Annotated in this window: 104 protein-coding genes and 5 pseudogenes (2 of these 109 cut by a window edge); 44 read left to right on the top strand and 65 right to left on the bottom strand. The window is 69.6% G+C overall.

Going from position 1 to position 113,362, the window contains the following annotated elements; genetic code table 11:
• On the top strand, positions 1-489 hold the final stretch of the coding sequence (locus OG758_RS03900; RefSeq protein WP_326708622.1) for a GntP family permease. 957 nt of this gene lie to the left of the window's left edge; only the last 489 of its 1,446 coding nucleotides appear in the window; its start codon lies off the left edge, out of view; it ends in the stop codon at positions 487-489.
• Between the two features lie 13 nt (positions 490-502).
• Here OG758_RS03900 and OG758_RS03895 read toward each other — a convergent pair whose 3' ends face one another.
• From OG758_RS03895 to OG758_RS03885, 3 genes are all read right to left on the bottom strand, one after another.
• Positions 503-913, bottom strand: coding sequence for a VOC family protein (locus OG758_RS03895; RefSeq protein ID WP_326708621.1), 411 nt, complete (start codon positions 911-913; stop codon positions 503-505).
• Between the two features lie 96 nt (positions 914-1,009).
• Positions 1,010-1,816: an MBL fold metallo-hydrolase gene (locus OG758_RS03890; RefSeq protein ID WP_326708620.1), complete on the bottom strand. Its 807-nt coding sequence runs from the start codon at positions 1,814-1,816 to the stop codon at positions 1,010-1,012.
• 69 nt (positions 1,817-1,885) lie between these two features.
• A complete protein-coding gene (locus OG758_RS03885) occupies positions 1,886-2,539 on the bottom strand; it encodes a TetR/AcrR family transcriptional regulator (protein WP_326708619.1) in 654 nt (217 codons plus the stop codon).
• Positions 2,540-2,614: 75 nt separating this feature from the next.
• Between OG758_RS03885 and OG758_RS03880 the strand changes: the two genes are divergently transcribed.
• Positions 2,615-4,054, top strand: coding sequence for a purine-cytosine permease family protein (locus tag OG758_RS03880; RefSeq protein WP_326708618.1), 1,440 nt, complete (start codon positions 2,615-2,617; stop codon positions 4,052-4,054).
• Positions 4,055-4,155: 101 nt separating this feature from the next.
• On the opposite strand, the gene OG758_RS03875 is transcribed toward OG758_RS03880, so the two are convergent.
• From OG758_RS03875 to OG758_RS03865, 3 genes are read right to left on the bottom strand one after another with little or no spacing between them, the layout of a single operon-like run.
• Positions 4,156-6,918: a bifunctional YncE family protein/alkaline phosphatase family protein gene (locus tag OG758_RS03875; protein ID WP_326708617.1), complete on the bottom strand. Its 2,763-nt coding sequence runs from the start codon at positions 6,916-6,918 to the stop codon at positions 4,156-4,158.
• A gap of 4 nt (positions 6,919-6,922) precedes the next feature.
• On the bottom strand, positions 6,923-8,287 hold the full coding sequence (locus tag OG758_RS03870; protein WP_326708616.1) for an ABC transporter permease: 1,365 nt from the start codon (positions 8,285-8,287) through the stop codon (positions 6,923-6,925).
• Positions 8,284-9,225 (bottom strand): ABC transporter ATP-binding protein, encoded by a 942-nt coding sequence (locus OG758_RS03865; protein ID WP_326708615.1) that lies wholly within the window; start codon positions 9,223-9,225, stop codon positions 8,284-8,286. Before OG758_RS03865 ends, OG758_RS03870 begins: the two co-directional genes overlap by 4 nt.
• Positions 9,226-9,754: 529 nt before the next feature.
• Between OG758_RS03865 and OG758_RS03860 the strand changes: the two genes are divergently transcribed.
• From OG758_RS03860 to OG758_RS03840, 5 genes are all read left to right on the top strand, one after another.
• Complete coding sequence (locus tag OG758_RS03860) at positions 9,755-10,165, top strand: hypothetical protein (RefSeq protein ID WP_326708614.1); 411 nt, start codon at positions 9,755-9,757, stop codon at positions 10,163-10,165.
• A 99-nt stretch (positions 10,166-10,264) separates the two neighbouring features.
• Positions 10,265-10,504 (top strand): DUF5302 domain-containing protein, encoded by a 240-nt coding sequence (locus OG758_RS03855; RefSeq protein WP_266570264.1) that lies wholly within the window; start codon positions 10,265-10,267, stop codon positions 10,502-10,504.
• Positions 10,505-10,587: 83 nt separating this feature from the next.
• Entirely contained in the window at positions 10,588-12,198 is a 1,611-nt protein-coding gene (locus tag OG758_RS03850; RefSeq protein WP_326708613.1) for an APC family permease, read from the top strand.
• Positions 12,199-12,323: 125 nt separating this feature from the next.
• Positions 12,324-14,141, top strand: coding sequence for an MFS transporter (locus tag OG758_RS03845; RefSeq protein ID WP_326708612.1), 1,818 nt, complete (start codon positions 12,324-12,326; stop codon positions 14,139-14,141).
• Positions 14,141-14,629 (top strand): MarR family winged helix-turn-helix transcriptional regulator, encoded by a 489-nt coding sequence (locus OG758_RS03840; protein WP_326708611.1) that lies wholly within the window; start codon positions 14,141-14,143, stop codon positions 14,627-14,629. The genes OG758_RS03845 and OG758_RS03840 overlap by 1 nt, the downstream gene beginning before the upstream one ends.
• A 3-nt stretch (positions 14,630-14,632) precedes the next feature.
• Here OG758_RS03840 and OG758_RS03835 read toward each other — a convergent pair whose 3' ends face one another.
• Complete coding sequence (locus OG758_RS03835; RefSeq protein WP_326708610.1) at positions 14,633-15,703, bottom strand: PP2C family protein-serine/threonine phosphatase; 1,071 nt, start codon at positions 15,701-15,703, stop codon at positions 14,633-14,635.
• 301 nt (positions 15,704-16,004) lie between these two features.
• Between OG758_RS03835 and OG758_RS03830 the strand changes: the two genes are divergently transcribed.
• Positions 16,005-17,378 (top strand): cryptochrome/photolyase family protein, encoded by a 1,374-nt coding sequence (locus OG758_RS03830; protein ID WP_326708609.1) that lies wholly within the window; start codon positions 16,005-16,007, stop codon positions 17,376-17,378.
• A gap of 23 nt (positions 17,379-17,401) precedes the next feature.
• On the opposite strand, the gene OG758_RS03825 is transcribed toward OG758_RS03830, so the two are convergent.
• The 4 genes from OG758_RS03825 to OG758_RS03810 are packed head-to-tail and all read right to left on the bottom strand — an operon-like array spanning position 17,402 to position 21,592.
• The gene (locus OG758_RS03825; protein ID WP_326708608.1) at positions 17,402-18,211 is read right to left on the bottom strand and encodes a DUF1295 domain-containing protein; all 810 of its coding nucleotides are present in this window, start codon (positions 18,209-18,211) and stop codon (positions 17,402-17,404) included.
• Entirely contained in the window at positions 18,208-19,527 is a 1,320-nt protein-coding gene (locus OG758_RS03820) for a cyclopropane-fatty-acyl-phospholipid synthase family protein (protein WP_326708607.1), read from the bottom strand. The genes OG758_RS03825 and OG758_RS03820 overlap by 4 nt, the downstream gene beginning before the upstream one ends.
• The gene (locus OG758_RS03815) at positions 19,524-20,318 is read right to left on the bottom strand and encodes a DUF1365 domain-containing protein (RefSeq protein WP_326715790.1); all 795 of its coding nucleotides are present in this window, start codon (positions 20,316-20,318) and stop codon (positions 19,524-19,526) included. Before OG758_RS03815 ends, OG758_RS03820 begins: the two co-directional genes overlap by 4 nt.
• Positions 20,318-21,592, bottom strand: a complete 1,275-nt coding sequence (locus OG758_RS03810) for an NAD(P)/FAD-dependent oxidoreductase (protein ID WP_326708606.1) — start codon at positions 21,590-21,592, stop codon at positions 20,318-20,320. Before OG758_RS03810 ends, OG758_RS03815 begins: the two co-directional genes overlap by 1 nt.
• A gap of 233 nt (positions 21,593-21,825) precedes the next feature.
• On the opposite strand from OG758_RS03810, the gene OG758_RS03805 reads away from it, so the two are divergent.
• The 4 genes from OG758_RS03805 to OG758_RS03790 all read left to right on the top strand — a co-directional run bounded on the left by OG758_RS03805 (position 21,826) and on the right by OG758_RS03790 (position 25,719).
• Positions 21,826-22,410: a sigma-70 family RNA polymerase sigma factor gene (locus OG758_RS03805; RefSeq protein WP_326708605.1), complete on the top strand. Its 585-nt coding sequence runs from the start codon at positions 21,826-21,828 to the stop codon at positions 22,408-22,410.
• Complete coding sequence (locus OG758_RS03800) at positions 22,407-23,159, top strand: anti-sigma factor (protein ID WP_326708604.1); 753 nt, start codon at positions 22,407-22,409, stop codon at positions 23,157-23,159. Before OG758_RS03805 ends, OG758_RS03800 begins: the two co-directional genes overlap by 4 nt.
• Before the next feature lie 178 nt (positions 23,160-23,337).
• Complete coding sequence (locus tag OG758_RS03795) at positions 23,338-24,984, top strand: molybdopterin-dependent oxidoreductase (RefSeq protein ID WP_326708603.1); 1,647 nt, start codon at positions 23,338-23,340, stop codon at positions 24,982-24,984.
• A gap of 66 nt (positions 24,985-25,050) precedes the next feature.
• Positions 25,051-25,719 (top strand): fasciclin domain-containing protein, encoded by a 669-nt coding sequence (locus OG758_RS03790; protein WP_326708602.1) that lies wholly within the window; start codon positions 25,051-25,053, stop codon positions 25,717-25,719.
• A 185-nt stretch (positions 25,720-25,904) separates the two neighbouring features.
• Here OG758_RS03790 and OG758_RS03785 read toward each other — a convergent pair whose 3' ends face one another.
• Both OG758_RS03785 and OG758_RS03780 read right to left on the bottom strand, forming a co-directional pair.
• Positions 25,905-26,543, bottom strand: coding sequence for a response regulator (locus OG758_RS03785; protein WP_326708601.1), 639 nt, complete (start codon positions 26,541-26,543; stop codon positions 25,905-25,907).
• Positions 26,540-30,781, bottom strand: a complete 4,242-nt coding sequence (locus OG758_RS03780; protein WP_326708600.1) for a HAMP domain-containing protein — start codon at positions 30,779-30,781, stop codon at positions 26,540-26,542. Before OG758_RS03780 ends, OG758_RS03785 begins: the two co-directional genes overlap by 4 nt.
• Positions 30,782-30,933: 152 nt before the next feature.
• On the opposite strand from OG758_RS03780, the gene OG758_RS03775 reads away from it, so the two are divergent.
• The 3 genes from OG758_RS03775 (at position 30,934) to OG758_RS03765 (ending at position 34,946) form a co-directional block, all read left to right on the top strand.
• Positions 30,934-32,784 (top strand): SpoIIE family protein phosphatase, encoded by a 1,851-nt coding sequence (locus tag OG758_RS03775; protein ID WP_326708599.1) that lies wholly within the window; start codon positions 30,934-30,936, stop codon positions 32,782-32,784.
• Between the two features lie 117 nt (positions 32,785-32,901).
• On the top strand, positions 32,902-34,053 hold the full coding sequence (locus OG758_RS03770; RefSeq protein WP_326708598.1) for a hypothetical protein: 1,152 nt from the start codon (positions 32,902-32,904) through the stop codon (positions 34,051-34,053).
• Between the two features lie 200 nt (positions 34,054-34,253).
• The gene (locus tag OG758_RS03765; protein WP_326708597.1) at positions 34,254-34,946 is read left to right on the top strand and encodes a DUF899 family protein; all 693 of its coding nucleotides are present in this window, start codon (positions 34,254-34,256) and stop codon (positions 34,944-34,946) included.
• A 31-nt stretch (positions 34,947-34,977) separates the two neighbouring features.
• On the opposite strand, the gene OG758_RS03760 is transcribed toward OG758_RS03765, so the two are convergent.
• Together OG758_RS03760 and OG758_RS03755 are read right to left on the bottom strand one after the other, a co-directional pair.
• Positions 34,978-35,154 carry a hypothetical protein gene (locus tag OG758_RS03760; protein ID WP_326708596.1) on the bottom strand — a complete coding sequence of 59 codons (177 nt, stop codon included), beginning with the start codon at positions 35,152-35,154 and terminating at the stop codon, positions 34,978-34,980.
• 132 nt (positions 35,155-35,286) lie between these two features.
• Entirely contained in the window at positions 35,287-35,619 is a 333-nt protein-coding gene (locus tag OG758_RS03755; protein WP_266569625.1) for a hypothetical protein, read from the bottom strand.
• Between the two features lie 34 nt (positions 35,620-35,653).
• On the opposite strand from OG758_RS03755, the gene OG758_RS03750 reads away from it, so the two are divergent.
• Entirely contained in the window at positions 35,654-36,757 is a 1,104-nt protein-coding gene (locus OG758_RS03750) for an IS630 family transposase (RefSeq protein WP_266569624.1), read from the top strand.
• Positions 36,758-36,895: 138 nt separating this feature from the next.
• Here the strand turns inward: OG758_RS03750 and tnpA (OG758_RS03745) are convergent.
• Positions 36,896-37,285, bottom strand: a pseudogene (tnpA, locus tag OG758_RS03745) (IS200/IS605 family transposase); the annotation flags it as partial.
• A 50-nt stretch (positions 37,286-37,335) separates the two neighbouring features.
• Here tnpA (OG758_RS03745) and OG758_RS03740 point away from each other — a divergent pair.
• The 4 genes and pseudogenes from OG758_RS03740 to OG758_RS03725 all read left to right on the top strand — a co-directional run bounded on the left by OG758_RS03740 (position 37,336) and on the right by OG758_RS03725 (position 40,449).
• A complete protein-coding gene (locus OG758_RS03740) occupies positions 37,336-38,493 on the top strand; it encodes an RNA-guided endonuclease InsQ/TnpB family protein (protein WP_406384475.1) in 1,158 nt (385 codons plus the stop codon).
• 121 nt (positions 38,494-38,614) lie between these two features.
• Entirely contained in the window at positions 38,615-39,133 is a 519-nt protein-coding gene (locus OG758_RS03735) for a DUF3592 domain-containing protein (protein ID WP_326708595.1), read from the top strand.
• Between the two features lie 19 nt (positions 39,134-39,152).
• Positions 39,153-39,260 (top strand): annotated as a pseudogene (locus OG758_RS03730) (DUF1214 domain-containing protein); the annotation flags it as partial.
• Between the two features lie 67 nt (positions 39,261-39,327).
• The gene (locus tag OG758_RS03725) at positions 39,328-40,449 is read left to right on the top strand and encodes an alkyl sulfatase dimerization domain-containing protein (protein WP_326715788.1); all 1,122 of its coding nucleotides are present in this window, start codon (positions 39,328-39,330) and stop codon (positions 40,447-40,449) included.
• Between the two features lie 93 nt (positions 40,450-40,542).
• On the opposite strand, the gene OG758_RS03720 is transcribed toward OG758_RS03725, so the two are convergent.
• The 4 genes from OG758_RS03720 to OG758_RS03705 all read right to left on the bottom strand — a co-directional run bounded on the left by OG758_RS03720 (position 40,543) and on the right by OG758_RS03705 (position 46,550).
• Positions 40,543-41,580, bottom strand: coding sequence for an SDR family oxidoreductase (locus OG758_RS03720; protein WP_326708594.1), 1,038 nt, complete (start codon positions 41,578-41,580; stop codon positions 40,543-40,545).
• Positions 41,581-41,605: 25 nt separating this feature from the next.
• The gene (locus OG758_RS03715) at positions 41,606-42,064 is read right to left on the bottom strand and encodes a MerR family transcriptional regulator (protein WP_326708593.1); all 459 of its coding nucleotides are present in this window, start codon (positions 42,062-42,064) and stop codon (positions 41,606-41,608) included.
• 133 nt (positions 42,065-42,197) lie between these two features.
• A complete protein-coding gene (locus OG758_RS03710) occupies positions 42,198-42,779 on the bottom strand; it encodes a TMEM165/GDT1 family protein (RefSeq protein WP_326708592.1) in 582 nt (193 codons plus the stop codon).
• Positions 42,780-43,397: 618 nt separating this feature from the next.
• Positions 43,398-46,550, bottom strand: a complete 3,153-nt coding sequence (locus tag OG758_RS03705; RefSeq protein WP_326708591.1) for a discoidin domain-containing protein — start codon at positions 46,548-46,550, stop codon at positions 43,398-43,400.
• Positions 46,551-46,888: 338 nt separating this feature from the next.
• Between OG758_RS03705 and OG758_RS03700 the strand changes: the two genes are divergently transcribed.
• Entirely contained in the window at positions 46,889-47,446 is a 558-nt protein-coding gene (locus tag OG758_RS03700) for a TetR/AcrR family transcriptional regulator (protein ID WP_326708590.1), read from the top strand.
• The gene (locus OG758_RS03695) at positions 47,443-47,802 is read left to right on the top strand and encodes a DoxX family protein (protein WP_326708589.1); all 360 of its coding nucleotides are present in this window, start codon (positions 47,443-47,445) and stop codon (positions 47,800-47,802) included. Before OG758_RS03700 ends, OG758_RS03695 begins: the two co-directional genes overlap by 4 nt.
• 96 nt (positions 47,803-47,898) lie before the next feature.
• Here OG758_RS03695 and OG758_RS03690 read toward each other — a convergent pair whose 3' ends face one another.
• The 4 genes from OG758_RS03690 to OG758_RS03675 form a co-directional block, all read right to left on the bottom strand.
• Positions 47,899-48,762: an LLM class flavin-dependent oxidoreductase gene (locus tag OG758_RS03690; RefSeq protein ID WP_326708588.1), complete on the bottom strand. Its 864-nt coding sequence runs from the start codon at positions 48,760-48,762 to the stop codon at positions 47,899-47,901.
• A gap of 226 nt (positions 48,763-48,988) precedes the next feature.
• A complete protein-coding gene (locus OG758_RS03685; protein WP_326708587.1) occupies positions 48,989-49,783 on the bottom strand; it encodes an amino acid ABC transporter ATP-binding protein in 795 nt (264 codons plus the stop codon).
• Between the two features lie 57 nt (positions 49,784-49,840).
• Positions 49,841-50,605 (bottom strand): amino acid ABC transporter permease, encoded by a 765-nt coding sequence (locus OG758_RS03680; protein WP_406384937.1) that lies wholly within the window; start codon positions 50,603-50,605, stop codon positions 49,841-49,843.
• Positions 50,606-50,688: 83 nt separating this feature from the next.
• Positions 50,689-51,537 carry an ABC transporter substrate-binding protein gene (locus OG758_RS03675; RefSeq protein ID WP_382747597.1) on the bottom strand — a complete coding sequence of 283 codons (849 nt, stop codon included), beginning with the start codon at positions 51,535-51,537 and terminating at the stop codon, positions 50,689-50,691.
• A 369-nt stretch (positions 51,538-51,906) separates the two neighbouring features.
• Between OG758_RS03675 and OG758_RS03670 the strand changes: the two are divergent.
• The 4 genes and pseudogenes from OG758_RS03670 to OG758_RS03655 form a co-directional block, all read left to right on the top strand.
• Positions 51,907-52,662: pseudogene (locus OG758_RS03670) on the top strand (phosphodiester glycosidase family protein); the annotation flags it as partial.
• Between the two features lie 20 nt (positions 52,663-52,682).
• Positions 52,683-53,669 (top strand): alpha/beta hydrolase, encoded by a 987-nt coding sequence (locus tag OG758_RS03665; RefSeq protein ID WP_326708584.1) that lies wholly within the window; start codon positions 52,683-52,685, stop codon positions 53,667-53,669.
• A gap of 65 nt (positions 53,670-53,734) precedes the next feature.
• Complete coding sequence (locus OG758_RS03660; protein ID WP_326708583.1) at positions 53,735-55,276, top strand: MFS transporter; 1,542 nt, start codon at positions 53,735-53,737, stop codon at positions 55,274-55,276.
• On the top strand, positions 55,273-55,848 hold the full coding sequence (locus OG758_RS03655) for a TetR/AcrR family transcriptional regulator (protein ID WP_326708582.1): 576 nt from the start codon (positions 55,273-55,275) through the stop codon (positions 55,846-55,848). The genes OG758_RS03660 and OG758_RS03655 overlap by 4 nt, the downstream gene beginning before the upstream one ends.
• A gap of 21 nt (positions 55,849-55,869) precedes the next feature.
• Here OG758_RS03655 and OG758_RS03650 read toward each other — a convergent pair whose 3' ends face one another.
• The 3 genes from OG758_RS03650 to OG758_RS03640 all read right to left on the bottom strand — a co-directional run bounded on the left by OG758_RS03650 (position 55,870) and on the right by OG758_RS03640 (position 58,786).
• Positions 55,870-57,123: an amidohydrolase gene (locus tag OG758_RS03650; RefSeq protein ID WP_326708581.1), complete on the bottom strand. Its 1,254-nt coding sequence runs from the start codon at positions 57,121-57,123 to the stop codon at positions 55,870-55,872.
• Positions 57,124-57,271: 148 nt separating this feature from the next.
• Complete coding sequence (locus OG758_RS03645) at positions 57,272-57,919, bottom strand: FMN-binding negative transcriptional regulator (RefSeq protein WP_326708580.1); 648 nt, start codon at positions 57,917-57,919, stop codon at positions 57,272-57,274.
• Between the two features lie 30 nt (positions 57,920-57,949).
• Positions 57,950-58,786: an EamA family transporter gene (locus tag OG758_RS03640; RefSeq protein WP_326708579.1), complete on the bottom strand. Its 837-nt coding sequence runs from the start codon at positions 58,784-58,786 to the stop codon at positions 57,950-57,952.
• A 119-nt stretch (positions 58,787-58,905) separates the two neighbouring features.
• Between OG758_RS03640 and OG758_RS03635 the strand changes: the two genes are divergently transcribed.
• Complete coding sequence (locus OG758_RS03635) at positions 58,906-59,490, top strand: helix-turn-helix domain-containing protein (RefSeq protein WP_326708578.1); 585 nt, start codon at positions 58,906-58,908, stop codon at positions 59,488-59,490.
• A gap of 16 nt (positions 59,491-59,506) precedes the next feature.
• Here the strand turns inward: OG758_RS03635 and OG758_RS03630 are convergent, their stop codons facing one another.
• On the bottom strand, positions 59,507-59,929 hold the full coding sequence (locus tag OG758_RS03630) for a hypothetical protein (protein ID WP_326708577.1): 423 nt from the start codon (positions 59,927-59,929) through the stop codon (positions 59,507-59,509).
• Positions 59,930-60,056: 127 nt separating this feature from the next.
• Positions 60,057-61,376, bottom strand: a complete 1,320-nt coding sequence (locus OG758_RS03625; protein ID WP_326708576.1) for an RNA-guided endonuclease InsQ/TnpB family protein — start codon at positions 61,374-61,376, stop codon at positions 60,057-60,059.
• A 26-nt stretch (positions 61,377-61,402) separates the two neighbouring features.
• On the opposite strand from OG758_RS03625, the pseudogene tnpA (OG758_RS03620) reads away from it, so the two are divergent.
• Positions 61,403-61,834, top strand: a pseudogene (tnpA, locus tag OG758_RS03620) (IS200/IS605 family transposase).
• 92 nt (positions 61,835-61,926) lie between these two features.
• Here the strand turns inward: tnpA (OG758_RS03620) and OG758_RS03615 are convergent.
• The 5 genes from OG758_RS03615 to OG758_RS03595 all read right to left on the bottom strand — a co-directional run bounded on the left by OG758_RS03615 (position 61,927) and on the right by OG758_RS03595 (position 66,949).
• Positions 61,927-62,754 (bottom strand): carbohydrate ABC transporter permease, encoded by an 828-nt coding sequence (locus OG758_RS03615; protein WP_326708575.1) that lies wholly within the window; start codon positions 62,752-62,754, stop codon positions 61,927-61,929.
• On the bottom strand, positions 62,751-64,085 hold the full coding sequence (locus OG758_RS03610) for an ABC transporter substrate-binding protein (RefSeq protein WP_326708574.1): 1,335 nt from the start codon (positions 64,083-64,085) through the stop codon (positions 62,751-62,753). The genes OG758_RS03615 and OG758_RS03610 overlap by 4 nt, the downstream gene beginning before the upstream one ends.
• A 73-nt stretch (positions 64,086-64,158) precedes the next feature.
• A complete protein-coding gene (locus OG758_RS03605) occupies positions 64,159-64,884 on the bottom strand; it encodes a cupin domain-containing protein (RefSeq protein WP_382060785.1) in 726 nt (241 codons plus the stop codon).
• On the bottom strand, positions 64,881-65,804 hold the full coding sequence (locus OG758_RS03600; protein ID WP_326708572.1) for a PmoA family protein: 924 nt from the start codon (positions 65,802-65,804) through the stop codon (positions 64,881-64,883). Before OG758_RS03600 ends, OG758_RS03605 begins: the two co-directional genes overlap by 4 nt.
• Positions 65,801-66,949, bottom strand: a complete 1,149-nt coding sequence (locus OG758_RS03595) for a Gfo/Idh/MocA family protein (RefSeq protein WP_326708571.1) — start codon at positions 66,947-66,949, stop codon at positions 65,801-65,803. The genes OG758_RS03600 and OG758_RS03595 overlap by 4 nt, the downstream gene beginning before the upstream one ends.
• A 180-nt stretch (positions 66,950-67,129) precedes the next feature.
• On the opposite strand from OG758_RS03595, the gene OG758_RS03590 reads away from it, so the two are divergent.
• Positions 67,130-68,176, top strand: a complete 1,047-nt coding sequence (locus tag OG758_RS03590; RefSeq protein ID WP_326708570.1) for a LacI family DNA-binding transcriptional regulator — start codon at positions 67,130-67,132, stop codon at positions 68,174-68,176.
• A gap of 89 nt (positions 68,177-68,265) precedes the next feature.
• Here the strand turns inward: OG758_RS03590 and OG758_RS03585 are convergent, their stop codons facing one another.
• The 7 genes from OG758_RS03585 to OG758_RS03555 form a co-directional block, all read right to left on the bottom strand.
• Positions 68,266-70,140, bottom strand: coding sequence for a DUF2264 domain-containing protein (locus OG758_RS03585; protein ID WP_326708569.1), 1,875 nt, complete (start codon positions 70,138-70,140; stop codon positions 68,266-68,268).
• Entirely contained in the window at positions 70,137-71,117 is a 981-nt protein-coding gene (locus OG758_RS03580) for a hydroxyacid dehydrogenase (protein WP_326715787.1), read from the bottom strand. Before OG758_RS03580 ends, OG758_RS03585 begins: the two co-directional genes overlap by 4 nt.
• A 23-nt stretch (positions 71,118-71,140) precedes the next feature.
• The gene (locus tag OG758_RS03575) at positions 71,141-72,022 is read right to left on the bottom strand and encodes a carbohydrate ABC transporter permease (RefSeq protein ID WP_326708568.1); all 882 of its coding nucleotides are present in this window, start codon (positions 72,020-72,022) and stop codon (positions 71,141-71,143) included.
• Entirely contained in the window at positions 72,019-73,002 is a 984-nt protein-coding gene (locus tag OG758_RS03570; RefSeq protein WP_326708567.1) for a carbohydrate ABC transporter permease, read from the bottom strand. Before OG758_RS03570 ends, OG758_RS03575 begins: the two co-directional genes overlap by 4 nt.
• 31 nt (positions 73,003-73,033) lie before the next feature.
• On the bottom strand, positions 73,034-74,377 hold the full coding sequence (locus tag OG758_RS03565; protein WP_326708566.1) for an ABC transporter substrate-binding protein: 1,344 nt from the start codon (positions 74,375-74,377) through the stop codon (positions 73,034-73,036).
• Between the two features lie 103 nt (positions 74,378-74,480).
• Complete coding sequence (locus tag OG758_RS03560; protein WP_326708565.1) at positions 74,481-75,656, bottom strand: substrate-binding domain-containing protein; 1,176 nt, start codon at positions 75,654-75,656, stop codon at positions 74,481-74,483.
• A gap of 275 nt (positions 75,657-75,931) precedes the next feature.
• Positions 75,932-77,416, bottom strand: coding sequence for a PucR family transcriptional regulator (locus OG758_RS03555; RefSeq protein ID WP_326708564.1), 1,485 nt, complete (start codon positions 77,414-77,416; stop codon positions 75,932-75,934).
• A gap of 19 nt (positions 77,417-77,435) precedes the next feature.
• On the opposite strand from OG758_RS03555, the gene OG758_RS03550 reads away from it, so the two are divergent.
• The 4 genes from OG758_RS03550 to OG758_RS03535 are packed head-to-tail and all read left to right on the top strand — an operon-like array spanning position 77,436 to position 80,183.
• On the top strand, positions 77,436-77,576 hold the full coding sequence (locus OG758_RS03550; protein WP_326708563.1) for a hypothetical protein: 141 nt from the start codon (positions 77,436-77,438) through the stop codon (positions 77,574-77,576).
• On the top strand, positions 77,573-79,108 hold the full coding sequence (locus OG758_RS03545; protein ID WP_326708562.1) for a purine-cytosine permease family protein: 1,536 nt from the start codon (positions 77,573-77,575) through the stop codon (positions 79,106-79,108). Before OG758_RS03550 ends, OG758_RS03545 begins: the two co-directional genes overlap by 4 nt.
• 5 nt (positions 79,109-79,113) lie before the next feature.
• The gene (locus OG758_RS03540; protein WP_326708561.1) at positions 79,114-79,758 is read left to right on the top strand and encodes a cyclase family protein; all 645 of its coding nucleotides are present in this window, start codon (positions 79,114-79,116) and stop codon (positions 79,756-79,758) included.
• A 35-nt stretch (positions 79,759-79,793) separates the two neighbouring features.
• Complete coding sequence (locus OG758_RS03535; protein ID WP_326708560.1) at positions 79,794-80,183, top strand: YybH family protein; 390 nt, start codon at positions 79,794-79,796, stop codon at positions 80,181-80,183.
• A gap of 81 nt (positions 80,184-80,264) precedes the next feature.
• On the opposite strand, the gene OG758_RS03530 is transcribed toward OG758_RS03535, so the two are convergent.
• Together OG758_RS03530 and OG758_RS03525 are read right to left on the bottom strand one after the other, a co-directional pair.
• Entirely contained in the window at positions 80,265-80,555 is a 291-nt protein-coding gene (locus OG758_RS03530) for a substrate-binding domain-containing protein (protein ID WP_326708559.1), read from the bottom strand.
• A gap of 82 nt (positions 80,556-80,637) precedes the next feature.
• Positions 80,638-80,946, bottom strand: a pseudogene (locus OG758_RS03525) (LacI family DNA-binding transcriptional regulator); the annotation flags it as partial.
• Between the two features lie 603 nt (positions 80,947-81,549).
• Between OG758_RS03525 and OG758_RS03520 the strand changes: the two are divergent.
• From OG758_RS03520 to OG758_RS03495, 6 genes are all read left to right on the top strand, one after another.
• Positions 81,550-83,028 carry an FGGY-family carbohydrate kinase gene (locus tag OG758_RS03520; protein ID WP_326715786.1) on the top strand — a complete coding sequence of 493 codons (1,479 nt, stop codon included), beginning with the start codon at positions 81,550-81,552 and terminating at the stop codon, positions 83,026-83,028.
• Between the two features lie 127 nt (positions 83,029-83,155).
• Positions 83,156-83,521: a hypothetical protein gene (locus OG758_RS03515; RefSeq protein ID WP_326708558.1), complete on the top strand. Its 366-nt coding sequence runs from the start codon at positions 83,156-83,158 to the stop codon at positions 83,519-83,521.
• Between the two features lie 157 nt (positions 83,522-83,678).
• Positions 83,679-85,151: an IS607 family element RNA-guided endonuclease TnpB gene (gene tnpB, locus OG758_RS03510; RefSeq protein WP_326708557.1), complete on the top strand. Its 1,473-nt coding sequence runs from the start codon at positions 83,679-83,681 to the stop codon at positions 85,149-85,151.
• Between the two features lie 89 nt (positions 85,152-85,240).
• Positions 85,241-86,122, top strand: a complete 882-nt coding sequence (locus OG758_RS03505; RefSeq protein ID WP_326708556.1) for a hypothetical protein — start codon at positions 85,241-85,243, stop codon at positions 86,120-86,122.
• On the top strand, positions 86,112-86,270 hold the full coding sequence (locus OG758_RS03500) for a hypothetical protein (protein ID WP_326708555.1): 159 nt from the start codon (positions 86,112-86,114) through the stop codon (positions 86,268-86,270). Before OG758_RS03505 ends, OG758_RS03500 begins: the two co-directional genes overlap by 11 nt.
• A gap of 195 nt (positions 86,271-86,465) precedes the next feature.
• Positions 86,466-87,356 (top strand): MBL fold metallo-hydrolase, encoded by an 891-nt coding sequence (locus tag OG758_RS03495; RefSeq protein ID WP_326708554.1) that lies wholly within the window; start codon positions 86,466-86,468, stop codon positions 87,354-87,356.
• Between the two features lie 137 nt (positions 87,357-87,493).
• Here OG758_RS03495 and OG758_RS03490 read toward each other — a convergent pair whose 3' ends face one another.
• The 6 genes from OG758_RS03490 to OG758_RS03465 form a co-directional block, all read right to left on the bottom strand.
• A complete protein-coding gene (locus tag OG758_RS03490; protein WP_326708553.1) occupies positions 87,494-87,943 on the bottom strand; it encodes a spore-associated protein in 450 nt (149 codons plus the stop codon).
• 245 nt (positions 87,944-88,188) lie between these two features.
• Entirely contained in the window at positions 88,189-88,479 is a 291-nt protein-coding gene (locus tag OG758_RS03485) for a zf-HC2 domain-containing protein (RefSeq protein WP_326708552.1), read from the bottom strand.
• Positions 88,480-88,733: 254 nt separating this feature from the next.
• Positions 88,734-89,423 carry a response regulator transcription factor gene (locus OG758_RS03480; protein WP_326708551.1) on the bottom strand — a complete coding sequence of 230 codons (690 nt, stop codon included), beginning with the start codon at positions 89,421-89,423 and terminating at the stop codon, positions 88,734-88,736.
• The gene (locus tag OG758_RS03475) at positions 89,420-90,661 is read right to left on the bottom strand and encodes a sensor histidine kinase (protein ID WP_442810253.1); all 1,242 of its coding nucleotides are present in this window, start codon (positions 90,659-90,661) and stop codon (positions 89,420-89,422) included. The genes OG758_RS03480 and OG758_RS03475 overlap by 4 nt, the downstream gene beginning before the upstream one ends.
• Positions 90,662-90,742: 81 nt before the next feature.
• The gene (locus tag OG758_RS03470; RefSeq protein ID WP_326708549.1) at positions 90,743-91,312 is read right to left on the bottom strand and encodes a hypothetical protein; all 570 of its coding nucleotides are present in this window, start codon (positions 91,310-91,312) and stop codon (positions 90,743-90,745) included.
• A complete protein-coding gene (locus OG758_RS03465) occupies positions 91,309-92,115 on the bottom strand; it encodes a ferritin-like domain-containing protein (protein ID WP_326708548.1) in 807 nt (268 codons plus the stop codon). The genes OG758_RS03470 and OG758_RS03465 overlap by 4 nt, the downstream gene beginning before the upstream one ends.
• Before the next feature lie 481 nt (positions 92,116-92,596).
• Between OG758_RS03465 and OG758_RS03460 the strand changes: the two genes are divergently transcribed.
• Positions 92,597-93,793, top strand: a complete 1,197-nt coding sequence (locus OG758_RS03460) for an aromatic ring-hydroxylating dioxygenase subunit alpha (RefSeq protein WP_326708547.1) — start codon at positions 92,597-92,599, stop codon at positions 93,791-93,793.
• Between the two features lie 24 nt (positions 93,794-93,817).
• Here the strand turns inward: OG758_RS03460 and OG758_RS03455 are convergent, their stop codons facing one another.
• Positions 93,818-95,128: an MFS transporter gene (locus OG758_RS03455; RefSeq protein ID WP_326708546.1), complete on the bottom strand. Its 1,311-nt coding sequence runs from the start codon at positions 95,126-95,128 to the stop codon at positions 93,818-93,820.
• 215 nt (positions 95,129-95,343) lie between these two features.
• On the opposite strand from OG758_RS03455, the gene OG758_RS03450 reads away from it, so the two are divergent.
• Positions 95,344-96,048 (top strand): FadR/GntR family transcriptional regulator, encoded by a 705-nt coding sequence (locus tag OG758_RS03450; RefSeq protein ID WP_326708545.1) that lies wholly within the window; start codon positions 95,344-95,346, stop codon positions 96,046-96,048.
• Between the two features lie 29 nt (positions 96,049-96,077).
• Here the strand turns inward: OG758_RS03450 and yicI are convergent, their stop codons facing one another.
• From yicI to OG758_RS03385, 13 genes are all read right to left on the bottom strand, one after another.
• Positions 96,078-98,408 carry an alpha-xylosidase gene (gene yicI / locus OG758_RS03445; protein ID WP_326708544.1) on the bottom strand — a complete coding sequence of 777 codons (2,331 nt, stop codon included), beginning with the start codon at positions 98,406-98,408 and terminating at the stop codon, positions 96,078-96,080.
• A complete protein-coding gene (locus OG758_RS03440) occupies positions 98,405-99,853 on the bottom strand; it encodes a GH1 family beta-glucosidase (protein ID WP_326708543.1) in 1,449 nt (482 codons plus the stop codon). Before OG758_RS03440 ends, yicI begins: the two co-directional genes overlap by 4 nt.
• A 32-nt stretch (positions 99,854-99,885) precedes the next feature.
• Positions 99,886-100,713, bottom strand: a complete 828-nt coding sequence (locus OG758_RS03435) for a carbohydrate ABC transporter permease (RefSeq protein WP_372565776.1) — start codon at positions 100,711-100,713, stop codon at positions 99,886-99,888.
• A gap of 6 nt (positions 100,714-100,719) precedes the next feature.
• Positions 100,720-101,685, bottom strand: a complete 966-nt coding sequence (locus OG758_RS03430) for a carbohydrate ABC transporter permease (RefSeq protein ID WP_326708542.1) — start codon at positions 101,683-101,685, stop codon at positions 100,720-100,722.
• 10 nt (positions 101,686-101,695) lie between these two features.
• The gene (locus OG758_RS03425) at positions 101,696-102,934 is read right to left on the bottom strand and encodes an ABC transporter substrate-binding protein (protein ID WP_326708541.1); all 1,239 of its coding nucleotides are present in this window, start codon (positions 102,932-102,934) and stop codon (positions 101,696-101,698) included.
• A 160-nt stretch (positions 102,935-103,094) separates the two neighbouring features.
• Complete coding sequence (locus OG758_RS03420) at positions 103,095-104,141, bottom strand: LacI family DNA-binding transcriptional regulator (protein ID WP_326708540.1); 1,047 nt, start codon at positions 104,139-104,141, stop codon at positions 103,095-103,097.
• Positions 104,142-104,510: 369 nt separating this feature from the next.
• A complete protein-coding gene (locus tag OG758_RS03415; protein WP_326708539.1) occupies positions 104,511-105,107 on the bottom strand; it encodes a Dabb family protein in 597 nt (198 codons plus the stop codon).
• The gene (locus OG758_RS03410) at positions 105,104-105,436 is read right to left on the bottom strand and encodes a hypothetical protein (RefSeq protein ID WP_326708538.1); all 333 of its coding nucleotides are present in this window, start codon (positions 105,434-105,436) and stop codon (positions 105,104-105,106) included. The genes OG758_RS03415 and OG758_RS03410 overlap by 4 nt, the downstream gene beginning before the upstream one ends.
• Positions 105,433-106,350 carry an LLM class F420-dependent oxidoreductase gene (locus tag OG758_RS03405; RefSeq protein ID WP_326708537.1) on the bottom strand — a complete coding sequence of 306 codons (918 nt, stop codon included), beginning with the start codon at positions 106,348-106,350 and terminating at the stop codon, positions 105,433-105,435. Before OG758_RS03405 ends, OG758_RS03410 begins: the two co-directional genes overlap by 4 nt.
• Before the next feature lie 151 nt (positions 106,351-106,501).
• Positions 106,502-106,723 carry a hypothetical protein gene (locus tag OG758_RS03400; protein WP_326708536.1) on the bottom strand — a complete coding sequence of 74 codons (222 nt, stop codon included), beginning with the start codon at positions 106,721-106,723 and terminating at the stop codon, positions 106,502-106,504.
• 85 nt (positions 106,724-106,808) lie between these two features.
• Complete coding sequence (locus tag OG758_RS03395; protein ID WP_326708535.1) at positions 106,809-107,660, bottom strand: ABC transporter permease; 852 nt, start codon at positions 107,658-107,660, stop codon at positions 106,809-106,811.
• The gene (locus OG758_RS03390; RefSeq protein WP_326708534.1) at positions 107,620-108,465 is read right to left on the bottom strand and encodes an ABC transporter ATP-binding protein; all 846 of its coding nucleotides are present in this window, start codon (positions 108,463-108,465) and stop codon (positions 107,620-107,622) included. The genes OG758_RS03395 and OG758_RS03390 overlap by 41 nt, the downstream gene beginning before the upstream one ends.
• On the bottom strand, positions 108,462-108,977 hold the full coding sequence (locus OG758_RS03385) for a MarR family winged helix-turn-helix transcriptional regulator (RefSeq protein ID WP_326708533.1): 516 nt from the start codon (positions 108,975-108,977) through the stop codon (positions 108,462-108,464). The genes OG758_RS03390 and OG758_RS03385 overlap by 4 nt, the downstream gene beginning before the upstream one ends.
• A gap of 281 nt (positions 108,978-109,258) precedes the next feature.
• On the opposite strand from OG758_RS03385, the gene OG758_RS03380 reads away from it, so the two are divergent.
• Together OG758_RS03380 and OG758_RS03375 are read left to right on the top strand one after the other, a co-directional pair.
• On the top strand, positions 109,259-109,627 hold the full coding sequence (locus OG758_RS03380; RefSeq protein WP_326708532.1) for a DUF6479 family protein: 369 nt from the start codon (positions 109,259-109,261) through the stop codon (positions 109,625-109,627).
• A 359-nt stretch (positions 109,628-109,986) separates the two neighbouring features.
• Positions 109,987-111,186: a cysteine desulfurase-like protein gene (locus OG758_RS03375; RefSeq protein WP_326715784.1), complete on the top strand. Its 1,200-nt coding sequence runs from the start codon at positions 109,987-109,989 to the stop codon at positions 111,184-111,186.
• A gap of 34 nt (positions 111,187-111,220) precedes the next feature.
• On the opposite strand, the gene OG758_RS03370 is transcribed toward OG758_RS03375, so the two are convergent.
• Together OG758_RS03370 and OG758_RS03365 are read right to left on the bottom strand one after the other, a co-directional pair.
• The gene (locus OG758_RS03370) at positions 111,221-111,877 is read right to left on the bottom strand and encodes a TetR/AcrR family transcriptional regulator (RefSeq protein WP_326708531.1); all 657 of its coding nucleotides are present in this window, start codon (positions 111,875-111,877) and stop codon (positions 111,221-111,223) included.
• 55 nt (positions 111,878-111,932) lie between these two features.
• Complete coding sequence (locus OG758_RS03365; RefSeq protein WP_326708530.1) at positions 111,933-112,874, bottom strand: alpha/beta fold hydrolase; 942 nt, start codon at positions 112,872-112,874, stop codon at positions 111,933-111,935.
• A 143-nt stretch (positions 112,875-113,017) separates the two neighbouring features.
• On the opposite strand from OG758_RS03365, the gene OG758_RS03360 reads away from it, so the two are divergent.
• A protein-coding gene (locus OG758_RS03360; RefSeq protein WP_326708529.1) for an enoyl-CoA hydratase-related protein crosses the window boundary here: on the top strand, positions 113,018-113,362 show its start. Its footprint extends 474 nt past the window's final position; only the first 345 of its 819 coding nucleotides appear in the window; it begins with the start codon at positions 113,018-113,020; the stop codon falls past the right edge of the window.

Raw genomic sequence — 113,362 nt, 5'->3', positions numbered from 1 at the left:
CTCGTACGCGGTGGCCGCTCCAGCGAGGCGACCCGCGCCTCCCTGACGGACAGCCTCAAGTCCATCGCCGCGATCCTGCTCATCATCGGTGGCGGTGGCGCGTTCAAGCAGGTGCTTCAGGACTCCGGCATCGGTGACGCCATCGCCTCCGCGGCCGAGGGAGCCCACCTCAACGTGATCGTGCTGGGCTGGCTGATCGCCCTGCTCCTGTCCCTGACCACCGGTTCGGCCACCGTCGGCATCGTCTCGGCCACCGGCATCGTCGCCCCGCTGATCGGCACGGGTGGCGGGCTCGAGGCCTCGCTTCTGGTGGTCGCGATCGGCGCCGGCTCCCTGGGCCTCAACTACGTGAACCATGCCGGGTTCTGGCTGGTCAAGGAGTCCTTCGGCATGGACCTCACCCAGGCCACCAAGACACAGACCGTCGTGCAGACGCTGGTCAGCGTGATGGGTCTCGGGATGGCCCTGCTCCTGTCCGTCCTCGCCTGACCGGACGCGAGCGCTAGGAGTTGGACCAGTTGCGGGTTGACAGCACCAGCAGGTAACCGTCCGGGTCCTGGATCGTCACACCCCACGTGTCCCAGTAGGGGTTGTGCGCCGGAACCCGCTTGCCGCCGTGCTGTTCGAGGCGTTCCACGAGGGAGTCCGGTACCGGTTCGCCGAGGTAGATCACCAGTAGGTCCTCGGCGGTCGGCCGCGGCTCCACGGGCGCGGCGGGATCGTTGACGAGTTCCAGGTGCCAGGCCGCATCCGGCCAGCCGGCCATGAGAAGTGAGTGGTCGTCAGGCGTGCCGTCCGACGCATGCCGGTAGAGGACGTCGAGGCCGAGTCCCGAGATCCAGAAGCGTTCCGCCGCTTCGAGGTCACGCGTCGGACGGGCGATGCGCACATGAGCGGCGGCGTTGGCCGGCATCGTGTCAACTCCTGATCGGTGAGGACTTCTTTCCGACTGACAGGTCGTACGCCGAGCCTAACGAGCAAGCGATCACTCGCCCATCCGGCTCACGTCCTAGGTCTCCCGGTGGAACCCCGGCTCCTGCGAGCCACCTGCGGGCGCCTGCGCCGAGGCGATGTAGTCGTCGATGATCCGGCAGAGCCGCTGCCGGTCGAAGCTGGGGCCATGGCCCGGGCGGACGATCCGGACCGGGAGCTCGCGCAGACGTTTCATGGTGTGGACGTACTTCTCACGGTCGGATCCCGGCAGCTCGTCGAGGAGTACGTCGTCGTACACGACGTCGCCGCTGAACAGAGTCCCGTCCGCTTCGTCGAAGAGAGCGATGCTGCCCGGACTGTGGCCCGGCAGATGCAGCACGGTCAGCGCACGGTCGCCGAGATCGATGCGGTCACCGTCGCGGAGGTGACGGGTGACGTGTGCGGGGCGCAGTTCGTAGCTCGACGGGTCGTAGCCTTCGTGCGGGACCGCGGAGATCAGCAGCGGGGGCACGTCGAAGTCCTGGAGGCCGTCTTGAGCGGCCCATACAGAACCGAGCAGCGATCCGAGTTCCGGTGACTCCACGGCTTCCAGCGGGTGCGCCCAGCAATGGGCGAACGCGTGGGCCGCACCCATGTGATCCAGGTGGGCGTGCGTGAGGACGACGGTCGGTTCGCGAGCGGTGAGCTGTGCGACGAGCGCCGGAAGGTCGCCCACTCCCAGACCGCAGTCGACGAGGAGATCGCGGTCGCGGCCCCGGACCAACCACGTGTTGGAGTCGAGCAGTTCGTGGACGTGGGGTTCGTCGATCAACGTGAGCGTGCTGTCGATCGCGGTGACCCTGAACCAGTCCTGGACTACGGGGAGTGCCGGATGGGTTGCCATCATGTGTCCTTGATCTGGGGTCCGTCGGCGTGACCGCGGGTCCGGGCGTGGCGTCGTCCGATCGCCTGGCTACGTGTCGGTCCTGTCGTGGTCCTGCGTCGCGGCGAGGGTGCCTTCGTCGAGCCCGAGGATGCGTTCCGCGGTCGCGGTGATCAGCTCGCGGACCTCGGCGTAGTCGATCTTCGTGCGCATGGCGGCCTGGGGACTGAGGCCGTCGATGAGGACGAGGATGTGCATCGCGGCGTAACCGGCGTTGTCGAGGCGGAAGCAGCCTTGTGAGACCCCGGCCTCGATGTGTGCCTGCAGCCGGTCCTGGGCGGCGTTCATCTGCCGTGTGACCGCGGTGAGCAGTGCGGGACGGCGCCGGCTCGCCTGCCAGGCGTCCAACCACAACAGGCTGACGAGGTCGCGGTCCTGGTGCAGCCACGCCTGCATCAACTGGCGCACCTGGTCCACCGGATGGTCCGTTCGCGCCGCGTGCTCGAAGACCGCGTCGTTGTCGGCGGTCGCTGCGTGGCTGAAGGCCGCGGCGATGAGTTCGTCGGCGGACTTGAAGTGATAGTCCACCAGGCCCGGTACGACGCCCACGGCTTGGGCGACCCGCTTCGCCGTCAGCTTGTCCAGGCCCTCGCTCACGGCGATCACGCTCGCGGCCCGCAATATCTCCGCGCGCCGCTCGCCCGCGGGCAAGCGGCGTCGTCCGGTCCGTGAGGTTGACCTCATGACCTGGGATGCTATTGATGCCCACCCCAACAAGCAACTGGTGCGCATCCCAATAGTGGGTTTCCGGAGGTCAGGATGGCGTTGAGGGCAACCGGCGGCACCAGTGAGGGGCCAGAGCGGGGCGAGCCGGTCACCGACCGCGCCGGTCATGTGGAGACCCACGGCGTCGACCACATCCCGGACCCCGATCGCCACGGTCGGCCACGTTCCCTGTTCACGGTGTGGGCGGCCTCCAACATGAACTACCTGTACATCGTGCTGGGCGGCGCGATGGTGCTGCTCGGCCTCGACATCTGGCAGTCCTTCGCGGTGATCGTGGCCGGCAACCTGCTCTGGGCGGGCGTGGGTTACCTCGCGATCAGCGGCCCCAGCTCCGGAACGCCGAGCTGGGTGGTGACGCGGGCGATGTTCGGCGTCCGCGGCAACAGATTCCTCAACGTGACGCTCGGGTGGACCGTCGCGGTCGCCTACGAGGCGATCGGCCTCGCCCTGGGAGCCCTCGCCGGGTTCGCACTGGCCGAGCAGTTGGGTATCCACGCGAACACCCCGGTCAAGGTGGCGATCGTGCTGGTCACCGCGGTCGTGACGTTCTCCATCAGCGTGTACGGGCACGCCACCATCGTGCGGTGCAGCATCTGGTTCACCTGGGCGCTGACCGCCTGCGTCCTGGTCCTGGCGTACTACGTGCTGCGCCACACGGACTGGGGCTACCGGACACCTGCCGCCACCGCGGTCCACGGCCACGGGCTGTGGGCGCTCCTCGCCTCGGGATTCACGATCATGGTGGGTGGCCCCCTGTCATGGAGCAGCAGCGCGGACTACGCCCGCTATCTGCCCGCCGGCACCTCACGCAAGGCGGTGTGCTGGTGGACGGCCGTCGGCGGTTTCGTGCCCGCCGTCCTGCTCAGCGGACTCGGCGTCCTGGCCGGGACGGCGGTGGACATGACCGACGCGCAGACGTCACTGAAGACGGTCGTGCCCGGCTGGTTCTATCCGGTCTTCCTGCTGGTCGTCATCTTCGGCTCGATCACGAACAACGTACTCACCGCATACAGCGGCGGCCTGGCCCTCCAATCCGGCGGGATCCCCTGGAGCCGCGCGTTCACCGTCGTCTTCGACGCCTCCATCGCGCTCGGCCTGACCTTCTACTCCCTGTTCGTGTCCGACTTCCTCGACACCATGAACAGCGGTCTGGAACTCTCCGTCGCGTTCCTCGGCCCGGGGTTCGCGATCTACGCCGTGGACATCTTCCTGCGCCGCAACCGCTACGACGGAGTCGCGTTGCAGGACCAGACCCGCAACAGCCGCTTCTGGTACTGGCACGGCGTGAATCCCGCCGGTGCCGCCGCGATGGCCATCGGCGTCGGGGCGGCGCTCCTGTGTGCCAACACGAGCATCTACACCGGCCCGGTCGCAGCCGCCCTCGGCGGCGCCGACCTGTCCGCAGCCGTCGGGATGTCCCTGGGGGCCCTGGTCTACGCGGGATTGATGCTCCGTCAGCGGCGCTCGGGCTGAAACGGGATCCGAATCAGCAGAAGGGGGCCCCTGCCCGGCCTCGATGCCGGGCAGGGGCCCCCTTCCAGGATCTGCGACCTGGGATCCGCGCTCCGACTACGTCACCCGTCGGATTCCGGTGACGGAATGTAGGCGCCCGGCACGTCCTCGGGGGCGAAGATCTTGCTCTCGCCGGGGTACGGCTTCGACCACTCGTGCGTCTGGTACCACGTGAAGTGGTTCATCTGCGCGGGGTTCGCGAAGTCGGGCTTGGCGTCGCGCCCGGTCAGCCGCTGCTGCGACTTCCAGGCGTCCCACTGCGCCGCGAGCTTCTGCTTGTCCGCCGGTACCTTCGCCGAAGGCGCCGCCGCGGCATCGGGGTTCTGCGGGGCCGGGGTGTCCAGACCGCAGGAGGGCGGGGTCTTCAGACCCCCGGTGAGGGAGGTCCGGTTGGGCAGTGCCTTGAACGGCGTGACGTCCGCCTTCCGGCTGAACGCCCCACGCATCGGGCTGGCCGCGCTGTCCTTCTGGTTCATCGGGTGGACCCCGAGGATCTGCTCGATGGTGCGGATCATCGTGATCTGCGAGTAGTAGTGGCTGTCGACCACACCGTGCCTGGCCCAGGGGCTGATGATCTGGATCGGGGCGCGGTGGCCGTCGACGTGGTCGAGACCGGCCTGGGAGTCGTCCTCGACAACGAAGATCGCCGAGTCCTTCCAGTACTTGCTGTGCGAGATCTCGTCGACCATCCTGCCGACCGCGAGGTCGTTGTCCGCGACCTGGGCGGCGGCGTTCGCCGGACCGCCGGTGTGGTCGCTGGACAGCCAGAACATGTTCAGGTTGGCCGGACCGTTCTTCTCGAAGTCACGCTTCCAGATCTCGGACCGGTAGATGTCCGGGACGCTCGTGTCGAACTTCGGGAACCCGTGCACCGAAACCGAGTTGAGCGACGGGATAGGGGAGGACGACACCAGAGGGTAGGCGGTGTCCTGGCCGGTCGCCCCCATGTTCTTGGAGTCGCAGTACAGGTTCTGCCAGCTCGCGTCCGCCGGCTTCGTCAGGAACTGCTGGAACTCGCCGAAGTCCCGTACGGACTTCCCGGCCGCCTGGGCGCCGGTCCAGATGAAACCGGTGCGCTGGTGGCCGAGCGCGTCGTCCTCGGTGTCGTAACTGCGCGCGTACTCACCGGCCGAGGACTCGGTGTACTCCGGATCGTCGGCCTGCATCAGCCAGTTATGGCCCTCGGCGGAGTTCGTACCGATGTCGTACGTGTTGTCGTACAGGCCGAACTGCTTCGCCAGGGCGTGCTGGTTCGGCGTCACGTTCTCGCCGAACTGCGCCAGCGACGGGTCGCCGTTGCCCTCCGGGACGTCGCCGAGGACCTGGTCGTAGGTCCGGTTCTCCTTGACGATCAGGAACACGTGCTTGATCGTCGAGGGGTCGCCGAGCCGCTCCGGGACCGGCACCGGCTTCGGCTTCTTCTTGTCCTTGCCGTGGGCCAGTGTGACCGAGCCGCGGGTCCAGCCGTTCTGCTGGAAGACCTTGGCCGTCTCGGACTTGATGACGCGGTCGTTGGGCAGGGTGAACCGCTGCACGCTCGATGTCGTGTCGTGGGTGGCGTGCCCGGCGCCGGTGGTGGGACGACGGGCGTCGATTCCACGGGTGTTGGAGACGACCACCTGCTTGCCGACGGTGGCGATCTCCGCCGGGAAGTAGTCCGTCGGGAGCAGACCGACGTAACTGACCGGCTCCTGCGGGGTCGTGTACCGGTAGACGGCGACCGCGTTGGCTCGGCCGAGCGTCACCAGCAGATGACCGTCGTCGGTGAGCGTCACCGCGTCGGGCTCGTAACCGACCGACGACTCCGGCCACGGCTGCGTGGCGACGGTCTGCACGACCTTGTTCTTGGTCGTGTCGATGACCGACACGTCGTTGGTGGCGGTGTTGGTGACGAACAGCGCGTTCTTCTTGGCGTACAGCGCGGTCGGGTGGAGACCGACGTTGATGCTCGATACGGCGGCATCCGGGTTCGCCAGGTCGATGACGCTGACCGTGCCGGTGGTGGTGGAGGCGGTCACCGGGTCGGCGGGCACCTGGGTGTTGTAGGAGTTGATCGTGGTGTCGCCGGGCTTCGCCGGACGCCCGCCCTCGTTGCTGACGTAGAGCTTGCTGCCGACCTCGGCCATGTCACGCGGGGCGTTGCCCACGGACCAGCTCTGCCGGACGGCGCCGGTCGCCGCGTCGATGGCGACGACGCGGTTCTGGCCGTTGACCGCCGAGTAAACGGTGGAGCCGTCGGGCGAGAACACCGGCTCGCCCACCAGCGCGTGCTTGGGCCCGTCCGCCGGGATCTTGACGGACGTCGGATTGGCGACGCTGCCGTCCGGGTTCACGGTGAACCTGGTGTAGCCGTCGATCTGGCCCAGCCACAGCTGCGACCCGTCGGGCGAGTACGTGGGGCCTTCCTGGCCCACGTCGTTGCCGCTGATCCGCAGGTCCGCCGAGGCGGAGTTGCCGACGAGCTGCTGCACCTTCCAGCTCTTGAGGTCCACGATGGACAGCGCCATACCGCCGTCGGTGACCGAGGCCGCGAGGTGGGTGCCGTCCGGGCTGAGCGAGGACGACATGATCTTGCCGTTGTTGACGACGAGACGGTCGCCGTACGGGGCGATGTACTGGTCACTGGAGATGACCTGGCCCTGACGCGTCGTCTGGCCGACCTGGTCGGTGCCGAACTGGTGCGTCTGGGCGAAAGCGGTGCCCGCGGCGGCGAGGGCAAGAGCGGTGATGCCGGCCGTGGCCAGGGGCATCCGGCGGCCGATGCGTCTGCCGAGAAGGCCGGAACGGCCCTCCGCGGTACGCCTGCGACGGCGTGTGACCTGCATGGACTTATCCCTTCGAGGTAGAGAGCAGCTCGACGTTGCCGTCGAACTGCCAGAGCGGGTTCGGTCCGTCCCCGGTCGGGGTGCGCACCAGGAAGTAGCCGTTCACTTCCTTCGGTCCATCGCCGTCGGCCATGAACCGCCCGTCAGCGGTGACGTCGAGCTGATAGATGGCCGAGCCGGTGGCCTCGACGTCGGGGAGGTGCCAGGAGACGACGCAGCGCCAGTCGTTGCCCGGCCCATCGGCCGCGACCCTGACGCTGCCCTTGGTGCACGCCGCGCTCGCCTTGAGCTGCGCTTCGGTGACGTCGGGTCGGTTGAGCTGCTCGGTCTGCAGGCGGTAGAGATGAGCGAATGCCGTGGCGACCGAGCGCTGCACCTTGTCCTGCTCGATCCCGGAGCCCGTGGCCGAGGTCGCCGGGGCGACGGCGACGGCCGTCAGAACGAGGAGCCCGGCGAGCGGCAGGGCTCCGACGGTGATGGCGCGGCGCCCCGAGCCGTCGTGTGCCAGGTCGGTGAAGTCCCGCCTCAGGAAGAGGAAGTAGGCCAGCGTCGTCGCCGTCACCGCCCACAACAGGCTGACAACGATGCCGATGAAGAGCGGACCGAGCTGTGCCGGGCCGGTGAACAGACCGTTCCAGGCGATGAAGGCGTAGCTGGGCAGAGCGAGGCGCATCGCGACGGGGAGCGGCAGCATCTGGGCGAGCTGCATCGTGAGCGCGACGAGCATGGGCAGCAGGAGCCCCATCGGGGAGCGCCCGAGCGCGACGGACCCGAGCAGTCCGATCGCGGCGAAGGCCAGCGTCGGGGCGAGGACGCAGACCCAGGCGAGCAGGACCTGAACGGCCGCGTCTCCCGGCGACAACAGGTGGCCGTCGAGCCCGACCAGCGGCTGGTTGCCGACCGTCACGACCCCGCCCGCCGCGCCGGAACAGGCGAGCCCGGCCACGAGCAGCAGGATGACCGTGAGGCTGGCCAGTGCCTTCGCCGCGAAGATCCGCCGGGGCGAGCGGACCGCGACGAGCAGATGGCGCCAAGTGCCGAGCCGGTCCTCGGAGGCGAACACGTCACCGGCGACCACCGAAGTCAGCAGCGGGAGCGCCCAAGTGCCCGAGAATCCGAGTACCACCAGTGATCCGGCCCATCCCGTGGCGTGCATCCAGCGGCCGAAGAGTGTGTCGACGGGGAGCGAACTCTGCTGGCTCACCGCGGCGACGAAGAGTGCCGGCGCGATCCAGCAGGCGAGGACCAGCAGGCGGATCCGCCATTGCGAGACCAGCTTGACCAGCTCGAAGCGGTAGCCGCGCGCGACCGAGACACGCGGGGCGGCAGCGGTAGCGGCAGCGGGGCCGGCGGCGACGGTTGCGGTCATCTGCTGTTCTCCTGCTGCTCGGTGAGGGCGAGGAACGCCGCTTCGAGCGGCGACACCACGGGCGAGAGCTCGCGCAGCGCGATGTCCGCGTGCACGAGCCGCACCACCAGTTCGTCGAGGGCGGGCACCAGCGCGCGCACGACGAGCGCCTCGGTGTCGTGCCGTCCCACAGCGTCGTCGACGACGCGGATCCCGGAGGTGTCGGCCGCGAGACGGCGCGCGGCTTGCGGGTCGGAGGTCAGCAGCCGGTAGTCGAGCTCACTGTTCTCGGCGGCCAGCTTGTTCAGCGGGCCGGAGAAGGCGATCCGTCCGGTGGCGAGGATGGTGACCTCCGAGCACAGCGCCTCGACGTCGTCCATGCGATGGCTCGACAGCACGACGCCGGTTCCCTCCGCCGCGAGCCTGGCAAGGACGCCGTGTACGTGCTTCTTTCCTGCCGGGTCGAGGCCGTTGGACGGTTCGTCGAGTACCAGCAGCCGGGGCTTGGTGAGCAGGGCCGCGGCGAGCCCGAGCCGCTGACGCATGCCGAGGGAGAAGCCGCGGGCGCGGTCGTCGGCGACATCGGTGAGCCCGACCTGTCCGAGCACGTCGTCGATCCCCGACGCCCGTGCGTCGAGGCCGCGCAGGGAGGCCAACGCGGCCAGGTTCTGCCTGGCGGTGAGCGAGGGGTAGAGACCGGGACCGTCCACGAAGCCGGCGACACCCTCGGGAGCGGCGAGCGCCCGCCCGATGGGCGCACCCAGGATGTCCAGTTGGCCGTCGTCGGCGACGGCCAGGCCGAGCAGCAGGCCGAGCAGCGTCGTCTTCCCGGCGCCGTTCGGTCCGACCAAACCGTGGATCTGCCCCTGCACCACATCCAGATCGATGCCGTCGAGCGCGACGACGTCGCCGAAACACTTGGTGATCCCGCGAGCCCGTATTGCCAGGCGTTCGTCCATGAGTGCCTTCCTTGGAAACCTCCGAGGACCTTAGGGACGGCACACGACGCATGCGGGGACGGATGCTTGACGTCCGGGGAACGGGAGACGACCGGAATCCGTCACGCCGATGCCCGGTCGGTAGCGGTCGAAATGTCGAACAGTAAGTTTTTCAGGGGGAGTTGACGCGAGATCATCCAGAGCCTGCGCCAGCCAACCCCCCGGCATGGAGGCGCAGCCGTGACCGATGGACTGCCTGAGCACGCGCGGCTGCAGGCCATGACGGCGGTCGCGCGGGCCCACAGGGAGCACGAGCGGTACCGCTTCTTGCTGAAGCTCGAACACGCCGTCAGCCTGCGGACGGACGCCGACACCCTGAAGGTGCCGGCCGACGGCTGGCTGGAGCCCGGGACCGGCCCGGCGCCGGCGGAGCCGGGCGACGCGACCTCTGCCGCGGCCGGCTGCCCGGACCCCAGCGACCGTACGACGGTGGCGACCACCGGCGTCCTGTTCGCGGCGAGACGGCGTCGAACCGGTCGAACTGGCGGTGGTGAGAAGGCGGTTCGAAGCGACCGCCGACGAGGACGAGCGCCTGTCCGGTCGGCTCGCCGGACACATGGCGGTCGAGTGGCAGTGCCTGGACGCCCTGCTCACCTCGGAACTGGCCGACGCCGCACGGGCCCGTTACGCCGCACTTGCCCGCAGCGCCATGGCCGGCATCGCCTGGGGTGTGGACGCACACCTGCTGACCGCCGCGCTCGACGCGATGCGCAATCCGGACCTGACCCCGTCGGGGATCCGCGCCGACCCGGCCGGAGCGGCAGCTCTGCTGCGGACCGCGTCCTGGTTCGGCGACACGACGGCCACGACGACAGCCGAGCAGGCCGCTTCGCCCAGCCGCTCCGACCTCGACTGGACCGCCTACATCACGGCCCTCGAAGCAGTCGTCGCACCGACATGACCGTCCACGGATGACCAGCCGCGCCACCGGGCGCAGGCGCACGAGTGCTGACGGGCATGACAAGCTGTCCTTCCCATTGCCCGAACCCAGGAGGTCACCATGGCTGCAGAGTCTGCATCGCAGGAAGGTTCGGAGCCGACCGAGGCCGCGAACGAAGGCCTGGCGCCCGACGCCGACGGCCAGTACGACCTGAAGCGCAAGTTCCGCGAGGCGCTGGACCGTAAGCGCGGCATGCAGGCGGACGCCGCCGGCGGCGCCGCGAAGACCGGTTCGAAGATCCGCGGTGCGCACGGTCCGGCCTCGAGCCAGAAGTCGTTCCGACGCAAGAGCGGTGGCTGACCACGGCAGCGCTTCTTCGAAGGTGACGCGCCGCATGGCACGCTGAGCCCCCTGGGTCTGTGATCGTCTGGGAGGTTTGCCACGTGGCGCAGGATCGGCTGGCGGGGACCGTGGGTGACGCGGACGCCCGCGCAGAGGAGAACCGGCTCCGCAAGGACCTCGGTTTCTGGGGCCTGACCGCGATCGGCTTCTCCAACATCCTCGGCTCGGGCTGGTTGTTCGCCGCCCTGTACGCCGCCCAGACCGCCGGCCCCGCCGCACTGCTGTCCTGGATCGCGGCCGGCGCGCTCTGCGCACTGGTGGCCCTGGTCATGGTCGAACTCGGCGCCACCAGGCCGGAGGGCGGCGGCACCGTCCGGTGGCCGCTGTACGCGAGCGGCCGGCTGGTCGGCACGCTCGTCGGCTGGTCCGTCCTGCTCTCCGTGGGCGGCACCGCCGCCGAGATCAGCGCGATCATGCAGTACGCCGCCCACTACGTGCCCGGGCTCTACGAAGGTGGCAAGCTCACCGCGTCGGGCCTGGGCGTCGCCGCCGCGCTCAGCGTGCTGCTCACCGCGCTGAACTGGTTCGCGGTACGGATGTTCGCCCGCCTGAACAACCTGGTGTCGGTGTTCAAGGTCGTCGTCCCCGTGGTCACCATCGTCGCGCTCTTCCTGTCCGGCACCCACTCGGGCCGCCTCACCGAGCACGGCGGCTTCGCCCCCTACGGCTACGCCGCCTGCCTGACCGCGCTCGCCGGCGGCGGCATCGTGTATTCCGTGAACGGTTTCCAGGCCCCCCTGGACTTCTCCGGCGAAGCCCGCAACCCCCGCCGCAACGTACCCGCGGCCGTGCTCACCGGCATCGGCCTCGCGGTGCTGGTCTACCTCGGGCTCCAACTCGCGTTCCTGTTCACCGTGCCCGACTCGCTCCTCACGCACGGCTGGCAGGGCGTGAACTTCGATTCGCCGTTCGGCCAGCTCGCCCTCGTGCTCAACCTGCACTGGCTGGCCACGCTGCTCTACGCCGACGCGGTGGTCTCCCCGGGCGGTTCGGCGTACGTGGGCGTCGCCATCGACGCCCGCCACACGTACGCCCTCGCGAAGAACGGTCTGGTGCCCCGGTTCTTCATGCGCATCGACCCCCGCTCCGGTATCGCGCGCCGTGCCCTGGTCCTCAACCTCGTCGTCATCATCCTTTTCATGCTGCCGTTCGGCGGCTGGCAGGACATCGTGAGCGTGATGGGGGACATGTACCTCCTGATCTACGCCGCCTCGGCAGTCGCCGTCGCGTCCTTCCGGGCACACGACCGCGAGCGCGGAGTGCCCCTCGCGGACGGTCAGCTGCCGGGCGTGCGCTGGATCGCGCCGGTCAGCTTCGCCGTGGCCACCGAGTTCATCTACTGGTCCGGCTGGGAACACCTGCGGCTCGCCCTGCCCCTGGTCCTGGCGGGTGTCCCGCTGTACCTGCTGCAACAGGGCCGGACGGCGGGACGGCCCGTACGCGAGGAACTGCGTCAGGGGGCCTGGATCGTCTTCCACCTGGCGGCGCTGACCCTGCTGTCGTGGCTCGGCACGTTCGGTGGCTCCGGACGTCTGCCGGCCCCGTACGACACCGTCGTGGTCGGCGTCCTGGCCCTCGCGGTCTTCGTATGGGCGGTGCGCTCGGGCGCAGCCCATCTCCGTACGGATCCGTCCGCCGAGCGGGTGTTCTAGGCGGTGTGCGTGGCGTGAACCCGTCGGGCCGCCTGTTTGTGCAGGTCAGGTGCCATGGCCGCATGCGGGTGCCGAGAGTAGATTGGTTGATGTCAAGCAACTGACTCCGGCGGGAGTGATGCCCTGTGGCAAGGACAACCGCTGAGTCGGCCGCCGCACGTCGGGGTGGTCTCCGTGAGCCAGGACCGCGTGACAAGTGGATCGCGCTCTCCAACACCACGCTGGGCGTGCTGATCGCGACGATCAATATATCGATCATGCTCATCGCGTTGCCGGACATCTTCCGGGGGATCGGTGTGGACCCGCTGCAGCCCGGCAACACGAGTCTGCTGCTGTGGCTGATCATGAGCTACATGGTGGTCACCGCCGTGCTGGTGGTCAGCTTCGGCCGCCTCGGTGACATGTACGGCAGGGTCCGGATGTACAACATGGGGTTCGCGGTGTTCACCGTGTTCTCGGTGCTGTTGTCGGTGACCTGGATGCACGGCACGGCGGGCGGCCTGTGGCTGATCGGCATGCGGGTCCTGCAAGGCGTCGGCGGGGCGATGCTGATGGCGAACTCCAACGCCATCCTCACCGACGCCTTCCCCGCCCGTCAGCGCGGCCTCGCACTGGGGCTGAACCAGGTGGCCGGCATCACCGGATCCTTCGTCGGCCTCGTCCTCGGAGGACTGCTCGGGCCCCTCAACTGGCATCTGGTGTTCCTGGTGTCCGTACCGTTCGGCCTGTTCGGCACCGTGTGGGCCTATCTGAAGCTGCACGACACGGGCGTACGCGCGGGTGCCCGACTGGACTGGTGGGGCAACCTCACCTTCGCCGTGGGCCTGATCGCCGTACTTGCCGGCATCACCTACGGCATCCAGCCCTACGGCGGCGACATCATGGGCTGGGCCGACCCATGGGTGATCGCCGCGATCGCCGGCGGCATGGCGATGCTGGCCGTCTTCTGCGTGGTGGAGACCAGGGTCCCCGAGCCGATGTTCCACCTGTCGCTGTTCAGGATCCGTGCGTTCACCGCCGGGAACGTGGCCAGTCTGCTCGCGGCGCTCGGGCGCGGCGGCCTGATGTTCATCCTGATCATCTGGCTCCAGGGCATCTGGCTGCCCCGCCACGGCTACGGCTTCGAGCAGACCCCGCTGTGGGCCGGCATCTACATGCTTCCGCTGACCGTCGGGTTCCTGGTCGCGGGGCCCTTCTCCGGCTGGGCTTCGGACCGCTTCGGGGCCAGGGCCTTCGCCACCGGGGGCATGCTGCTGGCCGCAGCCACCTTCCTGGCCCTTCAAGCGCTGCCGGTCGACTTCAACTACCCTTCGTTCGCTCTCGTCCTGCTGTTGAACGGGCTCGGCATGGGCCTCTTCGCGGCACCCAACCGGGCGGCCATCATGAACAGCCTGCCGCCCGACCAGCGTGGGGTGGGTGCCGGGATCAGCACCACGTTCCAGAACTCGGCCACTGTGCTCTCCATCGGCATCTTCTTCTCCCTGATGATCGCGGGCCTGTCCGCCGCGCTCCCCGCCGCCCTCAACCACGGCCTGACCGCGCAGGGGGTGCCCGCCGCCGACGCCGCCAAGGTCGCCGCCCTCCCGCCCGTCGCCGTGCTGTTCGCCTCGCTCCTCGGTTACAACCCGATCCAGACCCTGCTCGGCCCGCACGTCCTCGCTCAACTGCCCCCGGGCCACGCCCACTACCTCACCGGGCGCGGCTTCTTCCCGGAGCTGATCTCCCAGCCGTTCGCCGACGGTCTGTCCGTGGCCTTCGACTTCGCGATCGCCGCGTGCGTCGTCGCCGCCATTGCTTCAATGCTGCGCGGCGGCCGCTACATCCATGACGACAGGCCTCTGCTCCAGCCGGTCCCGCTTCTGGCGCCCGCCCCACCCGCCTCGCCCGCACAGACGCCCTCGCCCCCGGCATCCCCGCCGACGCCCCGATCCGAGGGACCGTGATGACCTCCTCCTTCGACTCCGACGCCTTCGACTCCGAGCAGTCGGCGGAGCTCGCCGAACGGCTCCGTGCCGCGATCCAGCAGCTCCTCCCCGAACTGCGCGCCCAAGGCATGCAGAGCCAGCTCACCCCCAGTCGGCTCGCCGCGCTGGCGGCGCTCTCCGCGCACGGGCCGCTTCGCATCAGCGACCTTGCCACACGCATGGGCATCGCCCTGTCCACCGTCTCCCGCATGGTGGACCTGCTCGACGGCTTCGGATGGATCGAACGCCAGGCGGACCCGAAGGACCAGCGCGCCACCCTGATCGCGCTCAACGACACGGGCCAGGCGCTTCTTGACTCCACGCGCCGCCAGGCAGCCACCCGTCTGGCCGAGCGGATCCACCAACTCACCGCCGACCACCAGCACTCCTTGCACGACGCCCTGCCGGCGCTGGAAGCCCTCTCTGCGCAGCTCCCCACCGAACCGCCAGGGACCGGCCGACGCTAGGGCCTACCGGCCGGCGGCGCCCGGCCGAGGGACCGGATTGCGCTGGACGGCGATGATGGCGGCGTCGTCGCTGAGGTGTCCTCGGCAGTGGGCGAGGAGGTCCCGGCGGATGTGATCCAGGAGTGCTTCCGGGCTGCTCGTGGTCCACTGCTCGACTCGCTGCGCGAACGGATAGAAGACCCCGCCCTCATCGCGGGCTTCGGTGACCCCGTCCGTGTAGAGGATCAGGGTGTCACCGGCATCGAAGGCGAACTCGTCGACGGGAAACCCTTCGGCCGGCAGCCCGGCCACGCCGAGGGGCGGGGCCGGGTGGGGACTGGTGAGGGTGTGGACCTGGTGCTCGTGCAGCAGTAACGGTGGGGGATGTCCGCAGCAGGTCATACGGGTCGTGTGCCCCTGACCGGGGATTTCCAGCAGCAGGGCGGTGATGAAGTGCTCGTCGATCTCGTCCTCCGCCTCGACGAAATCGGCGAGGTAGCGGGACACGCTCCGGTCCAGGGCCACGGCGAGCGCGGGCAGCGTGGCGTGCTGGTCGGCGACCACGCGGAACGCACCGAGCAGCAGCGCCGACTCGCTGACGGCGGACAGCCCGTGTCCCCGTACGTCACCGATGATCATCCGTACGCCGTCGTCGGTGCCAGTCGCCGTGTAGAGGTCGCCGCCGATCTCGGCCTCGTCCTCCGCCGCCAGATACATCGAGGCGATCCGCAACGGACCGATGTGGTGGGGGAGGGGCCGCAGCAGGGCCTTCTGTGCGACCTCGGCCACGGACCGCACTTTGGCCAGTTCCCGTCTCCGGTGCTCGCGCACGCGGCAGAAGAACACGATCAGGGCGCTGAGCAGGGCGAGGGAGAAGATCTGCACCATCACATTGCGTGTGGTCAGGACGCCGAAGTGGATGCCGATGAATGCCTGGGCTCCGACCGCCAGGGCCCCGATGAAAGCCGTGAGGCGGGGTCCGGCGAAGGAGGCGGTGAGTGCGGGGGCCACGACCAGCAGCGGCCCCAGATGCACGTCGGCCGGAACCAGGAAGTCGACGACCGTGATCACCACGATGAGCGCGAGCGGAAACATCACCAGCGCGTGACTCGGCTGCCACCGCTGCCACAGACCTCCCAAGCGCCGCCGTAGGCCCACGCCATCCACTGTGCACCCTCGGAGCGTGACGTGGGCATCGAGCAAGTCCTCACCTGCGCTGATTGCACACGGTGACGATTGCTGATCGCAGGGGGCCGCCGCGGCGACGCTGTCCGCGTCGAGGAGTTCCGCCGTTCCACGTCGTAGAGTCCGGGGCCATGGTTCGTAACACCGCCCAGGCGGCAGCGAAGTGCACAGCCGCCGGTGATCCCGGCCCGGTCCGTCCTGGAGCGGCCTCGTGAGCGTCTCGATCGTGTTGTTCACGTCCGACCTCCGTGTCCACGACCACCCGCCGCTACGGGCGGCGCTCCGCGCGTCGCATGAGGTGGTGCCGCTGTTCGTACGGGACACGGGGATCGCGTCCGCCGGTTATGCGGCGCCCAACCGGGAAGCGTTCCTCGCGGACTGCCTGGGTGATCTCGACGCGGCGCTGCGCGCGTGCGGCGGGCGCCTCGTGGTGCGGTCGGGGGACGTGGCCGATGCCGTGGCCGGCGTCGCGGCCGAGACCGGCGCGGACGCGGTGCACATGGCGGGCGGCGTCAGCGCGTACGCGCAGCGGCGTGAGGAGCGGCTGAGGAACGTCCTGGAGGGGCAGGGGCGGAGGCTCGTCGTCCATGACTCGGTCGTGACCGCGGTGGCGCCGGGCGCCGTCACCCCGGAGTCGTCGGACCACTTCGCCGTGTTCACTCCGTACTTCCGGCACTGGTCGGAGCAGCGTCTGCGCGATGGCCTCGCGGCGCCGCGCGCGATCCGGGTCCCGGACGGCGTGGCCACGGAGGGGACGCCGTCACGCGCGCGGGTCTCCGGGACCTCGCCGGGTCTCGCGGCGGGCGGGGAGAGGGCGGGCCGCAAACAGCTGACCGCGTGGCTGCGGTGTGGTGTCGCAGGCTACGAGGACGGGCACGACGACCTGCCCGGCGACGCGACGTCACGCCTGTCGCCCCACCTGCACTTCGGCACGCTTTCTCCGGTCGAACTCGTCCATCGGGCGCGTGGAGCCGGTGGTCCGGGCGCCGACGCGTTCGTACGTCAGCTCGCCTGGCGCGACTTCCACCACCAGGTCCTCGCCGCGCGCCCGGCCGCCGCGGCGCACGACTACCGCACCCGCCACGACCGCTGGCGCTCCGAACGAGCGGCGGCCCGGGACATCGAGGCGTGGCGCGAGGGGCGCACGGGCTATCCGGTGATCGACGCGGCCATGCGGCAACTGAGCCACGAGGGCTGGATGCACAACCGCGGTCGCCTCCTGACCGCGAGCTTCCTCACGAAGACGCTGTACGTCGACTGGCGGGTCGGCGCCCGTCACTTCCTGGACCTCCTGGTCGACGGCGACATCGCGAACAACCAGCTCAACTGGCAGTGGATGGCGGGGACCGGCACCGACTCGCGCCCCAACCGCGTCCTCAACCCCGTGACGCAGGCGAAGCGTTACGACCCGGACGGCGCGTACGTGCGCCGCTGGGTTCCGGAACTCACGGGTCTCGCCGGGTCCGCGGTCCACGAGCCGTGGAAGCAGCCCGGGCCCGAGCGCGCGAAGTACGCCTACCCGGACCCGATCGTCGAACTCGCCGAAGGACTCGAGCGGTTCAGGTGGGCGCGCGGGCTGGACTGAGCCCTCTCGATGCGGGGTCCGTGTCAGGGGCCCCGTTTCGGCGGGCGAGGGAAGAATCCGCTCGTGCGGGCGGCGTACGCGGCGTATCCGGGGCGCTCGGCCATGTGCCGTTCCAGGAGCGGTTTTCCGCTGCCCCTGAGCAGCAGGTAGCTCATCGTGAGCGGGGAGACCACGGTGACGGCGGCCGCGCCCGCCCCCGCGTCGCAGGTGACGAGGAAGACGCCCCACCACACGCAGAAGTCACCGAAGTAGTTGGGGTGCCGTGTGAGGCTCCACAGACCGCGGTCCATGACGCGTCCCCGGTGGGCCGGGTCGGACTTGAAGCGGGCGAGCTGGTGGTCGCCGACCGCCTCGAAGAAGAGTCCCACCGCCCAGAGCGCGGCTCCGGCCACCGCGAAGGCGGACATGGGTCGCGTGCCGTACTGCGCTGCCTGGACCGGCAGTGACACCAGCCAGACCAGGGCGCCTTGCAGCAGGTAGACGATGCGCAGGGCGTACAGGTCGCGGTTGCCGCGGGCTCTGGCGAGCAGTGCCTCGTAGCGCGGGTCCTCGCCATGGCCGCGCCCTCGCCGTGCGATGTGCAGTGCGAGCCGCAGGCCCCACACCGCGGTGAGCACGGTGACCAGCAGGCGCCGTCCCGGGTCGCCGTCGCCGGCCGACAACACGTAGGACACGAGAGCGACGGCCGTGAAGCCGATGCCCCATGCCACGTCCACGATCCGGTGCAGACCCGTGCGCAGGGCGACGGCGAAGGTGACCGCCATGACGAGGAGCGCCGCGCTCGCGCCCGGTGCGAGGTTCCGGGCGAAGGCGGACCAGTCGAACCCGTTCACTGCCCGGCCCCGCCCGGCCGGGGAACGGTCGCCGAACCCCCGCGCGGGCCGTCCTTCGTGAACAGGTACTGCTGGACGTCCAGATAGCCCGCGCGGAACCCCGCCTCGGAGTACGCGAGGTAGAAGGTCCACATGCGGCGGAACGTGTCGTCGAAGCCGAGCTCCTCGACCTCGTCGGCGCGCTCGGTGAACCGTTCGCGCCACAGCCGCAGCGTCTCGGCGTAGTGGGCGCCGAAGCCGTCGCGGCGGGCGGTGCGCAGGCCGGTGCGGTCGCGGACCGTCTCCTCGATCGCTTCCACGGAGGGCAGCTGACCGCCGGGGAAGATGTACTTCTGGATCCAGGTGAATGTGCCACTGCTCGCGAGCATCCGGTCGTGCGGCATGGTGATGGCCTGGAGGGCGGCGCGGCCGCCCGGCGCGAGCCGTTCGTCGAGCGTACGGAAGTAGACGGGCCAGAACTCCTCGCCCACCGCCTCGACCATCTCCACACTCACCACGGCGTCGTACGTTCCCCGGGCCTCCCGGTAGTCGCACAGCTCCACGGAGATCCGGTCGGCCGCCCCCGCAGCGCGGATGCGCTCACGCGCCAGGTCACGCTGCTCGGCGGAGAGAGTGAGCGTGGTGACGTGGGCGCCGCGCCTGGCGGCTCTGATCGCCAGCTCGCCCCAGCCGGTTCCGATCTCCAACAGGCTGGTGCCGGAGGTGACTTCGGCGAGGTCGAGCAGCCGGTCGATCTTGGCGTGCTGTGCCGCTTCGAGGTGCCGCCAGGTCGAGGGGAAACCGCGGAAGACGGCGGACGAATAGCTGAGCGATTCGTCGAGGAACAGGGCGAACAGGTCGTTCGACAGGTCGTAGTGGCGGCTGATGTTGTCGCGGGCACCGACCGGGGTGTTGCGCTGGGAGGCCGGCCGCCGCGATGCCCAGAGTCCGCGCAATCGCTGGAGGGGGCGGGGGATCAGATCGGCGGCGTGGCCGGCGAGCACGCTCAGGGCGGCCACGAGGTCGGGTGCGTCCCACTCCCCGGCCATGTAGGACTCCCCGAAGCCGACGAGGCCGTTCACGCCGATGCGGCGGTGGAAGGCCTCCGGGTCGTGGATCCTCAGCAGGGGCCCACCACGGCCGAGTTGAGTGCCATCCGCGAGTCGCACACGCATCGGCAGGCGGTCGAGCGCGCCGCGCACGACGGCCTGGGAGACGGCGGTTCTCGCGCGCGAGGACCGGGGAGGCGACGCGACGTCCGGCCAGCGGGCCGCGTCCACGGCCGTGGTGTCGGACCGCCGCTCGGCGTGGCCGCGGTGGGTCACAGGGAAGTTCATTCCATGCCTTTCTGTACTCCGTGCCGGGGGCGGGGCCGCATCGGCAGCCCCTTCAGATAAAGGCGGATGCCGTGCGCGCGGATCGCGGCCGAGACGGCGAGCGTGGGCCACGGGTGCCGCAGCGCGGCGCGGACCAGCGCTCCCGAGGTGGCTTCCAGCCGCAGGCCCCGGACGGTCGCCGTGAACGGCCTGCCACCGGCCCGCTCCAGATGCACGGCGAGATCGAGCCGTTCCCCGGGCAGGGGCAGACGCATCCGGTACTGCCCGTCGACGGGGAAGAACGGCGAGACGTAGAACTCTTTGTCCACGCGGAATTCCTCGTGGAACCCTTTGCGGAACGCCTCGTCCGGGCTGAGCAGGTAGCAGTGCCGTTCGCCGTACGTGTTGTGGACCTCGGCCACCACGCAGCGCAGTTCGCCGTCCCGGTCGTGGCACCAGAAGAGGCTGAGCGGGTTGAAGACGTGGCCCAGGACGCGGGCCTGCGCGAGCATGACGACCGGCCCGGTCGGGCGCGGGACACCGTGCGCGGCCAGGAACTTCTCCAGGCCGGCCCGGATCGTGGGCCCCGCTCCGCCGAAGTGGTCCCGCGCCTCGAACCGGGCCAGGGGACGCAGTGGGGCGGGGAGACGGAGAGGCCGGTCCACGTCGATCAGCCACAGGTAGGTGCGGTGCCGCAGCACGTGACGCCTGGGCGCGGTGCGCACGTGTGTGACCAGGCACGGGTACAGCGCGGGCGCGTGGCCGGGCGGTAGACCGCGTGCTGGGGCGGACGAGGAGCGGGGGGCGTGGATCACCAGACCACCCCCAGCGCCGCGGCCGCCGCCGCGCCCGAGCGGCAGCCGTCCTCGTGGAAACCCCAGCCGTGATAGGCCCCCGCATAGGCGGTACGTGGCCCGCCTATGTCGGGGAGCCGCTGCTGGGCGGCCACCGACTCCGGGGTGAGGACCGGATGTTCGTACGTCATGCGGGCCAGCACCCGCCCGGGGTCGACGCGGTCCTCGCCACCGAGGGTGACGACGAAGGTCTCGGATGCGGTGAGGCGCTGCAGACGGTTCATGTCGTAGCTGACGCGGACCCGGTCGGCCGCGACGCCGCAGGTCGGCATGAGGTAGTTCCATGCGGCGCGCGCCCTCGCACCCCTGGGCAGGACGCCGGTGTCGGTGTGGAGGACGGTGCTGTTGCGCGAGTAGCGGAAGGCTCCGAGGACCTGGCTCTCCTCAGGCGTGGGGTCGGCGAGGAGGCGCAGGGCCTGGTCGGGGTGGGTGGCGATGACGACGGAGTCGTACGCCGTCGTCATCCCGTCCTCGGTCGTGAGCTCGACGCCGTCGGGGTGCCGGCGCACGGACCGTACGGGCGTGGCGGTGTGGACGGCGCCCAGCTGCTTCACGACCCGGTCGACATAGCTGCGTGAGCCGCCGGTCACCGTGCGCCACACCGGCGAGCCGGTGACCGACAGCAGACCGTGGTGCGCCAGGAACCGGAACAGGTAACGCGCCGGAGCGCGCCGGGCCGTGGCGGCGTCGCACGACCATACGGCGGCGACGAGCGGCGTCATGAAGTGGGCGACGAAGTACGCGGAGAAGCGGCCCCGGGTCAGGAACTCACCGAGGGTGAGAGCGTCGTCGTCGCTCTCGGCCAGCAGTCGGCGAGCGGCCCGGTGGAAGACGGGCACCTCGGCCAGCATGCGCAGGTAACGCCCGCGAGCCACGTTGCGAGCCTGGGCGAACAGGCCCGAAGGGCCCCGGGCCCCGGCGTACTCAAGGCCGCACCCTTCGCACCGTACGGACATGCTCATCTCGGACGCCTGCGTGGTGACGCCGAGTTCGGAGAAGAGCCGCAGCAGGTTCGGGTAGGTGCGGCGGTTGTGGACGATGAACCCCGAGTCGACCCGGTGCACGCGGCCGTCGGCCGAGGGCACGTCGTGGGTGTGCGCGTGACCGCCGGTCCTGTCGTCGCCCTCGTACATCACCACGTCGTGGCGGCGCGCAAGGATGTGTGCGGCGGTGAGACCCGCCACGCCGCTCCCCACGACCGCCGTCCGTATGCCCTGCGCCGCACGCGTCACGATCCGCTCCTCCTGCTCCGCGCCTCCGCCGACTGTCCGCGCGGAGGACTCAGTAGTGATCCGGAGCCGAGGCGGGGACGGATTGGCCGAGATGTTCGCCGAGGCGCCGGTGACACAGGACCTGGACGCGGAGCGCGTACCGCGTGGAAAACTCGTCCGCATCAGCACCAATCCGTTGGCGCCCTGGCTACGCATTACCGGTGTCCCGCCGTTCCCTCCCGGAAGATCGCCACGTGAACCGAATCGCACCCCTCGGGGCGTCACCCGCGCCGGAGCCCGATCTGCAGGCGCTCATGGGCCGGACCGCCAAGGGCAGCCAGGAGGCATTCGCCGCCGTGTACGACCGGGTGGCCGGGCCGGTCTTCGGAGTGGTGCGCAGCGTGCTGCGTGACCACGCGCAGTCCGAGGAGGTGGCCCAGGAGGTCCTCATCGAGGTGTGGCGCAGCGCCGCCCGCTACCGCCCCGACCGCGGTACGGCCATGAACTGGGTACTCACCCTCGCCCACCGGCGTGCCATCGACCGGGTCCGATCGGTCGAGGCCTCCGCCGCCAGGGAGCGGCAGGCCGCCTTCCTCGACCGCACCCCCGAGTTCGACGAGGTGACCGAGCAGGTGGAGCACCGCCTCGAACGCGAACAGGTACGCCGCTGTCTGCGCGGCCTCACGGAGCTCCAGCGCCAGTCGGTGACGCTGGCCTACTACCGCGGACTCACGTACAGGGAAGTGGCCGAGCTGCTCGCGCTGCCTCTCGGTACGGTCAAGACGCGCCTGCGGGACGGTCTGATCCGCCTGCGCGACTGCCTGGGGGTGAACGCATGACGAACGCCGATGTCCACACGCTGACCGGCGCCTACGTGCTCCACGCGCTCTCCGAGGCCGAGCGGGCCGCGTTCGAGAGCCACCTCGGGGTCTGCGAGGCCTGCACCCAGGAAGTCGCTGAACTGGCGGCCACAGCAGGCAGGTTGGGGCTCGCCGTCAGTGAGACCCCGCCGCCCGAGCTCAAGGCCCGGGTGATGGGACGGATCCCCAATGTCCGCCAGGAGTCGCCGCTCCCGAAGCAGCCCTCGCGGGCCGGCGGGAACCCGGCGTGGGGCCTCCGTGCGTCGCGCTGGGCACTCGCCGCGTGCCTGGCGGCCGCCGCCGGTCTTGGCGGCGTCGCGGTGTGGCAGCACGAGGAGGCACGGGACGCGCGGGCCGAGGCGGGCGCGGAGCAACGGCGGTCGGCGGAGCTCGCGGCTGTCCTGGGGGCGCCCGACGCCAAGGCGGGCACCGCGCGTCTTGGTGACGGTGCGAGCGCCACGGTGGTCGTCTCCAAGAGCCGCGACAAGGCAGCGTTCGTGTCGTCCGGACTGGCCACGCCGCCGTCCGGCAAGGTCTACCAACTGTGGTTCGCCGACGGCGACACGATGCGTCCGGCCGGCCTGCTCGACCCCGCCTCGCGGGCGCAGGCCGTTCTCCTGGACGGACCCGTCGACCAGGCGTCCGGCATGGGCATCACCGTCGAACCGGCGGGCGGATCCCCCAAACCCACCTCCGCGCCGGTGGCCCTGATGAACTTTCCCGCCTGAGCGTCCATGGCACCGGCGAGGCAGGGAAATGCCTCGCCGGAACGTGTTGTGTGCAGACCCGCCGGAATGGAGAGCGGGACGGACCGTTCATTCGGACCCGCGCGCCCTTCGGATTGGTCGGAAGGAAATTCTCCCCCGATCGAGTGGGAGACCAATCCGCACCCGGTCACTGCTCCGGATGGCCGGTGTGAGCAAAGAAGCGAAGACATCAAGTCACCCCCGCGTGTGGCGACTTGTCGGGCTCGGCGCGTCGAGCGGCCTCCTGGCGGGCTACGCCGCGCTGGCGACGGCCGAGCTCGTGTCTGCCGCGGTACGTCCTGAGTCGAGTCCCGTCGTCGCGGTGGGCGGGGCGGCGATCGACCGCACGCCCGCCGGGGTGAAGGACTGGGCGATCCGCCACTTCGGCACGAACGACAAGATCGTCCTGCAACTGGGCATCCTCGGTGTCCTCACCCTTCTCGCACTCGCTCTGGGCGTCGTGGCGACGCGGCGCCGGCGGACCGGCTCGGCGGGTGTCCTCCTGTTCGGCGTGGTCGGGGCCTTCGCCGCGACCGGTCGGCCCGACTCCACGAGCGTCGTCGACGCCCTGCCGTCGGTGGCCGGAGCAGTGGTGGGAGCGGGGCTTCTGTACCGGCTCTCCGGGCGCCTGCAGCCACTTAGGAGTGCGGCTCCCGTGGGCCGAGGCGTGACGGCTCCCGTGGAGTCAGAGGTCGCTCGGAGCGAGGACGAGGCGGGCTGGGGCCGGCGGGGATTCGTCGTCGCGGCGACGGCGGCCGCGGCCGCGTCGACGGGGATCGGCCTGGTGGGCCGCTCCCTGAACGGTTCGCAAGGGCAGAACGCCGTCGCCTCGCGCCGCGGGATCACGCTGCCCGCCCCGGCCTCGGCCGCGGCACCCATACCCAAGGGGGCCGTGCTGCGGATCAGGGACGTCAGCCCGTTCATGACGCCCGGTCAGGACTTCTACCGGGTCGACACCGCGCTGGTGGTGCCCAAGGTCGACGCGAACTCATGGCGGCTGCGGATCCACGGCAAGGGCGTCACCCGCGAGGCGAACGTGTCGTTCGCGGAGCTGCTGCGCATGCCGCTGATCGAACGGAACATCACGCTCGCCTGCGTCTCGAACGAGGTCGGCGGCCCGTATGTCGGCAATGCGCGGTGGATCGGCGTGCGCCTGGCCGACCTCCTGAGGCGGTGCGGCGTCAGGCCGCCGTCGAAGGGCGGGCCCGCCGACCAGCTGGTCGCGCGTTCCGTCGACGCAATGACCATCGGCAGCCCGGTCGAGGACGTCATGGACGGCCGCGACGCGATGCTCGCCCTCGGGATGAACGGCGCGCCACTGCCCTTCGCCCACGGTTTCCCGGTGCGCATGGTGGTTCCCGGCCTGTACGGGTTCGTGTCCGCCTGCAAATGGATCCAGGACATCGAACTCACCACCTTCGACGACTACGACGCGTACTGGGTGAAGCGGCACTGGGCGCGCAGGGCGCCCATCAAGACACAGTCTCGGATCGACACCCCCAAGCCTTTCGCACGCCCCAAGGCCGGCATGGTCATGGTCGCCGGCGTGGCCTGGGCCCAGCACCGCGGGATCGACAAGGTCGAGGTCCGCGTCGACGACGGGCCCTGGCGGCGGGCGGATCTGGCCGCCGAGGACACCACGGACACCTGGCGTCAGTGGTCCTTCCCCTGGAAAGCCACATCCGGCGGTCACACCCTGACCGTCCGGGCCACCGACCGCATGGGCCAGACCCAGACGGAGAAGCGGACCCGCACCATCCCCGACGGGGCCAGCGGCTGGCATTCGGTGGTGGTCACCGTGGACTGACCGCCGCCCGCCCTCGACCGCACGACCTGAACTCAGCACCCTCACCACATCGTTCAAGGAGCAGAAATGAACACCGTCACCCGCCGAACCCGTCGTGGAGCCCTCGTTCTCGCCGCGGCGGCGATGCTGCCGCTGGCGCTCACCGCCTGCTCGAGCGACGACGGCAAGGACAAGGCGGCCTCGGACACGAAGTCGTCTGCCGCGTCCGACACGGCGTCCGGCAAGGCCGACGACAGCGGTTCGGGCGACACGAACAACGCGGACGAGCCGTTCGGCCCGGCCTGTGCCTCCGTGCCGAAGGACGGCGCCGGCTCCTTCGACGGCATGGCCAAGGACCCGGTCGCGACCGCCGCGTCCAACAACCCAGCCCTGTCCACCCTCGTCACCGCGGTGAAGAAGGCAGGCCTGGTCGACACCCTGAACAACGCCCAGAACATCACCGTGTTCGCGCCGACCAACGACGCCTTCGCGAAGATCCCGAAGGCCGACCTGGACAAGGTCCTGAACGACAAGGCCACGCTCACCAAGATCCTCACCTACCACGTCGTGGGGCAGAAGCTCGCGCCCAAGGACCTGGAGAACGGCTCGTACACGACGCTGGAGAAGTCGAAGCTGACGACCGCGGGCTCCGGCGAGTCCTACAAGGTCAACGACTCCGCCAGTGTGGTCTGCGGCAACGTCAAGACCGCCAACGCCAACGTCAACATCATCGACACGGTGCTGATGCCGAAGTAGTGACGCGGGCGGCGGCGGGGAGCCGTCCTCCAACGGTCGACCGTTGGAGGACGGCTCCCCGCCGGCGTGCTTCCTCCTCCGCGGCCAGGAGGATCTTCGATCCCCACCCGTCCTTACGGCTCTTCTCACGGATCCAGAGCATCTCGATGCCGAGCAGCCCACCCCACGTCCAGCCGGACATGCACCTACCGTTCTTGGCCTTCCAAGAGACGACCAACAGCCCTTTCCAGTACGGCGATCCGGTCGGCGAGACCCGCCGAATCAGGTCCGTCCGTCCCCTCCCTCTCACGCAGCAGGCGTTGTACTTGGGCAAGTTGAAGTTCCACGTCGGCAAGGCGGTGCTGTTCCTCGGCGGGTTCCGTCGGTACGTCGACCGCCAGGAGGCGTGTCAACTGCTCGGCTTGATCGGCAAGTTGACGGTTCTTGCGGTGCAGCTCCAGGAAGACGTTGACCTTGGTCCGCAACAGCCAGGGGTCGAACGGTTTGACCAGGAAGTCCGCCGCGCCGACGGTGTAGCCGCGGTAGGCGTAGTTCGGGTCGACCGCCGCCCCGGTCAGCAGGATGATCGGGATGTCCTTGGTCTGGTCGAGGCCCTTGATGTTGGCGGCGGTCTCGAAGCCGTTCATGCCCGGCATCAGTACGTCGATGAGCGCGACCGCGAACTCCTGCCGCAGCATCGCCTTGAGCGCCGCCTCGCCCGAGTGCGCGCGGACCACGCGGGCGAGCGAGCCGAGCACGGCTTCGAGAGCGACCAGGTTTTCCTCCATGTCGTCCACGATGAGGATGCTGGAGGCGTCGGCCGCCGCTCCCTGCGGCGCCGTCACAGCGTCCGCCCCGGGGTGTCGTCGCCGGACGCGTCCGGAGGTGCCTCCGAGCGGGTGTGCGGGTCGAGCAGCCTGCAGATCACCGACAGCAGCCTGTCGACGTCCACCGGCTTGGGGATGTAGTCGTTTGCACCGCTCTCGATCGCCTTTTCGCGGTCGCCCGGCATCGCCTTGGCAGTGAGCGCGATGACCGGCAGGTTCGCGAAGCGAGGTGTGCGCCGCATCGCAGCGATCATCTCGTAACCATCCATTTCCGGCATCATGATGTCCATCAGTACCAGAGACACATCCGGTGTCCGGTCGAGGACCTCGAGGCCCTCACGGCCGTTCTCGGCGTACTTGACGGTGATTCCGACACGGCCCAGCACATGGGTCAGCGCGAAGACGTTCCGGATGTCGTCGTCGACGATCAGGATGTGGCGGTTGGCCAGCACCCCGGCGGCGCCGCCGGTCAGCCACTCCTTGAGCCGGGTCGTCTCCGGCCAGCTGGACGGTTCGTCCATGATGTCGAGAGCGGAGAGGTCCTCAGCGGCACGGGTGGTTCCCGCGCGGGGCACGGACGCCGGGTCGGGGAACGCGTCGACCTCCGCGGGGGCTCCTGCGCGGGCCGTGGGCCGGCGAGCCGGTGAGCCCGGCCCGGAGATGGCCTGTACTTCGCCGGCCGTGGGAAGCGGTTCCACCGCGGGGGCTGTGTAGTGCACAGGGACGTAGAGGGTGAAGGTGGAGCCGACGCCCGGCTCGCTCTCGGCCGTGATCCTGCCGCCGAGCAGGGCCGCCATGTCACGGCTGATGGAGAGGCCGAGACCGGTGCCTCCGTACTTGCGGTTGGTGGCGCCGTCGGACTGCTGGAACGCCTCGAAGATTCCGCTGAGCATCTCCGGCTGGATGCCGATTCCGGTGTCCTTGACAGAGAGGGCGATGATTTCGTCCGCGTCGCGCAGTGTCTCCTCCTCGAAGTCCGCGGGCGTCGCGCGCTCGACGAGCAGTTCCACCCCGCCGGACGAAGTGAACTTCACCGCGTTCGAGAGAAGGTTGCGCAGGATCTGCTGGAGGCGCTGCTCGTCGGAGTAGAGCTCGAGGGGGACGTTCTCGCCGACCGTGATGTCGAACGACAGGCCCCGGTCCCCGGAGAGCGGCTGGAACGTCGCCCGCACGTAGTCGAGCAGTTTGTTCAGCGGCAGCGTCTTGGGGTGCACGTCCATCCGGCCCGCCTCGATCTTCGACAGGTCGAGAATGTCGTTGATCAGTTGCAGCAGGTCGGAGCCCGCCTGGTGGATGGTGACGGCGAACTCCACCTCCTCCGCGGAGAGCCGGCCGGAGGGATTGTCGGCGAGAAGCCGGGACAGCACGAGGAGCGAGTTGAGGGGCGTACGCAACTCGTGCGACATGTTCGCCAGGAACTCGGACTTGTACTGGGAGGACGTGGCGAGCAGCGCCGCCTTCTCCTCCAGTTCGGCGTTCGTGGTCTGCAACTCGTCGGAGCGCTGGCGCAGTTCGGCGGTGAGGCGCTGCGACTCGGAAAGGAGCGACTCGGTACGGGAGTTGGCGATGATGGTGTTGATGGAGACGCCGATGGTGTTCACGAACTGGTCGACGAAGGCGAGGTGTACCTCGCTGAAGCGGCTGAACGAGGCGAGCTCGATGACGCCGAGCACCCGGTCCTCGAAGAGGATCGGCAGGATGACGACGCTGGCCGGCGGCGCGGCGCCGAGGCCGGAGCTGATGGTGATGTAGTCCGCGGGGACCGCGTCGACGAGGATCCGCCGTTTCTCCGCGGTGGCCTGGGAGATGAGACCCCAGCCGGGCGCGCCGAGGCTGAGCCGGGGGCGTGGCCTGTGGCCTTCCTCCTGGCCGGTGCCGTAACCGGCCAGGAGTTCCAGGTCGTCGCCCGGTTCCGCAGCCGCCTGGGCCAGGAAGAACGCACCGTACTGGGCGTTCACCAGAGGGGTCAGCTCGCGCAGGATCAGGTCGGCGACCTCGACCAGGTCGCGGTGGCCCTGCATGAGTCCGGCGATACGGGTCAGGTTGGACTCCAGCCAGTCCTTGGCCCGGGTCGTCTCACGGAGGTTCGCCACCATGAGGTTGATGTTGTCCTTGAGGGTGGCCACCTCGCCCTGGGCCTCCACCGAGATGGAGCCGGACATGTCGCCCTGTGTGACGGCGCTGGCGACCTCGGCGATCGCGCGCACCTGGGTGGTGAGGTTCAGGGCCAGCTCGTTCACGCTGGTGGTCAGGCGCTTCCACGTCCCGTAGACGCCTTCCACGCGGGCCTGGCCGCCCAGTTGCCCCTCGGAGCCCACCTCACGGGCCACGCGAGTGACCTCGGAGGCGAACGCGGACAGCGTGTCGACCATCGTGTTGATCGTGGTCTTGAGTTCCAGGATCTCGCCGCGTGCGTCGACGTCGATCTTCTTCGACAGGTCGCCTCGCGCGACAGCGGTGGCGACCTGGGCGATGTTGCGGACCTGGGAGGTCAGGTTGTCGGCCATGAAGTTGACGTTGTCGGTGAGGTTCTCCCAGACCCCGGACGCGCCGTGGACCTGGGCGCGGCCGCCGAGCCGTCCCTCGGTGCCGACCTCGCGGGCCACACGCGTGACCTCGTCCGCGAACGCCCTCAGCTGCTGGACCATCGTGTTGACGGTGTCCTTCAGCTCCAGGATCTCGCCGCGTGCGTCGACGTCGATCTTCTTGGACAGGTCGCCGTTGGCGACGGCGGTGGTGACCTGGGCGATGTTGCGGACCTGGGAGGTCAGGTTGAGCGCCATGAAGTTGACGTTGTCGGTGAGGTCCTTCCAGACCCCGGACGCGCCCCTGACCTGGGCCTGACCGCCCAGGTTGCCCTCGGTGCCGACCTCGCGGGCCACACGCGTGACCTCGTCGGCGAAGGCGGAGAGCTGGTCGACCATCGTGTTGATCGTCGACTTCAGCTCAAGGATCTCTCCCTTGGCCTCCACGGTGATCGTCTTCCCGAGGTCACCCTCGGCGACGGCGGTGGCGACCTGGGCGATGTTGCGGACCTGGGAGGTCAGGTTGTCGGCCATGAAGTTGACGCTCTCCGTGAGGTCCTTCCAGACCCCGGACACGCCCCTGACCTGGGCGCGGCCGCCGAGCTGTCCTTCGGTGCCGACCTCGCGCGCGACGCGGGTGACCTCGTCGGCGAAGGCGGAGAGCTGGTCGACCATCGTGTTGATCGTCGACTTCAGCTGAAGGATCTCGCCGCGCGCGTCCACGGTGATCTTCTGGCTCAGGTCGCCGTTGGCGACGGCGGTGGTGACCTGGGCGATGTTGCGGACCTGGGAGGTCAGGTTCGACGCCATGAAGTTCACGTTGTCGGTGAGGTCCTTCCAGACTCCCGATACGCCCCTGACCTGGGCGCGGCCGCCGAGCTGTCCTTCGGTGCCGACCTCGCGGGCAACCCTGGTGACCTCGTCGGCGAACGCCCGCAGCTGGTCCACCATCGTGTTGACGGTGAGCTTCAGCTCCAGCAGCTCGCCGGTGGCCTCGACGGTCACCTGCTGCGTCAGGTCTCCGCCTGCCACCGCGGTCGTCACGACCGCGATGTCCCGCACCTGCGCGGTCAGGCGCGACGCCATCGTGTTGACCGCCTCGGTCACATGGAGCCAGTCTCCGGACAGGCCCTGCGCCTTCGCACGGCCACCCAGGCGTCCCTCGGTGCCGACCTCGCGGGCGACTCGGGTCACCTCGCCGGTGAACAGCGAGAGCTGGTCCACCATGCGGTTCACGCCGATGCCCAGGCGTCGCAGGTCACCGCGGAGCTGGCGGCTTCCGTCGTGCAGGTCGACGTGCTGGGTCAGATCGCCGTCCGCGACGGCGTCGAGGACCCGGGTGGCCTTGGCGACGGGGCCCACCAGCGCTTCGATCGCCGTATTGGCGGCCTCGACGTTCGTCGTCCAGGCGCCTGAGCCGGGACTCGCCGAGATGCGTTCGTCCAGCCGGCCCCGCCGGATGATCTCGTGCCGGACGCGCTGGAGCTCCGTGGCGAGATGGCTGTTCCGCGCGATGATCTGGTTGAGGACCGCGCCCATCTCGGCCACGACCGGGTCCTGCGGGGCGGCTTCGCCCTCTTCCGGCGAACCGTCCGCACGCGCCGTGAAATCGCCTTCGCACAGGGCCTTCATCGTGGCCAGAAGCGGGCGCAGCTCACTCGTGCGGACCCATGGTCCGGAGTCCGTCGTGGCCGGGCGGGCCGCGTCCGGCCGAGTCGTGTCCATGGTCATGAACCATCCTCCGCCCGGAGTTCGTCACGCACACCAGCGGACTGTTTACGCATGTTTGTCATATTATAAGGGGCGCGAAAATACTTCTCCCGCCGCTGTTGGCGCACACAGGGGGCGTCGTGATCCCGTTGCCCGCACACTCAGCAGATTTCGTGTGCAGCAAGGAGTTGCCGGCGAACCAGCTCGCGTCCGCGCAGGCGCGAAGATTCCTGCGTGAGGTGCTCACGGGCCGGTTGACGTCCACCGCGACGCCGCCCGGCCAGGACCCGATCCCCGCTCCCGGGACGGTCCCGCAGGGGCTCGTCGACAACGCCGTTCTGCTGGTCAGCGAGCTGGTCACCAACGCCGTCGTGTACGCCGGCACCGACATCGACGTCGTCTGCCGCCTGGAGCGGCACCCGAACGCCGGTATTGCCGTCGTCGTGGAGGTCGCGGACCGCCACCCCTCCAGAGGCGTACGCGGCGCGGCCGACGCCCGGCACGGTGAGCCCGGCTACGGCCTCCAGTTGGTGAGCGCTCTCTCTCAGGCCTGGGGCGTGACCTACCGCCGGTCGGAGAAGCGGGTGTGGTTCCGGCTGGAGTCCTCGTCGGCGGAGCCGGGACCCGCGAAAGAGGCCACACCGGCCCGTACCCGCGAGATCGACGCACCCCGCACCGCGCAGGCCGCACCCGGCGCGGTGCGCCCGCCGGAACCCCTGGCGCGCAGCCATGGCTACGCCGCCGAATGGGTCGACCGCAGCGGCCCGTCGTTCCTCGCCGAGACCAGCGAGCTCCTGGCCGGGCAACTGGACCAGGCCATGGTCGCGGCGCTCGCGGCCCAGCTGCTCGTACCCCGCCTGGCCGACTGGTGCGGCATCTGGCTGCGAACCCAGGGGAGAGGGCTGCAACTCGCCAGGGTCTGGCACGTCGACGAGCGGCGCATCGTGCCGCTGCGCGAGGAACTGGAGCGGACCCCGCCGTCCGCCGGCATCCGCGCCGGAGGCACGCCCTGGCCCTGGCCGGAGAGCGGCGGGTCCGACCGCGCGGGCGGGTCGGCGTTCGCCTTCCCGCTCACCGTCCGTGACACCGACGTGGGGGTACTCCTGCTCGGCCGGACGGGGCAGCTGCACATGACCGACGCGGTGGTGCGGATGGTGGACGACGTGGCCCGCCGCGTGGCACAGGCCGTGTACACCGCCCGCCAGTACACGAGACAGACGACCATCAGCGTGGCGCTCCAGCGCAGACAGCTGCCGACGTCCCTGGCCCGCATCGCGGGAATCGACAGCGCGATCGTCTACGAGCCGCACGGCGAGGGCCAGACCGTCGGCGGCGACTTCTACGACATCTTCCCGAAGGGCGAGGGCCGCTGGTGCTTCCTGCTCGGGGACGTGCAGGGGAAGGACCCGGAGGCGATGTCCGTCACCGGCCTCGCCCGGCATCTGGTGCGGCTCCTGGCGCGCGAAGGCCACGGCGTCGAATCGGTTCTCGACCGGCTGAACACCGCCATGGCAGAGGAGAGCGCAGAAGCGCTCACGGCCGACGGCGAGCAGGCGGCCACCCGCTTCCTGAGCCTGTTGTACGGGGAGCTGGCCGTCGAGCCGGGCGTGGCAGGAGCCCGCTGCCGGGTCGCCAGCGCCGGTCACCCTCCGCCCCTCCATCTGTTCACCGACGGCAGAGTGGAACCGGCCTGCGAACCCAGGATATTGCTCGGCATCGACGAGGGCGCCGAATTCCGTGCAAGCACCTTCCATCTCGCGCCCGGCGAAACGCTGCTGTGTGTGACCGACGGCGTCACCGAACGACGCCGTGGCAACTGGCAGTTGGACGACGACGACGGTCTCGCGGATGTACTGCGCCAGGGCATGGGACTCGGCGCGAAGGCGCTCGCGGAGCATGTGCGGCGAGCGGCGCACGACTTCGGGACGGGCCCGGTGGAGGACGACCTGTCGGTACTGGTGCTCCAGGCGCCGGCGGTCGACGCGCGCACGTGCCACGCTCCGAAGCCGCCACCCCTCGCCTGACGTCGGGGTTCGGGCCGCTCCGCCGCGATTAATGCAAGTCGGGGACGGGGTTCCCCTTCCATCGGCAGGTGCAGGGACCATACTGGTCGAGCCCCCGATCACCCACAGAACGATTCCATGGCCAAGAACAGCAGCTCCCCGACCACCGCCCCCGACACCGCGTGGCTGGGGCGCGGGCGCCATCTCGGGCCCGAGCCCGAGCAGGACGTCCGGCGCAACCTGATCGCCCTCAAGGCGGCCGGGGTGCTCGACGACTTCCTGGACCTCGACCCCGTCGAGGCAGCCCGCTCCACCGCCCTGCGCCCGCGGGACGAATCCGCCGACCCCGGTCCGGCGGCCCGCCGTCTCTTCGAGGTCCGCTGGCGCGTCGCCGACGACGTCACCGTGCGCGCACAGCTGACGACGTACGACCCCGAGGTCCGCCGCAAGGAGGGCGAGGGCGTCATCTGGGTCCTCGCCGCCGAGGCGGAGCGGGCGTGGGACGCGCACTGGCCCTCGCCCGCCACCATGTTCTGGCCCGACAGCGACCGGGTCGACTGGGACCACGACACAGTGCCCGGGGTCCGCCTGCGGGCGGCGAACTATCTGCCGAAGGACGACGACGAACTGCGCCACCGGCTGCGGGACTGCACCCGCAACAGCTGGTTCATCCATGTCGTGGTGCACGAGGCGATGACGCCGGACGCTATGGGGCAGAAGCCGGTCTCGGCGTTCCTGCCGCCCAGCCTGCGGCACCGAGTGGTCGAGCACCGGGGTACGCCGGACCAGGCCCAGATCGCGGACTTCGCGATGAAGCGGGAGCTGAGCGTGAGGATGCCGCGCGGCGGTGCCGTCGTCCTGCCCGCGGTGCCGCCCGTCCCGGGCTACGAGGCGGACCGCCTCACAGTGCGCAGCGTCTTCCTGGACGGTTCCGAACCGACCGAACTCCTCGACAGGATCAAGGAGTTCGCCGCACTGCCGAGGCCACTGCCCGTCGAAGCCGAGCGGGCCCTGACGCGACTGCGCCAAGGCTGGCACCTGCTCACCCCGGACGAGGAGCTGGTCCACGCCCAGGGCATGGTCGCCAGGTACGCCGAGGCGCTGGAGGCCATGACGAAGTCGTGCGACCTGTACCGGGAGGCGGCGGAGGCGGCGCAGGCCGCTCTGGCGGAGGTGACCGGCGGCGCGGGTGTGCCTCGGCCGGCCGACCCGGGCTCGGCCAGACTGGACGGCTCGCCGCTGACCGCCCTCACGAAGGCGTTCGGCCGCTTCCGGGGCCCGAACAAGTAGGGGGCCGACGCTCTGGGGGCAACGGCAGGGCGGTAGTCCGGCCAGTTGGCTGACCATGCGGGGCCCCACAGCTGACCATGCGGGCTCTGAAGATGCCGGTTGCCGTCGCCGGTGCGATCTTGCTGGGGGACGACCGATGACTTCCGGCCGCCCCGGGAGTCATCACTCCCAGACAGGCACCAGATCCGTCCGGAGGCACCATGTCCACCACCGAAAACGCCCTGCCGTCCGTCGTCGACGCGGCCACCTGGCAGAAGGAGCTGGCGGCGCTGCGCGTCCGGGAGAAGGCCGCCACCCGGGAGCTCGACGCCATCGCCGCCCAGCGCCGCCAGCTGCCGATGGTCGAGATGCCCGACTACGTACTGGAGGGCGAGGACGGCCCGGTCCGCCTCGCGGAGATCTTCGGCGACCGCCCGCAGCTGATCGTCTACAACCACATGTGGTTCGAGGACGCGGAGTGGCAGTGCAGCGGCTGCACCGGCTTCACGACCCAGTTCACCCGGCTCATGGGCCTGGAGAAGTTCGATGCCCGGTTCGTGATCGTCACCCAGGGCCCGATCGAGGAGGCGCTCGCCTACAAGCGCAAGGTCGGGAACGAGATGACGTGGTACTCGACGGCCAACAGCTCCTTCGGCAGCGACGTCGGCGCCCCGCCGAACGCCGGATTCGGGGTCAACGTGTTCCTGCGCGACGGCGACAAGGTGTACCGGACCTGGCACACCGACGGTCGCGGCGTCGAGCAGTTGAGCTATCTGTTCGGCCTGGCCGACCTGCTCCCGTACGGCCGCCAGGAGGAGTGGCAGAACTCGCCGGAGGGCTGGCCGCAGCAGCCGACGGGCAGTCGGTGGGCGCAGGCGGAGGAGATCGCGGCGGCTTACGGCGGGAACAGCTGACCTCGCCCGTCCATGGTGTCCCTGTGCGCGCTCAGCTGACGCCCGTTACGTCCCGCGCGACGGAGGAGACGGTGGTGGTGCACCACCAGCCGTGCACCTTGACGATTCTGACGTTGTCGCACTCGGCCCGGCCGGTGGGTGCGCGATCGGCATTGCTCCGGACGCACTTGGGGTCCTTGGGTGCGGCGTCGACCTCACCGATCGTCATGCGCAGGGATCCTTCGGGCAGTTCCTCGGCCCGCCCTCACGTCGTGAATGACGTGGGGGGCGGGTGCGCGGCGGTCTTTGCACTTCAGCAGGATCTAGTGCTGCCCCGCGCAAGTTCGTGGAGGGGTGTTGATCAGGGTGTCGGGTCGCCGAGGTAAAAGCCGCAGGCGCAGTCCAGGGCGTCTTCGGGTGAGCCGAAGGGCAGTCCGGTGGGCAGGAAGTTGTCCTCGTACTTGCCTCGGCTGGCGAGGTAGAGGGCGAAGCCCCAGGTGTGCAGGACGCCGGTGAAGCGCAGGCGGCACAGCGGCAGCGGTTCCTCCTCGCCCGGCAGTTCCCCTGCCACGTAGGCGAATCCGGAGCGGAAGCGCACCTGGACGCGGGCGAGCTGGGGCCAGCGTTCCTTGGCGCGGACGTTCAGACGGTGGCGCAGGTGATCCTGCATGGACTCGGGCGGATTCTTCGGCACGGGTCCATCCTGCTGGGTTACCCCCGCATACGCCATGATCATCACTTTGGTCGGGGTGGGCGAGGGTGTGGCCGGGATGGTCGAGGCGGTCGTGGTGGAGTTGGACGAGAGGGTGCGCGAGTGTCTGATCCGTACAGCGGTCTCCCTGAAAGCGCAGGTGCGGGCGGTGCTCCGGGCGCGGATTGTGCTGGCGGCGGGTGAGGGCCTGAGCAATGGGGCTATCGCGCGGGACCTGGCGGTCAGCGTGAACACGGTCCGTAAGTGGCGCGGACGGTTCGCCGCTCTGGGCCGGGACGGGCTGAAGGACGCCGCCCGCTCGGGCCGGCCCAAGGCATACGGGCCCCAGGTGACGGTGGCGATCGTGGCCGCCGCCACCAGTGTGCCCCCGCACCCGGAAGCGACCTGGTCGCACCGCACGATCGCCGCCCAGGTCGCCGGCACTGTCTTCGCCACCATTTCTGCCTCCCAAGTCGGCCGGATCTTGGCCGACTTGGACCTCAAGCCGCACCGGGTCCGCGGCTGGCTCACCCGCCGAGACACCCCTGACTTCTGGGACCGTGTCGCGGACGTGTGCGACCTGTACCGCGACCCACCTGAAGGGGCGGTGGTGCTGTCCATCGACGAGAAGACCGCGATCGCCGCCCGCGCCAGGCGCCACCCCGGTCGTCCCGTCAGGCCAGGCGAGCCCGCTCGCGAGGAGTTCGAGTACCGCCGCCACGGCACCGCCTCGCTGGTCGCCGCCCTGGACGTGCGCACCGGCGAGGTCCTCACCGAGATCATCGCCCGCAACGACGCAGCGACGTTCACCGCCTTCCTCGACCAGCTCGACACGGTCATCGCCCCAGACCAGGACATCCATGTCGTGCTGGACAACGGCTCCTCCCACACCGCCAAACACACCAAGGCGTGGCTCGCCGACCACCCGCGCTGGCACGTGCACTGGACCCCGCCGCACGCCTCCTGGCTCAACCAGATCGAGCTGTTCTTCTCCGTCCTGACCCGCCGCGTGCTGCGACACGGTGACTTCTCCAGCCGCGATGACCTCATCGACAAGCTGGAGAGTTACGTCATCGGCCGCAACGAGACCGCGAAGCCGTTCAGGTGGACCTATGACGGCAGCCCACTCAAGACCGCCTGATCAGGCCCAACACCCCTCCACGAACTTGCGCGGGGCAGCACTAGCGCGGAACCCCGGGCGTTCACGCCCGGGAGGAAGCGGTTCTCTGGACTGCTTTGACCTGCAGGTTTCCAGGGGTCCGCATGGTTGGCCTCGGCCGGGACGCTTCTGGTTCTCGATGTACTCCTTGATGATCGGCAGCGGGGCGCTCCCGCAGGAGGCGGCAAAGTGCGAGGGCGACCAGAAGTGGTCGCCCACAGGTACTTGTGGTTATGTCCGGGAGACTCCTGGCGGAGCCTGCGGGTGGAGGCGCCCTTGAGGGAGCCGACCAGCCGGGACGGGGAGACCTTCGGCGGGTAGCACCAGCAGGTGCAGGTGATCGGTGTCACCGTTGAACTCGGCCAACTTGGTTTCGAAGTCCGCGCGGACGGCGCGCATGACGTCCTCGCAGTGTCGGAGGATCTCGTTGGTGAACGGTCCGCGCCGATATGTGGGTGTGAGGACCAAGTGGGCGTGGAGGGTGTGGACGGCCGTGCGGCCCTTGCGAATATGGGGGTTTGGCTCTCAGCGTGGTGACATATGTCGATACGATCGCCCGTGTGAAGGTTGTCGTGCAGGTGAAGCTGATGCCGCAGGCCGAGCAGGCCGGCGCGCTGTCGGTGACGCTGCACACGGTCAACGAGGCCGCGAACTGGGTGTCGGCGGTGGCGTTCGAGCACGGTGTCCCGCGTGAGTACGAGCTGCGCAAGCACACCTATGGCGAACTGCGGTCGCGGGGACTGGGGGCGCAGGCCGCCCAGCACATCATCAAGAAGACCCGCGATGCCTACACGACGCTCAGGGCCAACATCCGTGCCGGGAATCTCGGCAAGCCTGGATCGAAGCGTCGCCGCAAGGCGGAGTCCAAGCCGATCACGTTTCGGCCCGAGGCTGCGCAGCCGTATGACGACCGGTGTTTGAGCTGGCAGTACGACGCGCGGACGGTGAGCATCTGGACAACTTCCGGGCGTATCAAGAATGTCCGCTTCGCCTGCTCGCCCGACGCTCTCAAGCGGCTTCGGGACCACCGGCGGGGCGAGTCGGATCTGATCGAACGCGACGGCGTGTTCTACCTGCTGGCGACGTGCGACGTTCCCGAGGCCGAGCAGTACGAGCCCGGCCATTTCATCGGGGTGGACCTTGGAATCGCCAACATTGCCACCACATCCACCGGCCACAAATCTGCCGGGCGTGGCCTGAACCGTCACCGTAAGCGGCAACTCGACCTGCGTAGGAAACTTCAGGCCAAGGGCACCAAGTCCGCCAAGCGGTTGTTGAAGAAGCGCAACCGGCGTGAACAGCGTCACGCGAAGAACCAGAACCACATCATCGCCAAGACGATCGTGACCGAGGCTGAACGCACCTCGGCCGGAATCTCCCTGGAAGAACTCAGGGGAATCCGGCAGAGGGTACGGCTCCGCAAGCCCCAACGGGTCGCACTGCACTCCTGGGCCTTTGCCCAGCTCGCAGACTTCATCGTCTACAAGGCCCGCAGGGCCGGCGTCCCCGTGGTCTTCGTCGATCCCGCCTGCACCTCGCAGCAGTGCTGCGAGTGCGGCCACATCGACAAGAAGAACCGGGCAAGCCAGGCCCGCTTCACCTGCCGGAACTGCGGGGTCGTTGCCCACGCAGACCGGAACGCTTCCCACAACATCGCCCGCAAGGGCGTAGCTGTGTGGACTGCGGGGCGTGAGTCACGCGTCCCTGCCACCCCATAAGGGTGTCTGGACGGAGGAGCCCACCCAACAGCCAGTCGGGCGCTACCTCCAAACCCGGTCCTTCAGGGCCAGGTCAAGTTGACATAGCGTCTTCTCACTCCGGACAAGTGAGAGGCATGTTGTGCAGGTTCAGGTACGTGGGCGGCGGAGTGCCGGCTGGTGGATCACGTTCGGGGTCATCGCGTTCGGGACGCTGTTCTTCGTCGCCGGGGCGATCGTGGGAGGGGTGTCGATCTCGTTCGTGACGGATGCGGAGCGCGCCAAGGGAACCGTGGTGTACCTGGAGTGGGAGGGCAGCAACGTCAGCTCGTCCAGCAAGTCACGGCAGAGCAGCGGGCCCACGGCGCACCCGGTGGTCGAGTTCACGCCGGCGGGCGGAGAGCTGACGACATTCCGGAGCTCAATGGGTTCCAATCCACCGGCGTACGACACGGGCGAGCGGGTTGACGTCCTGTACCGCGCCGATGACCCGGGCGACGCGAAGATCGACGGGTTTGTCTCCCTGTGGCTGATTCCGCTGATCTTCTGCGGGATCGGACTGCTGATCGCGGGCATCGGTACGGCCGTTGCGATCGCGACGCGGCGGCGCTCCCGCCTCACCCGCAGCGGATCAGGGATCGCGGTTCCTTCGGCCGGCTGACAGCCCGGCGCGGCAGTTGATGGGCATCCTCGTCGAGAACGACATCAACAGGTACGCGCTCGGGGACAGGACGCCCGGCCTCGCGTACGGAAGCGACGGATCGCTGGACATTCTCGTCCAGCACACAGAGCCCGCCGAAGGCCCCTTGTTCGTCTCGGCATTCGTGGTCAGCATGAACGAATCTCCTCAACGGACTGCAGGGCAACGGTCTCGCCGTGGAGACCGAACAAGGTCTGCTCGTCGTCGACGCTGGACCGGCCCCGCAGCTCGTCCGCCCCGCACTCGACCGGCTGCGCAAGCACACCGACAAGCCGGTCCGGTGGATCGTCCACAGCCACGGACACCTGGGCTACAACTACGGGGTGTCCGGGTTCCTGGAGGCAGCCGAGGAGCGAGGTGAGGCGCGCCCGACGGTGATCGCCCACGAGAACGTCGTACGCCGATACCGCCGTTACCTGGAGACCGCGGGTCTGCAGAATCACTTGAACGCGCGCCAGTTCCGCAGGCCCGTCGGGGACTTCCCGACCGCGCCCCCGCTGACGTTTCCCGACCAGACCTGCACCGAGTCGCTCGCCTTGGGCGGCGCGGGCCGCTCCGTCGGGCTGCTGTGGTCACTGTCGGAGACCGGCGACGTCACCGCGGTGTGGCTGCCCGGGGAACGGATCCTGTACGCGAGCGCGGTCGTGATCAACGGCATCCCCAACATCGGGACCCCGATGCGCACCCTGCGCGACACCGTGCGCCGGGCGGACACCCTCGACAGGCTGGCCGCCCTCGCCCCGGCCATCGTCATCCCGGAGTTCGGTCCGGTCGTCGGCGACGGCGCCGTCGGGGAACTGACCGCCACCGCCGCCGGGTTGCGCTGGCTCCGCGGCGCGGTGGTCGAGCGACTCAACCAGGGCATGACAGTCGACGACGTGGTGCACGACATCGACTATCCGGCCGAACTGTTCGACGTGCCCTGGATGGCGGAGAACTACGGCCATCGCGACTTCGTCGTGCGCGACATCGCACGGTCGGCTTCCGGATGGTGGGACGGCAACCCCACCCACCTGCACCCCTGCCGGCCCACGGTGGCAGCAGGCGTACGGGCCGAGGCAATCACCGACAAGCAGGCGGTACTCGACCACGCGGCCCGTCTCCGCGACGAAGGCCGGGTGCAGGAGGCACTCCTCGTCATCGACCTGCTCGCGCCGGCTCCCGGCGACGACGCCCACGTCGTCCTGGCCCGCAAGCTCAAGTCCGACCTGTGCGCGCTCCGCAAGGAGGAGGTCACCAGCTACGTGTCGTGCAGCTGCTACGGGTCTGCCGACTGAGCGGAGCGGACGCCGAGCCGCCCCCGCCCGAGCTGGTGCCGCCGCGCCCGAGCTGCCCGGCCGGAGCTGAACCGCCCCGACCCGGCCGACTGTCTACCGACCCGGCCGGGTCGATTCGCCTTCGCGGAGCTTGAGCCGAATGAGGCTCTTGGCCGTATCGATGACGGTGGTCGCCGTGTCGCGGGGTGCCCAGTCGAGCACCGTGCGGGCCTTGTCGGTGCGGAGCACGGGGATGCGGCCCAACTGCCGGGCGGCGTCCCGCAGCGCGGGGTTGCCGACGGCGGCCTCGCTCAATTCGTCGGGGGTCAGTTCACGGGTCGGGGTGAGCGCCGCCGCGTCGCCGAGGTGCTCGCGGAGGATGCGGGCCAGCTGGAGGAAGCTGATGGAGGGGCCGTTGGAGGCGAGGAACCGTTCGCCGGCGGCGGCCGGGTGGGCCAGCGCTCGGACGTGCAGGTCCGCCACGTCACGCACGTCGACCACACTGAAGTACACCGGCGGCACGACGGGCATCGAGCCGTCCAGCATTGCCTTGACCAGCCCGGTGGACGCGGACAGGTGAGGGCCGAGAAGGGGGCCGAAGATTCCGCTGGGGTTGATCACCGCGAGTTCGAGTCCGCCGCTCTCAGCCCCGACGAAGTCCCATGCCGCCCGTTCCGCGATCGCCTTGGACCGGACGTAGGGGGTGTTGTCGTCCGCGGGGTCGGTCCAGTCCGTCTCGTCGTAGTCGTCGCCGGGCTTGCGGCTGTAGCCCACAGCGGCGAACGACGACGTCAGCACGGTGCGTTTCACGCCCGCGTCCCGCGCCGCCCGCAGGACACGGAGGGCACCGTCGCGGGCGGGGACGATGAGCTCGTCGGGATCGTCCGGCTGCGCGGGCGGGAACGGCGACGCGACGTGCACCACGTAGGTGCATCCGTCGACGGCGTGGGCCCAGCCCACGTCATCGTTCAGATCCGCTTGTGCGAACTCCAGCCGCCCGGCATGTGGGCCCATCATGGCTCGCACCTCGTCGACCCGGCCCGGCGAGCGGACGGTCGTGCGGACCCGGAAGCCCTCGTCGAGCAGCTGCTTGATCACATGCGACCCCACATGGCCACTGCCGCCTGTCACCAGAACGAGATCGTTGTTCATGGCGTCCGCCTGCCTTTCCTTCTCATCAACGTAGGTCGGCGATGACGGGAGTGATCTCGGTGACGGCGCGCTGCTCAGCCGCGGTGTCCCCACGTTCGCGCGCGGCCCACAGCTCGGCCTTGAGCTGGAGATAGCGCAGCCGGATTCGCATGTGTTCGATCTCCTGGGCAACGCGTTCGGCGTTGTCCTGGAACAACTCGTGCAGGCGCGGCGCGTCACCGGTGTCGAGGTGCGCGAGGTAGGCGCGCATGTCCCGCACGCTCATCCCCGTCGACCGCAGACAGCTCAGCGCCTCGATGGTCTCCACGGCAGCCGGGCTGTAGCGCCGGTGACCGCTGCTCTCGTCGCGGCCCACGGCGCCGATCAGGCCGATCTTCTCGTAGTAGCGCAGAGTCGGCTCGGAGAGCCCGGTGCGCCGCGACACTTGCTGGATCGTGAGCGGTGTGGCGTCGTCGACCGCGCCGGACCTGTACGTCATCGCCATGCCTCGACTTTCCAATACTTGAAGCGCTTGAAGTCAAGGCGCGCCCCTGGATCGTCGCCGGGTGGGTCGATCGGGCGTAGACAGAAGGGCTGAGCGCCCGGCCTCGAGTCCGTCAGACGCTCACGCCGCGGCTTCAGGCGGTGAAGGCCTCGATCAGGGTCCAGATGGCGAGGCCGGCCATGCACGCGGCACCGATGCGCTGCACGGTCTTGAGGGGGACGCGCTTGGCGATGAAACGGCCGACCAGCAGGGCGAGGGCGGAGACCGACATCAGCGCGAGTGCCGAGCCGACGGCGGTGGGCAGCCAGGGGTTGGTGGCGGCCAGGTTGGCGGTGGTGATCTGGGTCAGGTCGCCCCATTCGCTGATGAAGACGGCCATGAAGGCGGTGGTGTAGACGGGCCAGAACCCGGTGACGGTCTTGGCGGCGCCTTCCTCGTCGTCATCGTCCCCGCCGCGGAGCAGGACGACGGCGCCGAAGGCGAACAGGGCGGCGGAGACCAGCTTGACGGCCATGCCGGGAAGCAGACTGAGCAGGCTGCCCGCACCGACGGCGATCGCGACATGCACGATGAAGGCGGTGGAGGTGCCGAACCACACGTACAGCGGCCGCATCCGGGTGCCCATGGCCAGCGAGGCGAACATGGTCTTGTCGGGGAGTTCCGCGAGGAAGATCAGCCCGAAGGCGGTGAGGAACGCCAGGGGGTCGAAGGTCATTGCCTTGCTTTCTGCTGGGGCCGGGCCGTCAGCTCATCGGCACCCACGGGGCGACGGGAGAACCACTCGGCCCGGCACGATGGAACGGCTCACACGTCAATGGGGCCGGATCATGCCTTGGCCGAAGGTCTCGTCCGCCCCCGCACAGTGTGCGGGAGCCCGGGGGCCGGGGTGCTCTGGAGCACCCAGCGTGTCGACCAACGGTTCTCGGGACTACTCCCCTTCGCTGTGATCCAGGCTAACAGGTGGTGTTCCGACCACGTGTTGGCCAGGCGGCGGACCGGGGTGGGGTGAGCAGCCCGCGCGCACTCACCACGGCGTCTGCGGGCGGCAGTTGAGGCGTCATGGTCATCGGCACTCCCGTGGGGGGAAGGGCTGATGGCTGCCGATGAGGGCAACCGCACGCCACCTGAGCGAGGTTCCGCAGGTGACAAAGGGGACGCGTGTGTCACAGCGGGTCGAGGCCCGCGCCGGAGGGCCCGCGCAGCACGGAACGAAGCCAGCGTCACACAGGAGGCGGTCCGCATCCCACAGAACGAAACCCGCACGCCGCACGGCGCGATGAAGGACCCGGGCACCTGCGCGGCCGGGGTCCCTCACGAAGTGAGCCCTACGGGCTCAGCGTCGCACGGAGAGCCGTGTGATCCGGGTGTCGGCGGACATTCGTCCGTCGACCTGCACTGCGACGTATCGCGCAGATGTGTCGAGGGTGAGCTCCCGGTCACGGCCGCGCCCGTCGACCCGGCCCGCACTTCGGTAGTCGACACCGTCGTCGCTGACCTCCACCGCGAGAGCGGGCGCACTGGCGACCGTCCAGTCCACCTCGACCGAGCCCACCTGGAGTCGCGCGCCCAGATCGACGACCATGCGCCCGTCGGGGCCGGGCCGCCACGCCGTCGCCGGATCGCCGTCCACCGCGGCAGCAGGGTCCGACATGCCCGCGGGCAGCGGACTGGTGGGGAACACGGTGCGGCCGAGCGCAAGGTCGTCGAGGGGGAAGGGGGTCGCGCCATGCAGACGGACGGTCGTCTCACGGCCGTGCGACACGACGGCGACCTCGCTGCGATGCTGTCCCTCCACCCGGACGCGGCAGGCGGCGCCGGACAGCCGCACAGTGGCCCCGTCCGTGATCTGCACGCGCAGCCCAGTGGGCAGTCGGCCCACGCCCGACACAGGAGTGACCGTGAACCGGGGCGGGAGCAACAGGGCCTCGGCCGAAAGGAGTTCGGCCTGGTAGGACGTCCCGCTGTCGGTCAGCGTCTGGTCCCCCTGGAACACCACACGACCAGCACCGGACTGCGGCACGTCAACCGTCGTGGTGACTGCGTCGCCCGACAGGTTGAACAGGCTCAGGTGCTCCTCCGTGAACGCCACCTGGATCGCCTTGTTCCCAGTCGTGGGTGAGGCCTTCCGCGCGAGCGCGCGCAGCGTCTTGGCCGACACACCTGGATACCCCTCGACCACCACGGGCGCCGCGGGGCCATCGGCAGCCAGGATCGTGTCGCCGTACACCGCGATCGGATGGTCCGAGCCGCGCACGACAAGGCCGGCCCGCCCGTCGACGTCGAGCCAGCCGCCCCGGCTGCTCACCTCGGGAACCGGCCAGGCCGCCAGGTCCTCCCAGTGCTCGCCGTCGGTCGAACCCTGGACGAGGTAGGCACGCCCGGCCGCCGCTTCCCAGCGCAGCGTGACGCGGTCGACCTCGTGCGCGGCACCCAGGTCCACGGCCAACCAGCTGTCGGCACGAGGACGTTCGGACTTCGCGACCGCCCATCGCGTCGCCAGGTCGCCGTCGAAGGCCAGCTCCGGCCCCTTGCCCGGATCGTACGAGGACGTGGTCGCCGTCCTGCCGCGCGCGAGGTCGGAGCCGTCCGCCCCGTCGCGCACCTCGAACGCGTACAGCGAGTAGCCGTATGTCGGGTCGGGCCGCACCCCGAGCATCCGGATGTGCCGCACAGTGGCGCGGGAGAAGCCCACGTCGTCGACGCGCGCCGCTGCCGTGGTCGCCGTACCGGCATCCTGCGCACGCACGGAGACCTCACCCTCCTCGAAGCGGTACGAGCGCGCGCCGTCGAGGCCGGCCATCCCCGGCATGGTGAGGTTGTGCACCTCAAGGTGCCCTTCACCGGCGGACGTTCCGGAGGTCGCATAGACGACCCCGCCCGTCGGCAGCGTCGTGAAGCCCGCGTAACCGGTGTCCAGACGCAACACGGTGGCACTGCCGTCGAAGCCGTCGCGCTGCGACGTGTACAGCCGGACCGTGCGCTGCCCGACCTTGCCCGTCGTCGCGGGCAGGAACATCGGCGTACCGCCGCTGAGCTTGAACAGCCAGTCGTCGTGGCCCGGTTGCCAGGCGAACTTCACAAAGCCGGCCTTGCTGACCGCGCCTGCCCACGCGGCCCGCGTCTGGTGCGAGACAAGGCCGGGTCCCGTGCCGAAGTCCGCCACTCCCGACGCCTGGGCGAAGAGCGCGTCCTCGGACAGCGGGCGGACCTGGTGGCCGTTCGCAGCCGCCCACACATGCAGCAGATAACTGATGGCCACCTCGGCCCGGGCCTCCGGCTCATATTTCGGCTCACCGGAGAACTTCGCCAGACGGTACTCGGGCGGATACTTCTGGTACGCCTCCAGCCGCTCGGCCAGCGCCTGTTCGGCCCGTGCCGCGGCGCGGTCGCCCGCCACCTGGGCCAGGAACGCGAGGGGGATCACGTCCCTGCCGTACAGATGCTCGCGGTCGTTCACCATCGGCATCAACGGCTCACCGGCGTCACTCATCACCCCCAGCAACGTGCGCCACAGCGGCAGCGCGTTGGGCTGTGCGGTCAGCACCTGCGGCAACGGCTGCCCGGCGGCCAGGAAGTGCGCCGCGTTCCGGCCCGACGTACGCCACAGCTCCTCCTGGTAGTGCGGGCCGAAGGAGCCGTGGTTCTCGACGATGAACGTGTCGTACAGATTCCGGGCCGTATTGCGGGAGACAGCGACGCCGTCGACGAGCGCCGGATTCGCCAGGTCGGCAGGCGGAAGCCCTGCCTCGTTGCGCGACCAGGCGCCGTAGGCGGACTCCCAGTCCGGGCGGCGCGCATCGTCGGGCGCCCACGCGAGGGCGGGTGCGAGGGTCTGCGCGTAGAGCCCCATCTCCTCCAGCTTCGTGTCGCCCACGTAGCCGCCCTGCAGGCCGTTCGGCGTCCAATCGCCCGAGTCCGGGTCGTCGCCGGTGCCCAACTTCGTGGTGTAGGCGGCCTGTTCGCGAACGATGGTGTCGACGTTCGAGCGCGTCGCGCTGTCGAGGTCGTCCCAGAGCAACCGCGCGGCAAGGACGAAGTACGACTGGAACGTGGTGTCGAAGAACAGCTTGCGGCCCCACTGGGTCCCGCCCGTGAGCCGGTTGGACGCCGCGAAGTGCCGGATGGTGGCGAGCGTGCGCGCCTTGAGGATGTCCCGGTCGATGCCGGCGGGCCCGCTGTCGTACGTGCCGTGGGTGAGCAGCACCGCATGGCCGAGGACGACGGCGAATCCGAAGTCCTTGTCCGTGTAGTAGCCCCGTGCCTCGTCCCACTGTGTCTCGGACCAGTGGGTGTGCTGGAGCAGAACGCGGTGGTATGTGGCGGCTGTCTCGTCCGGGGGAGAGGCGGAGCCCGCAGATCCGGCGGAACTGCCGAGTGCCTGGGCGGAGTCCACGCCGACGATGGAGGGCAGGGCGGTCAGGGCGCCCGACAAGCCGAGGAGTTGCAGGATTCTCCGGCGGCCGACCTGCTTGGGGTGGTGCGACATATGCGGGACCTTTCACAAGACAACGTTGTCAGGTGGGGGTGGCGCTCATTCTTCGGCCTGTCGCACGGAGCGTCAATGGGTGGGATCCCGCTGGTGGACCGAGAGGGATGCGGTGTGCGACTGGCCGTGCCGACCTGGAGCCGGAGAGCGCACGACGGCCGCCGCTACCTGGAGCCGGCGTGCGGACGGCGTGCCGGGGCCTCGGCGTCGGACCGGTCGTCATGCTCCGGTGTGGTCAGACCTGTTGCGGTTCGGCGATGAACTCGAGTACGTTGCTGAACATGTTCAGTGAACCTGTTCAGTCACGTGCGGAGCGGCGTGAGTCAAGCCGACAGAAGGTGCTCTCGTCAGCCGAACGGCTCTTCCGGGAGCAGGGGTTCGAGTCGACGACCGTCCGCCAGATCGCCGTCGACGCGGGCGTCAGCGCGGGGACCGTGATGGCGGTCGGAGACAAGGGCACGCTGCTCGTCTCGATCTTCGACGGCTGGATCGAAGCCGTACACAAGGCGCGCAGCAGTGACCACGGCACTGGCGAACCGCCACGCGTATTGACTGACGCCGTCAATGAAGCCATGGCCCTGTTCGAGCCGTTCGTCACCTATTTCGCTCGGAACCGGGAGCTCTCGCGCGAGTACGCCGCGATCATCGTGCGGGGCAGTCATGAGTCGGAGATCTTCCAGAACCTGGCCCTGACCCTGATCGCAGAGGTGCAGGAGGTGCTCGCCCGATCCGGCCTCGGAGCGGACGAGGCCGGATCGGGAGCACGACTCGTCTACTTCTCCTATCTGGGGCTCCTGATGACCGCGGCGAACGGCGCCCTCGACGAGCAGGCCGCGGCTGCCCAACTGCGTGACGTCGTCACGTTCGTCATCAGCAAGTCAGGAGAGGAAGAATGACAGAGACACCCCAAATGTGGTGGCCCACAGCAGTGTTGGCGCTCGTCCTGTTCGGCGACGCGCTGATGTCAGTCCGCCCGCCCGGCTTCATCCAGGGCTGCCTCGACGGGGTCGGCTTCCCCCGCGACTGGTGGTGGACACTGATTGCGATCAAACTGCTGGCAACCGCGGGACTGATCGCCGGACTGAAGTACCACGGGATCGGCTTCGCCGCGAACGCAGGGGTCATCGCCTACTTCCTGGCCGCGTCGTACGCCCACTACCGCGCACGGTTCCTCAAGCAGGAGTTCTGGGTCAACTGCCTTGGCATGCTGGGGCTCTCGGTCGCAGTGCTGGTGTTCTCGTACGCAGTCTGAGGACCCGGGGACGGATTCGGAGCACCGCGGGCAGGCCCGGCATCGGTGTGCCGACTGGAAAGCGACGACGCCGGATCGGCCGTGGACAGCGCTTCGCTAGAGCTCCGGCGGCCCGGCCTCGATTCGGCGGAGAACCGGGGGCAGGCGATCCAGGTCCGGGCCCGTCTGGACCTGTCGTTCGTCCCACCAAGTGGCGCCGGCGTCCTGCAGGGGGCCAATCACGTCCTTGGCTTTGGCCGCGTCCGGGGGCGTGGCGCCGCCGAGTACGAACTCGAAGGGGCGGGCGTCGCCATGCGTACGCTGATTGCGTACGTAGGCGATGAGCTCCTGTACCTCCCCCACCTCCGGCACATGCCCATGCCGGGCGGTCTCGAACAGCGGCACCGCGCCGTCCCACCGCGCTGCCCGCCGCATGGGTGCACGGCGCGGCCAGAACCCTCCGATCCACACCGGGGGACGGGGCTGCTGCACGGTGGCGGGCAGCAGCGCCACGTCCCGGACCTCGTAGTGCCGGCCGTCGTGGCTCACCCGTTCGCCGGACCACATGCGCCCCAACAGGTCCAGTCCCTCGTCCAGCCGCTCGGCGAGGACGCGCGGCTCGACGGCGTCGCCGAAGCTGCGGTACTCGTCCTCGACCGGACCGCCCAGCCCCGCGGCAAAGATCACCCTGCCGCCGCTCAGCTGGTCCAAGGTGGCCACCTGGCGGGCGAGTTGCTGCGGCCGGTAACGGGGGACAGGCGTCAGCAGGGTGCCCAATCGGATCCGCGAGGTAGCCAGCGCGGCAGCGGTCAGCAGCATCCAGGGGTCCCCGAAGGGGCGCCCCTGGTGCTGTCGGTGCAGAACGTGATCCCACACGAAGAGCCCGTCCCAGCCCGCCTGTTCAGCGGCGGCCGCTACGGTGGCGACGTTACGCGGGTCGGCGAAGTCGCCGAAATTCGGGATGTTGATGGAGAAGCGCATCCCAGCAGGATGCGCAGCAGCCTGGGAAGGCGCAATCGGATTCGCGTCCTGGCAGCTCAGTACCGGACGCTGCGGCGCCGTCGCCATGGGTGCACCTGCGCACCGTTCCAAGGCGTCGACGGATCGTGAGCGCTTCGCCGGGCGGCGGTCAGGGGCGGATGCCGACCGCCTTCCCGGCCGTCGTCGGCCGGGAAGGCGGTCCGGGGCCGGGAAGTGTCACATCCCGTCAGGGCTTCGTGACGGTGTCCGCCGGTCGCAGGACCCGGGCCAGGAACTCGCGGGTGCGGGGGTGTTGGGGGTTGCTGAGGACCTCGCCAGGGGTGCCCTGTTCGACGATGACGCCGTCGTCCATGAAGACGACACGGTCAGCCACTTCGCGGGCGAAACCCATCTCGTGGGTCACGACCATCATCGTCATCCCGTCGTCCGCGAGGCCGCGCATGACGGCGAGGACGTCTCCGACCAGTTCGGGGTCGAGTGCACTGGTGGGTTCGTCGAACAGCATCAGCTCGGGGCCCATCGACAGGGCGCGGGCGATGGCCACCCGTTGCTGCTGGCCGCCCGACAGCTGAGCGGGGTAGCTGTCCTCCTTGTCCGCGAGTCCGACGCGGACCAGGTTCTGCCGGGCCACCTGGACCGCCTCGGCCTTGTCACGGCCCAGCACCCGGCGCTGAGCGATCGTCAGGTTGTCCAGCACGCTCAAGTGCGCGAAGAGGTTGAACTGTTGGAAGACCATGCCGATCCGGCGACGTAGCCGGTCGATGTCCACATCCGGGTCGGTGATGTCGGTTCCGGCGATGAGGACGTGGCCCTGGGTGGGCTCTTCGAGGAGGTTGGTGCAGCGCAGCAACGTCGACTTGCCCGACCCGGAAGGGCCGATGACGCACACCACTTCGCCCGTGTCGACGGCGAAGTCGATGCCTCGCAGGACCTGAAGGTCACCGAAGGACTTGTGGAGCGCGCGGATCTCGATCGCCCGTGCCGGCGTGGGCGTGTCGGCCGTGGTGGTGGCATTCGTCATGCCCGTCCCCTTGTGTTCTCTCATACTGCCGGAGGGCTCGCTGGCGGCGCTCATCGTTCACCGCGCCTTCGCATGGCCCGCCTCCAGGCGGCGCACCACGTAGCCCAGCGGGACGGTGATCAGGAGGTAGCAGAGACCGGCCACGAAGATGGGAGTGGTGTTGGCGGTCTCGCTGGCCAAGTCCCGTCCGAACTTGGTGAGTTCACGTGTCTGCAGGGAGACGCCGAGGAACAGCACCAGTGAGGAGTCCTTGAAGAGAAGGACCAGTTCGTTGGTGAGTGGCGGCACGATGATTCGGAAGGCCTGGGGAATGACGATCGACCACATGGCCCTCGCGTGGGACATGCCCAGCGTTCGGGCGGCCTCCATCTGACCGCGGGGCACGGCCTGGATGCCGGCCCTGATGGTCTCCGCCATGTACGCGGCGGCAACGAGACCGAGGGCCACGGCGACCTGCCCGTACGCGCCACCAGGGATGGCGAGGCCGGGGAACGCCAGGGGGACGCCGACCCCGATGAAGATGAAGATCAGCAGGGCGGGCAGTCCGCGGAACACCTCGATGTAGAAAGAGGCGAGCCACCGATATGGGGCCACGGAGGAGAGTCGCATGAGGGCGACGATCAGCCCGAGCACGAGGCCCACGCCGAATCCCGACAGGGTGTACGCCACTGTGTTGGTCAGCGCCACCGTCAGCAGGTCCGGGAACATCCGCTGGGCCACGGAGAGTTCGAGGAACTGCTGCTGCAACTGGTGCCAGTCGGCCAGGACGGCGACGGCGATCACCGCGGCGGCCAGGACGATGTACTGCGCACCTCGGAGCATGCTGCGCCGCCGGCGCGGGGAGAGGCGGGGGCGCGGGGCCGCCTGGGCCGGGGCCTTCGCGGCGACGGGCGTGTGCGAGGAGGTCACTGGGACACGGCCTCCGCGGGCATCGGGCCGATCCACTTCTCGTACAGCTTCTTGTACGTGCCGTCCTGCTTGGCCTTCTTGATGGCCTTGTCGATGGCGGCGAGGAGCTTGGGGTTGCCCCCCTTGCGCACGGCGAAGCCGTACTTCTCGCCCGTCTGGACCGTGCCGGTGACGGTGAACTTCGCTGCGTTGGCAGGGTCCTTGAGCCACTCCTGGACCACCGGGTAGTCCTGAATGACGACGTCCACCTGGCCGGTCCGGAGTCCGTTCAGCTCGGCGTCCGAGCTCTCGAACGACTTGGAGTCGATGCCGGCGGCGTGCGCGGTGTCCTCGCCGGTGGTGGCCGACTGCGATCCCAGCTTGATCTTGCCGCTCTTGATGTCGCCCAGCGACTTCGCCTTGACGCCCTTACGGGACAGCAGGGCCTGGTTGGCGTCGAAGTAAGGGGTCGAGAAGGCGAGGTGCTGCTTGCGCTCGGGAGTGATCGTCATGCCCGCGGCAGCGACGTCGCAGACCCCCGCGTTGAGGTCCGCACCCGTCTTGATCGTCTCGAAGGACTTGTCCACGATCTGCTGCTTCAGGCCGAGGTCGTCGGCGACCAGATCGATCAGGTCGACGTCGAAGCCGACGATCTTCTTGCCCTTCTCCGACTGGAACGGGGCATACGGGAGATGCGTACACGTCGTCAACTGGCCGGATTTGACCAGCTTCACGCCGCCGGCCGTCGTGGTGGCCTGTTCCTTGCTGCAGGCGGTGGCCGACAGGGTGAGCGCGGCGGCGAGCACGAGCGGGGTGGAGCGGCGGACGAGTCTTCCGTGAGTGCTCACTGGACTTCCCTTGGGCATGGAGAAATGCAACTTTCCCTGGGCAGGGGGAAGTTGACCTGGAATGGGACGGGCACCGACGGGTGCCCGCGCAGCCGTGACCACGGGCCACTGGGGGCGGGCCCGAACGGAGCTCCGACTGCGGTGGGCACACCCTGCATCAGCGCGAACACGAAAGTCCAGGGCTGTCACCAGCCACTCCGGAAGCCTTCACATTTTCGATCTTGAGTGGCGTGGTCATGCGCGGGAGGCCGTCATCGACCGGTCGCACGGTCGCCGGCCGGCTCGCACGCAGAGATGGCGTGCACATGTCTTGACGAGTGGTCTCGACCACAAGCACCGTTACAGGCGAGCCGTTCTTCGTCCTGTGGGGGGCACGTGAACAGCAGACTGTTCGGTGCGGGCGCCGTATTGTCCGTCCTCGCCGTCGTGGGCGGCATGGCGGTTCCCGCCTCGTCGGCGCCGACCCCGAGGCCGGCCCGCGCGTTGCCTCTCGGTCCCGCCGACCCGGCCTTCACACCGGAGTTCGGTGGGCGGACTCCGAGCGGTGCAGGAATCGAGGCCGTACTCGACCGCCACGGGCAGGTACTTGAAGTGCGCTCGCCGCGTGGCGGATCGCTGCCGGAGGGCGGCAGCTCCGTGCAGGCGACCGGACGCTACGTTTCCCGGATGACCGAACTGACACGGAATGGACGCCAGTTGCGGATGCAGGCCGCGTTGAAGGACTCGCACGGCCGCACCGTCTCCCCCTCACCGAGCACCAGCATCCTCAACGGCGGCCCCGAGCTCGTCCGGGACGGCCGTACACACGTCACCGTGGCCACCGACGGCATGGTCCAGCCCGGCAACCCCAGCTTCTATTACGGCTGGGTGCACAAGCGCAATCCGCGCACGCTGGCCGGAGCCGACGCCGCGGGACGAACCGTCCTCGTCACAGCCGACGGACGCAGCACCGGCGCGCTCGGACTCGGCATCCCGGAGAGCGCCGCGGTCGCGAAGGCGCTGGGCCTGCGCGACGCGATCAACCTCGACGGCGGCGGTTCCACCACCATGGTCGTCGGCGGCGGCGTGATCAACGCCCCGTCCGACGCGACCGGCGAACGCCCGGTCGGAGACGCCCTGCTGGTCCTCCCCGGCCGAAGATGACCCCACTGACAGGAGCCGCCATGACCGCCGCCACCATCCGCCGCGCCAGATGCCTCCTGCTCGTCCTGGCCGTGCTGCTGCTCACCCTGACGCCGAACGCACCGTCCGTGGCCGCCGAAGCCCGCGGTGCCGAGGTCGTCGCCGTCACCCAGGTCGCCGACCGTCAGGTGGATCTGTCCGTACGCTCCCCAGCTCTCGGCGGCCGGACCGTCAACGTCCGACTGCTCACGCCCGATGGCTGGAACCCGGACGACCGCGGCCGGCACTGGCCGACCCTGTGGCTGCTGCACGGCTGCTGCGGCGACTACACGTCGTGGACGAGCCGGACCGACGTCGCACGCATCGACAGCCTGCGCGACGTCCTCGTGGTGATGCCGGAGGCCGGCTGGAACGGCTGGTACACCGACTGGTGGAACAACGGGAACGGTGGTGACCCTGCCTGGGAGACGTTTCACACCAAGGAGTTGCGCCGACTCCTCGAACGCGACTGGGGAGCGGGCCCGCGTCGCGTGGTCGCCGGACTGTCCATGGGAGGGCAGGGCGCGCTGATGTACGCGGCCCGGCACCCCGGCATGTTCAAGGCGGCAGCGGCGTACTCCGGATCAGTGCACCCGTTGCTGAACGACGAGTCGGTGAGCCGCATCATGGGGTTCTTCGCGGGGCAGGGCGACGATCCGCGCCGGGTCTGGGGCGACCCCGTGGCGCAGCGGGATGTGTGGGCGGCCCATGACCCGTACTACCTGGCCAAGCGCCTCAGGCCGATCCCCGTGTACCTGTCGTGCGGCGACGGCACCGCCGGCCCTCTGGACCCGCCGGGTGCCACGAACGCGCTCGAAGCGGACTTCGACCGGCAGAACCACGCCCTGGCGGGCGCACTCGAAAGGGCGGGTGCCCGGCACGTGACGACCAACTTCTACGGGCCGGGGACCCACAGCTGGCCGTACTGGCAACGAGAGCTGCACGCCTCGCTGCCGATGCTGTTGGGGGCGTTGCGGGTCACGAACTGACGTGACGCGCGGCCGCCCTCCAGGCAGAGGCGGACGGAGCGGGTCCCGAACCGTGTCATCATTCAATGACATCGCCTGATGACAAGAACGGTACCCCTCCCTTGCAGCCCTCCATACCGGCGTCCGCGCGCACCTCTGCCGTATCGGCGCCCGTCCTTCGCCACCCACGGGCTCTCGTGCCCGTCCTCGTCTCGCTCGGCATGCTCGTCGCCGTGGTCAGCAGCCTCGGCGCACCGCTCATCCCGACCATCGCGGCCGAGGACCACGTCGCGGTCTCCACCGCACAGTGGGCGCTGACGGTGACGATGCTGGTGGGAGCCATCGCCACACCGGTCATGGGGCGTCTCGGCGACGGCCCGTACCGCAAGAACGTGATCCTCACCGGGCTCGCCGTGGTCCTGGCGGGCAGTCTCCTGGCGGCCCTGCCCCTCGGGCTCACCTGCCTCCTCGTGGGCCGGGCGCTGCAGGGCGTCGGCATGGGCCTCGTCCCGCTCGCCATCGCCACCGCCCGCGACGCGCTGCCTCCGGAGCGGGCACGGTCGGCGGTCGCGACCCTCTCCCTGACCACCGCCGCGGGCATCGGCCTCGGCTATCCGATCACCGGCCTGTTCGCCCAGTACCTCGGCATGTACGCCGGATTCTGGTTCGCGGCCGCCACGGCAGCCGCCGCGCTCACCGCCACCGTGATCGTCGTGCCCGCGGCGCCGAAGCGCCCCACCGTCCCGATGGACTTCCCCGGCGCGCTGCTGCTCGCCGGTGGCATGGCGGCCCTGCTGGTGACGCTGGCCGAGGGGGAGCGATGGGGCTGGGGATCCGCCCCGCTGCTCGCGCTCGCCGTCGCGGCCGTCGTCCTGCTCGCCGGGTGGGTCCTGCACTCGATGCACTCCACGCATCCGCTGGTGCGGGTACGGCTCATCAAGGATCGCGGCGTACTCGTCGCCAACCTGACCACGATGGTCGGCGGCGTGGGCACCTACCTGCTGATCGCCCTGGTCACCCGCTACGTCCAGACGCCCGAGTCCGCCGGATACGGGTTCGGCTCGTCCATCGTCGTCACCGGTCTGCTGCTCGTGCCGTTCTCCGCGGCCAGCCTCGTCACCGGCCGCCTGGTGCGGATGCTCGGCGCGGCGGCGACCCCCGCCCGCATGCTGCCGCTGGGCTGTCTGCTCTCCCTCGCGGGCCTGGTCTGCTTCCTGTTCGCCCGCTCCAGCCTGTGGGGCATCGGCACGATGATGGCGCTCGCCGGACTCGGTGTGGGCGTCACCTTCGCGGTCACACCCGGCCTGATCGTCGGCGGGGTGCCCGCACAGGAGACGGGCAGCGCGATGAGTTTCAATCAGGTCATGAAGTACATCGGGTACTCGACCGGCAGCGCGCTGAGCGCGGTCATCCTCCAGGCCGCCACTGGTCCGGGCGCGGCACTGCCGAGCAACGACGGATATCGAACCGCGGGCCTCGCCGGCTGCGCCGCCTTCGCGATCACCGGCACTCTCGCCGTCGTACTCACTCGCACGGGCACCCGGCTGCGGCCGTCCGTGGTCGCGGCGGGGCACGTCGCTCCGGTCGCCACGGGTGAGCGGGCGCGCCCCGAGCCGAGCCGCCCGTGAGCGGCGCGGACGCCGGCCCGCGCCGGAACTCCGCCCGCACCCGCGAAGCGCTGCTGCGGGCGGCGACCGAACTCTTCTCGGAGCGTGGCTACGACCGCACCACCATCCGCGAGATCGGTGAGCGGGCCGGGGTGGACCCGGCCCTGATCGCACGCTACTTCGGCAGCAAGCCCCTGCTGTACGTGGAGGTGCTGCGCGCCGAACACGGTGACGCCGCGCCGGACGACCTGCTCACCGAGCCCCGCCTGCGGGAGGTCGCCGAACGTGCGGAGCGGCGCGGTCCTGTCCCGTTGCTGAGGGTCGCCGTCCAGCCGTTGAGTGATGGGGCCGCGCAGGACGCCACCCGCGCGGCGCTGCGGTCCCGGCTCGTGGATCCGCTGCGCGCACGTTTCGCCCGGGAGGGCAGGGACCGGCCGGGGCTGCGGGCCGACGTGCTGGTGGCGGCGGTCGCCGGGGTGTTGCTCGCCCGCCATTCCGGGGCGTTCGAGGACCTGGCCGACGCGGAGGTGGACGAGGTCGTCGACGTGCTGCTGGAGACGCTGGGTGGCGATGGGCCCGCCGGCGATCGGTGAACGCCGGCGGGACCACCGGGTTCACGAATCCGCGAGCCAGGTGAGTGCGGCCACGACGAGTGCTTCCACGCCCGTGCTCAGGGTGGGCTCGACGACTGGGGCGAAGTGGGGCGAGTGGTTGCTCGGCAGCTCGTCCAGCCGGTCCTCCTGGAGCGCGACGAGAACCGTTTCGGTATCCAGGCCGCCCCAGAACCAGAAGACGGTCGGCACGTCGAGCACCTCGCCGAAAACGCCCACGTCCTCGCTCGCGTTCACCTGAGGCATCGGCATGATCCGCTGCTGCCCGAAGTGCTCCGCGAACGCGGCGACCGTGGCCTGTGTCGCCTCCGGATCGCTCACCAGCGCCGGCGCGGAGCCGGTCCAGGCGAACTCCGGCGGCTCCGCGGCGCCACTCGCCTGCGACTCCGCTGCGGCGATGCGCTCGATGGCGTTGCGCACCTTGTCGCGGATCGCCGGGGTGAAGGCGCGGACGTTGATCCCCAACTCGGCCTTGTCGGGGATGATGTTGTCCTTTGTGCCCGCCTGCAGGCGACCCACGGTCACCACGGCGGTCTCCGCCGGAGGCACCTCCCGCGCGACGATTCCCTGCAACCGCGTGACCACGTTGGCCGCCATGAGCACCGGGTCGACGGACGCCTCGGGCCGGGATCCGTGGGCGCCGCGACCGTGCAGGGTGAGGTCGAGGGAGTCCGCGGCAGCCATCACCGGGCCCGTGCCGTAGCCGATGACCCCTGCGGGCAGTGGCCCGACGTGCTGGCCCAGCACGATCTCGGGCCTGGGGAACCGCTCGAAGAGTCCGTCGTCGACCATCCCGCGTGCGCCGACGGCGAGTTCCTCAGCCGGCTGGAACACCACCAGCAGTGTGCCGCGCCACTCGTCACGCGACCGCGCGAGCAGCATGGCGGCACCGGTCAGGCAGGCGGCGTGCATGTCGTGACCGCAGGCGTGCATCACCGGTACGTCGCGGCCCTCGTGGTCCACGCCTCGCACCTGGCTGGCGTAGGGAAGTCCGGTCTTCTCCTCCACCGGCAGCGCGTCGAAGTCCGCGCGGAGCATGACCACCGGCCCCTCGCCGTTGCGCAGTACCCCGACCACGCCGGTGACGCCGATTCCCTCGGCCACCTCGTCGAAGCCCGCCTCGCGCAGGCGCTTCGCCAGAAGACCGGCGGTGCGTGTCTCCTGGAGCGAGAGCTCGGGATTTCGGTGCAGATCCTTGTAGAAGGCGGCGAGTTCATCGCGGATCTCCGGCAGTTGCGCGGTCACCGTCTTCGACATGGCTACCTGACCTCTCTGAGTACCGATGTGCGTACCGTAACTCCGCACGCCAGGGACGCGTGCCGCCCCCTGGCAGGTAGCGCTGACCGCCGTACGTCCAATGGGGGGCGTGCTGGGTCTGTGTGACCTGAGGAACGCGTCCGCCCTGTCAGGGCTTCCAGTCACCCATGCGGTCCAGGCGGCGGAGCTGCTGGCGGGCGGTGGGTACGTCGAGGGCCTCGCCCCGCGCGGTGAGGCGGTCCGCGACCGTGGTGCGGTGCTCGGCGGGCTTGTGGTCGTCGTACTTGAACTTGGCGACCACATCGATGACGTCCAGGCGCAGCCCGCGGATGCCGGGCAGCATGCGGCCGTACGGAGGCTGGTCCACCAGTACGGGGGCGTGGTCGCCGTCCGGCTGGAAGTGGGCGAGCTGGCGGCGCAGGAGTTCGGCCTTGTCCTCGGGGGAGTCGACGATGTGGGCGTGGCAGGTGAACTGAACGGCCGCGTAGTAGCTGGTGGGGACGCCGTCGGTGGGTGTCGTGTCCGGCTTGGCGCGCCAGGGTCCGGGGATGAAGGCGTAGTCCCCGATGACGGTGAACGTGACGTTCGGGTCGTGCTCGATCGCCGTCCAGACCGGGTTGGGGCGGGCGAAGTGGATCAGGAGCTGGTTGTCGTCGCCGGTGAAGTGGGTGGGGACGACCATGGGGGCCCGGCCGGGAAGGCCGTTGACGCCGAGCTGGCCGAAGTCGTGGCCGTCAGCGATCCACGCCTGCCATTCGCCCTCGTCCAGTGCGGCGTCCCAGGGTTGGATGAACACGCTCTTCTCCTTGCGGGGTGGTGGGCCGGTTCAGGTGAGGGCGAGGAGGCTGACGGCGACGGCCGCGGTGCCCAGGCCCACGAGCTGGCCGCGGTGGATGCGTTCGGCGAGCACACTACGGGCGAGCAGCACCGTGCCGACCGGGTAGAGGGCCGTGATCACGGCGACGACGGTGAGGTCTCCGCTGCGGACGGCGATGAGGAACAGCAGGTTCGCCACCGAGTCCAGCACGCCCGCCGCGGCCGACATCGCGTAGGCGGGCTTCTCGCTGCCGAGCCTGCGGCGCACGGCCCCGGCCGCGGTCAGGGTGACCGCTGTCGAGACCGCCCTGCCGACGATAAGTGGTGCCACGCCGCTGTCCGCCGGCGCCTGGTGCAGGAAGACCAGCTGGAGGGCGATCGCGGAGCCCGCACCGAACGCCAGCAGAAGCGCCGTGCGTGACGGACGCGACGAGCCCGCGCCGTGCCCGGCGCTGACCAGCACGACGGCGATGAGCGCGAGCGGCAGGCCGAGCAGCCCGGCCGTGCCCAGCCGCTCGCCCTGCATCAGACCCACGCTGACAGGCAGCGCGGCGGACACCAGCGCGGTGACCGGGGACAGCACGTTCATCGGGCCGATGGCCAGGGTCTTGTAGAGCAGCGCGAACGCCACCGCCGAGGCGACACCGGAGGCGGCACCCCAGCCAACGGCGCCCGGGCTGAACGACGCGCCGAGCACGGGCCACAGCATCAGCTCGACCGCGAGGCTGGCCGGGGCGGCGACCATCACGGTGCGCAGCACGTGGGCCTTTCGGGCACCGAGGCCGCCGAGGAAGTCGGCGCAGCCATAGGCGAGTGAGCTGCCCAGAGCCAGCAGCAGAGCGATCACGGGTACATCCCTTAGTCTTTCAGTGGAACGACTAAACCGTACAGCGGACCGACCGTGCTGTGTCAACCAACCGACCGGACGGTGCATTGCAGTGGTCCACCGGCGAGGATGGTGATCGGATGGCCGAGAACGTGGAAGCCCTGCGCACGCTCGCGCACAACGTCAGGGCGGCCCGTACCCGAGCGGGCCTGTCCCTGGACGAGCTAGGCCGGCGCGCCAAGGTCAGCAAGGGGGCCCTGGTCGGGCTGGAGAAGGCTCAGGGCAACCCGAACTTCGCCACGCTGGTCCGGCTCGCCGACACCCTCGGCGTCTCGGTGTCCGCCCTGATGGAGGGACCGGCCGAAGGGCGGGTCCGCGTCGTGACCGCCGGCGCCGTGATGCCGCTGTGGACGGGGGAGCGGGGCAGTGAGGCCCGGCTCATGCTGACGACCTCGGGCCCCGCCCCGGTCGAGGTCTGGCGCTGGCAGCTGGCACCCGGCGACGCATACCCCAGCCACCCCCACCAGGCCGGAGTCGTCGAAACCGTCAGTGTCACCGTGGGAAAGATGATCCTCGAGGTCGATGGCACCGAGCACCCTGTCGAAGCCGGACAGACAGCCACCTTCGACGGCAACGCCCCCCACACCTACCGCGGTTCCGGCGCGGAGACCTGCCACCTCATCATGACCGTCCACCTGCCGCCCGGCCCCACGGGCACCGTCTGACGACCGGTGACTCGACTTACGACGCGCCTCGGCGCAGGGTGCGGGTCCGTGTGAGGATCTCGCGCAACTCCCTTACCGGGAGCTTCGGTTGACGGTCCGCCGAGAACAGGCCATTGATCTCCTGCTCCGTGTCGGTGAACTGGGTGAAGCAGAAACCGGCGAGCCCGGAGTCCACCGCGGCCTCCACCAACCCGGCCACCCGCTCGGCGAAGTCCTCCTTCGTGCTCACGGTGTCGTAGCCGAACCACTCGGCGCCCTCGGCCGGTTCGAAGGTGGCCCCGCCGAACTCACTCAGCACGACAGGCTGCCCCTGGTGGCGCACGCCGTCCAGAACGAGCCGCTTGGCACCCGGCCACCGCTCGACGATCTCGCCCTGCCGCAACGACGAGTGCCCGTAACGCTCGCGCAGTACCAGCGCGTCCTGCGTGTAGTCGTGCACACCCCAGATGTCGGCGGCGGAGATCTCCCAACCGTCGTTGGAGACGGACGGGCGTGACGGGTCGAGGGCTTTGGTCAGGTGTTGAAGTGCTCTCCTCCCTTCGCAGGCTCAGGAAGGAGATTCCTGCTTACCTTGCGGCAGCGGGCTTGACGCCACGGGTGCGCCTGACGACTGCCCTCCCGGCAGCCGGGATCGTCACGAGGCCGATCCGGTACAGGTGCAAGACGTTCCGGGCCGCGTTCCAGTCGGCATTCGCCGACCATCCGCAGTCCGGGTTCTTGCATACGAACGTGGCCTGGTCTTCGCGGCTGCCGGGCGTGATGAATCCGCACGCGGAGCAGCGCAGGGAGGTGTTCGGGGCGGGGACCTTGACCAGGGTTCCGCCGTTTCGGGCGGTTTTGTACGTCAGCAATGTCACGGTGCGGCCCCACGCCTCTTGGCTGATGGAACGGTTCAGGCCGGACTTCTGCGCGACGTTCTTCCCCGGGCTCTCGATGGTTCCCTTGGCGGACTTGACCATGTTCGTGATCTGCAACCGCTCCACCACGACCGTGCCGTACTGCTTGGCGATGGCGGTGGTGGTCTTGTGCTGCCAGTCGGTTGCTCGGCGCGTGGCTCTTGCGCGGAGCTGCTTGATCTGGTCGTAGGTGGCGTGCAGCCGGTTGGAGCTGCGCTCTTTCGGCTTGCGGAAGCTCTTGCGGTGCGCGGCGCGCTGTTCCAGGCGGAGCAGTTTGGCCTTCTCATCCGGGTTCAGCCACTTGTCCCGGTCGGCGGTGCCGTCCGGGAGTCGGGGCGGCCGGTCGTGGTCCTGATGGTTGCCGTCGGACAGCGCAAGCGGCAGGTTCACCCCGGCGTCGATACCGACCTCGGGACCCTGGTGGGGCTCCGGCTTGGACTCAAGGGTCTGGATACGGAAGGCGATGTGCCATCCGAGCCCGTCTTTGACCAGCCGTGCCCCGGTGATCCGGTTCTCCTTGTCGGCGAGCTTGCCGACGGGGAGATCCCTGGTCCAGCGGAACCGGACACGGCCCACCTTGGGGATGTTGACCATGCCCCACCGTCGGTGTACTCGCTTGATCTGCAAGTCCCGGCCCTGCGGGATGTCCACCGACAATGCCGTGCGGAAGCGGGCCTTGAAGTTCGGCTCGTCCGCACGCCCGTCCCAGCAGTTCCGCCACGCCTGGAAGTACGTCTTGAGTACCGCCTGCGCGGCCTGCGCGGGCAGCACCGCGTACCAGTCGATCTCCTTGCGGGCCTGCCGCAACGCCTGATCCATGCGCGTCAGAGCGCGCTGACACTTCGGCGTCATCTGCCACAGGTCGTGGAGCTGATTCCACATCGCGCGTGCCGCGTGCGCCTGGTCATCCATGAGCCGGACCTGTGCGGGCGTCAGCGCCAGCCGGGCGCGGTGCCCGAACTGCCGCTTCTCCCACACGAGTTCACCCATGACCATCACCCTACTACAGTTGGCTTATGTCACCACGATGGAACCCAAATCCTGACGTACGCACCGGCCGTCACGTCGTCTATAACCTTCACGTCCACTTGGTATTCGTCACCAAGTATCGGCGCAAGGCATTCACCGACGCCATGCTGACGCGCACCGAGGAGATCATGCGCGACGTCTGCACCGACTTCGAGGCCGAACTCAAGCAGTTCAACGGCGAGCAGGACCATGTGCATCTGCTCGTGCACTATCCGCCCAAGGTCCAGCTCTCCAAACTGGTCAACTCCCTCAAGGGCGTCAGCTCCCGCAGGCTTCGCCAGGAATACGACAGCCACGTCCGCCGCTACCTGTAGGGCGGACACTTCTGGTCCGGCTCCTACTTCGCCGGATCCTGCGGCGGCGCACCGCTGACCGTCGTCAAGCAGTACATCGAAAACCAGCAGCGCCCCACCGGCTGAGGACAACACTGCGGACCCGTGCGAACGTGCGGCTCAGAGCAGCCCTGAGATGGCCTTCACCCCCGCCGTAAACGGCGGAGCACTGGCCAAGATCAAAGGTAGAGCGTGTAGAACATGGTCGAGTCGGCGGGGCCGCCCTTGCCGCCGCTGATGACGAAGGCCGGCGTGAAGACCTGGAAGGAGTTGATGATCTCCAGCACCAGGTTGAAGAAGACGACCGGCGACAGCATCGGCACGGTGATGGAGACGAACTGCCGCCATCGGCCCGCGCCGTCGAGCGCCGCGGCCTCGTAGAGATCGGGCGAGATCTGCTGAAGGCCTGCCAAGAAGATCACCATGGGCGCCCCGAACTGCCACACCGTCAGCAGGACGACGACGTACACCGCGAGGTCGGGGTTGCCCACCCAGCCGCCGGCGTGAATGCCGACCGAGTCCAGAATGCCGGACACCGTGCCGCCGTCGTTGAACAGCGCGCGCCACACCAGGGCGATGGACATGCTCGCCCCGAGCAGGGAGGGCGCGTAGAACGCGGAGCGGTAGAAGGCCCGGCCGCGGTTGAGATTCTTGAGCAGCATCGCCACAGCGAGGGCGAGGCCCAGTTTCAGCGGGACCGCGACGACGACGTACAGCATCGTGGTGCCGACCGACCGCCAGTAGCGGGGGTCGTCGGTGAGCATCTCGGTGTAGTTGCGCAGGCCCACCCAGTGCGGCGGGTCGAACAGGTTGTAGTCCGTGAAGGACAGGTACAGGGAGACGGCCATCGGCACGAGGGTCAGGACGAGCGCGCCGATCATCCACGGGGTGAGGAACACGTAGGCGGGCCACTGCCGTTCACGCACCTGGCGGCGCCGCCGGGTCGGCGGCTTCCGGTCCGTGGTGGGTGCGGGGCGCGCGGGCGCCCTGGTCGACACAGTGCTCATGACCTCAGCTCCCGGTTGGCCTCGTCGATGAGTTCGCGTGCCGCCTGGCGTGGTGTGGCCAGGCTGTACATCACGCGCTGGTATTCGCGGATGAACGCGGTCTGGACCGCGACATCGCCCCGTGGCGGTGCGGTGGGCGGGGCGTCCAGGCCGTACCTCTCCATGGTCTGCGCGTACTCGTAGATCTCCCGCTCGGGGCCCTTGAGTGTCTTGGCGACGCGGGCGGCGATCTTCCGGTTGGGGGGAGTGGAGCGGGAGAAGGCGAGGATGTCGCCGACCCTTTGGTCGTTGAGGAGGAAGTCGACCAACTGGGCTGCTTCCTTGGGGTGTTCGCTGTGCGCTCCGATGCCGATGAGCATGCTCGGCTTGAAGTACGCGCCCTGGTGGCCGTCCGTCGTGGGGACCGGTGCGAAGTGGACGGAGTCGCCGAGCAGGACCGGGTAGCTGGGGAACGGCGCGTCCCAGGTGAAGTCGGCGGCGGCGAGGCCCCGGCCTATCGGGCTTGTCTCGGTGCTGTTGGCCTGCACGGTGTCCCTGGCCTGGGCGATGGTGCCTTCCCTGCGGAGCCGGTCGCAGAACGTCCAGAACGCGGTGAGGTCGTCCTCGGTGAACCCGAGTTCGGTCTGGCTCGCGTAGAGCTTCCCGCCGCGGCTGCGCAGCCAGGTCTCGAACACGTCCTCGTTGCCCCCGCCGTCGTTGGCACCTGTGTAGGGGCGGCCGTCGGGGGACTTCAGTCCCAGCGCGGCGATCCTTTTGTTGGCCTTCTCCCAGTCCTGCCAGGTCCAACTGGGCTTCGGCGTCGGGATGTCGGCCTTCTTGTACACGGCGGCGTCATAGGCGTAGCCGGTGATGCCGCGGCCCATGGGAAGGGCGAACTGCCCGCCCTTGTACGTGCCGGTGCGCAGGAAGTCCCTGCTCATCTCGGACGTCCGGATCGTCTTGTCCTTCATGGCGTCGTCCACTGACATCAGTGCGCCCCCGCCCGCGTACTGCGACACCTGCCGGTAGTCGAGCTGGGCCACGTCGGGCATGCCTCCGCCGGCGGCCTGCGTGGCCAGCTTCTGCAGGTAGGCGCCGAAGTCCCCGCTCGATGTGCGGACGGTGACGCCGGGGTGTTCCTTCTCGAAGAGCCGCATCGCCTGCTCGGTGCGCGCGGCACGGTCGTCGTTGCCCCACCAGGAGAACGTGAGGGTGACGCCGCTGGATGTACTGCCGCTCGCGGTGGAGCAGGCGGAGAGCGTGGAGGTCAGCGCGGTACTGAGGCCGACGGCGGCCGCGGCCAGGACGGCCCGGCGGGGGAGTGGGCGCCGGCCGCTTCGGGGCTCGGGCATGGGGGCCTTCCAGAGGACGGTGCGTGGATGGAGGGGGGAGGGGGAGAGGCAGGGGCGGCTCCGGGGCCGGTTGTCAGATGCCGGGGTAGATGTCGAGCCGGCCGCACATGCCGAAGCGTCCGCGGGCGGTGGGCCCGGTCGCTGTCACTCTGGCTCGGTCGAGGTGTCCGGCGTCTTTCGCGCGCAGGGAGTCGAGTTGGGTCCCGGTCGCCGCCGCCGCGGCGTGGGCGCCGTCCTTCCAGTGCTGCTCCCATGCGTCGAGGCGCGGGCGGATCAGCTCGGCGGCGGCCCGCTGGAACGCGGCCAGCGGTGCCGGATCGCCGGCCTCGGTGGCTTCGCGCAGTTCCAGGAACCGGCGGGTCGCCAGATCGCGCCGGGCGCGTGCGGCCTTCACCTGTTCGGCCTCGGGGGCGTCGGCGGGGATACGGACCGCGGTCGCGTAGGTCTCGGCGTCGGTGAGGAGGTTCTGGGGGAGGGTGAGCACCGCGTCGCCCGCCTCGGGCAGGCCGCTGTTCTGCATCACGACGGTGATCTGGAGGCCGCCGTCGTTGGTGAGGCGATGGATCGTGCCGGGCGTGAACCAGGCCACGGTGCCGGGCTCCAGAGGTGTCTCCTCATAGCCGGACGTGGTCAGGGTCTGCACCGTGCCCCGGCCGGCCGTCACCACGTATCCCTCGCTGCATGTGAGGTGCAGGTGAGGGGTGCCGCCGCCGGTCCGGCCGTCGACCGTGGGCCAGTCGTAGACGGTCAGCCGGGACACACCCACCGCCGCCGGGAAGCCGTCGTACGTCGCGTTCACCACGCGTGTCCCCGCAGGTGCGCGGCGACCTGCTCGCGGTCCCAGGCGCCGTCGGCGACGGTCACGCGGTAGCTTCGGGTGAGTGTGTCGCCGGGGGCGAGGACGAGTTCCTCGTGGAAGGCCCAGGACGGCGCGACCGCGGCGAACGGGTCGCTGCGCACGAACCAGTGCGCCGGGTGGGTCCCCTTGTCGCCCGCGTGGTCGTTGGCGGGGGCGTGCTCGAAGACGACCGTGGCGTGGCCGTCGCGCCCGTCGTGCTCGCCTACGTATGCCAGCCAGGGTGCTTGACTGCCCATCAGGTCGGCGCCGTCCGCTTCGGCGGTGAAGACCCGGCCGTCGCGGAAGGCCCGCGGTCCGCGCCAGAACAGGCCGGTGTATCCGGCGGCCGGGCGGCCGTGGGTGGTGGGGCTGCCGAACCGCAGCGGCTCGTCGCGCCGGTTGGTGACGGCCGAGGTCCAGGTCAGCGTCCAGCTGCCGGTGTCCGCGTCCACGTCGCGCACCTCGATGCGGCGTTCCTCGTCCGCCCACAGCTCCTTGTCGTGCGGGTGCCAGGTCAGGCGCTCGGCGATGACGGCGCGGCCGTCCGCGGCGGAGACCTCCTCGAAGGCGACATGGGCCATCGAGCCGACCTTCTCGGGCAGGGCGAGGTAGCCGTCGCCGTGCACGTAGGTGTTGCCGCCCCACAGGTTCTGGCCCGACAGGTGGGAGGCCGTCAGCTGCAGTCCCTTGTGCCACCGGTGGTCGTTGGGCCGGTAGTCGGTGACGATCGCGCCGGACAGGGTGCGGATCGGGTGCAGATACGGCTTGGGGGCCTCCCACGCGGCTTCGGGCCGGTACACGTAGGCGAACAGCTCGGTGCCGGTGGCCGCGTGGGCGACGGTGATGCGGTCGCCGTGGGCATGGGTCAGTGCGAGCGTCATGCGTGGTCCTCTTCCTGGTGGGGGTCGGCCGGTGCCCAGCCCGGGGCGTCGCCGTGCAGGGCTGTGTAGTAGGGGTCGCCGGGGCCTATGTCACCGGCGCGGACGGGCGCGTCGGTGAACGCGGACTTGTACAGAGCGGTGATGAACTCGAGCGTCTGACGTCCGCCCGCGCCGCTGGTGGCGTGGCGTCGTCCGGCCTTGATGTCGGCGACGAGCGCCCGTAGCTGGGCGAGGTGCGAGCTGGGCTCGTCCTCGCCGAAGTCGTGCCAGCCGGCCACGGTCTGCTCGGGGACGCCGGGAGCGGGCGTGATGCGCCAGTCGGCGTTGCGGTAGCCGTACAGGTGCGTCAGCTCGATGGTCGCGAGCTCGCAGTCGATACGGATGCGGCTGACCTCATCGGGGCTGAGCACGCTGTTGACGACCGTGCCGACGGCGCCGTCGGCGAACCGGATCTGGGCGGTGGACACGTCCTCGGTCTCCACGTCGTGCACGAGGCGGGCCGCCATGCCGCGCACCTCGGTCCACGGCCCCATCAGATCGAGCAGTAGATCCGTCTGATGGATGCCGTGCCCCATGGCCGGGCCGCCGCCCTCGGTCGCCCAACGGCCACGCCACGGTACGGAGTAGTAGGCGGTGTCCCGGTACCAGGTGGTCTGGCAGTGCGCGACCAGCGGGCGGCCGAACGCGCCCTCGCGCAGGAGGCGGCGCACGTGCCGGGCGCCGGAACCGAAGCGGTGCTGGAAGACGATCGACGCGTACGGGTCCCCGTCACCTCCCTTCTCCTCCGCCTCCACGGCGTCGTAGTCGGCCAGCGATGGGCACGGCGGCTTCTCGCACCACACCCAGGCACCTGCTCGCAGGGCCGCGACGGACTGTTCGCGGTGCAGGGCGGGAGGGGTGCACAACACCACGAGGTCGGGGCGTACTTCGGCGAGCATCGCGTCGAGATCCGTGGACGCGTACGGGATCCGGAACGTGTCGGCGAACGCGCGGACCGCGGTGTCGTCCACGTCGACCACGGCCACGACGTCCGTCTCCCCTTCCGCGGCCAGCGTGCGCAGGGCCGGCAGATGGCTGGACCGGGCGATACCCCCTGCGCCGACGACGGCCGCGCGCAGCGGACGGTGGGGACGATCTGGAGACATGGGGACCCTCTCGAGAGGCGGACGGCAAGCGCTTGCCGTGAGGTGGTTCCAACGTTGTAACCGCCGTGTGTCCGCAGGGTCAACCCTTCGTCGGGAAAGAGTTCTTGGCGGCGGGAACGCTGGTGAGTCGTGCTCACAGGTGCATAATCTGGAGGGACTTCGAGTACGGGGGGCTGATCGGTGGCAGCAGTGACACTCAAGGACGTGGCGCAGCTCGCGGGGGTGTCGATCAAGACCGTGTCCAACGTTGTACGAGGCGCTCCGAAGGTGTCAGAGACGACGCGGACACGCGTGATGCGCGCAGTGGCGGAACTCGGCTACCGGCCCAATCCGTCGGCGCGAAGACTGAGGACCGGGCGCAGCGGTCTCATCGCGCTGGCCGTCCCGGACCTTGCGACGCCCTACTTCGCGGAGCTCGCACACCACGTGAGAACAGAGGCCGCGGCGCTGGGATTCACCGTCCTGATCGAGGAGACGCTGGGGGACGCCAAGGAGGAGCTGCGCCTGGCGACCGGTGTCGGAGCGTCGTTGCTGGACGGCGTGATCCTGTCGCCGCTGCACGTTTCGTCCGACGAACTTGCGTCTGTCGCCGACGAGTTCCCACTCGTGCTGCTCGGCGAGCGCAGTTACGAACGCGATCGCGTCGTCGCCGACCATGTCCTGATCGACAACGTCGCCGCCGCTCGCGAGGCCACCGCTCATCTGGCCGGCCTCGGCCGCACCAGGATCGCCGCCATCGGCGTCGACCGACCGGCGTCCGCGACCAGCCGCCAGCGTCTGGAAGGATTCCAACTCGCCCTGCATGAGGCCGGGTTGACATACGACCCGAGGCTTTCGCCGCAGGTGACAGAGTTCGACCGCAGCAACGGACTCCTGGCGATGCGCACCCTGATCGGCCTGCCGGCGGATGTGCGGCCCGACGCGGTCTTCTGCTTCAGCGACCTGCTGGCGATCGGAGCCCGACGGGCCGCGTTCGAAGCGGGCTTCCACATTCCCGGGGACATCGCCTTGGCGGGCGTCGACGGATCTGAGGAAGCCCGCTACAGCACGCCCTCCCTCACGTCGGTGGTTCCCGACAAGGCCGCGATCGCCTCCCTGGCCGTGAAGTGTCTGGCGACCCGCATCCGCGCGGACGAGGCCCCGCCTTTCGAGGTGCACATGGCCCCCTACTGGCTGGAGGTGCGGGAGTCCACGAGCGGTGAGCGGCAGCAGCCGGCCACCCCCTGAAGGTGCCGCCTGCGGCCCGCACGTGCGGGCCGCAGGCGGCTGGGCAAGGATGGGAGACAGCGCACAAACCGCCGGCTCAGGAACGGGCGTCACCCATGGGTGACGCGCACCGGCTCAAAGGCCACGACGGTCTGCGGGCCGTCGGCCCACCGCACCCGCAACTCCCTCTCGTGGACGATTACTTCGGACACCGCGTCGGCGAGTGACGCACTCGGCTCGTCGGCGCTCAACGACGCCAGCGCCACGAACACCGCCGTTCCCTCGGCCGTGCCCGAGAGCCGCGGCACCCGCACCCACGGCTCGTAAGCCGTGCCCTGCGGTGCCCGCACCTCGTCCCGCTCGCCCCATCCGTACAGGCCGTGCAGTTGCGAGCTCAAGGCGTCAGAGGCCCATCCGGTGAGCCTGACCCCCGCTCCGTGCGGTGCCCCCACGACCCGGTGCACCCGCAGCTCGTACCGGCCCCGGGCCACGGTCACGCTCTCCACCCGCAGCCCCGGCACCATCGGCGCGCCCGACGCGAACACCGGCAGGTGCGAGGACGCGGCCCAGCCCCACCCGTCGCCCTGCCCCGCGCCCAGCGGGCGGAGGCGGCGCCGCACGCTCGCGACGCCTGCGATCACGACCGACAGATGGTTGTCGGCGACGTTCGTGCGGGACGTCGGGCCTGTGTGTGTCGAGTACGCCTGACGGCCGTAGAGCGGGTCCTCCTGAGCGGCCGACTCCGCTTCCTGCGGGCGGACATGGTCGCTGCCGTGGTTGTGGAGCCGTACGATCCCGTCGGCCTGGGTCGACTGGACGAGCAGCCCCGGCGCGGGCAGCGCGAGCACCCGGTCCGGGCCCTCGCTCGGCGCGGGCTCCTCGGTCGCCGTCCACAGCGGGTCGTCCTCCGGCGCGAGCAGCGACACGAACCCCTTCGACGCCCAGTACGGGGACGCCGGCCCCGAGTAGGTCTGCAGCGTCGCGTCGTGCGGGCCGTGCCAGCCCAGGCTCAGCAGCCCGTCGTCCGTCACTCCGCCCCGGTCGAGGAAGTAGCGCAGGTTCCCGCTGATGAGACGGCGTGACGTGCCGGGCGTCAGCGGGGTGTGGCCGGTGACGGCGCCGATGCCGACCGCCGCCGACGCCGCGAACCGGTACGTCAGCGAACGCCCGAAGTGGATCGGCGCCCCGTCGGCGCCGAAGAGCAGGGAATACCCCTCCAGGTGCTCGCGCAGCCGCGGTCCGAAGCGGGCCGACAGTGCGGTGTCGCCGGACAGGTGCGCGTGCAGCAGCGGGTACAGGTGCAGCGCCCACCCGTTGTAGTGGTCGAAGGCCCGTCCGTCGCCGTCCGCGTACCAGCCGTCGCCCCGGTACCACGTCTCCATCAGTCCAAGTGCCCGTTCCATGGCGCGCGTCGTGGCCTCGTCGCCACGGCCGACCGACTCCAGGAACGACGCCACGGTGAACGGGAACAGATACCAGTTGTTGGGCGCGGGCGTGTGGTCGATCGCCCCGCGCAGCCAGGTCTCCGCCCGGTCCTGCACGTCGCTGTCGAGCTGGTCCCACAGCCACGGCCGGGTCAGCGACAGACCGAGCGCCACGGACGCCGACTCGACCATCGGCTGGCCCTGCACATGGTGGTCGAGGATCAGCGGCCATGACTCGGTGTCGTCCCGGCCGGGCGTCCGCGTGCCCGCCGTCAGGCCCTGCGCGTACCGCTCCAGCCAGCCGTGCGGGTCCTTTCCGCCGGCGCCCGCGACCCGGAAGCCCGCCGCCAGGAACGTACGGGCGAAGCCTTCGAGGCCGTCCGAGCGGACCCCGGACCCGGAGGGGCGGCCCGGCAGGTCGAGCAGGGCGCCCCCGGGTGTCGCCCAGCGCCACGCGGCACCGAGCAGCCCGTCGGCGACGGCCTCCCAGTGCACGCGCGTGTACCCGGTGATCGGGCTCAACTCACGGTTCTCTTGGGGCATTTCGAACGGGATGGTCATGCGAGGAACGCCAGCCTTTCGCGTCGTACGGGATGGGCGAAGCCGTCGCCCGCGGCCCACCGGGCCACCTCGCCGACGGCAGTGTCGGCGAGGCGTTCCCACTCGTTGCCCTGGGAACCCGCGAGGTGGGGGGTGATGAGTGCGTTCGGGCAGTCCCACAACGGGTGGGTCGCGGGCAGGACCTCGGGGTCCGTCACGTCGAGGACCGCGCCGATGAGGCCCGCGCGCACCACGTCGGTGAGCGCGTCCTGGTCGACGACGGCGCCGCGCGAGGTGTTGATGAGAGTGGCCCCCGATCGCATGGAGCCGAGCAGCTCCCGGCTCACGAGGCCGCGCGTGGCCGGCAGCAGCGGCGTGTGTACGCTCAACAGGTCGCTGCGCGCGAAGAGGTCGGACAGCTCCACCCACTCGACGCCCAGTTCGGCGGCCTCCGCCTCGCTGATGTACGGGTCGTGCAGCAGCACCTCGAAGTCGAAGGGCCGCAGCAGCTCGATCACCCGGCGGCCGATCAGCGACGCGGACAGCAGGCCCACCGTGCGACGGTAGTTGCCCACCTCCTGCGTGGTCAGCAGCCAGTTGTCGCGCTCTCGGGTCCGCCGGAAGTCGCGGGCCCGTTCCAGGACGTTCTTTCCGTGCAGCAGGATCATCGCGAGGGTGTACTCCGCGACCGGCAGCGCGTTGGCCGCGGCCGCCGACGACACCTCTACGCCCCGTTCCCAGCAGGCATCGGAGACATGCCCCCGCACCGAACCGGCCGCGTGCACCACGGCCTTGAGGTGTGGAGCCGCGGCCAGTACGTCCGCGTCGAGCCGCGGACAGCCCCAGCCGGTGACCAGAACCTCGGTGTCGGCGAGGACCTTCCTGGCCCGTACGGTCGTCAGGTCGTCCAGGACGGGCAGCGGCGCCAGGTCGCACACCTCCGCGAGCGCGGCCACGGACCGCGGCGTGAAGACGGCCGCCGCGGCCTGGGGGGACATGGCCAACGCCACGCGGGGCTTGCTCACTTGACCGCCCCCGCCGTCAGCCCGGACCGCCAGAACCGCTGGAGGAAGATGAACGCGAGGACGAGAGGAAGGACCGCCAGGAGCGAACCCATGATCACCACCGGATAGTACTCGGGCGAGACGGTCGCCTGGCTGTTCCACTGGAACAGGCCCAGGCTGACGGGATAGAGCTTCTGGTTGGACAGCATCACCATCGGCAGGAAGAAGTTGTTCCAGATCGCGGTGAGCTGGAACAGGAAGACCGTGATCAGGCCGGGGCCGAGCATCCGCAGCGAGACGCGGACGTACGTCGTCAGCTCACCTGCGCCGTCGACGCGGGCCGCCTCAAGGACCTCGTCGGGCACATAGCCCTGGGCGAAGATCCGGCCCAGGTACACGCCGAACGGGTTGAACAGGACCGGGATGAACACCGACCAGAACGTGTTCACGACGCCCGTCGCCGAGGCGATCAGGTACAGCGGCAGCGCGAGCACCGTCTGCGGCACCATCACCGCGGCCAGGACGAGCCCGAACAGCTTCTCCTTGTGCCGGAAGTGGTACTTGTCGAAGGCGTAGCCGCAGGCGACGCTGATCATCGCGCCCAGCGCGGCGCCGAGGACCGCGTACAGCAGGCTGTTGCCGTACCAGCGGCTGTAGAGGCCCCCGTCCATCGCGAACAGGTCCTTGACGTTCTGGACGAACGAGAAGTCCTTGAAGGAAAGGATGTTGCTGCTGAACAGCGCGTCGCGGGACTTGCCGGCGGCGAGCACCAGCCACAGCGCCGGCAGCATGGTGTAGAGGACGGAGATCGCGACGACCACGTTGACGGTCGTCCGGCCCAGCAGACGGGGACGCAGCAGGGTGGACCTGGTGGATCTGCTCAGCTCGGCAGTTGTCATCGGGCGCTCTCCTCGGCCGAGTTGACGCGGTTGGTCCAGCGGGTGACGCCGTAGGAGACGGCGATCGTGATGATGAGGAGGATCACCGACGCGGCGGCCGCCAGCGAGTAGTTGTTGCGGCTGAACGCCGCGTCGTAGATGTACATGCTCGGCGAGAACCGGGCATTGACGACCTGCGAGCCCGCGCGCAGCAGCATCGGTTCCGTGAACAGCTGCAGCGCCCAGATCAGTGTGAACATCGCGACCATGACGATCGAGGAGCGCACCAGCGGCGCCTTCACCTGGAGTGCGGTGCGCACGGGACCCGCCCCGTCGACCACCGACGCCTCCAGAACCTCCCGGGGGACCGCTTGCAGGGCCGCGTAGAAGACGACCATGTTGTAGCCGAGGTTGCTCCACACCGCGATGTTCACGATCGACGGAATCGCGGTGTGCAGGCCCAGGAAGTTGACGGTGATGTCGGCCTTGCCGAGCACGTCGATGATCGGGCTGATGCCGGGGGTGTAGAGGTACAGCCAGATCAGCGCGGCGATGATGCCGGGCACCGCGTGCGGCAGGAACAGGCCCAACTGGGCCCAGGAACGCAGCCGTACGAGACCCGAGTCGAGCAGCAGCGCCAGTGCCAGCGAGCCGACGGTCATCACCGGGATGTAGATCAGGCAGTACAGCGCGACCGTGCCGAGGCCGGACAGGAACGACGGGTCCGTGAGCACGGCGGCGTACGAGCGCAGGCCGACGAAGACCGTGCGCTCCGGGCCGAAGCCGAGGCCCGGCTGGTCGTCGCTGAAGAAGCTCAGCCAGACGGCCGTGCAGACCGGGATCAGGAAGACGAGCGTGAGCAGGACGAAGAACGGGGCCATCAGGACGCCCGCGGCGCCGCCCCGGCGGCGCTTGGCCGCACGCTGCGCCTTGCGCCGGGAGCTGTCCGCCTCCCGCGGGGGAGCCGCCGCCGAAGCGGGGACCTGGGTTGTCGCGGTCATGGGACTCACCTGCCTTTCGGGATGCGGGCGTTCACGTGGAGTGCTGGGTGGTCTTGAGGCCGAGCGCCTTGAGGTCGGGCATCGTGCCGTCCTGTGCGGCGCGCATGGAGGACTCGATCGTCCCGGAGCCCGCCGCCGCCCGGGCGAAGGCATCCGACATGACCTGCCCGGTCGCGGTCATTCGGGGGCCCCAGACCCAGCCGTCGCTGACCTTCTGGGCCTCCTGCTCGAACAGCGCGTAGATGTCCTGCCCGCCGTAGTACGAGCGGTCGAAGGCCGCGCGTCCCACCTTGATCAGCTCGGTCGCGGCCGGGTACTGGCTGCTCGCGCCGCTGGAGAGCCGGGCCTTGAGGGCGTCGGGGTGCGAGACCTGCCACTCGATGAACTCCATGGCGGCCTCGGGGTGCTTGCTGTCCTTGGTGATCGCGAACGTCGAGCCGCCCTGGGTGCCGAGCGCCGGCTTCGAGGGGTCCCACTGGGGCTGCGGGGCGATCCGCCACAGTCCCTTCTGCTGGGGGCGGGCGTTCATCTGCGCCCCCGCGTCCCAGGCGCCGCTGTGCCGGGTCAGGACGAGGCTGTTGCCGACCTGGGCGTCGGCCTCGCGGCTGTTGGGGGGACTGACGTAGACGAGGTCCTCGTCGATGAGCCGCTGCCAGTACGTGGAGACGCGGCGCGTGGGGGCGTCGGCGAGCGACACGTTCCAGGCGCCCTTCGAGGTGTCGAACCAGTGCGCGCCGGCTCCCCAGCACCAGGCCGAGAACTGGCCCATGTCCGTGGAGAAGAAGGTCACCCTGCGCTGGCCGCCGGTGCGGCGGACGGCGCGTGCCAGATCGGTGTACTCGTCCCACGTGGTGGGAACCTCGAAGCCGTACTTGTCGAAAAGGTCCTTGCGGTAGTGCAGCACCAACGGCTCGACGTCCAGGGGCACGCTGTACGTGCGCCCCTCGAACGTCGTCAGGCCGAGCGCCTGCGGCAGCAGCTTGGCCTTGAGCTTGTCGCTGATCACGTCCGTGATGTCGCGGGCCACACCGTCGATCGCGTAGCCCGGGACCTGCGGGTACTCGATGGTGGCGACGTCGGGCGCGTTGCCCGCGCGAGCCGCGTTGCTGAGCTTGAGATATCCGCCGGAGGTACCGGACGGTATCTGTTCGAAAGCGACCTGGATGGTGTCGTGCGTCTTGTTGAACGCGTCCACCACTTCCTGGCTGCCGCGCAGCGCGGACCAGAACGTGATGGTGGTCGTGCCTTTGGTACCGGACTTGCTGCTGCTCCCGGATGACGCGCTGTCGTTCCCGCTGCAGGCGCTCAAGGCGCCTGTCAGGGGCAGCGCGGTGATCGCGGCGAGCACCGATCGACGGCTCTGTCGACCAGGCATGGGCGCCTCCCGCGGCTCCTGCGTGTTCGAGTCACGGGAATCCTGATCGGCTGACCGGACCTGGTCAATAGATCGATCAGAAGAAAATTAAACGGTCAAACGCTCATTGCGGAGCGGCGGTTGTGCCAGAGGTCTCCGAGGTCTCGGGTGCCTGCGCTTCCGTGGCGTGCGGTGCCCGTGTCGAACCGCGCACCTGCAACGTGGGCAACAGCTCCAGGCGCCGCGCAGGCCCCGCCCCGGAGGCCGTCGCGGGTGACTGCCCGCCGAGCCGGCGCAGGAGCAGCTCCGCCGCCGCCCGGCCCACCTCGGCCTTCGGTGGCGAGACGGCCGAGAGCGGGGTGCTGCCGAGACCCGCGACCACGTCGTCGTACGCGATCACGGAACAGTCTTCTGGGACCCGCACCCCACCGTCGCGCAGCGACTGCACCAGCATGAGCGCGTCCACATCACCGTGCAGCACGGCTGCCGTGGCACCCAACTCGGCCAGTAGCGACGGGAGGTCGATGGGCTTTTCCGCCGTCTCCGCCACCGGGTCGGGAGCCGCTCCGGGCGAACTGAGCGCCACCGCCCACTTGTCCACGTCCGGATGGTCCGCGGCGATCTCGACGAACGCCGCACGCAGGGCACGGGCGGTCGGGCTGTCGTCCCTCGCCGCGAGCACGATGCGCCGGTGGCCGAGCCCGGTGAGGTGCTCGACGGCGAGATGGATGCCGTACCAGTGATCGGTGCAGACCGTGTCCACGGCGTGCAGCGCGCCGCCGCGCCGGGGCCTGCGCTCCATCACGACCGCGGGCACCGGCAGGCGCGCGAGCCAGGCGTAGTCGGTTTCCTCCGTGGCCCTGCTGCGCCAGCGCGGGGCGATGAGCAGGCCGCGCGCGCCGTCGGCCAAAGCCTGTTCCACGATGGGCTGTTCGGCTCCCGCGACGGCCGGTGCGATGTGCAGTGCGATGCGGATGCCCGCCTCCTCGAAGGCGCTCCGGGCGCCGTGCAGCGCCTCGTACAGATACGAGTGGCGCTCGGGGACGACGACGGCGACCGGACCGCCGTCGGCCATCGGCTCGGCGGCGGGGGCTGCGGCACGTCCCGTCTCGGACAGCACCGGGCGGGCGACGCCGTGTCCCCGGCGCAGCTTGCCCTCCCTGGCGAGTTCCTCGACATCGCGGCGCAGGGTCACCACCGACACCGCGAGTTCCGCGGCGAGATCGCTGACCCGCGTCGCCCCGCGCGACTGCACCACGGCGAGAATCCGCTGCCGCCTGAGATCGACCGGCTCACGCATACTGATGGCCCCCTCGACACCCGCTGTTCGTTTGAGCGCTTCAATGAACGCTTCGGCGGCAGCATAACCAGCAGGTGGCCGGGAAGGTCAGCCCTTGGGCGGCTGGGACATCACTCAGGGGTGTCGTGCCTAGTAGCCCCCGAACGGCGCGTGGTCCGTCAGGGCGAGGGCGCGCACGACGCAGCGGAGGCGGACCGGTCGACGGGCGACTGAGCGCACGGCAGCGGGTCGGTGGGTCGGTGGGCGCGTAGACGGAGGTCCGGAGCGGGCGTGGATCAGTCCAGAAGCCCCAGCTGTCCGGCCGCCCGGATCGCGAGCCACACCTCCGCGAAGGAAGCCGTGGACGACAGATCCCGGCCCGTCAGCTCGCTGAAGCGGCGGAGGCGGTAGGAGAGCGTGTTGGGGTGGATGTGGAGCGCGGCCGCGGCCTCGTCGGTGCGCCGGTCGCGTTCCATCCACGTACGCACCGACGGGAGCAGCCGGGAGCCGTGACTGCTGTCGTAGCGCAGCGCGTCGCCCAGTACGTGGTCGACGAGCGCGGTGAGCGCGGCGGGGTCGTCGGGCAGCCAGCGGCCGGTGGCGTCGTCGGCGTAGCGGACGAGGGGGCGGCCGGACGCCGCCGCGTGGGAGGCGGCCCACAGGGCTTCGCGCCGGGCGACCCGCAACGAGGCGCCGGGCCGGACGGGGCGGCTCATGCCGGCCGTCACCCCCGGGAGGGCTGCGATCGTGTCGCCGAGGCGGGGCGAGCCGAAGAGGTAGCGGTCGTCGCCCCGGTTGAGGAGCAGGCAGGGCTCGTCGTGGAGGGCTTCCAGCACGGCCTGCTGCGTCACGCCCCTGACGACCGCCAGAGCGGCCTCGCCCTTGATGGAGTGACGCAGCAGATGGCGCTTCGCGACGGCCGGATCGAGCGCGTCCTGCAGCAGCTCTGCCAGGATCTCGGTCCCTTCGCGGCGCAACGTCTCGCGCTCGGTGCGGACCATGGCGAGTTGGAGTGCGGCCACGGTGGCGATGTGCTGCACGACGGCGAGGCCCGCCGGGCGCGCGCCGTCGTGGGCCATGGCGATGAGGAACCCGGCGGGTCCGCCGGGTGAGGGTACGGGGAGCGCGAATCCGCCGGGGATCGTCGGCGGGGCGTCGGCCGAGCGGGGCAGCAGAGACGGGTCCGGCGCGGGCACGCCGGGCAGCAGGGGCCGGCCCTGCCGGGTGCACAGGTAGATGGCGTATCCGGAGAGGTTCTCCAGGCGGCTGAAGAGTTCGGCCGTGTCGAGGTTCTCCGAGGTGAGCCAGCGCAAGGCGCCGAAGACCTGGAGCTGGGCGCCGAGCCGGTGGCGGGCGTCGTCCTGGACCGCGGCCGCGACTTCCTGCGCGACCGCGATGAAGGGGACGGCGAGCGGTACTTCCAGGACCGGCATGCCGCGCTCCTCGGCCGCGGCGTGGAACGCCTGGCGCAGCGGCGGCATGTGCAGCTGGGCGGAGACGGCCAGGGCGGCCACCCCGGCGTCGTCGAGCCGTTCCAGATAGGCCCGCTGCCCGGCGGCCGAGCGTGGCATCGCGAGCCCCGTCGTCATGATCATTTCGGCGCCCAGGAGCCAGGGCGTGGGGTCGTCCAGCTCGCTGACATGCGCCCACGACACCGAGCGAGTCAGGCCTGCCGCGCCCGCGACCAGGCGCAACTGCAACGCGGGGTAGGACAGCAGGTCCGCGACGGTCACCCGCTGGCGGTCCACCCCGTCGATGCAATGTTCTTTGTGCTCAGCCACAAAGTGAGGCTACCTCTTCGTGCCTGCACCGATTGCCGTGGCAATCCCTTGCCGTGCACACTCACCCGACCACCTGCATGTTTCGCTGTCGCGCGAGGAACTGCCCGCCGCGTCCGCCGACGACCTGATCAACCTGCTCGCTCCCAAGGAGGACGAATGAGTGATTCCCCGGCTCTGACAGAGGTGGAGCAGTACGGAGTCGAACGCATCCCTGACTCGGACCGCTCCGCCAAGCCCCTGGACCTGTTCCGGGTCGCGTTCGGTGGTGCCAACACCTTCGCCACCTGCGTGCTGGGCGCCTTCCCCATCCTGTTCGGCCTCTCGTTCTGGCAGGGCCTCGCGGCGACCGTCCTCGGCCTCGTGGCCGGTGCGCTGATCCTGGCGCCGCTCGCGGTGTTCGGCCCGCGCAACGGCACCAACAACGCCGTGTCGTCCTCGGCCCACCTGGGTGTGCACGGCCGGATCGTCGGCTCGTTCCTCTCGCTGCTCACCGCCGTCGCGTTCTTCTCGATCTCCGTGTGGTCCTCCGGAGACGCCCTGGTCGGCGGCGCGCACCGGCTGATGGGAGTGCCGCAGAACGACGGTGTGTTCGCGCTGGCGTACGGGGTGTTCGCGCTGCTCGTGCTGACGGTGTGCGTGTACGGCTTCCGGTTCATGCTGTTCGTGAACAAGATCGCGGTGGTGGCGGCGTCGACGCTCTTCGTCCTCGGCTTCTTCGCCTTCGCCGGGGACTTCGACCCGGGCTACCAGGGGTCGTTCTCGTCCGCCTCGTCCGCCGGGTTCTGGCCCGCCTTCATCGGCTCCGCCCTGATCGTGCTGTCCAACCCGGTCTCGTTCGGCGCCTTCCTCGGCGACTGGGCCCGCTACATTCCGGCACAGGCCTCGAACCGCCGGGTCGTCACGGCCGCGTTCGCGTCGCAGATCGCGACCATCCTGCCCTTCTTCTTCGGCCTCGCCACCGCCTCGATCATCGCGGAGAAGGCGGCCAAGTACATGGACCCGAGCGCGTCGAACTACGTCGGAGGACTCCTCGCGATCGCGCCCGGCTGGTACTTCCTGCCCGTGTGTCTCCTCGCGCTGATCGGCGGCATGTCCACCGGCACCACCTCGCTCTACGGCACCGGTCTCGACTTCTCCAGCGTGTTCACGCGGTTCAGCCGCGTGCAGGCGACGCTGTTCGTCGGTGTGCTGTCGATCGGATTCATCTTCCTCGGCCGCTTCGCGGCCAACCTGTCGCAGTCCATCTCGACGTTCGCGACGCTGATCATCACGTGCACCGCCCCCTGGATGGTCATCATGATGCTCGGCTGGCTGACCCGCCGCGGCTGGTACGACCCCGACTCGCTCCAGGTGTTCAACCGGCGCCAAAAGGGCGGCCGTTACTGGTTCGCCCACGGCTGGAACTGGCGCGGCATGGGCGCGTGGCTGACCTCCGCGGTCCTCGCCCTGACGTTCGTGAACCTGCCCGGCCAGTTCGTCGGCCCGCTCGGCGACCTGGCCGGCGGCGTGGACCTCTCGCTCCTGGTGGGCCTCGGCGTCGCCGCCCTCCTCTACCTGGCCCTGCTGTGGCTCTTCCCCGAGCCGCGCGAGGTCTACGGGCCCCAGGGTCCGCGCCTGGTCCGCGCCTCGAACACGCCCGTCCCGCCGATCACCGACGACGTCCCCGTGCCCGTCGCCGCCGGAAAGGCGTGACGGCCATGCGCCTCGTGGACCTCTCCGTCGAGCTCGCGACCGGCATGCCGGTCTACCCCGGCGACCCGCGCGTCACCCTCACCCCGGCCCTGAGCGTCGCGGCGGACGGCGTGAACGTCCTGCACCTGGACATGGGGTCCCAGTCCGGTACACACGTCGACGCGCCGTTCCACATCGACGACTCGCTGCCCACCCTCGACCAACTCCCGCTGGACCGTTTCGTGGGAGAGGCCGTCGTCGTTGATGCCCGCGGCGCGCACCCGCGGTCACCGCTCGGGCCGGACCTCTTCGAGGGCCGGATCCGGGCCGGGGCGATCGTCCTCGTGGCCACGGGATGGTCGGCGCACTGGGGCACCGACGACTACCTCACCCACCCCTACCTGACCCGGGAGGCGGCCGAACTCCTGGTCGCCGCGGGAGTGCGTACGGTCGGCATCGACGCGCTGAGCGTGGATCCCACCCCCGCCGACGAGTTCCCCGCCCACCGGATCCTGTGCGGGGCGCACGCCGTGATCGCCGAGAACCTGACCGGACTCGGCCCCCTGGTCGACGCACAGTCGGCGGGCGAGCCCATCGAGGTCTCGCTGCTGCCGCTCAAACTGCCTGCCGCCGACGGCGCACCCGTACGCGCCGTCGCCCGCATCGGCTGAACCGCCCGCATTCCTGCCAGAGGGAGTACCCCCCCATGACCGACGAGGTCCTGAAGGCCGCCGACGCCCTGGTGTCAGCATTCGGCGAAGGCCGTCTCGACGACTACTTCGAGGCGTTCACGCCGGACGCGACGTTCGTCTTCCACACCACGTCCGAACGCGTCGCGTCCACCGCCGACTACCGCGCCCTGTGGAACCGTTGGGTCGCCGAGGACGGATTCCGGATCGTGCGCTGCACATCGGCCGACCAGCTGGTGCAGCCCTTCGGCGACACCGCCGTCTTCAGCCACCGGGTCGAGACCACGGTGGCCACGACGGCCGGCGAGGAGACGCTCCGCGAACGCGAGACGATAGTGTTCACCCGCCAGGACTCCGGCCGCTGGCTCGCCGTCCACGAGCATCTCTCACCGGCGCCCGAAGCCTGACCTGTCGCTCCACGACGTCGCCCGGAACACCTCAGGCGTCCCGGGCGACGTCGCCGTCGTTCCGGCACACGGTCGACGAGGTCACCCCCGGACCGGTCCGCGTCCGCTCGTCGAGTCCCTGGCCTGGAGGGACGTACGCAGGACCACTGTCTGCAGTGGCTTGTCCGTGCCGTCGATGCGTTCCTGCAGGAGCCCCGCCGCCGCGAACCCCAGCTCGCACGAAGGGAGTTGGACCGAGGTGAGCGACGGGGTGACCAGTTCGGGCCACGGGACGTCGCCGAAGGAGAGCAGGCCGGTCCGCGGAGGCTCGCGGCCCACGTCGCGCAAGGCGGCCAGAGCGCCCACCGTCATGAGGTTGTTCGCCACGAACACGGCGTCCGGGGGGTTCCGGCAGGGCGAGGAGACTCGCCATCGCGGCCCGCCCGCCCTCGACGCGGAAGTCGCCGTGGCAGACGTACTCGGCGGGCGGCTCGCCCTGCCCGGTCTCCCGCAGACGGTCCCTCAGGACCGCACGGTACCCGGCGAGGCGCTCGTCCGATGTCGAGGTGCCCTCGGGTCCGGCGATGCACGCGATCCGCCGGTAGCCCCGGGCGAGCAGGTGCTCGGTGGCCTCCTCGCCGCCGTGCTGGTTGTCCAGCATCACGGCGTCGACCGACGCTCCGCGCGGCCGCCGGTCGACCGCGACGACCGGCGTGCCGCGGTCGACGAGCGCGGACAGGTCCGTGCGGTGGCGGGACGCAGCGGCGATGATGACCCCGGCCATCTGCTCGCCCGCGGCCACCTCCAGGTAGCGGTGCTCCTTGTCGACGTCCTCATCACCGCCGCGGTGGTCACGGCCGTGGCACTGCTCTTCCACTCGATGGCCGCCTATGCTCTGGCCCGGCTCAAGTTCTCCGGCCGGGACGGTATCTTCGTGGTCATCTTCTCGACACTGCTGATCACCGCACCCGTGATCCTGATCCCGCGGTTCGTCGTCGTCCGGACGCTCCGGATGCTCGACAGCTACGCGGCACTGATCATCCCGCCGCTCTTCAACGCCTTCGGGATCTTCCTGCTCCGCCAGTTCTACCTCGGCATACCGAAGGAGCTGGAGGAGGCGGCGATCGTAGACGACTGCGGGTACTGGCGGGTGTACTGGAACATCATCCTGCCGCTGTCCCGGCCCATCCTCTCGGCGCGTCGCGTCCTTCAGCACCCAGTACGGCGCGAACTGGAACCACGTCCTGGCCGCCGCCGTGGTCGCGGTGATACCCATGCTCGCCCTCTTCCTCGTCTTCCAGCGCCAGATGGTCGAGTCCATCAAGACCTCCGGCCTGAAATGACCCAGCGCAACGCTCCGGAACGAACCGAGAAATACGGTGCTCGTATGCCTCAGTCAGCAGTCATCGGTGTGGACATCGGAACGTCCAGCAGCAAGGGTGTCCTGGTCGGCCTCGACGGCACCGTGCTGCACACGGCCGTCCGCGAACACGTCGTAGACCGCCCGGCTCCTGGGCACGTCGAGATGGACGCGGACATCTGGTGGGGCGAACTCGCCTCCCTCACCCGCGAGTTGACCTCCGCACACGAAGCGGACGTGGTCGCGGTCGGAGTCAGCGGCATGGGCCCCTGCGTGCTGCTCACCGACGAGAACGACACACCTGTACGCCCCGCGATCCTGTACGGCGTGGACACCCGCTCCGTCCCCCAGATCGAGCGGCTCGAAAGTGAGCTGGGCGCCGACGAGGTCGCCCGCCGCTGCGGCTCGCGGCTCACGACCCAGGCCGCGGGCCCCAAGGTGGCGTGGATCGCCGAACAGGAACCGGAGCTCTTCCGCCGCGCCCGCCGGCTCTACATGCCGAGCTCCTGGCTCGTACGCAGACTGACCGGCGCCTACGTCCTCGACCACCACTCGGCCAGCCAGAGCACCCCGCTCTACGACATCGTGGCCCGCGACTGGTACACCCCGTGGACCGACCGCATCGCCCCCGGCATCGAACTTCCCGAACTGCGCTGGTCCGGCGAGGCGGCGGGCACGGTGACCGCCGAGGCCGCACACCTGACAGGTCTGCCGACAGGCATCCCGGTCACCACCGGGACCATCGACGCCTGGGCCGAGGCGCTGAGCGTCGGCGCGCACGGGATCGGCGACCTCATGCTCATGTACGGCACGACGATGTTCCTCGTCCACACCGTGCCGGGACTGCTGCGTGACCCCTCGCTATGGAGCACCGTCGGCGCCCTCCCCGACACCCGCAACCTCGCCGGCGGAATGGCGACGTCCGGCGCCGTCACCAGCTGGCTGCGCGACCTGTTCGGCAGCGACGACTACCGGCAACTGCTTCACCTGGCCGAGGAGTCGGGCCCCGGCGCGGGCGGCCTGCTGATGCTTCCCTACTTCGCCGGGGAACGCACCCCGATCACTGACCCACGGGCGCGCGGCGTCATCGCCGGCCTCACGCTCTCCCACACCCGGGGAGACCTGTACCGAGCGGCCCTCGAAGGCACGGCGTACGGAGTGCGGCACAACATCGAGGCCATCGAAGCGGCCGGCGGTGACATCCGCCGCGTCGTCGCCGTCGGCGGCGGCACCCAGGGACGCCTGTGGACCCAGATCGTCTCGGACGTCACCGGCCGGGCCCAAGAGGTACGCACGACGTCCATCGGGGCCTCGTACGGAGGGGCACTCCTCGCCGCCCAACTGGTGAGCGACGCCCGCATCGACATCTGGAACCCGGTCCAGGAAGTGGTCACCCCGCGTCCGGAGATGACGTCCCGTTACGACGAGCTGTACGCCCTGTACCGCGAGCTCTATCCGGCGTCTTCCCATGTCGTCCACGCGCTGTCCGACTTCCAGTCCCGCTGAACGCCAGGAAGTACCCCTGCTGTGCAGGGACTCCCTCCCACATTCTTCCTTCCGCACACCTACGGAGCGTCCGCATGCCCTACGCCGTCCCGCAGCCCCTCACTCCGTCCGCCGCCGAGCCGGCACCGTGTACACCGTCGCCAGTGGCGACCTGCGCCCGGCCGCCGACATCACCGGATGGCCCTCGCGGCAGGAGCTGGAGGCAGACCTGGCCGCCGTGCTCACGGACCTCGGCCGGACGGTGCGCCTAGCTCACGCCGTCGACGAGAAGAAGGGGCACGGCTTCATCGACAGCCAGCGCGCCGGCATCGAGGTCTTCAAGCAACTGCCGCCGGACGCCCCGCTGATCGTCGTCGAAGGGGCTAACAATTGCTGTGGGATGCATAGTCGTATCTCGACGAACGTCTTCTTTTCTCTGACGCTTGGGGGTGCTCGTCCTGTCAGGCATCCAGGGCTTTTGCCTCCTATGGGAGGGTTCGTCCGATCTTCTTAGGTTTGGGAATGTTCCGGGCTTTGGCGGTGGAGGTTGTGGAGGGTGCGTCAGGCGATTTCCAGCCGCTCGCAGGTTTCACCGCTGGTGATTGTTCCGTTGATCTGTTCCATGATGCGTAGTGCATAGTCAATGACTGGCTAGTGAGGGGGTGTTCAGGGTGAAGAAGTTCCAGGCGCAGTCGGGCTTTGTGGTGCAGGCGTTCCGTTTCGCCCTGGACCCGAATGCGATTCAGGAATCCGCGCTGCGGTCGCACTGCGGGGCTGCTCGGGCCGCGTACAACTGGGCTGTCGGCTGGGTGACGGCCTCGTGGTGGCAGCGGAAGGCGGAAGCCTCGTACAAGGTCGCCGAGGAGGAGCTGACGCCGTGGCGGCCGTGGTCGCTGCCCGCGCTGCGTAGGGAGTTCAACCAGGTCAAGCGCACCGATCGGCGCTATGCCGACTGGTGGCACGAGAACTCCAAGGAGGCGTACAGCACCGGCCTGGCCAACGCGGCTGCCGCGTTCGACAACTACACGAAGTCGAAGAACGGCCGCCGCAAGGGTGCCCGCATGGGTACGCCACGTTTCAAGTCCAAGCGCAAGGCCCGTCTTACGTGCCGGTTCACCACCGGTAGCATCCGCGTGGCCGACGATCGGCACGTGACGCTTCCGGTGCTCGGAACCATCCGCACCCATGAGTCCACCGTCAAGCTTCTGGCCCGCCTGCAGGCCCAAACGCCACGCATCCTGTCCGCGACGGTGCGCCATGAGCGGGGCCGCTGGTTCGTGTCCTTCCAGACCGAGGTCAAGCGGGAGATCACCCGGGTGACCCGTCCTGGTGTCGCAGTCGGTATCGACCTCGGAGTGAAGGTGCTCGCGGTGATGGCCGACAGCGCCGGACAGATCCGCTACGTCGACAACCCCAAGCACTTCGAGGGCGAACACAAGCGGCTGCGGCGTCTGTCCCGTCGCGTGTCGCGCCGCCAGGGGCCGGCCGTGCACGACCGGGCCACCGGCAAGACCATCCGCCAGCAACCGTCGAAACGATGGGTCAAGGCGAACGCGGAACGCAACCGCGTGCACCACCGCGTGGCGAACCTCCGCGAAGATGCCCTGCACAAGCTCACCACCGCCGTGCGTGCCGAGTACGGCACCGTCGTGGTCGAAGACCTCAACGTCGCCGGCATGCTCCGCAACCGCCGTCTGGCACGGAAGATCGCCGATGCCGGATTCGCAGAGATCCGCCGTCAGCTCACCTACAAAGGCCGGCGCAACGCCTGCCCCACGGTCGTCGCCTCGCGCTGGTACCCGTCCTCGAAAACCTGCTCGTCGTGCAAGACAGTGAAAGCCAAACTGCCCCTGCACGTGCGAGTGTTCTCCTGTGACGCGTGCGGCCTGGTCATTGACCGGGACGAGAACGCCGCCCGTAACCTAGCCGACCTCGCATCGGCCGGCACAACCGGTACCGGAGTGGCCGGAGACCGGGGCACGCCTAGCGTGCCGAAACCGCGTGGAGCCGACCAGAAGACCCGGGCCAGCCGGGCCAGCCGCAAAGCTGACCCGGTGCGGGCAGGTGGCGCAGAACCGCCCCACAGGCGGAAGGAACCGCGAGACCTTCAACAGGACACCACCGCCCAGCTCGGGCTGTGGTGACACCGTTAAGGACCATCTGTGCGCAAACGCACGGATTGCTGAGATCTGACTATGGCCTCAGCAACGGTCTGGCAGTACAGCCACCACACGTGCTCGCGGGACTGCGCAGCCACCGGGGCCCGATACTCGTCGTCGCCAACTGGAGCGGCGAATTCCCGGGTCTGGTAGGCCTGTTGAACCTCACCGGCAGCCTCACCAAGGCGCAGAGCGCCCTCGTCGTCGAGATGAACAAGGTCACCGACGGGGAGGCGCAGGCCGTACGCGACTGGCTCGACGCGGCCGGCATGACCTTCCACACCGGCACCGACGAGGCCACCGAGCTGACCGACGCACAGCTGTTCAGCCAGTTCCGGATGTACGTCGCCGCGCTGCGCATCGCCGACGACTTCGGGCTCGACGCCGTCGGGATCCAGTACCAGCAGGGCCTGAAGGACACCGTCCCCGCCAGCGACCTGGCTGAGGGCCTGCTCAACAACGTGGAGCGCCCGGCCGTAATGTCCCGCGACGGCTCACGCGAGCTCTACCCGGGCACCCCGCTGCCCCACTTCGACGAGGTCGACGAGGGCGTGGCCGTGGACTCGCTCGTCACCAACCGGATCTGGACCGCCATGGGGCTCGACCCGGCGACGACCCTGCACGACATCCGCTGGGGGCAGGACTACGACGGCCGGTTCGTGTGGGTCTTCGAGATATCCGGCTCGGTACCCGTCTCCCACCACGGCGGCTACGGCAAGTCCTGGTCGATGCGCCAGCCGCGGATGTTCTTCCCGCTCGGTGGCGGCACTCTCAGCGGGGTGTCCAAGCCGGGCGGGATCGTCTGGTCGCGCGTATACATCATGGACGGCGACCTGCATGTGGACCTCGGGCGGGCGAGCGTGGTCGAGGTGCCCGAGGAGGAGACCCGGCGACGTCTGGACGCCACCACCCCGGAGTGGCCGATCATGCGCGGTCCTGCACGGCGTGACGCGTGACCAGTTCATGGCCGGCCACAAGGCGAACCACCTCAACGTGGCCTACGCGCCCGACGCCGCCACAGCCGACAAGGCCCTGCGCGCGAAGGCGTCGCTGTTCGAGGAGCTGGGACTGCGGGTTCATCTGTGCGGCGACGTGAGCCTCTGATCCCGGCGCACCCGGCCCTGCCCCGGCGCCCTGTCTCGACGCACTGTTCGCCGGTGACGATCCCCATGACGGCCTCGGCACCGTATGGCGGGCCCGGCCGCGGTTCGCTCCCGCGCTCGTCTTCAACGCTCCGGTGCTGCCGACGATGTGGGCGTTCGACCGGAGACCGGATCGGAAGGTGAGAGAGTCTGGCAAATGCGGACCACGGGATACACAGCGGCAGAATACGGCGACGTCAGCGTGCTCGTAGGCGCCCAACGGGGTGCTTACCCGTACGCCAACACACTGCTTGTGCGAGGCACGGCCGAATCGGTGGTCGTCGACCCGTCGTTGTCACTCCTCGAGGGCGCGCCGCCCGCGGACCTTGTCCTCGTGAGCCATGCGCACGAGGACCACATCGCCGGTCTCGGAAGCTACGAGGTGCCGGTGCACACCCACGAAGGTGACCTCGGCGCGCTGCGGTCCCGCGAGGCTCTGGTTGCCGGGATCGGCCTGCCGCCCGACGAGGTCGACGCCGTCGACAAGATGATGCGGGACGAGTTCCATGTGCGGGGTCGACCGGACGCGGCGGGGTTCGAGGACGGCGCCGTCTTTGACCTCGGCGGCCGCACCGTGACCGTCGTGCACCTGCCCGGGCACACCGCGGGGCACAGCGGTTTTCTGATCGAGCCGGACGGCTTCCTGTTCGTGGGGGACATCGACCTGACGTCGTTCGGTCCCTACTACGGGGACGTCGGCAGCAGTCTCGTGGACTTCGAGGCGTCGATGCGCCGGTGCCGGGAGATCGACGCGCGCTGGTACGGCACGTCGCACCAGAAGGGTGTGATCGAGGGCGCCGAGGAATTCCGGCGCCGGCTCGATGACTTCGCCGGTGTGGTGGCCAGGCGGGAGGGGGCGCTGCTCGCGTTCCTCGGTGAGCCGCGGACCGTCGAGGAGATCGTCGAGCACAGGCTCGTCTACCGGCCCCATGTCGAAGGACCGCATGTGGGGCCGGTGGAGCGGAGGACGGCGGTGCAGCACCTGGACGTGCTGATGAGCGGAGGGCTGGTCGCCGAGGTGGATCACGGACGGTTCCGAGCGGCGTAGACCCGCGAAACGGGGACGGGCCGCTCCAGCAGGGTTGCGCTCATCGGCACTTCGAGCAGAGACCGGCCAACGGTGGGTGTGGTGCTCCCCATTGGCCGGTCGGTGCTTCGCCGGTCAGCTGCGCGGTGTCGAGCGGATCAGCGGGTCGTGGTGACCCGGTGCTCCCGGAGCGCGGCACAGTTGGACCCGGTCACCTGGACGTACACGTTGTTGATGTTGCCGCCCCAGTCGACGCAGTGGGCCTTGCCGTAGACGTAGGTCGGTCCCGCGTACGAGGTGTACTGCCCGTAGTCCTCGTCTCCCTGGTCGGTGTCGGAGACGTAGATCCAGGCGGACATGTCGAGCCGGGTGCCGGGGTTGCTGCGGATGGTCGCGACGCAGTTCTTGCCGTTCGAGGAGTTGTACGTGAGGTAGACCGTGCCCAGTGAGCCGACGGGCGCCGAGTTGACGGTCTTGTAACTGCTCCCGCACACCTTCTGCGGTGTGGTGTTGGGTGCGGCGGAGGCGGGTCCCGCCAGCGCGGTCGTGCCCCCCAACGCCAGAGCTGCCAGGGCGGCACCGGTCAGGACAGGTCGGCTGAATCGCATATTTCCCCCTTGTGATCTTTGCGAGTTTGTTGCTCTTACATCATGTGACTCGCGACACATCCGGATGGTTGTGCCTCTCCGTGGGAGAAGTCGGATCCGGATGGTTGTGCATGGCGTCGGGGGATCAACGCCCTTGTGAGGCTGACCTGTTGACGTCGCCGCGTCCCCTGGATGGGGGACGCGGCGACGGTGCGAGAGGAGAGCGTCTACCGGGAGGGAGGGGGACGTCGTCCGTCGACCGCTGTTCAGCCCGTTGCCGCCAGCACCTTGCAGTTCGCCCAGTGTGCGAGCGTGAGGTGCCGTGTCCGGGCCGGGCGGCGGCGACCGAGCTCGCGGCGGCGGGGCTCGTCGGCCAGCGCCTTCCGCAGCGGAATCAGGTGAGCCGACACCGCCGCCAGGCAGTAGTGCTCGTCCCGGCAGGCGGAACAGGTCGCCAGGTGGGTGGTGACGGCACGCGCCTCGTCCTCGGCGAGTGCGTCGAGCGTGTAGTCGGCCAGTCGTTCACGGATGGTGTGGCATTCCAGGGTGCTGAACATGTCGACTCCTCTCCTTGCCACCGCACAAGCGCAGAAACGCAGCTACGGCACTTTGAGGGGGGCAGGTGCGGAGGGCCGGTCGTGCCGCCGGGCACTGGGGCTCAAGGACCTGCTTCCGTTCATGCATTCAATGTGGCTGACGCGGGGGTGGTTGCGCGTCGTCCCCCTGGAGCGAATCGCGTCTACTGCATCCGTGGTACCCGGCCGCTATGCCTACGGCCGACGGCGTCCTGCCTGCCCCCATGGAGGGGGTCTCAGGCCTGTGGGCCGGCTGGTTCCACCGCTGGGCTGACCAGGCCGCACTGGTAGGCCATGACCACGAGCTGGGCCCGGTCGCGCGCCGCCAGCTTGGTCATGGCCCGGTTGACGTGCGTCTTTGCGGTCAGCGGGCTTACGAACAAACGTTCGGCAATTTCTTCGTTCGATAGACCCAGCGCCACCAGGCACATCACATCGCGCTCCCGCGGTGTCAGGTACTCCAGGCGCTCCTGCACGACGGACGGGTACAGCTCGGGCTGCGCCAGAAAGCGGGAGATCAGCGCGCGGGTCGCCACGGGGGAGAGCAGCGCCTCACCGGCGGCCACCGTGCGGACGGCGTCGAGCAGGACCTCCGGCCGTACACCCTTGCCGAGAAAGCCGCTCGCCCCCGCCCGCAGCGCCTCGGCGACGTGCTCGTCGTCCTCGAAGGTGGTGAGGATCAGGACCTTCACCCCGGCGAGGTCCTCGGACTCGCTGATCAGGCGCGTTGCGTCGAGGCCGTCCATCTCGGGCATCCGGATGTCCATCAGGACGACGTCGGGATGCAGCGACTCGGAGAGGTCCACGGCCTCCCTGCCGTTGGCGGCCTCACCCACGGTCTCCATGTCGTCCGCGGAATCGAACAGCATCTTGAAGGTGCCCCGCAGCAGAGCCTGGTCATCGGCGAGAAGAACACGGATCGTCACGCTCGTCCTTCCTCGGTGGTGCTCTTCGTAGCCGGCTCATCGGCCTGCGCAGCTGCCGAGTCCTCTGCGGTGTCGGACAGTAGCGGCAGCTCGGCAGTCACGGTGAAACCGCCTTCCGCGCGTGGTCCCGCCTGCACCCTGCCTCCGACTGCGCCGGCCCGTTCGCGCATCCCGATCAGCCCGTGGCCGCTTCCCGGGTCGGAGCGGGTGGGCTGCGATGGGCCGTCGTCCTCCACGGTGATCGTCAGCCAGTTCGGGCGGTAGGACAGATCCAGTCGCGCCTGGTCCACACCCGAGTGCTTGCGCACGTTGGTCAGGGCCTCCTGGATGATGCGGTACGCCGCCAGGTCGGCCGCCGGTGCCAGCGGCTTGGGGTCGCCGCTCAGCGTCTGTTTGACAGTAAGCCCAGCACGTTCGAAGGACGCCAGAAGGTCAGGTACGTGACTCATGCCCGGTGTCGGATCGCGCGGTGCGGCTGTCTCGTCCGGCTGCCGCAGCAGACTCACGGTCACCCGCAGCTCGTCCAGCGCGGACTGGCTCACGTCGCGGATGCCCTCCAGCGCGGTGAGTACGTGTTCGGGCCGCTGCTCCACAAGGTGGACGGCGACGCCCGCCTGGGCGTTGATGAGGGCGATGTGGTGGGTCACGACGTCGTGCAACTCGCGTGCGATCCGCATCCGTTCGGCCGCCACCCGCTGACGGGCCTCCTGCTCGCGGGTGCGTTCCGCGTGCTCCGCCCGTTCTTCCACGGCCACCACATAGGCTCTGCGGGATCGCACGCCGTCCCCGACCGCCGCCGGCAGAGCCGTCCATGCCAGCATCGCCGCGTTGTCCGGGGAAAGCCATGTCCGTGGGTCGGTCGCCAGGGCCGCTCCCACCAGCACGGCGGCCGTCGCGCCCGCCGTCGTCCAGGTGGTACGCCGGTCGGTGCACGCGGCGACAGTGTAGATGGACAGGATGACCGAGCTGGTCCCCAGCGGACCTTCCCGGAACCCGAGCGCCTGGAGGATGGCCGAGCAGCCGATGGCCACGGCGAGTACGCCGAAGGGGTGGCGGCGCCGCCACACCAGTGCGAAGCAGCTGGTCCCGAGGAGCACCACGGCCTGCCATCGGATGGAGATCCGGTGCTCCTCATGAACGATCGAGACCGCCAACATCGACAGCAGAAAGACCAAGGCCGCCAACAAGACGTCCTTGACGCGCGGCCGAGCCTGCGCTCTCGGACGTTTATCGGTCATCACTGCCATGTCACCAACCTAGGGCTGGTGAGCGGACGAGGCACCGCGAGCGCAGGCGTCGTCACCCCGGACACATCCTGCTCAGGCGTCCTTGGCCAGTTGGAAGGCGGGGGCCAGGACCGTCTTGGCGCCGGGGGCGCTCGGAATCCGCATCAGCGCACGTGCCTGCTGGCCGAGGACTTCCATCTGCTGCTGGGCCTGGAGGAGTTCTTGGGGGTGGCCGTCGAACACGCGGTTGAGCGTCCTGAGCATCTCGGTGTACGCGCGGTCGCACTGTTCGGACGCTTCGCGCGCTGCCGAGCCCTTCGCCAGCTGTCGGGTGTCGGGATTCTCGATCAGGCGGTACACCTCGCGCGGATCGAACGGGATTTCCGGCCCGTCGAACGACCAGTAGCCGTGCGTCTTGACCAGCCGGCGCCCTTGCACGATCTCCCAGAACCGGTAGTAGTGCGCCAGCTCATCCGTTCCTGCCCCGGCCTGGACGGCCGGCGTTGGCCCCTCGGCCGCCGATGGTTCGGCAACGGCCGACGCGGAGGACGGCACCCCTGCGCCGGTCGCGAGCACCCCCGACACGGCGACAGTGGCCGCCAGTTGCAGAGCGGTACGTCGGTCGGGCCCGCCGACGGCCCCGCTCTCTTCGGTGCTGGTCATGACGCCCTTCCCGGTAGTGGGCCCACGGTCGGGTCCTGGGCGTGGCCCTCGCCCTGGTCGATGATCTCCAGGATGGCCCAGAGCGCTGTCTGCAGATTGGTCACCCGGTACAGCCGTCCGGGAGCGTGCGGCCAGCTGACCTGCCTGCGTGGATCGCCGCTGAACAGATTCTTCTCATGCTCGTCGAGGTCGGTCAGTACCTGTGCGATGTACTGGTAGAACCCGCCGATGGTGCTGTCGTCGTAGTCGGCCAGGGCAAAGAACCTTCTAGGGGCGTCGAGGGCCTCTTCGGTGAGGTTCTGGATGTTCCCGTCCGCGTCCAGCTGAGGGTCGTAGCCAGAAATGGAATGGAGTTCTCTCTGGCCGGCCGGGGCGAGGGGGGCCTCGGGCAGCTCGATGCCCATGAAGACCTGGCGTACCCGTTCGATCGAGCAGGCGCCGAGCGAGACCTCCAGGTCGGGCATCACCCCGCCGGGCAGCCGTCCCGGGTAGGCGGGAACCAAGTCCGGGTCGTCGAACCTGGGGGTGACACCGACCGCGTTCATGATGTTTCCGATGAGCGCCAGGTGCAGCATCTCCTGCATGACGACGCTGCGGATGATGTCTCCGACCTCTCGGTTCTTTCCGTCCTTGAGGGAGTACATCGCCGTGAGATAGGGGGGAATGGTGGCGTGTTCGAGGGCGAGGGCCGTTCGGAGGAGCGAGTGCAGCTCTGCCCGGTCGGTCGCCGTTGTGGTGGCCCGGGTGAAGGCGTGATCCCCGGCCTCGGGCGTTCTGGTGGGAATGGAAACTGTCTCGTTCATACGTCCCTTTTGATCGCGTCGCTCTGACGCTGCACGATCGCACGATGTCAACGCGCTGACGGGGAATGCCGGTGCTCGGTACCGCGCCCAGGGGAGCGCCGGGCAGGCAAATGGAGTAACGCGGAAGCCGTCTGCGGGTTCATGGGTGCGACCGCCACGCCGGTGGTCGCACCCCAGCGCGTCCGGGCCCGCCGGTCGCGCTGAATGGACCGGCGATTCGTGCGGTCGCACGGCACCGCAGTTGCCGTTTGCGCCGCCTGCGACCACCGTGGAAGTGGAGTTCTGCCGCGGCAGGCGGAGCGCCCTCGGCCTCCATCGGGTCGGACCGGACCGATGCCGTCGGCGGCGTGCCCGCTGACCGGCAGCCGCCCGAACCCAAAGGCACGGCCCGGGACAGGCCCGCCGCGCGACGTGTGTACACCTCCGGGAGCCCGGTGCTCCCCTGCCGTGTCCTCCCGGCTCCAGCGCAAGGGAGCAGTACATGACCGAGGCCCTTCCCAGGACGGACGGGTACAGCGCCGACGGACCGGCGGGTTTCCCGCCACGTCCGGTGGGCGAACGTGGCGAGGCCGTCGCCGACCTTCGGCGCATCGGGATCGACCCGGATTACTGGTATCCCGTGGCCGTGTCACGTGCTGTGCGCAAGGAACGTACCTTCGCCGCTGTCTTCGCAGGCGAACGGATCGTGCTCTACCGGGGGCGGAGCGGAAGTGTCCACGCGCTGGAGGACCGGTGCGCGCACCGACAGGTGCCGCTGAGTCTCGGCGTCGTGGAGGGGGACATCCTGCGCTGCTGCTACCACGCCTGGGCCTACCGCGGAAACGGCCGCATCTCGCAGATCCCGTACCTGCCCAAGGGATGCGAGCGGCCGCCTCGCGGCGTGCGGTCGTATCCCGTCCGCGAGGCGTTCGGCCTGGTGTTCGTCTTCCCCGGCGACCCCGAGAAGGCCGAGTCGGCGCCGTTCCCGGTGCTGCCGGAGTTCGGCGCGGCCACGCACCGGACCATGACCTTCTCCCGCACCGTGAACTGCCACTACTCGTTCATGCACGAGAACCTGCTGGACATGAACCACCAGTTCCTGCACCGCAGCGTGCTGGGCAGAATTCAGCCCAAGCTGCTGGGGTACGAGACCGGCCCGCAGTTCGTCGAGGCCCGCTACCTCTTCGTCCCCGCCGGGGGCAAGAAGGATCGCGGCGCCGGACTGCTGTCGGCCGAAGGGCTCGGTGGACAGCAGACACCCGACGAGATCACCATCCGCACCCAGTACCCGTACCAGACCCTCCAGGCCGTCCCCGACGGCGCCGAACTCCCGTCTTTCTCCCTCTGGGCGGCCTATGTGCCGGAGGATGCCGCGCAGCGCGTCAACCACGCCTACGGCCTGCTGATGATCGCGAAGCCGCCGGTCCCGGGGGTGCTCCAGCTCGCCTGGCCACTCATCCGCCGCTTCACTGAACGGGTGTTCGCCCAGGACCGCATGGCGGTCGAGGCCGAGCAGCGGGCCTGGAACGAACAGGGCGAGGACCGGAACCACGAAGTGTTCCCGCTGATCCTGGACGTGCGGCACATGCTGCGGACGAACGGCGTGCCGCTCGGCCCCGAGACCGTCGGCGACGGCGGGCAGCAGGGTGCCCGGCCGGATGCCGACGGTCGCGAGAAGGGCTCCCGGCAAACGAACTGACCATCGCCGTCCGGGAGTTGGTGGTCAGCTGGGAAGGGCCGTGCCGCGGGTCTCCGGGGCGAGGCGTACCAGCAGCATGCCGATGACGAAGACGGCCGCGGTCAGAGTGAGGGGGAGGGTGAGGGAGCCGGTGGCGTGGATGCCGTAGCCGATGAGGAAGGTGCCGCCCGCTGCGACCCAGCGGGAGAAGGTCGTGGTGAAGGCGAAGGCGGTCGCCCTCATGCGCGTCGGGTACTGCTCCGGCAGCCAGATGGTGAAGACCGCGAAACTCGCGCCGCCCAGGCCGAGTACCGGCAGGAAGGCGAAGAGCAGGGCGATCGAGTGGTGGGGGTAGGCCCAGCCGTAGGAACCGACGATTCCGACGATCATCAACGCGAAGAGTGAGGCGAGCGCCCCGCGCCGCCCCATGCGCGCCGCGAGGCGGGGCACCGCGAAGCAGCCCAGGATCGTGAAGGCGGCCACTGTCATGGACGAGAGGCTGGCCAGGCGCACCGTGGCGACATGGCTGTAACCGGCCTCCTGCGAAAGGGCGGTGACGGCTGTGGGTACGTAGGTCGAGCCCGCCCACAGGCCGATGACACAGACGACCAGGAGCAGCAGATTGCCCACGGTGCGGGCGCGGTAGGGCGGGGAGAGAACCTCGACGACGGGCTGCCAGAAGGACCGCTCCTGTCGGCCGGAGGTCTCCTCCTGCCAGCGCTCCGGCTCGGGGGTGGTGCGCCGGATGAGGAAGACGGCCAGTGCCGGGAGGCCGCCCACGAAGAACATGCCCCGCCAGCCGAGTTCAGGTCCGGCGAGCAGATAGATGACGGAGATGGCGAGGACGCCGACGTAGGCGGCGGAGTGCATCAGGCCGCCGAATCGCGCCCGTACCCGCTCCGGGATCACTTCGGACAGGAGGGTGCCTGCCATGGCCCATTCGCCGCCGACACCGACGGCCGCCAGGAAGCGGAACGTATTCCATTCCCACAGGTGGGTGGCGGTGCCTGCCAGGGCGGTGAAGACCCCGTACATGAGGATGGAGGCCATCATCGCGGGCTTGCGGCCGAAGCGGTCGGCTATGGGCCCCCAGATGAAGGCACATCCCCAGCCGAGCAGGAACACGGCGGCGCTGACCTGTCCGTGCCAGCCGATGTTGTCGGGCGTGACGGGAATGTTGCTCGCTGGGAGCAGTGCGGTCAGGGCGGGGGCCAGTACGAGACCGGGGATGGTCCAGCTGAAGCCGTCCATGGCCCAGCCGCCGAACGAGCCCCAGAAGGCGTGCCGTTGGGGGCCGGTCAGCCGTGTAGGGGTGGGGGTTCCGGTGGTTGCGGTGGACTGCTGGTTGATCGTCACGGATACCTCGATTCGGCTCAGGAGGTGACGACATGGGGGAGATGCCGACGGAGGGGACGGGGGTGTTGATCGAGGCCGTGCGGCGGCGTGCCTCTCGAAGTCAAAATTGGATGGACCACTGGGCCTCTAGGCCTGCGCTAGAGTGTCGGCAGGGTCTGATCTGCTGTCAAGGGCCGGCGACAGCAAGAATGTTGGGAGAAGGGACGGGTAGTCCGTTGTCCGAATCACTGCGTCCGGTTCCCCGGCCTCGCCTGTACGAGCAGGTCGTCGAGCGGCTCCGTGAATACGTGCAGGCGGAAAGCCTCCAGGCGGGCGACCGGCTGCCCCCTGAACGTGACCTCGCCGAACGCCTCGCGGTGAGCCGGACCTCGGTGCGGCAGGCCATCGTGGCCCTGGAAGTACAGGGCCTCGTCGAAGTACGCCACGGTGGCGGAACCTTCCTGCTCCGCGACCGCCTCGACGCCGAACCGCTTCAGGCCATGGTGGAACGCCGCCGTCGACTCCCCGATGTCCTGGACGCCCGGGACGCCCTGGAGACCAAACTCGCAGCCCTCGCAGCCGAACGCCGCACGGACGAGGACCTGAACGAGATCGACGCCGCACTCGAGGCCATGGCCGGCGCCGTCCGGCGCGGGGAGCTGTGCGTCGCCGAGGACCAGCGCTTCCACGCCGCCGTCACCGCAGCGGCACACAGCCCGCTTCTCGCCGAGTTCATGGCGGAGATCGCCGAGCCGATCGCGGAGAGCCGCAACGAGTCACTGCGCCAGCCCGACCGCCCCGCCCAGTCCCTGCAACAGCACCAACTCGTCGCCGACGCCGTGCGGGCCGGTTCCCCCGAAGACGCGGCCCTGGCCATGCACGCCCACGTCGACAGCGTCGGCAAGGTCAAACTTCTCCACTGGCGACCCGAGGAGGAGTGACGGCCCTCCAGTCACTCCCCCTCAGGGCGCTACGCCCAGCTCGCCTGCATCAGAACCGCCGAGACCGCTGTGACGCCGGGGGCGGCCTTGAGGAGTGTGCCGAGGGTGGTCCGTTCCGCGTTCTCGCCGGTGGCTTCCGTGCCGACGAGCAGGACCTGCCACGGCACTTGGGTGTCGTCGGCCTCGACCGTGATGACGTCGCCGTCCCGCCGCATGCGGAACGTGGCACCCGCGAAACCGTCCACGGCAGGGATCTGAGCCACCCTCGTCGTGCCGTCCGCCGGGGTGTGGACGCGCAGCGTCACTCCGTGCGCCCAGTCGTAGACGGCGCTGTCGTCGCTCTCGCCGAACGGGATCACCGAGCCGGGGCGGGCCAGCAGTGGCAGGCTGTCGAAGCCGTACCGCTCGCGTCGCCAGCCCGGCCCTTCGACCCGCTCGCCCGACAGCAGATGGGTCCAGGTCCCCTCGGGTACGTAGTACTCGACGCTTCCGTCGGCCGAGAAGACCGGCGCGACGAGCAGGTCGTCGCCGAGCATGTACTGCCGGTCGAGGGTGTGGCACGCCGGGTCCTCGGGGAACTCCAGGAGCATGGCACGCATCACGGGTGTACCCCGCTCCCGCGCCTGCTGGGCCGCGCGGAAGAGATACGGCATGAGGCGGTGCTTGAGCCTGGTGAAGTCGCGGGTGACCGCCACGGCCTCTTCGTCGAAGTCCCAGGGCACACGGTACGACCTGCTGCCGTGCAGCCTGCTGTGCGAGGAGAGCAGGCCGAACTGCACCCACCGCTTGAAGACTTCGGGCGTCGGCGTGCCCTCGAAGCCGCCGATGTCATGGCTCCAGAAGCCGAAACCGGACAGGCCGAGCGAGAGGCCGCCGCGCAGCGACTCCGCCATCGCTCCGAAGTGGGACTCGCAGTCGCCGCCCCAGTGCACCGGGAACTGCTGCCCGCCCGCGGTCGCCGACCGCGCGAAGAGCACGGCCTCGCCGGCGCCCCGCGCCTCGCTCAGCACCTCGAAGACGGTTTCGTTGTAGAGCTGCGTGTAGTAGTTGTGCATGCGCTCCGGGTCGGAACCGTCGTGCCACACCACGTCCGTCGGAATGCGCTCACCGAAATCGGTCTTGAAGCAGTCCACGCCCTGCGCGACAAGCCCGCGCAACTTGCCCGCGTACCACTCCCGCGCCTCGGGGTCGGTGAAGTCGACCAGCGCCATGCCCGCCTGCCACAGGTCCCACTGCCACACGTCGCCGTTGGCCTTGCGGACCAGGTAGCCGTGGCGCATGGCCTCCGCGAAGAGCGGGGACTTCTGGCCGATGTACGGGTTGATCCACACCGAGACGCGCAGCCCCTGCTCGTCCTTGAGGCGGCGCAGCATGCCTTCCGGGTCCGGGAAGACGTCAGGGTCCCAGGTGAAGTCGCACCACTGGTACTCACGCATCCAGAAGCAGTCGAAGTGGAAGACACCGAGCGGGATCCCGCGCTCCGACATGCCACGTACGAACCGGTTGACGGTCTCCTCGTCGTACGAGGTGGTGAAGGACGTGGACAGCCACAGCCCGAACGACCAGGCGGGCGGTAGCGCCGGGCGACCGGTCAGGGCGGTGTAGCGGTCCAGGATGTCCTTGGGCGTCGGGCCGTGGATGACGTAGTACTCCAGCGACTGGTCCTCGACGCTGAACTGCACCTGCCCCACGGCCTCGGACCCGATCTCGTACGAGACGTGGCCGGGGTGGTTGACGAAGACGCCGTAGCCCCGGTTGGTGAGATGGAAGGGAATGTTCTTGTACGCCTGCTCGCTGGCGGTGCCGCCGTCGGCCTGCCAGATGTCCACACTCTGGCCGTTCCTGGTGAACGGGGTGAAGCGCTCGCCGAGCCCGTAGACCAGTTCGCCCACACCCAGGGACAGTTGGGCCATTGAGTGGTGGCCGCCGTCGCCGGTGAGGGCGAAGCCGGTGCCGCGGGACCCGGCGGATGTCAGGACGCGGCCGTCGGCGGTGAAGTCCAGGCGCCAGGGAGCCGCGGTGTCCACCCGTAGGGACAGCTCCCCGCTGGTCAGCTCCAGCAGGGACCCGTCCCGGGTGATCTTCGAGGTGTGGTCGGGGTCGGTGCGCAGGGCGAAGTCGGGGCCGTGCGCGGCGGCGCCCGCGTGGTGGGTGGAGCGAATGCCGATCACTCCCTCGGCGGGCGACCAGCACTCAACGGTCAGGAGGGGGCTGTTGAGGGTGTGTCCCCGCTCCTCCACCCGCCGCACCGGCGCGTACAGGGTGAGCCGGCCGTCGTCGATGCGCGCCTCGGCGATCTCGGTCGCGTACGACGCCCGGACACCCTCGCGCATCAGCCAGTAGCCGTCGGTGAACTTCAACGGTGGTCCTTGTCAGCGGTGTCGCTACGCGTGCGGTGGGTGGCGATCAGGTCCCGGAACCAGCGGTAGCTGTCCTTGGGAATGCGCTCCTGGGTGTCGTAGTCGACCCGGACGATGCCGAAGCGCTGGCCGTAGCCGCGGGCCCACTCGAAGTTGTCGAGGAGCGACCACACGTAGTAGCCGCGCACGTCGACGCCCGCGCGGATGGCGGCGGAGAGGGCTTCCAGGTGGCTGCGGAGGTAGTCGATGCGCTCGGTGTCGTGAACCCGGCCGTCGTCCGTGACGGTGTCGGCCTCGGCCGAGCCGTTCTCGGTGATGACCAGCGGGGGCAGCTCGGGGTAGCGCTTCGTCAGGTCGATCAGCAGATCCGTGAAGGTGTGCGGGACGACCGGCCAGCCCATGGTCGTGTGCCGCACGTCGTCGCGCCAGGTCTCGGTGGCCCGGATGTCGACCGCCGTACGCGTCGCCGGGTCGGGGTCGCGGTGCGGGGCGTCGGCGATGGTGATCGGCCGGTAGTAGTTGATACCGACGAAGTCCAGCGGGGCGGCGATGAGTTCGAGGTCGCCGTCGAGCCGGTACGAAGTGTCGAGCCGGTACGAACGGTCGAGCCGGTGCGAGCCGTCGGCCGGATCGCCCCAGGTCTCCGCCTCGTGCTGCGGATAGCGCCCGGCGAACAGCGGGTCCAGCCACACCTCGTTGTGCAGGGTCTCGGCCCGGCGAACGGCGGCGAGGTCGGCCGGCGAGCCGGGGGTGGCGGGGAGCAGCCGGTCCGGGTTGAGCGTGATGCCGACCTCCTGGGCGCCGGCCTCGCGCAAGGCGCTGACGGCGAGGCCGTGGGCGACGAGGAGGTGATGAGCGGCGGCCAGGGCGCCCCGGCCCTCCTGCGCGCCGGGAGCGTGGGCGCCCGCGGCGTAGCCGACGAAGGCGCTGCAGTACGGCTCGTTGAGGGTGATCCAGCGGCTCACCCGGTCGCCGAGACGTTCCGCGACAAGTCCGGCGTAGTCCGCGAAGTGCTCCGCCGTCTCGCGCACCCGCCAGCCGCCCCGGTCTTCCAGTGCCTGGGGGAGGTCCCAGTGGTAGAGGGTGGCGGCGGGGGAGATCCCGCAGGCCAGCAGTTCGTCGACCAGCCGGTCGTAGAAGTCCAGACCGGCGGCGTTGGCCGGTCCTGTGCCGTCGGGCTGGATCCGCGGCCAGGCGACGGAGAAGCGGTAGCTGTCCACACCGAGGCCGTGCAGCAGGGCCACGTCCTCGCGGTAGCGGTGGTAGTGGTCGCATGCGATGTCGCCTGTGGCGCCGCCCGCCACCCGTCCGGGCTCGCGGCAGTAGGTGTCCCAGATGGACGGCCCTCTGCCGCCCTCGTCGTACGCCCCCTCGATCTGGTAGCTCGCCGTGGCGGCGCCGAAGAAGAAGCCGTCGGGGAATTCCGGGAATTCGGGGGTGCTCATGCGGCTGAAGCCCTTATCGCTACGTGATGGCATTACTTGATGGATCCGCCGGTGATCCCGGCGGAGATGTACTTCTGGGCCACGACCAGCAGGATCGCGGCGGGTACCGCGGACAGGACCGCCGTGGCCATGACCGCGCCCCAGTCGCTGACATGCGCGCCGACGAACTGGTAGATGCCCAGCGTGATCGGCTTGACGTCGTCAGTGGTGTTGAGGGTCAGCGCGAACATGAAGTCCGACCAGGCGAACAGGAAGGTGAAGAGGCCCGCCGTGATGAGGGCGTTGCGGCTCATCGGCAGCACGATGCGGACGAACGCGGTGAAGCGGTTGGCGCCGTCGACCATCGCCGCCTCGACGACCTCACTCGGTATGGACACCATGAAGGCGCGCAGCAGCACGATCGCGAACGGCAGCCCGAGCGAGGCGTCCGCGAGGATCAGCCCCAGGTAGGAGTTGACCAGGCCCAGTTCCGCGTACGCGCTGTAGAGGGCGTTGGCGATGACGATGCCCGGCACCATCTGAGTGATCAGCGTGGTGAAGACGATGCCCTGGCCGCCGCGCAGCCCGAACTGGGCGAGCCCGTACGCGGCGGGCGCTGCGAGCGCGAGGCACACGGCGACGGCACCGAGGGCGACGGCGAAGCTGGTCAGCAGCGAGCCGCCCTGGCTGGAGATCGCCGTGTCGAAGTTCTCCAGGCTGGGCGAGGACGGGAACCACTCGGTCGCGGCGACGCTCGACCCGGGCTGGAGCGCGGTGTCGAGCATCCAGTAGACCGGGAAGAGCAGGACGCCGAGGATGAGCAGCGCGGCGGTGGTGTTCCAGGCGGCCCGCAGGCGGGGACGGTTCGAGTTCGGGTTCACGGTCGGTCACTTCCCCTTGCCGAAGTCGGCGCGGTTGGCCCGCAGGTACAGCACGGCGAAGACCGCGCTGATGAGGATGAGGACGTTGCCCACGACGGCTCCTTGGCCGAAGTCGAGCTGGAGGAAGGACAGTTGGTACGTGACCGTGCCCAGGGTCTGGGTGGAGTCCGCGGGCCCGCCCGAGGTCAGTGCCAGGATCAGGTCGAGGATCTTCACCGTGGACATGAAGCCCAGGACGAGGACGACGGTGATGACCGGGCGCAGCATCGGCAGGGTGACGCTGCGGAAGGTTCGCCAGGGGCTCGCGCCGTCCAGTGACGCCGCCTCGTAGAGCTCGCGCGGGATCTCCTGGAGACCGCCGTAGAGGATCACCATGTTGAACGGGATGCCGATCCAGATGTTGACCAGGATCGCCGACAGCAGGGCCACGCCGGGGCTGTTCAGCCACGGCACGCCGCCCTCGGTCAGGCCGACGGCGTGTAGGGCGCTGTTGAGTATCCCGTGGTCCTGGTCGAGGATGCGCCGCCAGACGACGGCGGACACGACCATGGGCACCAGCCAGGGCAGCAGCAGGATCGCGCGGACGACCCCGGAGAGCCGGAAGCGGCGTGAGAAGAAGACGGCGAGGGCCAGGCCGATGGTGAACTGGCCGAGCAGGGAGCCGAGCGTGAAGATCGCGGTGTGCCACAGGGACCCGGCGAACAGCTCGTTGGAGAAGACGGCCCGCCAGTTGTCCAGGCCGTTGAACGGGGCTTCGCCGGTGAAGTACGTCTTGGGCGTGTAGTGCTGGAAGCTCATGACGATGTTGCGGACGAGCGGGTAGCCGAAGAAGAGGGCCATGTAGGCGAGCGCGGGGGCGACGAAGAGCCATCGGAGCAGCCCGCGGCGGCGGGTGCCGGAGTCGGCCCTCGCCGGGGCGGCCGAGGAGCCGGAGGTCTTGGCGGCCGGGGCGGTGGAGGCGAAGGTGCTCATGTCCGGTTCCTCACTTCCCCGTGGAGGCCTGTTGTTGTGCGCGGTGCAGGGCCTGTTCGGGACTGGTCCTGCCGGTCAGCACCGACTGGAAGGCGCCCGCGAGCGCGTCCCCGACCACCGGCCAGCGGGTGCCGACCTCGGCGGTGCGGGAGCGGGCGGTGGTGACGAGGTCGGCGAAGGCGGCGAGCTTGGGGTTCTGCTCGGCGTAGGCCCGCGCGGCGGCGGCCCGGGTGGGTACGTTGTTGACCGACTCGCCCCACTGAAGCTGGTTCTTCTGGGAGTTGAGGCAGTTGAGGATCTTCCCGGCGTTCTTCTCGCGGGAACGGTCCTCGTTCTTCGGCACCGCCATCACCGTGCCGCCGATCGGTGGAATCGCGTCCTGTCCCGCCTCGGGCACCGGGATGCGGGCGACCGCCCAGTCCACCTTCTTCTGGGCGCTGAGCACCGGGACCTGCCACGGACCGTTGATCATCATGGCGGCGCGGCCGGCCACGAACTGGTCGTTGACGTCCTGCTGGTTCCAGCTGACGACGGACTTCGAGGCGGACCCGTCGGAGACCAGGTCCTTCCACAGCTGGAGTGCGGCCTCGCCCTTGCCGTTGTCGAGCTTCGCCTCGTCACCGCCGCCGGACCAGAAGAACGGGAGGAACTGGTACACCCCGTCGGCGTTGGGGCTGGCGCTGAAGGCCATCCCGTAGGTGCTGCCGTGCGTCATCTTCTTCGCGGCGGTCTTCAGCTCGGCCCAGGTGGTGGGCGGTTCGACCCCGGCCTTCTTGAGGAGCCTGGTGTTGTAGATCAGGGCCAGGGAGTTGACGGAGCGCGCGATGCCGTACTGGGTGCCGTCGTACGAGCCGAGGGAGGTGGCGCTGCCGGAGAATCCGGAGGTGTCGACGCCGACGTCCTTCAGCGGGCGCAACCCTTCGGTCCCGGCGAACTGCGGCAGCTCGGACCCGTCGAGCTCCAGGATGTCGGTGAGCGACTTGGACGAGGCCATGCGGAGCGCCTTCGACGCGACCTGGTCCGCGGGCACACTGATCTGCTCGACCTTCAGCCCCAGGGGCCTCGCGCAGCGGTCGAAGAACTTCTGGTTGGCGCTGTGTTCGGCGGTGTCGGTCGCCGAGTTGAGTACGGTGACGGTGTCGGCCGCCGGTGTGGCGGCGCACCCGCTGAGGCCCAGCGACGCGGCCGTGGCCAACGCCAGGCCCACGGATGTGACGGGTGGCAGTCTGCGCTCTGCGCGGGAGTGCACGAGCGGATCTCCAATCGGGGCTGCGGCTCAGGGAGTTGAGGCTTTGTGCGTACGGCTCGGGAATCGTGCGCGGCCGTGCGTTGGGGGAGAGGGGGCGTCTCGCGACCGCCCCCTTCGCCGGGGTTCGCGTCTCGGGGCCGCCGCTTCGCCGAGCGGACGCTCAGGTAGGCATTTTCGGCGGCGCGATGGTGGGCCCGGGCGCCATCTGCGGCTCGATCAGGCGGTGAGGGGGGAGGCCGGGGGCCGGATCGTCCTGGGTGCCACGGCCGGGGGGCGCGGCGGCAATCGCCTTCACGGCGAGTTCCACGACTGCCGAGGACATCTCGGCGACGGGCAGGTCGATACGCGGCAGGGGCCGTCCGCCGAGGTCGTCGGGGAGGGCGCCGACCGGCACGACGGCAAGGTCTTCGGGGACCCGTAGCCCTGCGGCGGCCACTTCGGCCAGCAGGTGGGGGAGCCGGTGCAGGTGCTGGACGACCAGTGCGGTCGGAACAGGCCGCGAGCCCAGCAGCTCGCGTACTCGGCGCCGCAGCACGTCCGGGTCGCTGCTGGAGGGGTCCACCCCGATGTCCGCGCCGGTCTCCTTCGCGGCCCTTCGGGCGCCGTCGAGGCCGTGCACGGCGTAGCCGCGTCGGGCCGCGATCTCGTGGTCGGCCGAGGCGAGGAAGGCGATGTGCCGGTGGCCGGCCGCGACGGTCTCGCGCAAGGCGAGGGCGACGGCGGCCTCCCAGTCGAGGTCGACCCAGGGCAGCGCCGAGTCGTCGTCGCCGCGGCCGAGCAGCACCGTGGGGAATCCCAGTTCGCGCATGGCGCCGATGCGGGGGTCCTGCTCCTCGACGGCCATGAGGACCGCCGCGTCCGCCAGTCCGCTGCCGGCCACCCGGCGCAGCCCGCCGACCCCGTCCAGGTCGGTCATCAGCAGCAGGTCGTAGCCGTGGTCGCGGGCGGCGTCGCTGATGTCGATGGCGAACCGGCCGTCCACCGCCCGGTATTCGCCGGGCACACGGGGGACGGCCAGGGCCAGGACGTCGCTCCGGGCGCTGCGCAGCGTGCGGGCGCTGGCGCGCGGGTGGTAGCCGAGCTCGGCGATGGCGGCCTGCACCGCGCGCCGGGTGTCCTCGGAGATCTTGCGGGAGCCGCTGAGGACGTAGCTGACGGTGCTGGGCGCGACGCCCGCCCGTTCGGCGACGTCTTTGATCGTGGCCATTCCCGCTCCTTCGCGGTCTGGTCCTGGTTGTCGAATCGATTCGTCGAATCGATTCGACTGGCGACGTGCGTGACTGTAGGAGGGGCGAGGGTGTGAGGGCAATACCCCTGCCGCAGATCGTTGGAGTTTGTGTATCTGAATCCAGTGTGGGCTTTGGGGTACTAAGCAGGTCAAATGCCCCGCTTAGTAGGCAGGTTGATCGAATACATGAACAACTTCCACTGATGCGAACTCTTGAGGGTCCCGAACGGCGGGTGATGGGCTTGTGCCCGACGGCATTTTCCTTCCCTGACATCCGAGTTGCGGGTCGCCGCCGTGCCACCGGCGCGCCCCGGCGACGCGCATCCGTTCACTGCCAAGGGTCTGGCCTCAGCGGGAGGTCAGGACCGGCTCCGGGCTCCAGCGAAAGACGTGGACCAGGCGCGGCTCCACGATCCCGGCGCCCGGAATCTCGCCGTCGAACCACCGGTCCACACACGTCCAGTGGAAGGGGTGGCCGAGATACTCGCCGGTCAGCCCCTGCACGTCCGCGTACTCCTGCTCCCAGACGTGGGTCCAGTGGGAGGGCGTGAGTGTCTGGTCCACCCTGCTCAGAGACCAGGAGCGGATGGTGGAGATGTGCTCGGGCATCGCCATGAGATCGGCTTCCAACTGCCCGACGAGAGTGCGGGGTGTGCCGGGGCGCACCGCGAGCAGCAGCGTGCGTTTCACGCGCGGGCCGCGCAGGGGCACGTAACCCCCGCGCACCGGCGCGAGAGCGACCGTGTCGAGGGGCTGCGGCAGCCCGGCCTCCGCGGCGAAGTCGGCGGGAGTCCGTTCCGCTGTCACGTCCCATGTGGCGCCGGTGCCGCCGAAACTGCCCGGCAGATCGGCCGCCGCGGAGCTGCCCAGGACGCCGGGTCCTGCGGCGGCCTTGCTGTACGCGTCGGTGCTGTGGTCCGGCAACAGGGTCACCCAGCGGGTCATGACGCCACCTCCTCGCGAACACCGGCGACCGGCTCCAGCACATGACGATCGCGGTCCATCGCGATCTCGTCCGTGTACGCCCAGAACGCCGCGACCCGAGGGTCGGCGCCGGCCGCGGCGCGCGCGGCGAAGAACGCACCGCTGTCCGGCAGTGACCACAGGATCCGGACGGCCACGGTGTCCGGACCGGTCCAGGCGCGCCAGCGACGCTCCTCGACCATGCCCCGGTCCACGGCACCCGGCAGATACTCCGCTCGCCAGCGGCGCAGCCACTCATCGACGTCATCGCCCGCGAGGAGGATGACGTCGAGTACCTGCACCCCGCTCATGACAGCTTCTCCAGTACCTCGGCCCGGTACCGGTCGATCTGTTCGCGCAACGCGTCCAGACCCCGTGGGCCCGAAATGCCGTCCGAGCCGCGGATTTGTGGAGCGATGACAAGGCGTGTCGCGCCCGCGTCGACGAAGCCCCGTACCCATGAGGGATCCGCGGCGCGCTCACGGTCGCAGGAGCCCGGCCAGACCGTGATGTCCACGGCGTCCTCGGGCCGGCCCTCCCCGCGCGCGGCCTCGCGCAGCAGATCGGCCTGGCGGGCGAAGTCCTCGGGAGTGATCGTGTAGGGGAACCAGCCGTCGCCGATCCGGCCCGCGCGGCGGACGGCGGGATCGCTGTTCCCGCCCAGTACGACGGGCACGGCCCCGCCGGCAGGACGTGGCAGCGAGTGCAGGCCCTCGAAGGAGACGTGCCGCCCCTGGTAGGAGGCGGGGCCGCTGCCCCACAGCGCGCGCATCGCGCCGACACACTCCTCGAGCCGCCGCCCCCGATCCTCGTAGGGCACGCCGACGGCGGCGTACTCCTCCTTCTGCCAGCCGATGCCGAGGCCCAGCATCAGCCGCCCGTCGGAGTGCCGGTCGATCGTCGCGGCGCGTTTGGCCAGGACCACCGGGCTGTGCAGCGGGGCGACGATCATCGCCGTGCCGAACCGCAGGGAGCTCGAAGCCCCGGCGAGGAAGGCGATGGTCTCCAGTGGGTCGGGCATGGGTACCGCGCCCGAACTGCCTGGTATCCGGCCGTCACTGGAGTACGGATAGAGCGGTTCGTACCGTTCGGCGACGGCGATGTGCTCGACCGTCCACAGTGACTCGACGCCGCACTCCTCGAGCGTGCCCGCGAGGTCGCGGAGGAAGCCACCCGAGGTGATCAGGCCGTCGGTGAACGGCGCCATCATTCCAAGCCGGAGCATGCCAGAGTTCCTCACTTCAGCACCGTTGCTGCTATGCCTGTTAGGAGTGTTCCTATCAGGAATAGGTGGGGTGCGGAAGGGAGCGAACACGGAGAGCCGGGTCAGCAAGGAGTCCCGGACGCGCGCTCACCACATCCGGTCAGCCCGCTGGTCAACTGTCCTTGCGTGTCCCGCTGGCCTTGATCCACGCGTGGGGGGCGTAGGCCACCTCGACCCTCGTGGCGGCAGCGGGGTCTGCCTTCCATACGAGCAGCGCACCGGCGTCGATCGAGTATGAGAACTGGCCTTGCTTGCCGTCGACGAAATGCAACACCTCGCCTTCGTGCTCCGACGTCTGCCCCTCTTTGCCCAGCACTACGAGATTCACAGACATATTTCGACGTTACGGCGGGAGCACCGATTCCGCCCGCCGGGTACCGGCTCGCGCGACCAGTCCCCGGGCGGGCGCCGCCGACGGACTACTTGGCCAGTCGGGGCAGCAGCGAGGAGGCGGCCACGATGCCGAGCGCGGCGGCCACTGCGAGTACGGCGTAGTCCAGGGGCAGATGTGACGGTGTGCCCAGCAACAGGCCGCGTAGCGCGTCGACTTGATAGGTGAGCGGGTTGACCCGGCTGATCGCCTGGAGCCAGCCCGGCATGAGCGCGACCGGGTAGAGGGCGTTGGAGGCGAAGAAGAGCGGCATGGTGATGGCCTGGCCGATGCCCATCAGGCGGTCCCGGGTGAGGACGATGCCGGCGATGGTCATCGACAGGCAGGAGAAGAACGCCGAGCCGAGCACCACCGCGACGGCCACGCCGAGCAGGCGCAGCGGGTTCCAGGTCAGGGCGACGCCGAGGACTGCCGCGATGACGATCACGACGACGGCCTGGATCAGTGCCTTGACCCCGGCGGCGAAGGCCTTACCCGTGATGAGTGCCGCGCGCGGGGTGGGCGTGACCAGGAGCTTGGTCAGAATGCCGGCGTCCCGCTCCCAGATGATCATGATGCCGTAGAAGATGGCGATGAACATCGCGGACTGGGCGATGATGCCCGGCGCGAGGTAGTCGATGTAGGGGATGCCGTGGGTCGGGATCGCCTTGATCCGGGTGAAGGTCTCGCCGAACACCAGCAGCCACAAGGCAGGTTGGACCGCTCGGGTGTACAGCTCGGAACGGTCGTGCCGGAGCTTTTGGAGTTCGACGGCGCACAGGGCGACGACGCGGGCGGGCGCCACGCGCCATCCGGTACGGGCCGTGGGCGGGGTGAGGAGCAGGTCGAACTCGGCCGGGTCAGCCGAGCCTGGACGCGGTGCGGCGGGTGCTGCGGACATCGCGGAAGTCACCACCTTCGTCACCATCGCTGCCGAGCCCGCGGCCGGCGACGTCGCGGAAGACGTCCTCCAAGGTCGGCCAGGGCTCATCGGATCCGGCGTTCCCACGCTGCTCGTGCAGGTCGCGGCGGAGCCCGTCGGAGGTACCGAGAGCGCGCACGCGCCCGCGGTGCATGAGCGCGACCCGGTCGCAGTACTGGTCGGCCTCGTCCATGTAGTGGGTCGTGACCAGGACGGTCATGCCGGTGGCGCGGCGGACCGCGTTGATGTGGTCCCACACGCTGGCCCGGGCGATCGGGTCGAGGCCGATGGTGGGTTCGTCGAGGATCAGCAGGCGGGGGGCGCTCACCAGTGCCTGGGCGAGCTCCAGCCGGCGCACCATGCCGCCCGAATAGGTCTTGGCGAGCCGGTCCGCCGCGTCCGTGAGGTCGACCGCGGCGAGTGCCTGGGCCACCCGGCGGGCCCGTTCGCGCCGGGAGACGTCGAAGACGCGGGCGAACAGCGTCACGTTCTCCCGCCCCGTCAGGCCGGAGTCGGCGGACAGCTGTTGCGGCACGTACCCGAGGAGCCTGCGGACCGCCATCCGCTCGGTCGCCGCATCGTGCCCGAAAACGGATACGCGGCCGCGCGCCACCGGCAGAAGCGTGGTGATGCAGCGGATCGCAGTGGTCTTGCCGGCGCCGTTGGGTCCGAGCAGCCCGAAGACCTCGCCCCGCCCGACCGTGAGATCGAGGCCGTCCACGGCCCGGGTCTCACCGAACGCGTACTCCAGTCCGCGGCAGCAGACCGCGGGGTCCTCGCTCATGCCAGTGCGCCTCCCGGTTCTCCCTGTACTGCGTAGGGCGTTTCACCTTCTGTGCGGATGACGGGCGTGCGGTCCTCGTGCAGGCTGTCGGCGAGCTTGCGCAGGGCCGGCAGCGCCGCGGCGAGCGCGGCCCGGTCGGCCGGGTCGAGCACCGCCAGCTGCTCCCGCATCAACGTGCCCCGGCGGACCTGCCAATCGCGCAACCGGGCCGCGGCCACCGGGGTCGCGTACAGCAGCGCCGACCTGCGGTCCGAGGGGTCCGTCTCACGGCGCAGAAAGCCCGCCTTGACCAGCTGGTTGACGAGCGTGGACACGGAGTTCCCGGCGAGCCGCAGCTCCCGGGCGGTGGCCGACACACCGATTCCCGGCTTGTCGACCACCAGGCGCAGCAGCTCCACCTGGGCGCCGCGCAACGGGGGCGCGCTCAGGCCGTGCCGAAGCCTGCGCCGCGTCAGACGCTGCACGGCGGCGAGTGCGTCGGCGAAGGAATCTGCCAGCTCGTCCGTGGCCATGGATCAATTTTAGCTCTGTGTACGAGCTAATTACAGACCTTGTCGGAACCTCGTCGGGACCCCGTAGGGACCCCGTCGGAACCTCGTCGGGACCCCGTCAGGTTGGCTGCGCTCGATTTCGCCGCGGTGGCGACGGATAATCGGGAGGAAAGGAACGGGTACGCGCAGGACGCACCCCTCGCGCACGATTCCCCAGCGTCATCATCTGGCGTTACCCGAGGCGATCCGGTGGTGTCGTGCGCGCCGGAGAACAGGTCAGGAGCAGGGGGTGCTCGGCGATCATGAACTCGGCTTACCTCGAAATAGCCGCGGCGAACACGGTGGTCGCCGCCGTCGCCGCTTTCATCGGCGGCCTCTTCGTTGCGGGATCGCTGATATGGGCCGTCCAGGTTGGCATGCGGGTGCGCAGGCTGGAGCTCAGGCCACCCCGGCCCGATGAGCAGCCCCGCCTTCCGGCAGGCGGTGCGGTCCACGAGATTCGGGAGATGCGGGAGCCGGATGAGCTCCCCTTGGCCAAGGACGAGAGTGAGCGCCTCTTGCCGCACGAACTCCACCATGGCGGCGGCAAACGCAGCAGAAATCAGAAGCCCGCGACATGGTCTCCGGGATCGAGCGGAGGGTTCGGCAGCGGCGGCCCCGGTCACACGTGAGGCGTGAGCCCTCATCGCCCAGGGCAGTTGCTTGCGCGTAGCCGCGCGTCGGTGGCTTCGGGGGTGGGCCGCACGATGCGGTCGCCTCCGCCACTGGCGTTGTTCTGCGCGGACTGCCGCCCGGCCCGCCGTCGCGCCCGACTGGCGAACCGGACCCGCACATCAGGTGGATCGTGCTGCACGGGTGCGACGGGCCGGCCCGTCGCACCCGTCCTCAACCGCTTTACGTGTGCTGCTCAACGGTGTCAGAGTCGACTCGACCAGCGGATGGACGCGCCTCAACCTGTGCGGCCGCCGGCCTGTGCGAGCTGTCCGCCATGCCCATTCCGTCTCCCGAACATCTCAAGAAAGCCGAGGCCATGGCCATCGACCTGAACGCTCTCCGGGCCCACTTCCCCTCCCTGGGCCACGGCCTTGCCTTCTTCGACGGTCCGGGTGGGACGCAGACACCCCGCCCCGTAGCCGATGCCATAGCCGAGACGCTGACCGGCCCTCTCTCCAACCGGGGAGTGGTGAGCCGCTCCGAGCTCAACGCCGAGCGCGCCGTCTCGGACTTCCGTGCCGCCTACGCCGACCTGCTGAACGTGCCCGCCGAGGGGGTCGTCCACGGGCGCAGCGCCACCCAGCTGACGTACGACTTCTCCCGTCACCTCGCCAAGGGCTGGAAAGCGGGGGACGAGATTGTCCTCAGCCGCCTCGATCACGACTCCAACGTCCGCCCGTGGGTCCAGGCCGCCGAGCGCGCCGGAGTGACGGTCCGCTGGATCGAGATCGACGGAGGGAGCACGGAGCTCGACCTCGACTCGTTCGAGCGAGCGCTGTCGCCCCGGACGCGGCTTGTCGCGGTCACGGCGGCCTCGAACGTACTGGGCACCAAGCCGCCCCTGCGCCACATCGCCGACCGGGCGCACGAGGTCGGCGCCCTGGTGTACGTGGACGGGGTGCACTACGCCGCCCACCACTTGGTCGATGTGCCCGCGCTGGGCGCGGACCTGTTCGTCTGCTCCCCGTACAAGTTCCTCGGACCGCACTGCGGCGTGCTCGCGGCTGCGCCCGAACTCCTCGAAATCATCCACCCCGACAAGCTCGCGCCTTCCCCCGACACGGTGCCGGAGCGCTTCGAGTTCGGCACGCTGCCCTACGAAGTGCTGGCGGGCGCCACCGCCGCCGTGGTCTTCCTCGCCGCGATCGATCCGGGCGCAGGGGGCACACGCAGGGAGTGGCTCGCCCATTCGCTGGCCTCCCTGCACGAGCACGAGCGGGCGCTGCGCACGAGGCTGGAAGAGGGGCTGAGCGCTCTGGGCGACGCCGTCACCCTGCACTCGAAGGCGGCCGACCGCACCCCGACCCTCCTGATGACCATCGAAGGCCGCGACGCTCGCGATGCCCAGGTCCATCTGGCGGCCCGTGACGTCCTGGCCCCCGCCGGGTCGTTCTACGCCTACGAGACCTTCACCGCCCTGAAGCTGGAGAGCCCCGCTCTGCGAGTGGGCCTGGCGCCGTACAACTCCGCCGATGACGTGGACAGGTTCCTCGACGGACTTGCGTCTTTCCTCTGACCGGCTTGTCCCGCAGGTGGCGGACCCGGAGCGGTCAGCGCTCCGGGTCGGGGGCCGTGAGCTGGAGGCCGTTCTCCCAGATCTTGTTGAGTGTCGTGACGAGCCGCTCGTAGGGGATGCGCTGGCCCATCACGAACACCATGTAGGCCATGCGGCTCACCATGACGGACAGGGCGTGCGCCGTGACCAGGGGATCCAGGCTCGTGTCGGCTTCGCCGTTCTCCTGCAGCGCCTGGATGAGCTTGGCGTTGCGGCGCGCGAAGGCGTTGCCACGCTCGATGCGCAGCGCCATGAACTTCTCGTCGATCTGGGCCACTTGCTCGAACAGTGCCATGAGGCGCGCGTTCTTCTTGTACGCGCGCAGGTACTCGCGGTTCGACGCGTCGATGAGCTGCCGGGTGTCGGTGATCCCGGTGCGCTCGCGCAGGTGCGGGTGGAGCATCTCCTCCTGCACCTGCTCGACGAGCGCCTGGAAGATCTCTTCCTTGCTGTTGAAGTACGTGTAGAAGGACCCGGAGGCGACGTGGGCCGCCTTGGAGATGTCCGTGATCCGGGCGTCCAGGTATCCGTCGCGTTCGAACACCTCGCGGGCGGCGGTGATCAGCGCGTTACGCGTTCTGACACCGCGCGCTGTGCGTGGCGTGATGGGTTGTTTCTGGCCGCCGTCTGCGGCCGGGGCCTGGGCAGCCACTGAGGTCCATCCACTCTTGTTCGATCACGTACTTCACCGGTGGCAGCGGATGTTATCAGCCGAGGGTGGAGAGGAACTCGAGAAGCGCGGCGTTCACTTCCTCGGGCCGCTCCTGCTGGATCCAGTGGCCGGCGCCGTCCAGGACGACGTGTCCGCGGAGGTCGGTGAGTACCCGGTCGAGTCCGTGCGCGGGCATGAACTTCCCCACGGGGTCCTTCGACCCGGTGACGAACAGCGACGGCTGTGTGATGAGGTGGCCGTCCAGGTGCTCGGTCAGCGTCCAGTTGCGATCGAGGTTGCGGTAGTAGTTGAGGCCGCCGGTGAAGCCGGTCTCCTCGAACGTCTTGACGTAGTAGGTGAGTTCCTCGTCGCCCAGCCACCGCGGGGGCGGCAGGTGCTCGTCGGGCTTCGCGGCCCACTTGGCCGAGTAGATCTCCCTCGTGACGAGGGTCCTGCGGACGTTCTGGCTCAGTGCCCGGTCGGCGACGCCCGGCTCCTGGAACCACACGATGTAGAAGTCGTCGCCGTTGCGTGAGCGCAGGATGGGCAGCGGCGGGGCGGGGGCGCGGGGCGTCGCCGGCACGCTCATGCCGACCACGGCGCGTACCCGCTCGGGGTGGATCACGGCCATGTTCCACACCACGGAGGCGCCCCAGTCGTGCCCGACGAAGACGGCGTCGTCCGCGCCGACGTCGTCGAGGAGCCCGGCCAGGTCGGCGCAGAGCGTCAGGATGTCGTAGGCGTCGACATCGTCGGGACGTGAGCTGCCGCCGTATCCGCGCATGTCGGGAACCAGGACGCGATATCCCGCCTCGGCGAGCGCGAGGACCTGGTGCCGCCAGGAGAAGGCCAGCTCGGGAAAGCCGTGACACAGGACCGCGGGGGGCCTGCCGGGCCTCCCCTCTCCGTGCTCGAAGACGCGCAGGGAGATGCCGTTGGTCGTGACATCCCGTGCCGCGACGCGCTCCCAGTCGGTGATCGGCATGTGTGTCGTCATGTGCTCAGGGCTCCTGTCGTTCGCATGCTGCGCCGGCGCAAGGAACTCACGCCGGGAAGGGGCGTGTTGTAGGTGTTGAACTTGACGTTGGGTTCAAATATACATGAGGCGGGTCAGGACCGGCTGAAGAGGAGACCACGACGGTGACCGTAAGCACCCAGACAGCCCAGTCGGCGACGGTTCTGCCGGAACGGCGTGGGCCCGTGCTCGTACTGACGCTCAACCGCCCGGACCGGCTCAACGCCTGGACCGACGAGCTGGAAGCGCGCTACTTCGCACTGCTCGACGAAGCCGAGGCGGATCCTGGAGTGCGGGCGGTCGTCCTGACCGGGGCGGGCCGCGGCTTCTGCGCGGGGGCCGACATGGACGACCTGCAACAGGCCGGTGCGACAGCGGAGTTGATCGATGGCCCGATGCCGAAGAGGGATCGCCCGCGGTGGTTCCCGCTGACGCTGCGCAAGCCCCTCATCGCGGCGGTCAACGGGGCC

This window comes from Streptomyces sp. NBC_01474 (assembly GCF_035918215.1).
GTDB classification, from domain to species: Bacteria; Actinomycetota; Actinomycetes; order Streptomycetales; family Streptomycetaceae; genus Streptomyces; species Streptomyces aureus.
This window is presented reverse-complemented; position numbering and strand designations above follow the sequence as displayed.

What these genes read in the sequence shown, in the direction of transcription:
- OG758_RS03895 (WP_326708621.1), bottom strand. Translation starts at nt 913, where the DNA reads ATGCCGGCCAACGCCGCCGCTCATGTGCGCATCGCCCGTCCGACGCGT.
- OG758_RS03890 (WP_326708620.1), bottom strand. Translation starts at nt 1,816, where the DNA reads ATGGCAACCCATCCGGCACTCCCCGTAGTCCAGGACTGGTTCAGGGTC.
- OG758_RS03885 (WP_326708619.1), bottom strand. Translation starts at nt 2,539, where the DNA reads ATGAGGTCAACCTCACGGACCGGACGACGCCGCTTGCCCGCGGGCGAG.
- OG758_RS03880 (WP_326708618.1), top strand. Translation starts at nt 2,615, where the DNA reads ATGGCGTTGAGGGCAACCGGCGGCACCAGTGAGGGGCCAGAGCGGGGC.
- OG758_RS03875 (WP_326708617.1), bottom strand. Translation starts at nt 6,918, where the DNA reads ATGCAGGTCACACGCCGTCGCAGGCGTACCGCGGAGGGCCGTTCCGGC.
- OG758_RS03870 (WP_326708616.1), bottom strand. Translation starts at nt 8,287, where the DNA reads ATGACCGCAACCGTCGCCGCCGGCCCCGCTGCCGCTACCGCTGCCGCC.
- OG758_RS03865 (WP_326708615.1), bottom strand. Translation starts at nt 9,225, where the DNA reads ATGGACGAACGCCTGGCAATACGGGCTCGCGGGATCACCAAGTGTTTC.
- OG758_RS03855 (WP_266570264.1), top strand. Translation starts at nt 10,265, where the DNA reads ATGGCTGCAGAGTCTGCATCGCAGGAAGGTTCGGAGCCGACCGAGGCC.
- OG758_RS03840 (WP_326708611.1), top strand. Translation starts at nt 14,141, where the DNA reads ATGACCTCCTCCTTCGACTCCGACGCCTTCGACTCCGAGCAGTCGGCG.
- OG758_RS03835 (WP_326708610.1), bottom strand. Translation starts at nt 15,703, where the DNA reads ATGTTTCCGCTCGCGCTCATCGTGGTGATCACGGTCGTCGACTTCCTG.
- OG758_RS03820 (WP_326708607.1), bottom strand. Translation starts at nt 19,527, where the DNA reads ATGAACTTCCCTGTGACCCACCGCGGCCACGCCGAGCGGCGGTCCGAC.
- OG758_RS03800 (WP_326708604.1), top strand. Translation starts at nt 22,407, where the DNA reads ATGACGAACGCCGATGTCCACACGCTGACCGGCGCCTACGTGCTCCAC.
- OG758_RS03795 (WP_326708603.1), top strand. Translation starts at nt 23,338, where the DNA reads ATGGCCGGTGTGAGCAAAGAAGCGAAGACATCAAGTCACCCCCGCGTG.
- OG758_RS03790 (WP_326708602.1), top strand. Translation starts at nt 25,051, where the DNA reads ATGAACACCGTCACCCGCCGAACCCGTCGTGGAGCCCTCGTTCTCGCC.
- OG758_RS03780 (WP_326708600.1), bottom strand. Translation starts at nt 30,781, where the DNA reads ATGACCATGGACACGACTCGGCCGGACGCGGCCCGCCCGGCCACGACG.
- OG758_RS03770 (WP_326708598.1), top strand. Translation starts at nt 32,902, where the DNA reads ATGGCCAAGAACAGCAGCTCCCCGACCACCGCCCCCGACACCGCGTGG.
- OG758_RS03765 (WP_326708597.1), top strand. Translation starts at nt 34,254, where the DNA reads ATGTCCACCACCGAAAACGCCCTGCCGTCCGTCGTCGACGCGGCCACC.
- OG758_RS03760 (WP_326708596.1), bottom strand. Translation starts at nt 35,154, where the DNA reads ATGACGATCGGTGAGGTCGACGCCGCACCCAAGGACCCCAAGTGCGTC.
- OG758_RS03750 (WP_266569624.1), top strand. Translation starts at nt 35,654, where the DNA reads ATGATCATCACTTTGGTCGGGGTGGGCGAGGGTGTGGCCGGGATGGTC.
- OG758_RS03720 (WP_326708594.1), bottom strand. Translation starts at nt 41,580, where the DNA reads ATGAACAACGATCTCGTTCTGGTGACAGGCGGCAGTGGCCATGTGGGG.
- OG758_RS03715 (WP_326708593.1), bottom strand. Translation starts at nt 42,064, where the DNA reads ATGGCGATGACGTACAGGTCCGGCGCGGTCGACGACGCCACACCGCTC.
- OG758_RS03710 (WP_326708592.1), bottom strand. Translation starts at nt 42,779, where the DNA reads ATGACCTTCGACCCCCTGGCGTTCCTCACCGCCTTCGGGCTGATCTTC.
- OG758_RS03705 (WP_326708591.1), bottom strand. Translation starts at nt 46,550, where the DNA reads ATGTCGCACCACCCCAAGCAGGTCGGCCGCCGGAGAATCCTGCAACTC.
- OG758_RS03695 (WP_326708589.1), top strand. Translation starts at nt 47,443, where the DNA reads ATGACAGAGACACCCCAAATGTGGTGGCCCACAGCAGTGTTGGCGCTC.
- OG758_RS03690 (WP_326708588.1), bottom strand. Translation starts at nt 48,762, where the DNA reads ATGCGCTTCTCCATCAACATCCCGAATTTCGGCGACTTCGCCGACCCG.
- OG758_RS03685 (WP_326708587.1), bottom strand. Translation starts at nt 49,783, where the DNA reads ATGACGAATGCCACCACCACGGCCGACACGCCCACGCCGGCACGGGCG.
- OG758_RS03680 (WP_406384937.1), bottom strand. Translation starts at nt 50,605, where the DNA reads ATGCTCCGAGGTGCGCAGTACATCGTCCTGGCCGCCGCGGTGATCGCC.
- OG758_RS03675 (WP_382747597.1), bottom strand. Translation starts at nt 51,537, where the DNA reads ATGCCCAAGGGAAGTCCAGTGAGCACTCACGGAAGACTCGTCCGCCGC.
- OG758_RS03665 (WP_326708584.1), top strand. Translation starts at nt 52,683, where the DNA reads ATGACCGCCGCCACCATCCGCCGCGCCAGATGCCTCCTGCTCGTCCTG.
- OG758_RS03660 (WP_326708583.1), top strand. Translation starts at nt 53,735, where the DNA reads ATGACATCGCCTGATGACAAGAACGGTACCCCTCCCTTGCAGCCCTCC.
- OG758_RS03650 (WP_326708581.1), bottom strand. Translation starts at nt 57,123, where the DNA reads ATGTCGAAGACGGTGACCGCGCAACTGCCGGAGATCCGCGATGAACTC.
- OG758_RS03635 (WP_326708578.1), top strand. Translation starts at nt 58,906, where the DNA reads ATGGCCGAGAACGTGGAAGCCCTGCGCACGCTCGCGCACAACGTCAGG.
- OG758_RS03625 (WP_326708576.1), bottom strand. Translation starts at nt 61,376, where the DNA reads ATGGGTGAACTCGTGTGGGAGAAGCGGCAGTTCGGGCACCGCGCCCGG.
- OG758_RS03615 (WP_326708575.1), bottom strand. Translation starts at nt 62,754, where the DNA reads ATGAGCACTGTGTCGACCAGGGCGCCCGCGCGCCCCGCACCCACCACG.
- OG758_RS03610 (WP_326708574.1), bottom strand. Translation starts at nt 64,085, where the DNA reads ATGCCCGAGCCCCGAAGCGGCCGGCGCCCACTCCCCCGCCGGGCCGTC.
- OG758_RS03600 (WP_326708572.1), bottom strand. Translation starts at nt 65,804, where the DNA reads ATGACGCTCGCACTGACCCATGCCCACGGCGACCGCATCACCGTCGCC.
- OG758_RS03595 (WP_326708571.1), bottom strand. Translation starts at nt 66,949, where the DNA reads ATGTCTCCAGATCGTCCCCACCGTCCGCTGCGCGCGGCCGTCGTCGGC.
- OG758_RS03585 (WP_326708569.1), bottom strand. Translation starts at nt 70,140, where the DNA reads ATGACCATCCCGTTCGAAATGCCCCAAGAGAACCGTGAGTTGAGCCCG.
- OG758_RS03580 (WP_326715787.1), bottom strand. Translation starts at nt 71,117, where the DNA reads ATGTCCCCCCAGGCCGCGGCGGCCGTCTTCACGCCGCGGTCCGTGGCC.
- OG758_RS03575 (WP_326708568.1), bottom strand. Translation starts at nt 72,022, where the DNA reads ATGACAACTGCCGAGCTGAGCAGATCCACCAGGTCCACCCTGCTGCGT.
- OG758_RS03570 (WP_326708567.1), bottom strand. Translation starts at nt 73,002, where the DNA reads ATGACCGCGACAACCCAGGTCCCCGCTTCGGCGGCGGCTCCCCCGCGG.
- OG758_RS03565 (WP_326708566.1), bottom strand. Translation starts at nt 74,377, where the DNA reads ATGCCTGGTCGACAGAGCCGTCGATCGGTGCTCGCCGCGATCACCGCG.
- OG758_RS03560 (WP_326708565.1), bottom strand. Translation starts at nt 75,656, where the DNA reads ATGCGTGAGCCGGTCGATCTCAGGCGGCAGCGGATTCTCGCCGTGGTG.
- OG758_RS03545 (WP_326708562.1), top strand. Translation starts at nt 77,573, where the DNA reads ATGAGTGATTCCCCGGCTCTGACAGAGGTGGAGCAGTACGGAGTCGAA.
- OG758_RS03540 (WP_326708561.1), top strand. Translation starts at nt 79,114, where the DNA reads ATGCGCCTCGTGGACCTCTCCGTCGAGCTCGCGACCGGCATGCCGGTC.
- OG758_RS03535 (WP_326708560.1), top strand. Translation starts at nt 79,794, where the DNA reads ATGACCGACGAGGTCCTGAAGGCCGCCGACGCCCTGGTGTCAGCATTC.
- OG758_RS03520 (WP_326715786.1), top strand. Translation starts at nt 81,550, where the DNA reads ATGCCTCAGTCAGCAGTCATCGGTGTGGACATCGGAACGTCCAGCAGC.
- OG758_RS03495 (WP_326708554.1), top strand. Translation starts at nt 86,466, where the DNA reads ATGCGGACCACGGGATACACAGCGGCAGAATACGGCGACGTCAGCGTG.
- OG758_RS03490 (WP_326708553.1), bottom strand. Translation starts at nt 87,943, where the DNA reads ATGCGATTCAGCCGACCTGTCCTGACCGGTGCCGCCCTGGCAGCTCTG.
- OG758_RS03485 (WP_326708552.1), bottom strand. Translation starts at nt 88,479, where the DNA reads ATGTTCAGCACCCTGGAATGCCACACCATCCGTGAACGACTGGCCGAC.
- OG758_RS03475 (WP_442810253.1), bottom strand. Translation starts at nt 90,661, where the DNA reads ATGACCGATAAACGTCCGAGAGCGCAGGCTCGGCCGCGCGTCAAGGAC.
- OG758_RS03470 (WP_326708549.1), bottom strand. Translation starts at nt 91,312, where the DNA reads ATGACCAGCACCGAAGAGAGCGGGGCCGTCGGCGGGCCCGACCGACGT.
- OG758_RS03465 (WP_326708548.1), bottom strand. Translation starts at nt 92,115, where the DNA reads ATGAACGAGACAGTTTCCATTCCCACCAGAACGCCCGAGGCCGGGGAT.
- OG758_RS03460 (WP_326708547.1), top strand. Translation starts at nt 92,597, where the DNA reads ATGACCGAGGCCCTTCCCAGGACGGACGGGTACAGCGCCGACGGACCG.
- OG758_RS03440 (WP_326708543.1), bottom strand. Translation starts at nt 99,853, where the DNA reads ATGAGCACCCCCGAATTCCCGGAATTCCCCGACGGCTTCTTCTTCGGC.
- OG758_RS03430 (WP_326708542.1), bottom strand. Translation starts at nt 101,685, where the DNA reads ATGAGCACCTTCGCCTCCACCGCCCCGGCCGCCAAGACCTCCGGCTCC.
- OG758_RS03420 (WP_326708540.1), bottom strand. Translation starts at nt 104,141, where the DNA reads ATGGCCACGATCAAAGACGTCGCCGAACGGGCGGGCGTCGCGCCCAGC.
- OG758_RS03415 (WP_326708539.1), bottom strand. Translation starts at nt 105,107, where the DNA reads ATGACCCGCTGGGTGACCCTGTTGCCGGACCACAGCACCGACGCGTAC.
- OG758_RS03410 (WP_326708538.1), bottom strand. Translation starts at nt 105,436, where the DNA reads ATGAGCGGGGTGCAGGTACTCGACGTCATCCTCCTCGCGGGCGATGAC.
- OG758_RS03405 (WP_326708537.1), bottom strand. Translation starts at nt 106,350, where the DNA reads ATGCTCCGGCTTGGAATGATGGCGCCGTTCACCGACGGCCTGATCACC.
- OG758_RS03400 (WP_326708536.1), bottom strand. Translation starts at nt 106,723, where the DNA reads ATGTCTGTGAATCTCGTAGTGCTGGGCAAAGAGGGGCAGACGTCGGAG.
- OG758_RS03395 (WP_326708535.1), bottom strand. Translation starts at nt 107,660, where the DNA reads ATGTCCGCAGCACCCGCCGCACCGCGTCCAGGCTCGGCTGACCCGGCC.
- OG758_RS03390 (WP_326708534.1), bottom strand. Translation starts at nt 108,465, where the DNA reads ATGAGCGAGGACCCCGCGGTCTGCTGCCGCGGACTGGAGTACGCGTTC.
- OG758_RS03385 (WP_326708533.1), bottom strand. Translation starts at nt 108,977, where the DNA reads ATGGCCACGGACGAGCTGGCAGATTCCTTCGCCGACGCACTCGCCGCC.
- OG758_RS03380 (WP_326708532.1), top strand. Translation starts at nt 109,259, where the DNA reads ATGAACTCGGCTTACCTCGAAATAGCCGCGGCGAACACGGTGGTCGCC.
- OG758_RS03375 (WP_326715784.1), top strand. Translation starts at nt 109,987, where the DNA reads ATGGCCATCGACCTGAACGCTCTCCGGGCCCACTTCCCCTCCCTGGGC.
- OG758_RS03365 (WP_326708530.1), bottom strand. Translation starts at nt 112,874, where the DNA reads ATGACGACACACATGCCGATCACCGACTGGGAGCGCGTCGCGGCACGG.